The sequence below is a fragment of the Aquiflexum gelatinilyticum genome, assembly GCF_024813435.1.
In the GTDB taxonomy this organism is placed as follows: Bacteria; Bacteroidota; Bacteroidia; order Cytophagales; family Cyclobacteriaceae; genus Cognataquiflexum; species Cognataquiflexum gelatinilyticum.
The window spans coordinates 57,672-166,221 of sequence record NZ_JANAEZ010000012.1 but is presented as its reverse complement, the minus strand read 5'-3'; the positions used below and the strand labels follow the sequence as shown (position 1 = coordinate 166,221).

Annotated in this window: 94 protein-coding genes and 1 tRNA gene; 38 read left to right on the top strand and 57 right to left on the bottom strand. The window is 40.9% G+C overall.

The window, feature by feature from the left end:
* Positions 1-207: 207 nt before the first annotated feature.
* The 4 genes from hisB to hisG all read right to left on the bottom strand — a co-directional run bounded on the left by hisB (position 208) and on the right by hisG (position 4,843).
* On the bottom strand, positions 208-1,302 hold the full coding sequence (hisB, locus tag NK987_RS20335; RefSeq protein ID WP_258421463.1) for a bifunctional histidinol-phosphatase/imidazoleglycerol-phosphate dehydratase HisB: 1,095 nt from the start codon (positions 1,300-1,302) through the stop codon (positions 208-210).
* A gap of 39 nt (positions 1,303-1,341) precedes the next feature.
* The gene (gene hisC, locus NK987_RS20330) at positions 1,342-2,406 is read right to left on the bottom strand and encodes a histidinol-phosphate transaminase (protein WP_259265358.1); all 1,065 of its coding nucleotides are present in this window, start codon (positions 2,404-2,406) and stop codon (positions 1,342-1,344) included.
* Positions 2,406-3,698 carry a histidinol dehydrogenase gene (gene hisD / locus NK987_RS20325; RefSeq protein ID WP_258421461.1) on the bottom strand — a complete coding sequence of 431 codons (1,293 nt, stop codon included), beginning with the start codon at positions 3,696-3,698 and terminating at the stop codon, positions 2,406-2,408. The genes hisC and hisD overlap by 1 nt, the downstream gene beginning before the upstream one ends.
* Positions 3,699-3,982: 284 nt before the next feature.
* Positions 3,983-4,843 carry an ATP phosphoribosyltransferase gene (gene hisG / locus NK987_RS20320; protein ID WP_259265357.1) on the bottom strand — a complete coding sequence of 287 codons (861 nt, stop codon included), beginning with the start codon at positions 4,841-4,843 and terminating at the stop codon, positions 3,983-3,985.
* 526 nt (positions 4,844-5,369) lie between these two features.
* On the opposite strand from hisG, the gene NK987_RS20315 reads away from it, so the two are divergent.
* A complete protein-coding gene (locus NK987_RS20315; protein WP_259265356.1) occupies positions 5,370-6,344 on the top strand; it encodes an RraA family protein in 975 nt (324 codons plus the stop codon).
* Positions 6,345-6,466: 122 nt separating this feature from the next.
* Here NK987_RS20315 and NK987_RS20310 read toward each other — a convergent pair whose 3' ends face one another.
* Both NK987_RS20310 and NK987_RS20305 read right to left on the bottom strand, forming a co-directional pair.
* Positions 6,467-7,042 carry a globin family protein gene (locus NK987_RS20310; RefSeq protein WP_259265355.1) on the bottom strand — a complete coding sequence of 192 codons (576 nt, stop codon included), beginning with the start codon at positions 7,040-7,042 and terminating at the stop codon, positions 6,467-6,469.
* 16 nt (positions 7,043-7,058) lie between these two features.
* Entirely contained in the window at positions 7,059-7,484 is a 426-nt protein-coding gene (locus NK987_RS20305; protein WP_259265354.1) for a heavy-metal-associated domain-containing protein, read from the bottom strand.
* A gap of 183 nt (positions 7,485-7,667) precedes the next feature.
* Between NK987_RS20305 and NK987_RS20300 the strand changes: the two genes are divergently transcribed.
* Positions 7,668-8,453 (top strand): tetratricopeptide repeat protein, encoded by a 786-nt coding sequence (locus tag NK987_RS20300; RefSeq protein WP_259265353.1) that lies wholly within the window; start codon positions 7,668-7,670, stop codon positions 8,451-8,453.
* 348 nt (positions 8,454-8,801) lie between these two features.
* Here NK987_RS20300 and NK987_RS20295 read toward each other — a convergent pair whose 3' ends face one another.
* Positions 8,802-9,680 carry an ATP-grasp domain-containing protein gene (locus tag NK987_RS20295; protein ID WP_259265352.1) on the bottom strand — a complete coding sequence of 293 codons (879 nt, stop codon included), beginning with the start codon at positions 9,678-9,680 and terminating at the stop codon, positions 8,802-8,804.
* 107 nt (positions 9,681-9,787) lie between these two features.
* On the opposite strand from NK987_RS20295, the gene NK987_RS20290 reads away from it, so the two are divergent.
* On the top strand, positions 9,788-10,534 hold the full coding sequence (locus tag NK987_RS20290; RefSeq protein WP_259265351.1) for a polyprenol monophosphomannose synthase: 747 nt from the start codon (positions 9,788-9,790) through the stop codon (positions 10,532-10,534).
* Here NK987_RS20290 and NK987_RS20285 read toward each other — a convergent pair.
* A complete protein-coding gene (locus tag NK987_RS20285) occupies positions 10,518-11,735 on the bottom strand; it encodes an ABC transporter permease (protein WP_259265350.1) in 1,218 nt (405 codons plus the stop codon). The genes NK987_RS20290 and NK987_RS20285 overlap by 17 nt on opposite strands.
* A gap of 41 nt (positions 11,736-11,776) precedes the next feature.
* On the opposite strand from NK987_RS20285, the gene NK987_RS20280 reads away from it, so the two are divergent.
* Positions 11,777-12,976 (top strand): exo-beta-N-acetylmuramidase NamZ family protein, encoded by a 1,200-nt coding sequence (locus NK987_RS20280; protein ID WP_259265349.1) that lies wholly within the window; start codon positions 11,777-11,779, stop codon positions 12,974-12,976.
* A gap of 160 nt (positions 12,977-13,136) precedes the next feature.
* The gene (locus tag NK987_RS20275; RefSeq protein ID WP_259265348.1) at positions 13,137-13,667 is read left to right on the top strand and encodes a lipocalin family protein; all 531 of its coding nucleotides are present in this window, start codon (positions 13,137-13,139) and stop codon (positions 13,665-13,667) included.
* A gap of 102 nt (positions 13,668-13,769) precedes the next feature.
* Here the strand turns inward: NK987_RS20275 and NK987_RS20270 are convergent, their stop codons facing one another.
* Complete coding sequence (locus tag NK987_RS20270) at positions 13,770-14,609, bottom strand: PIG-L deacetylase family protein (RefSeq protein ID WP_259265347.1); 840 nt, start codon at positions 14,607-14,609, stop codon at positions 13,770-13,772.
* A gap of 5 nt (positions 14,610-14,614) precedes the next feature.
* Positions 14,615-18,028, bottom strand: coding sequence for a HEAT repeat domain-containing protein (locus tag NK987_RS20265; RefSeq protein ID WP_259265346.1), 3,414 nt, complete (start codon positions 18,026-18,028; stop codon positions 14,615-14,617).
* Between the two features lie 151 nt (positions 18,029-18,179).
* Here NK987_RS20265 and NK987_RS20260 point away from each other — a divergent pair, with 151 nt between their 5' ends.
* Complete coding sequence (locus tag NK987_RS20260; protein WP_259265345.1) at positions 18,180-19,277, top strand: alanine racemase; 1,098 nt, start codon at positions 18,180-18,182, stop codon at positions 19,275-19,277.
* Between the two features lie 94 nt (positions 19,278-19,371).
* On the opposite strand, the gene NK987_RS20255 is transcribed toward NK987_RS20260, so the two are convergent.
* Positions 19,372-20,766 (bottom strand): arginine decarboxylase, encoded by a 1,395-nt coding sequence (locus tag NK987_RS20255; RefSeq protein WP_258421447.1) that lies wholly within the window; start codon positions 20,764-20,766, stop codon positions 19,372-19,374.
* Between the two features lie 126 nt (positions 20,767-20,892).
* Entirely contained in the window at positions 20,893-21,381 is a 489-nt protein-coding gene (locus NK987_RS20250) for a hypothetical protein (protein ID WP_259265344.1), read from the bottom strand.
* A 311-nt stretch (positions 21,382-21,692) separates the two neighbouring features.
* Here NK987_RS20250 and glgX point away from each other — a divergent pair, with 311 nt between their 5' ends.
* Entirely contained in the window at positions 21,693-23,780 is a 2,088-nt protein-coding gene (gene glgX / locus NK987_RS20245) for a glycogen debranching protein GlgX (protein WP_259265343.1), read from the top strand.
* 55 nt (positions 23,781-23,835) lie between these two features.
* Here glgX and NK987_RS20240 read toward each other — a convergent pair whose 3' ends face one another.
* A complete protein-coding gene (locus tag NK987_RS20240) occupies positions 23,836-24,981 on the bottom strand; it encodes a methionine aminotransferase (RefSeq protein ID WP_259265342.1) in 1,146 nt (381 codons plus the stop codon).
* Positions 24,978-26,270 (bottom strand): APC family permease, encoded by a 1,293-nt coding sequence (locus NK987_RS20235; protein WP_259265341.1) that lies wholly within the window; start codon positions 26,268-26,270, stop codon positions 24,978-24,980. Before NK987_RS20235 ends, NK987_RS20240 begins: the two co-directional genes overlap by 4 nt.
* A gap of 229 nt (positions 26,271-26,499) precedes the next feature.
* Between NK987_RS20235 and rocF the strand changes: the two genes are divergently transcribed.
* The 9 genes from rocF (at position 26,500) to NK987_RS20190 (ending at position 34,129) form a co-directional block, all read left to right on the top strand.
* Positions 26,500-27,450 carry an arginase gene (gene rocF, locus NK987_RS20230; protein WP_259265340.1) on the top strand — a complete coding sequence of 317 codons (951 nt, stop codon included), beginning with the start codon at positions 26,500-26,502 and terminating at the stop codon, positions 27,448-27,450.
* Positions 27,451-27,566: 116 nt separating this feature from the next.
* Positions 27,567-29,357, top strand: coding sequence for an arginine--tRNA ligase (gene argS, locus NK987_RS20225; protein ID WP_259265339.1), 1,791 nt, complete (start codon positions 27,567-27,569; stop codon positions 29,355-29,357).
* Position 29,358: 1 nt separating this feature from the next.
* Positions 29,359-29,940, top strand: a complete 582-nt coding sequence (locus NK987_RS20220) for a glutathione peroxidase (RefSeq protein WP_259265338.1) — start codon at positions 29,359-29,361, stop codon at positions 29,938-29,940.
* Positions 29,941-30,020: 80 nt separating this feature from the next.
* Positions 30,021-30,932, top strand: a complete 912-nt coding sequence (locus tag NK987_RS20215; RefSeq protein ID WP_259265337.1) for a 1,4-dihydroxy-2-naphthoate polyprenyltransferase — start codon at positions 30,021-30,023, stop codon at positions 30,930-30,932.
* Positions 30,933-31,004: 72 nt separating this feature from the next.
* A complete protein-coding gene (locus NK987_RS20210) occupies positions 31,005-31,856 on the top strand; it encodes a universal stress protein (protein ID WP_258421438.1) in 852 nt (283 codons plus the stop codon).
* Between the two features lies 1 nt (position 31,857).
* The gene (locus tag NK987_RS20205) at positions 31,858-32,214 is read left to right on the top strand and encodes a translation initiation factor (RefSeq protein WP_258421437.1); all 357 of its coding nucleotides are present in this window, start codon (positions 31,858-31,860) and stop codon (positions 32,212-32,214) included.
* Between the two features lie 77 nt (positions 32,215-32,291).
* Positions 32,292-33,005, top strand: a complete 714-nt coding sequence (locus NK987_RS20200) for a GDSL-type esterase/lipase family protein (protein ID WP_259265336.1) — start codon at positions 32,292-32,294, stop codon at positions 33,003-33,005.
* Positions 33,006-33,155: 150 nt separating this feature from the next.
* Positions 33,156-33,551: a VOC family protein gene (locus NK987_RS20195; protein WP_259265335.1), complete on the top strand. Its 396-nt coding sequence runs from the start codon at positions 33,156-33,158 to the stop codon at positions 33,549-33,551.
* On the top strand, positions 33,551-34,129 hold the full coding sequence (locus NK987_RS20190) for a phosphatase PAP2 family protein (RefSeq protein WP_258421434.1): 579 nt from the start codon (positions 33,551-33,553) through the stop codon (positions 34,127-34,129). The genes NK987_RS20195 and NK987_RS20190 overlap by 1 nt, the downstream gene beginning before the upstream one ends.
* 23 nt (positions 34,130-34,152) lie before the next feature.
* On the opposite strand, the gene NK987_RS20185 is transcribed toward NK987_RS20190, so the two are convergent.
* From NK987_RS20185 to NK987_RS20170, 4 genes are all read right to left on the bottom strand, one after another.
* Positions 34,153-34,662 carry a GNAT family N-acetyltransferase gene (locus NK987_RS20185; protein ID WP_259265334.1) on the bottom strand — a complete coding sequence of 170 codons (510 nt, stop codon included), beginning with the start codon at positions 34,660-34,662 and terminating at the stop codon, positions 34,153-34,155.
* A gap of 110 nt (positions 34,663-34,772) precedes the next feature.
* Positions 34,773-35,486: an SDR family oxidoreductase gene (locus NK987_RS20180; RefSeq protein WP_258421432.1), complete on the bottom strand. Its 714-nt coding sequence runs from the start codon at positions 35,484-35,486 to the stop codon at positions 34,773-34,775.
* Between the two features lie 166 nt (positions 35,487-35,652).
* Positions 35,653-35,725: transfer RNA gene (locus tag NK987_RS20175), tRNA-Gly, on the bottom strand.
* Between the two features lie 101 nt (positions 35,726-35,826).
* The gene (locus NK987_RS20170; protein ID WP_259265333.1) at positions 35,827-36,972 is read right to left on the bottom strand and encodes a cystathionine gamma-synthase; all 1,146 of its coding nucleotides are present in this window, start codon (positions 36,970-36,972) and stop codon (positions 35,827-35,829) included.
* Positions 36,973-37,043: 71 nt separating this feature from the next.
* Between NK987_RS20170 and NK987_RS20165 the strand changes: the two genes are divergently transcribed.
* From NK987_RS20165 to NK987_RS20155, 3 genes are all read left to right on the top strand, one after another.
* Positions 37,044-37,745, top strand: a complete 702-nt coding sequence (locus NK987_RS20165) for a TVP38/TMEM64 family protein (RefSeq protein ID WP_258421430.1) — start codon at positions 37,044-37,046, stop codon at positions 37,743-37,745.
* A 182-nt stretch (positions 37,746-37,927) separates the two neighbouring features.
* A complete protein-coding gene (locus NK987_RS20160) occupies positions 37,928-38,644 on the top strand; it encodes a DUF2092 domain-containing protein (protein ID WP_259265332.1) in 717 nt (238 codons plus the stop codon).
* A gap of 17 nt (positions 38,645-38,661) precedes the next feature.
* Entirely contained in the window at positions 38,662-39,966 is a 1,305-nt protein-coding gene (locus tag NK987_RS20155) for a DUF6515 family protein (RefSeq protein ID WP_258421428.1), read from the top strand.
* Positions 39,967-40,140: 174 nt separating this feature from the next.
* Here the strand turns inward: NK987_RS20155 and porU2 are convergent, their stop codons facing one another.
* Positions 40,141-45,168 (bottom strand): putative type IX secretion system sortase PorU2, encoded by a 5,028-nt coding sequence (gene porU2 / locus NK987_RS20150; protein ID WP_259265331.1) that lies wholly within the window; start codon positions 45,166-45,168, stop codon positions 40,141-40,143.
* Between the two features lies 1 nt (position 45,169).
* The gene (locus NK987_RS20145; RefSeq protein ID WP_258421426.1) at positions 45,170-46,282 is read right to left on the bottom strand and encodes a putative type IX sorting system protein PorV2; all 1,113 of its coding nucleotides are present in this window, start codon (positions 46,280-46,282) and stop codon (positions 45,170-45,172) included.
* 393 nt (positions 46,283-46,675) lie between these two features.
* Here NK987_RS20145 and NK987_RS20140 point away from each other — a divergent pair, with 393 nt between their 5' ends.
* The 3 genes from NK987_RS20140 to NK987_RS20130 all read left to right on the top strand — a co-directional run bounded on the left by NK987_RS20140 (position 46,676) and on the right by NK987_RS20130 (position 50,532).
* Positions 46,676-47,005, top strand: coding sequence for a PadR family transcriptional regulator (locus NK987_RS20140; RefSeq protein ID WP_258421425.1), 330 nt, complete (start codon positions 46,676-46,678; stop codon positions 47,003-47,005).
* A 3-nt stretch (positions 47,006-47,008) separates the two neighbouring features.
* Positions 47,009-48,916, top strand: coding sequence for a PspC domain-containing protein (locus tag NK987_RS20135; protein ID WP_259265330.1), 1,908 nt, complete (start codon positions 47,009-47,011; stop codon positions 48,914-48,916).
* Between the two features lie 215 nt (positions 48,917-49,131).
* Complete coding sequence (locus tag NK987_RS20130; RefSeq protein ID WP_259265329.1) at positions 49,132-50,532, top strand: MBL fold metallo-hydrolase RNA specificity domain-containing protein; 1,401 nt, start codon at positions 49,132-49,134, stop codon at positions 50,530-50,532.
* Positions 50,533-50,639: 107 nt separating this feature from the next.
* Here the strand turns inward: NK987_RS20130 and NK987_RS20125 are convergent, their stop codons facing one another.
* The 7 genes from NK987_RS20125 to NK987_RS20095 form a co-directional block, all read right to left on the bottom strand.
* Positions 50,640-51,785: an amidohydrolase family protein gene (locus NK987_RS20125; RefSeq protein ID WP_420841194.1), complete on the bottom strand. Its 1,146-nt coding sequence runs from the start codon at positions 51,783-51,785 to the stop codon at positions 50,640-50,642.
* Positions 51,786-51,897: 112 nt separating this feature from the next.
* A complete protein-coding gene (locus NK987_RS20120) occupies positions 51,898-53,034 on the bottom strand; it encodes a lycopene cyclase family protein (protein WP_259265328.1) in 1,137 nt (378 codons plus the stop codon).
* A gap of 12 nt (positions 53,035-53,046) precedes the next feature.
* Positions 53,047-53,520: a GNAT family N-acetyltransferase gene (locus NK987_RS20115; protein ID WP_259265327.1), complete on the bottom strand. Its 474-nt coding sequence runs from the start codon at positions 53,518-53,520 to the stop codon at positions 53,047-53,049.
* Positions 53,521-53,554: 34 nt separating this feature from the next.
* Positions 53,555-55,231 (bottom strand): mechanosensitive ion channel family protein, encoded by a 1,677-nt coding sequence (locus NK987_RS20110; protein ID WP_259265326.1) that lies wholly within the window; start codon positions 55,229-55,231, stop codon positions 53,555-53,557.
* A gap of 26 nt (positions 55,232-55,257) precedes the next feature.
* Complete coding sequence (locus NK987_RS20105; protein ID WP_259265325.1) at positions 55,258-55,707, bottom strand: DUF4440 domain-containing protein; 450 nt, start codon at positions 55,705-55,707, stop codon at positions 55,258-55,260.
* 90 nt (positions 55,708-55,797) lie between these two features.
* Positions 55,798-56,538, bottom strand: a complete 741-nt coding sequence (locus NK987_RS20100; protein WP_259265324.1) for a DUF2490 domain-containing protein — start codon at positions 56,536-56,538, stop codon at positions 55,798-55,800.
* A gap of 186 nt (positions 56,539-56,724) precedes the next feature.
* Positions 56,725-57,276, bottom strand: a complete 552-nt coding sequence (locus NK987_RS20095; RefSeq protein WP_259265323.1) for a PorT family protein — start codon at positions 57,274-57,276, stop codon at positions 56,725-56,727.
* A gap of 259 nt (positions 57,277-57,535) precedes the next feature.
* Here NK987_RS20095 and NK987_RS20090 point away from each other — a divergent pair, with 259 nt between their 5' ends.
* Positions 57,536-58,945 carry a sugar porter family MFS transporter gene (locus NK987_RS20090; RefSeq protein ID WP_420841193.1) on the top strand — a complete coding sequence of 470 codons (1,410 nt, stop codon included), beginning with the start codon at positions 57,536-57,538 and terminating at the stop codon, positions 58,943-58,945.
* Positions 58,946-58,999: 54 nt separating this feature from the next.
* On the opposite strand, the gene NK987_RS20085 is transcribed toward NK987_RS20090, so the two are convergent.
* Both NK987_RS20085 and NK987_RS20080 read right to left on the bottom strand, forming a co-directional pair.
* A complete protein-coding gene (locus NK987_RS20085; protein WP_259265322.1) occupies positions 59,000-59,563 on the bottom strand; it encodes a TetR/AcrR family transcriptional regulator in 564 nt (187 codons plus the stop codon).
* A gap of 109 nt (positions 59,564-59,672) precedes the next feature.
* Complete coding sequence (locus NK987_RS20080) at positions 59,673-60,779, bottom strand: MBL fold metallo-hydrolase (RefSeq protein WP_259265321.1); 1,107 nt, start codon at positions 60,777-60,779, stop codon at positions 59,673-59,675.
* A 284-nt stretch (positions 60,780-61,063) separates the two neighbouring features.
* Between NK987_RS20080 and NK987_RS20075 the strand changes: the two genes are divergently transcribed.
* Positions 61,064-61,564 carry a hypothetical protein gene (locus tag NK987_RS20075; RefSeq protein ID WP_259265320.1) on the top strand — a complete coding sequence of 167 codons (501 nt, stop codon included), beginning with the start codon at positions 61,064-61,066 and terminating at the stop codon, positions 61,562-61,564.
* Positions 61,565-61,640: 76 nt separating this feature from the next.
* Here NK987_RS20075 and NK987_RS20070 read toward each other — a convergent pair whose 3' ends face one another.
* From NK987_RS20070 to NK987_RS20010, 13 genes are all read right to left on the bottom strand, one after another.
* Positions 61,641-62,237: a YdeI/OmpD-associated family protein gene (locus tag NK987_RS20070; RefSeq protein ID WP_259265319.1), complete on the bottom strand. Its 597-nt coding sequence runs from the start codon at positions 62,235-62,237 to the stop codon at positions 61,641-61,643.
* Between the two features lie 12 nt (positions 62,238-62,249).
* Positions 62,250-62,537 (bottom strand): type II toxin-antitoxin system RelE/ParE family toxin, encoded by a 288-nt coding sequence (locus tag NK987_RS20065; protein WP_259265318.1) that lies wholly within the window; start codon positions 62,535-62,537, stop codon positions 62,250-62,252.
* Entirely contained in the window at positions 62,530-62,769 is a 240-nt protein-coding gene (locus NK987_RS20060) for a ribbon-helix-helix domain-containing protein (RefSeq protein WP_259265317.1), read from the bottom strand. Before NK987_RS20060 ends, NK987_RS20065 begins: the two co-directional genes overlap by 8 nt.
* A gap of 279 nt (positions 62,770-63,048) precedes the next feature.
* A complete protein-coding gene (locus tag NK987_RS20055; protein WP_259265316.1) occupies positions 63,049-64,047 on the bottom strand; it encodes a PIN domain-containing protein in 999 nt (332 codons plus the stop codon).
* A gap of 150 nt (positions 64,048-64,197) precedes the next feature.
* Entirely contained in the window at positions 64,198-65,151 is a 954-nt protein-coding gene (locus tag NK987_RS20050; protein WP_259265315.1) for a J domain-containing protein, read from the bottom strand.
* 182 nt (positions 65,152-65,333) lie between these two features.
* The gene (gene eutB / locus NK987_RS20045; protein WP_259265314.1) at positions 65,334-67,451 is read right to left on the bottom strand and encodes an ethanolamine ammonia-lyase subunit EutB; all 2,118 of its coding nucleotides are present in this window, start codon (positions 67,449-67,451) and stop codon (positions 65,334-65,336) included.
* Positions 67,452-67,453: 2 nt separating this feature from the next.
* A complete protein-coding gene (gene eutH / locus NK987_RS20040; protein WP_259265313.1) occupies positions 67,454-68,542 on the bottom strand; it encodes an ethanolamine utilization protein EutH in 1,089 nt (362 codons plus the stop codon).
* 139 nt (positions 68,543-68,681) lie between these two features.
* Positions 68,682-69,227, bottom strand: a complete 546-nt coding sequence (locus NK987_RS20035; RefSeq protein WP_259265312.1) for a pyridoxamine 5'-phosphate oxidase family protein — start codon at positions 69,225-69,227, stop codon at positions 68,682-68,684.
* 151 nt (positions 69,228-69,378) lie between these two features.
* Positions 69,379-70,611: a DUF3999 family protein gene (locus NK987_RS20030; RefSeq protein WP_259265311.1), complete on the bottom strand. Its 1,233-nt coding sequence runs from the start codon at positions 70,609-70,611 to the stop codon at positions 69,379-69,381.
* Positions 70,595-72,964: a DUF2339 domain-containing protein gene (locus tag NK987_RS20025; RefSeq protein WP_259265310.1), complete on the bottom strand. Its 2,370-nt coding sequence runs from the start codon at positions 72,962-72,964 to the stop codon at positions 70,595-70,597. The genes NK987_RS20030 and NK987_RS20025 overlap by 17 nt, the downstream gene beginning before the upstream one ends.
* A gap of 178 nt (positions 72,965-73,142) precedes the next feature.
* On the bottom strand, positions 73,143-73,769 hold the full coding sequence (locus NK987_RS20020; protein ID WP_259265309.1) for a hypothetical protein: 627 nt from the start codon (positions 73,767-73,769) through the stop codon (positions 73,143-73,145).
* A 566-nt stretch (positions 73,770-74,335) separates the two neighbouring features.
* Positions 74,336-75,199 carry an NmrA family NAD(P)-binding protein gene (locus NK987_RS20015; protein ID WP_259265308.1) on the bottom strand — a complete coding sequence of 288 codons (864 nt, stop codon included), beginning with the start codon at positions 75,197-75,199 and terminating at the stop codon, positions 74,336-74,338.
* A 16-nt stretch (positions 75,200-75,215) separates the two neighbouring features.
* Positions 75,216-75,542, bottom strand: coding sequence for a winged helix-turn-helix transcriptional regulator (locus NK987_RS20010; protein WP_258421399.1), 327 nt, complete (start codon positions 75,540-75,542; stop codon positions 75,216-75,218).
* 90 nt (positions 75,543-75,632) lie between these two features.
* Here NK987_RS20010 and NK987_RS20005 point away from each other — a divergent pair, with 90 nt between their 5' ends.
* Positions 75,633-76,268 (top strand): NAD(P)-dependent oxidoreductase, encoded by a 636-nt coding sequence (locus NK987_RS20005; RefSeq protein WP_259265307.1) that lies wholly within the window; start codon positions 75,633-75,635, stop codon positions 76,266-76,268.
* 142 nt (positions 76,269-76,410) lie between these two features.
* On the opposite strand, the gene NK987_RS20000 is transcribed toward NK987_RS20005, so the two are convergent.
* Entirely contained in the window at positions 76,411-77,019 is a 609-nt protein-coding gene (locus NK987_RS20000; RefSeq protein ID WP_259265306.1) for a zinc ribbon domain-containing protein, read from the bottom strand.
* A gap of 397 nt (positions 77,020-77,416) precedes the next feature.
* Here NK987_RS20000 and NK987_RS19995 point away from each other — a divergent pair, with 397 nt between their 5' ends.
* The 6 genes from NK987_RS19995 to NK987_RS19970 all read left to right on the top strand — a co-directional run bounded on the left by NK987_RS19995 (position 77,417) and on the right by NK987_RS19970 (position 82,681).
* Complete coding sequence (locus NK987_RS19995; protein WP_258421396.1) at positions 77,417-77,986, top strand: RNA polymerase sigma factor; 570 nt, start codon at positions 77,417-77,419, stop codon at positions 77,984-77,986.
* Positions 77,979-78,731: a hypothetical protein gene (locus NK987_RS19990; protein WP_259265305.1), complete on the top strand. Its 753-nt coding sequence runs from the start codon at positions 77,979-77,981 to the stop codon at positions 78,729-78,731. The genes NK987_RS19995 and NK987_RS19990 overlap by 8 nt, the downstream gene beginning before the upstream one ends.
* A gap of 29 nt (positions 78,732-78,760) precedes the next feature.
* Positions 78,761-79,786: an outer membrane beta-barrel protein gene (locus NK987_RS19985; RefSeq protein WP_259265304.1), complete on the top strand. Its 1,026-nt coding sequence runs from the start codon at positions 78,761-78,763 to the stop codon at positions 79,784-79,786.
* Positions 79,787-79,811: 25 nt separating this feature from the next.
* A complete protein-coding gene (locus NK987_RS19980; RefSeq protein WP_259265303.1) occupies positions 79,812-80,609 on the top strand; it encodes a hypothetical protein in 798 nt (265 codons plus the stop codon).
* Between the two features lie 13 nt (positions 80,610-80,622).
* Positions 80,623-81,558, top strand: a complete 936-nt coding sequence (locus NK987_RS19975) for a DUF4097 domain-containing protein (RefSeq protein WP_259265302.1) — start codon at positions 80,623-80,625, stop codon at positions 81,556-81,558.
* A gap of 235 nt (positions 81,559-81,793) precedes the next feature.
* Positions 81,794-82,681: a dienelactone hydrolase family protein gene (locus NK987_RS19970; protein ID WP_259265301.1), complete on the top strand. Its 888-nt coding sequence runs from the start codon at positions 81,794-81,796 to the stop codon at positions 82,679-82,681.
* Positions 82,682-83,061: 380 nt separating this feature from the next.
* Here the strand turns inward: NK987_RS19970 and NK987_RS19965 are convergent, their stop codons facing one another.
* From NK987_RS19965 to NK987_RS19940, 6 genes are all read right to left on the bottom strand, one after another.
* Entirely contained in the window at positions 83,062-83,841 is a 780-nt protein-coding gene (locus NK987_RS19965) for a sterol desaturase family protein (protein ID WP_259265300.1), read from the bottom strand.
* Positions 83,842-83,853: 12 nt separating this feature from the next.
* The gene (locus NK987_RS19960) at positions 83,854-84,510 is read right to left on the bottom strand and encodes a hypothetical protein (protein ID WP_259265299.1); all 657 of its coding nucleotides are present in this window, start codon (positions 84,508-84,510) and stop codon (positions 83,854-83,856) included.
* Positions 84,511-84,668: 158 nt separating this feature from the next.
* Entirely contained in the window at positions 84,669-85,646 is a 978-nt protein-coding gene (locus tag NK987_RS19955; RefSeq protein ID WP_259265298.1) for an alpha/beta hydrolase, read from the bottom strand.
* A gap of 80 nt (positions 85,647-85,726) precedes the next feature.
* Positions 85,727-86,314, bottom strand: coding sequence for a Crp/Fnr family transcriptional regulator (locus tag NK987_RS19950; RefSeq protein WP_259265297.1), 588 nt, complete (start codon positions 86,312-86,314; stop codon positions 85,727-85,729).
* 163 nt (positions 86,315-86,477) lie between these two features.
* The gene (locus NK987_RS19945) at positions 86,478-87,386 is read right to left on the bottom strand and encodes an FRG domain-containing protein (RefSeq protein ID WP_259265296.1); all 909 of its coding nucleotides are present in this window, start codon (positions 87,384-87,386) and stop codon (positions 86,478-86,480) included.
* 211 nt (positions 87,387-87,597) lie between these two features.
* A complete protein-coding gene (locus tag NK987_RS19940) occupies positions 87,598-88,470 on the bottom strand; it encodes a 3-keto-disaccharide hydrolase (RefSeq protein ID WP_259265295.1) in 873 nt (290 codons plus the stop codon).
* An 81-nt stretch (positions 88,471-88,551) separates the two neighbouring features.
* Here NK987_RS19940 and NK987_RS19935 point away from each other — a divergent pair, with 81 nt between their 5' ends.
* On the top strand, positions 88,552-89,055 hold the full coding sequence (locus tag NK987_RS19935; protein WP_259265294.1) for a DUF6265 family protein: 504 nt from the start codon (positions 88,552-88,554) through the stop codon (positions 89,053-89,055).
* A gap of 114 nt (positions 89,056-89,169) precedes the next feature.
* A complete protein-coding gene (locus NK987_RS19930; protein WP_259265293.1) occupies positions 89,170-91,638 on the top strand; it encodes a DUF3857 domain-containing protein in 2,469 nt (822 codons plus the stop codon).
* Here the strand turns inward: NK987_RS19930 and NK987_RS19925 are convergent.
* From NK987_RS19925 to NK987_RS19900, 6 genes are all read right to left on the bottom strand, one after another.
* Positions 91,635-92,438 (bottom strand): endonuclease/exonuclease/phosphatase family protein, encoded by an 804-nt coding sequence (locus NK987_RS19925; RefSeq protein WP_259265292.1) that lies wholly within the window; start codon positions 92,436-92,438, stop codon positions 91,635-91,637. The two genes, NK987_RS19930 and NK987_RS19925, sit on opposite strands and share 4 nt — an antisense overlap.
* Positions 92,439-92,505: 67 nt before the next feature.
* Positions 92,506-92,964, bottom strand: coding sequence for a CBS domain-containing protein (locus NK987_RS19920; RefSeq protein ID WP_258421385.1), 459 nt, complete (start codon positions 92,962-92,964; stop codon positions 92,506-92,508).
* A gap of 158 nt (positions 92,965-93,122) precedes the next feature.
* Positions 93,123-94,703, bottom strand: coding sequence for an FG-GAP repeat domain-containing protein (locus NK987_RS19915; RefSeq protein ID WP_259265291.1), 1,581 nt, complete (start codon positions 94,701-94,703; stop codon positions 93,123-93,125).
* 45 nt (positions 94,704-94,748) lie between these two features.
* Positions 94,749-95,327 carry a sugar O-acetyltransferase gene (locus NK987_RS19910; RefSeq protein ID WP_259265290.1) on the bottom strand — a complete coding sequence of 193 codons (579 nt, stop codon included), beginning with the start codon at positions 95,325-95,327 and terminating at the stop codon, positions 94,749-94,751.
* Complete coding sequence (locus NK987_RS19905) at positions 95,324-96,070, bottom strand: copper homeostasis protein CutC (protein ID WP_259265289.1); 747 nt, start codon at positions 96,068-96,070, stop codon at positions 95,324-95,326. The genes NK987_RS19910 and NK987_RS19905 overlap by 4 nt, the downstream gene beginning before the upstream one ends.
* A gap of 3 nt (positions 96,071-96,073) precedes the next feature.
* Positions 96,074-97,060: an isoaspartyl peptidase/L-asparaginase family protein gene (locus NK987_RS19900; RefSeq protein ID WP_259265288.1), complete on the bottom strand. Its 987-nt coding sequence runs from the start codon at positions 97,058-97,060 to the stop codon at positions 96,074-96,076.
* Positions 97,061-97,430: 370 nt separating this feature from the next.
* On the opposite strand from NK987_RS19900, the gene NK987_RS19895 reads away from it, so the two are divergent.
* From NK987_RS19895 to NK987_RS19875, 5 genes are all read left to right on the top strand, one after another.
* The gene (locus NK987_RS19895; protein WP_259265287.1) at positions 97,431-98,192 is read left to right on the top strand and encodes a creatininase family protein; all 762 of its coding nucleotides are present in this window, start codon (positions 97,431-97,433) and stop codon (positions 98,190-98,192) included.
* A gap of 206 nt (positions 98,193-98,398) precedes the next feature.
* A complete protein-coding gene (locus tag NK987_RS19890; RefSeq protein ID WP_259265286.1) occupies positions 98,399-98,623 on the top strand; it encodes a hypothetical protein in 225 nt (74 codons plus the stop codon).
* Positions 98,624-98,901: 278 nt separating this feature from the next.
* Entirely contained in the window at positions 98,902-100,077 is a 1,176-nt protein-coding gene (locus NK987_RS19885) for a hypothetical protein (RefSeq protein ID WP_259265285.1), read from the top strand.
* Positions 100,078-100,402: 325 nt separating this feature from the next.
* A complete protein-coding gene (locus NK987_RS19880; protein WP_259265284.1) occupies positions 100,403-103,420 on the top strand; it encodes a SusC/RagA family TonB-linked outer membrane protein in 3,018 nt (1,005 codons plus the stop codon).
* Positions 103,421-103,558: 138 nt separating this feature from the next.
* On the top strand, positions 103,559-105,304 hold the full coding sequence (locus NK987_RS19875) for a RagB/SusD family nutrient uptake outer membrane protein (RefSeq protein WP_259265283.1): 1,746 nt from the start codon (positions 103,559-103,561) through the stop codon (positions 105,302-105,304).
* A 114-nt stretch (positions 105,305-105,418) separates the two neighbouring features.
* Here NK987_RS19875 and NK987_RS19870 read toward each other — a convergent pair whose 3' ends face one another.
* Positions 105,419-107,245 carry a metallophosphoesterase gene (locus tag NK987_RS19870; protein WP_259265282.1) on the bottom strand — a complete coding sequence of 609 codons (1,827 nt, stop codon included), beginning with the start codon at positions 107,243-107,245 and terminating at the stop codon, positions 105,419-105,421.
* The gene (locus tag NK987_RS19865; RefSeq protein ID WP_259265281.1) at positions 107,242-108,309 is read right to left on the bottom strand and encodes a phosphatidylinositol-specific phospholipase C1-like protein; all 1,068 of its coding nucleotides are present in this window, start codon (positions 108,307-108,309) and stop codon (positions 107,242-107,244) included. The genes NK987_RS19870 and NK987_RS19865 overlap by 4 nt, the downstream gene beginning before the upstream one ends.
* Positions 108,310-108,550: the final 241 nt, after the last annotated feature.

Sequence of the window (108,550 nt, the reverse complement as noted above, 5' to 3'; positions counted from 1 at the left end):
CGGTTCAATATTCGCTTGGCCTTCCATACGAAAAGACCTAATTGCTTACTTTGATGAACGGTTTGAAGGAAATGACACAGTTTAATGAACACTCCCGTGCAATTGGGAACCTGTAAACAGCTTTCTACAACTGAGACTGATTACTGACCACTGCCAACTGCTACTTAATCCTTTACTTCATCCTTCTCACCTCTCCCTTCATCCTTTCTAAAGAACTCCCTTCGTACTTGGCAATTGGTTCAGGGCGGATGTGTCTTTTGCGACAGCCATTTTGATGGCGCGGGCAAGGCCTTTGAAGATCGCCTCGATCTTGTGGTGCTCGTTTGTACCTTCAGCTTTGATGTTCAGGTTGCACTTGGCAGTGTCGCTAAAGGATTTGAAGAAATGGAAAAACATCTCCGTCGGCATGTCTCCGATTTTTTCCCTTTTGAATTCCGCATCCCAAACCATCCATGGCCGGCCTCCAAAATCTATTGCCACCTGCGCCAACACATCGTCCATCGGCAACAGGAAACCATAGCGGTAAATGCCTTTTTTGTCTCCTAAAGCTTTCAGGTATGCTTCACCCAAAGCCAAAGCGGTATCTTCAATGGTGTGGTGCTCATCGATATGCAAGTCGCCTTTGACTTCGATTAGCAGGTCTGTTCCACCATGTCGGCCCAATTGCTCGAGCATGTGGTCAAAAAATGGCAACCCGGTATAGATTTCACATTTCCCTGATCCGTCAAGATTGACCCGGATATGGATTTCTGTTTCGGATGTTTTGCGGAAAACCTCACCGATCCTTGCAGGCATCCTTAGGAATCTGTAAATCTCATCCCAACTTTTGGAACAGAATGTTGCTTTATCATCAGGATCTCCGATGTAAATGGACTTTGCTCCCATGTTTTTGGCCAATTGGATATCTGTCTTTCTGTCCCCGATCACATAGGAATTTGCCAAATCATAGGAGCCATCAAAATATTCTGTGAGCATTCCGATTCCCGGTTTGCGGGTAGGGAGATTCTCATGTTCAAAGGATTTGTCGATGTGGACTTTGGCGAATTTCACCCCCTCATTTTCCAAAGTGAGCATCATCTTGTCATGTGCTGGCCAAAAGTTTTCTTCCGGAAAAGAAGCTGTCCCCATGCCATCCTGATTCGTAACCATGACCAATTCATAATCACATTCCTCAGCGATTTTTCTCAGGTTGGATATTACCCTAGGTAAAAACTCCAAATCCTCTAAACTGTCGATCTGAAAGTCTGTTTGCGGCTCGACAATGATGGTTCCGTCCCGGTCGATAAAAAGTGCTTTTTTCATGGTTATCAAATAAATGTTATTGGTTATTAGGTTATTGGACTAGTTCAAAGATTGTCCTGCGAGTTTTTTGAATGAATTTAGAAAAGCTTCATTTTCCTCCCTTGTGCCTACAGTAATCCTCAGACAATCTTCACACAAAATCACTTTGGAGCGGTCGCGGACAATGATTTTGCTGGACACCAAGTCATCATACATTTTCTTGGCATCGGGAACTTTCACCAATAGGAAATTGGCGTGGGAAGGATAGATTTTCTTCACAAAAGGCAAACCTTCCAAATCTTTTTGAAGATGTTCTCTTTCCTCCAAAATAGTTTTCACCACTTTACTTATCGCATCTGCTTTCTCAAGAGACGCAAGTACCTTTTCCTGTGTCAGTCCGGAGATATTATAAGGAGGTTTGATCAAGTTTAAAATCCGGATAATTTCTTCTGAAGAAAAAGCCATCCCGATCCGGAGATTGGCAAGTCCCCAAGCTTTAGAGAATGTCTGCATCACAAGAAGGTTGGGATAATTTGCCAATTCGGTCGTAAAACTTTGCTCATCGCTAAAGTCGATATAAGCTTCATCTACCACAACCAATCCTTCAAAGCCTACCAGAATCTCACGGATGGCTTCCCTTTTCATCTTGTTGCCACTCGGGTTATTGGGAGAACAGACAAAAATAATCTTGGTGTTTTCATCTGTTGCTGCAAGGATTTCTTTTGGTCTGAGTTGAAAGTCTTCAGTAAGATTTACCTTTTTGATGGCAATGTCATTGATCGAGGCTGAGACCTCATACATCCCATAAGTAGGAGGAAGCAAAATGATATTGTCTATTCCCGGCCTGCAAAAGGCGCGCATCAACAGGTCAATGGCTTCGTCGCTACCATTTCCAAGGAAAATCTGCTTGGGAGAAACCCCTTTGATCACGGCCAATTTGGATTTGATTTCCTGTTGGTAAGGATCAGGATATCGGTTGAAAGCCTCCCCTGTCAGCGATCCATATGGGTTTTCATTGGCGTCAAGAAACACGCCGTCATGACCCGAATATTCATCCCTTGCAGAAGAATAGGGTTTGATGTTTCGGATATGGGGGCGTAATATTTTCTGAATATCAAAAGCCATTACTTTTTCTCTTTTAAATATTTGAGGCGGATACTAACGGCATTCTTGTGGGCATCAAGGAGTTCGTTCGCAGCCATGATTTCCACGGTGGGTCCAAGCTTCTTGATTCCTTTTTCGGTAATCTTTTGGTACGTGATTTTTTTGACAAAACTATCCAAAGATACTCCGCTGTAGTTTTTGGCATAGCCATAGGTAGGCAAAGTATGGTTGGTGCCGGATGCATAATCACCTGCCGACTCAGGTGTGAAGTTTCCAATAAATATCGAACCAGCATTGACAATCTGGGAAACAACAAAATCCTCGTTTTCAACACAGATGATTAAATGCTCTGGTGCATAGTCGTTGATCAGCTCGATGGCATTTTCTTCTTTACCCATGATCACAGCTACTGAGTTGTCCAAAGCACGCTTGGCAATGTCTTTTCGTGGCAGATTTTCCAATTGTTCTTCCATTTCTTTGAGCACTTTTTTGGTTACTTTTTCGGAGCTCGCCACCAATATCACTTGAGAATCCACGCCATGTTCTGCTTGTGAAAGTAAATCCGCAGCGACAAAGGAAGGAATTGCAGAGCTGTCGGCATATACCAACACCTCAGAAGGTCCAGCCGGCATGTCGATGGCGACTCCTTTTTTGGTGGCCAATTGCTTTGCGGCTGTGACATATTGATTGCCTGGTCCAAAAATCTTATCCACTTTGGGAACGGATTCTGTACCGAAAGTCATTGCGGCAATGGCTTGCGCCCCACCTGCTTTGACGATTTTGTCAATTCCGATTAGGTCTGCTGTGAATAATATAGCAGGATGGATATTCCCTTCTTTGTCCGGTGGGGTACAGATAACGATTTCTTCGCAACCTGCAAGATTCGCGGGGATACCCAGCATCAACACTGTTGAAAACAGCGGTGCCGTTCCGCCGGGAATATACAGCCCCACCCTTTGGATCGGCACAGATTTTCGCATGCAGGTCACCCCTTCCATTACTTCCATGACGAGGTCAGGCTGAGCCTGGGCAGCATGGAATTTTTCGATATTTTCTTTTGCCACCAAAATGGCTTCCTTTAGTTTTGGATCTATTTGCTCCCGTGCTTTTAGCACTTCTTCGTTGCTGACCAGTAAAGTTTTAATGGTGACATGGTCATACTCCAAAGCAAATTTTTTCAAAGCCTTATCCCCCATTCTGCTGACTTTGCGCATGATCGGCTTGACAATTTTGTCAATGGCTTTGGTCTTTTGAATTGGCCTCTGCAAGGCCTTGGTCCATTCAGACCTGGTGGGGTTGTATATGGTTTTCATGGAAAATGATTCAAATGGTTGTAATTGTTGTAGTGGTTGTCTGCTTCGCGTTGTCAGGTTGTCAAGTTGTCGAGTCCGTCACCCTGAGGCACGAAGGGTCCAATTTTTTATGGTTGTAATGGTTATAGTAGTTGTAATGGTTATCTGCTTCGCGTTATCAGGTTGTCAAGTTGTCGAAAGGTACTTCCAAAATACTCACGGCATTACTTCTCCCATCTGGTCTCGCTCCTCTTTTTTCTCAAATCTCCAGTCTTGTGTCTAGCGTCTTGAATCTTGTGTCTTCTTTAAACAACCATCTTTTCAATCGGTACAACCAAAATCCCCTCGGCACCTGCTGCACGGAGGCCTTCGATGTTTTCCCAAAACTGGTCTTCGCTCAATACCGAATGCACAGAGGACCAACCTTCTTCTGCCAATGGCAGAATTGTTGGACTTCTCATTCCTGGAATCAGGGCGATGATTTTGTCCAAAGAAGCGTTAGGGGCATTTAGAAGAACGTATTTGTTGCTTTTCCCTTTTTGGACAGCATTCATCCTAAAGAGCAATTTGTCCACGATTGCTAATTTTTCTTCAGAAAGAGATTTATTACCGATCAGGACGGCTTCGGATTTGAAGATTTCCTCCACTTCTTTGAGTCCGTTCATCATCAGCGTCGAACCCGAACTCACAATATCACAGATGCCTTGTGCCAAACCTATACTTGGTGCAATCTCTACAGAACCGCTGATTTCATGGATTTCGGCTGATATATTTTGGGATTTGAGGTAGTCACCAAGAATCTTTGGGTAGGAAGTAGCAATGCTTTTTCCATCAAAATATCTCACCCCTTCATATTCTTCCCCTTTGGGAATGGCGAGAGAAAGACGGCACTTGGAAAAACCCAATTTCTTCAGAACAAGTACATCCTTGTCTTTTTCAACCAATTCATTTTCACCCACAATACCAAGGTCCGCTACGCCGTCAGCGACATAACCAGGGATGTCATCATCTCTCAAAAAGAGAAATTCAATCGGGAAATTGGTAGAAGTAGACTTGAGTTTGCCTGTACCGTTATAGAATTTGATGCCACATTCCTTGATGAGGCTAAGAGAATCTTCACTTAATCTGCCGCTTTTTTGTACGGCTATTCGGATAATTGAATTCATGGGTGCAATATACGTTTAGTATCAAAATGCCAATAAGAATTTTGGATGATAGGGCTGTAAAGATATACCAACAGCCGTCCGCGGGCGATATGTCAAAAATTTCCTCCTTAGGAGGAATGATGCAAATGATGCACCCCACAGAGGATTGTGGGAATAGAAAAAGAAGCGCTATAGAAAGTCTTTCTGCTCATTGCGGAGGCAAAGTTAATACAGGCTTTTTAACTAGCAAGAAGGCGGGATTGTTTTTTTGAATGAGTAACGATGACCAAAAAATTCCGGTAGGTTCATTCTCCTCACTTACCTTGAAAATCAGCCATTTATCCAAATTCGATAGTTTTCTTGGGCAATAATGGTGTGATTATGTATTTGAAAAGTGGATGCAAATAAATTTCTGAATGCAAGAAACAAAAGCCGAGAAGCGAGAAAAGTCGCAGTAAGCAGTTTTCAGTGAGCAGAACCACAGAACTTGACAACCTGACAACGCAAAGCAGATAACCTTTCAACCAATTCCAACCCAACATACACCATGAAAAAAAACCTATTGACCGCTGTGATCTTTGCAGGATTGGTCCTCTGCACACTTACTCCTTCCTTTGCCCAATACGATAGGGTAGCTATGGACAGGGAATATATCATTTCCTTGACATCACGTTGGACAGGAGAGCGGCTGCCGGATGGAAGGCCTTTTGTTTCCGATGAATTATTGGAAAGGCTTAAAAGCGTGGTTTTGACCCACGCTTGGGGAGGATTGCGCAGCCATAAGTTCAATAATCAGTACCAAGGTGATTGGATGATGATCAATCCCGACAAAAACACCATCATGACAGGAAGGGCAGTGACTGCACAATATATGCCTCAGCGTCCTGATTTTGGGGATCTGATCCGGGAAGTGGGTTTGGCAGAGGGACATGGCGAAAAAGCCCAATCCAATGTTTGGCCGATCGAAATGCTGAAAGACGGTGATGTCTATGTGGCTGACGGATTTGCCAAAGTCGAGCAAGGGACACTTATCGGAGACCGATTGGCCAATTCGATTTATGCCAAGACGAAGCGTGGTGTCGTATTTTATGGAACAGTAAGAAATATCCAAGAGATCAAAAAGGTGGAAGGATTTAATGGTTGGATTCTGGGTGATCATCCTTCTTCCCTTGCTGAAGTCATGTTAACCTCCATCAATGCCCCGATCAGAATCGGGGATGTGACTGTTTTGCCGGGTGATGTGGTATTTGCTAGCCCTTACGGCACACTTTTCTTTCCGGCCTACCTTGTAGCCGAGATTGTCCTCAATGCCGAAATCAGCAACCTGCGCCATACTTATGGCATTATGCGCAACAAGGCTGGTGATTGGACGACAGGTCAGATCGACAGCAATTATTCAGAACAGATGAACAAAGAGTTTTATGATTACCTCAGAAACCTTCCTGACAACAAATTGCCTATGCCAAGGGCTGAATTGAATGCATTTTTGGAAGCAAGAAAAGATCGGAATATCGGAGGATAAAATTTTGATTAAATGGAAGTTTGTGAGTATACAAACTTGGGCAAGAAGAAAAAAAAATAAGGATTGGAGATGGGGAATCCCCACCTCTAATCCTTCACCCACTTAACCACAAACTACTTAAATTACCTCTGTACAATCGGAGCTCTCACAGATTCCAATAATTCTCCCACAGGACCAACCACATCAGCAGAGGTAATTCCTGCCTGCGCAGCACCTTCTACTACTGCCTGTATAAACAAATCATAATCGGCATTGTTGATTTTTCCTGTCATCCTGCCGTTTCTTGCAGGATCGTGCGCTGCTGACATACTCAAACCTGAATACATGAAATTCTTTGAACCGGTTGCCTCTGCAAGAAATTCCGAGAAATCCATCACCAACATATTCAGTCCGGTAGTCTGACCTGCACCGACTTCAGTCAGCAATACTGTAAAATAAGGTTGCAAAGCATCATATTTTCCACCTTCATTGGTGGCAATGGTAGTCACGGTATTAATGACGACTGTTCTCAGATTGAGAAAACCCTGCTCCACCGTTTGACCGGAATTAAGCGGATCGGCTACTTTCATTTCTCCACCCAGCTTGGTTGCATAAAAAGAAGTGTCGGGCGGCTCGGGCATTTCATCCTCATCGCAAGAGGAAAATCCCAAGGAAAATACTGACATTGCGGCTAATAGCCATACTTTTGACTTTTTCATAGTTTTAATATTTGGTTTAGTTTTCAAATGATTTTTGAAAGAAGGTTCCGAGCTTGTATGTTAAGGAGGTTTTGTCAATAACAGGACAGCTTTGGGTTAACATATCTGCAGGTGGCCGGTACAATTCAGCAGAAAGGGAAAAATTGAAGTTAATTTTATCCACCAGGTCTGAAGCTTGCCAAATTTTGTTATCATATAAGCATACCACATGACCGGAAGTAGCATTTATCCTGAAGTCTTTGATACCCTCAAGTTTTGAAAAATGAGTTTGAATACTGACAGCCTCCAAGGAATCAATACCTTGGGGAAAATCGATCCTGCTCAGGGCAATGCTTGGAATCCATCCTTCTTTTGGCCTGCTGACCTGATAAATGTGCACTGCCAAAACCAACACCAATAAAGCAAAGATGCCAATGACACCGATTATTAATTTTTTCCACATACTTTCTGAAAATTGATTTGTGGTGATATACGATGGGCTGTTTGGGATCGGATTTAGGGGATTGTCAATTTTTTTAATAAAAATTTTCAGAGACAATAAAAAAACCACTTTTCAAATTTTATTTAGTGTTATTATGAAATTTTCGTAATGTTTTGTTATTTTTAGTTTTAAATTAAAAAATCAATGCGCTCACTTATTACAATATTTCTCCTGATTTTCTGTGTTTCCTGTTTCGGCAGTTTCTCTGAAGGCGAAAGGTATTTTCATCAGGCTGATTATGAAAAAGCCATTTCGGAGTTCTCCAAGACACTTTTTCTCAATGTTACCGATGTCAAGTCCCTTCACCTCAGGGCAAGGTCCTATGAAGAATTGGAGGAATTTGACAAAGCGGTCGAAGATTACCAAACCATAATCCACTATGATCCTACTTATGCCCAAGCCTATGCAGGTATAGGGAAACTCTATTGGAAAAAGGAGGATTATAAAAACGCCCAAAAATTCCTGCTCCTTGCAGCCAAGGAGGATGGAAAAGATTATGAAATCCTGTTTTTGTTAGGCCGAGCAATGCTGATGAACAAAGACTATCAAAGTGCGGATGAATTTTTGCAGTTAGCCAAAGAACTTAATCCCTCGGATTCCCGGGTTTATTTTTATCAAGGTATGGCAAGGTCTCAGATCGGGGATATTTTGGGGGCAGCAGGGTCGTTCAATATGTGCCTGAAATATGACCCTGAAAACATAACTGCCAAATACAACCGGGGCTTGATCCTTTTGCTAATTGGGAATCCCGAATGGGCTTTGGAGGATTTTGAAGATGTTTTGAAGGAAAATCCAAACCATATTGAAGCCTTGGCACGAAGAGGGAATGCTAAAATTGATATCGACGATCCTACAGGATGCAAAGATCTTCGAGAAGCGGCTGAAAAGGGAAGCCTTTATGCCAAAATGAACTTGGAGAGGTGTGAGTGATTGGTGTTTGGGTTATTTGGTTATTGGGTTTATTGGTTAACTGTCGCCGTGAAAAAAGACGGGATGCTTTTTCATTTTTTACATAGCCTTTGTATCTAGGATTTTCAGTCGTTCCTACAACCAATGACGTATTTGTCGGGGCCGTCACTCTGAGTGAAGCGAAGAGTCTCTAGTAAAAGAGATCCTTCATCCTTGTGCCTCAGATTCAGGATGACGCAAGACTAAATGTTATCACCTTTCTGTAAATTCCAAATTTTAAACACTCGAGATGAAAAAGAGTAGGTTAATCTTGGTTCTTTATACTTGGTTTAAAGGAACTCGCCTTTTGCTTTACCCCTCTAGTCTCTCTCAAGACCCAAATCTCTCCCTGATCGCATTTTTATAGTTTTCCCTACCCTCTTTAGAAGTAAATAGAAAAAGATACGGCTCAATCAATTCAAGCTCCATCAGGTAAAAAACGCCTTTAATCCACACTCCATCCACCCGGGCATACATGGTATCTGCGGCAAATTCATCGATGATTTTTTGGATATAAACCAATTCAATCAAAGACGGATCAAAGGTATGGATCTGTCCCCCAAAGAAATGTTGTACCCGGAATTCTCCTGATTTTGCACTTTTCAATACCGCATGGGAAAATTTTCCATTGAAAAACAAATAAGAATACTCCCCTACTTCTGCCACTTCCCTGATAAATGGCTGAAGCATAAAATCTTCCGAGGCAAGCAAGTTTTGTATCTCTTCTTGTTTGACCTGCCAATTATCTTTTTCGATTTTCATGGTGTTCTTTGCCCCTCCGCTGACAGTTGGTTTGATGACAATCTGTTCAGTCTTAAAAGTATCAAAACATGCATTAAGATCCGGTATATGGTTTTTGCTGTTGAAAATTGTGGGGACTATTGAAAATCCACGGTCCTCAATTCCTTTTAAATAACGCTTATCAGAATTTTGGATTACCGTATCAATGTCATTTACCATAATGATTCCCAATGATTTGATCCTATGGCACCAATCCAAAAACTCAGCGTACCTATCAAAATAATCCCATGGAGACTTCATGAGAAGATGGGTATATTTTATCCAATCTACCGAAGTGTCAGACCAAACTTCAAAGGAAAAATCGATACCGAGTTCCTTCAGGATCACTTCAAGGATTTTATCTTCATCCTCCACGCCTGTGGTGGCATAAGATCCTCTCGCCTCATAGGTGATTACAGCAATTTTCATGATTTTGGGTGATTTTTTTCGTTGGCAATTATATGTTAATTTTTGCATAAAATCTTCCGGTGCTTACAATTCCATGCTTTTAATCATATTTTTGGTTTTCTAATTTTATGAAGAGAGAAAAACTTGTCATCATCCCCACGTACAATGAACTGGAAAATATCCATGATATCAGTTTGGCTGTCATGGCATTGGAAGGAAAATTCGAGCTGCTGATCATTGATGATAATTCCCCAGATGGTACTGCTGAGGAAGTAAAAAAATTACAAAAAGAATTCCCTGATCGGATCCACCTGATCCAAAGAGAAGGCAAGCTTGGCTTGGGTACAGCTTACCTCGAAGGCTTTCACTATGCATTGGTCAATGGGTATCAATACATTTTTGAGATGGATGCTGATTTTTCACATAACCCTTCCGACCTGATCAAATTGTATAAAGCCTGCTCAGAAGGAGGTTTTGACATGGCGATCGGTTCCCGCTATATTACAGGTGTCAATGTGGTCAATTGGCCGATGGGAAGGGTTTTGATGTCATTTTTTGCGAGCAAGTATGTCCAATTCATCACCGGCATGCCAATCAAAGATGCCACGGCAGGGTTCAAATGCTACACTAGAAAAGTCCTTGAAAGCATCAGACTAGACAGGATCAAATTTATCGGATACGCTTTTCAGATCGAAATGAAGTTTACCACTTGGAAACTTGGATACAAAATCAAAGAAGTTCCGATTATTTTCACCGACAGAACCAAGGGAACATCCAAAATGAACACCCGTATTTTCAAGGAAGCGGTTTGGGGGGTGATTTACATGAAATTTTTAAGCTTTTTCAAAACTTATAAAATCAATCAAACCGAATAGCTTTGATGGGCTGAATGTTGCTGATGAGCATGGCCGGAATGAATAAAACAAGGGTAGTCACCAGAAGTACGGAAGCATTGAGGAGAATGAAAACAGGCCAATTCCAAGATATTGGCACAAAGGTCATATAATAACTAGCAGGGTCTAAAGCTATCCACTGAAATTTTTGCTGGATCAACCCAAAGCCGAAAGCGATGGCATTTCCGATCAGCAATCCTCTGCCGATGATCCTGACTCCATTCCATACAAAAATCTTCCGGATCTGCTTGTTGGTAGAACCCAAGGCTTTCAATATCCCGATCATCTGCGTTCGCTCCATGATGAGGATAAACAATATGGAAACCATATTAAATGCAGCTACGAATAGTATCAGACCAAGAAATATATACACATTATTGTTGAGCAAAATAAGCCAATCAAATATCTCGATGTATTTATCAGTGACTTTGATCAGTTTGAGGTCAAAGTCCAGAGAATTGTAAATGGGTTCGGCCATTTCTTCCAGCTTTTTATCGTCATTTACAAAAACCTCAAACCCACCTACCTGATCTTCTGACCATCCATTGAGGTTTCGGATTGTCTGTATGTCGCCGATGATGATTTTATCATCGAAGTTTTCCAGGAAGGTTTCATATAATCCGACGATTTCAAATCTTCTGAACCTTGGAGGTTCTTGCACAAAGTACATGGTAATCCTTTCCCCTACCTCCAGTTTAAGTTTATCAGCTATTTTGCGACTGACAAGGATCTCATTGGAAGCTGCAGAATCTGAAAATTGGATAAACCTTCCCTCAATGATGGAATTCTGAAAACCCATGGTATCAAAGTCCGGTCCGACCCCTTTCATCAAAACTCCCTCCACTTCTTCGTCTCCTTTTAAGAGACCGGGTTTATGGGCATAAACCTGCACATGGCTTATGAGGCTATTCTTCGTATGTTCCTTATAAAAATCAGAATTCTTGGAAGTGGGACTTTCCTCAAAGGTATTGCCTGAAACAAACTTTTGGACTTGATAATGTCCGGTAAATGAAAAAACTTTCTCGGAAATTTTGTCCTGAAAACCTTCCAAAATCATGAATGAACCCAATGACACTGCGATTCCGATGGCCACGGATGCCACAGCGATACGATGGATTGTCCCGGTAAAACCGCCTGTCCTCTTAAAACTGATTCTTTTGGCAATGAAATAGGAAAGGTTCAATGATTTTGCTTATTTGGTTGAAATTCTACCGCAAAGTAACTATGAAGCCATTCAAAATAATCATACTTGCCACATTTTTCCTTCAGAGTCCGGCATTTTGCAAAACAAAAACCCAGCCTGACCCAATACTGCAGTCCATTGCCCAAAACCCTATCCTTCCCGCAGCAGATCAACCGGATGTTTACCTGCCACTTTTGAAGGGGAAAAAGGTAGGTTTGGTAGTCAATCAGACTTCCATCCTTACTTCCAAAAATAACATCCACCTCGTTGATTTTTTGATGTCTCAGGGGATTGAAGTGGTCAAGGTTTTTGTCCCCGAACATGGATTCCGGGGAGATGCCGATGCCGGAGAAGTGGTCAATTCTGAGATTGATAAGCGCACCGGATTGCCGATAGTATCGCTGTATGGAAACAATAAAAAGCCCTCTGCCGAAACATTAAAGGATATTGATGTCCTCGTCTATGACTTGCAGGATGTCGGTATCAGGTTTTATACCTACATCAGCACCATGCATTATGTGATGGAAAGTGCAGCAGAAAACAAAAAGCCAATGTTGATTTTTGACAGGCCCAATCCCAACGGTAACTATATCGATGGCCCTGTTCTCAAAAAAGGATATGAAAGCTTTGTAGGCATGCATCCCATTCCTGTGGTCCATGGACTGACTGTAGGGGAATTGGCACAGATGATCAATGGTGAAGGATGGCTCAAGGGCGGAGTAAAAAGCGATATTCAAGTCATTCCTGTCAAAAACTGGAATCATGATATTCCTTACAGCCTTCCGGTAAAACCCTCCCCAAATCTTCCCAACGATACTGCCATCCGCCTATACCCTACGCTGTGTTATTTTGAAGGGACGGATGTCTCTTTAGGAAGAGGCACCTATTTTCCATTTCAGGTATATGGCTATCCAGATCCCAAGTTCGGGGATTTCACCTTCACTCCTGTAAGCATCGATGGCATGTCCAAGACTCCACCCCAACAGGATAAAAAATGCTTTGGTAGGGATTTGAGAAATGAACCACTGACCCATCAGTTTACTTTGAAATACCTTTTGGAGGCTTATGAAATTTCTGGGAAGAAGGAAAAATTCTTCAACAACTTCTTTGACAAATTGGCCGGAAGTGACAAACTGAGAAAGGATATTTTGGCCGGAAAAACCGAAGCTGAAATCAAAGCATCCTGGCAGGAAGATCTTGAAAGTTTCAAAAAATCCAGAAATAAATATTTGATTTATTAAATTTCACCAAAAATCAAAGTCATCTTTCCCTGCATTAAAGATTCAGGTTGCGTAAATTTAATCCGTTCATCCAGGCCGGGAACCTGTTGTTTTAACTTGGGTTTTTGATTTTGTGATGCACATTTTAATCATTTGTAATTTTTACCTAAATCAAAAAATCATGGTACACAAATTAAGATTGCTCGTTATTCTTGGATTGTTAGCGACATTTTCAGTTCTCGTTTCCTGTAATGATGATGACGAACCAAAAGTATCCCCAATCGTCGGCACATGGAATTACGATTCCTATAAGTTGGACATTACTGTTGACGGACAGGACCTGCTCACCTATCTAGTTCAGGTAATGGGCCTCACGCAAGAGGAGGCCATTTTCGCAAAGGCGTTTTTTACCGCTTCTCTTTTTGAAGATAGTGATCTTGAAGGCACGACTTTTACATTCAATGCCGATGGTACATATTCTGTAAAAAATGGAGGGGTTGAAGAGGATTCAGGAACATATCAGGTTCAAAACAACAATACCAAATTAGTGTTGACTTCATCTGATGATGGAACGGTCCAGGAATTTGTAATCGAAACACTGACTAGTAACCGTATTATCGTCTCTTTTGAAGATTCTTTCGAAGAAGATATCAATGAGGATGAAACCTTGGAAGAGGTGGGATTGGATTTTGAATTGACTATGGTGAAATAAAAAAAAATCCAAAAAAAGAGCCCTGAAGAAAATCAAGGCTCTTTTTTTGTCCCTAAGGATGACTAGATAAGAAAATTTATACACCTATCAGAGAACTTATTATTACCTCACCTCCCAAAAATACTCCCTGTCAAAAATTCTGGAATAGATAAATATTGGAACCTGCTCTCGATATGGTAACAAATCTCTGAAAACCTCCTGCTGGGTGGCATGGGCCTCCATCATGCTGACCAAGGTGGAGAAATAAGACGTGGTCTTTACAGAAAAATCCGGCACAGGTAATCCGGGACCTTCTTTAGGATAATTTCTTTGAAAGCCCGGAGCAATCTTTAAGGCTGTTTCAATCTGTTTTGGAGAAAGTGTTACCTGAAACAGTTTTTTGACCGAAAACCCTTTAGTGTTTTTATTTTCTAGGAAAACCTCTTCCATCGCTTTAGAAACCATCCTGTGGTCGGGATGTCCATAAAGTCCCAATTGACTGTCGTAACTGATTACATAATCAGGCCGGTACTTTTGGATCATTTCCACCGCTAAGGTTTTGAAAGTATCTAAAGGCAGGTTTTTGAGACTGCTGTCCGGAAAATCAAACATTTCCAATGCCTTAGCTCCTAGGATTTGGGAAACTTTTTTCATTTCTAGGGCTCTTGCCTGTCCAAGTTCTTCCTGTGCCACCAATCCCCCTGTCGGCCCTGCTTCGCCTTTGGTCAGGTAAACCATCACTAAGTCATGACCTTGCTTTCGCAAATCAAGCAAAGTGCCACCCACTGCAATTTCGTCATCCGGATGGGCAAAAAACACCATAACTTTTTGCGGTTCTACTTCTTGAATAAGATGGCTTTTTAGAGGGATATCTTTATTATGAAGCAAAGATCTCCCCCACCAAATCATTCCCGACCCCAAAGCCACAATGATTAGTATAACTACAAGCAGTATTATTCCCAAACTTTTCAAAAATCCTCCTTCAAGGTAGCAAGGTAGCTGACCAAATCCCTGATTTCTCGCCTGCTTAGGATGGCTTTCATATCAGGCATACTTGAGGCAGCCATCTTTTGGGTTTTGATATCTTTCTTTTGGATCAAGGTATCGGGTTGATTTCCCATCTTGACCAAAAGAGTTGAATTGGTCTCATTTTCAAGGATGCCATTGACGGTTTTTCCATTATTCAACTCCACCATCACGATACCATATCCCGGAGCAATCCTTTTGCTTGGATCTATGAGCGATTCCAAAATCTCCTGTCTGCTTAGCTTTCTGCCAACGCCGTTCATACTCGGACCAACAGTCGCTCCCATATCGTCATAAGCATGACAGCGCATGCACTGTCCTGTCTGGGATTGGAAAAATATTCCACGCCCTTTGATTTCATCCCCGCCGTTTAAGCTACTCTGATAAGATGCCAAAACATCCCCTTTCCACAAAGCATCAGCTGCTTTTTGGTAGCCCTCCGCGAGTGATGGATCTTTGGATAATTCTACGGATTCGGATAATTCCAACAAAATATCTGTCGGGAGTTTGCCAGCTGCCATTTGAGTAAAGAGTCCATCAAAAATAGATTTGGTATTCTCTACCGGCAATTTCCCTAAAGCCACCAAAGCCGCCTGCTTTTCTTCGGTAGTCCTTTTTTCAATGATTTCGTTCAATAGTTTAACTTTCAATGCCTTATCCAAATCCAATTGTTCCAATAGACTCAAGCCTGCTACCCTAACTGATTTATCTGAATCAGCAATTGCTTTTTCAATACCGGCAGCTGTGTTGTGCGCGTTCATTTTGGCAAGTGCCTGAATGGAGGCCACTCGGACTTCAGGAGATTTGTCAGATTGGATCAATGCAAAAAGCTTATCCGAACCATCCTGGATTCCGAGCCTTCCGATTGCATTGATGGCTGATATTTTCAATCCGTTTTCTTTTTCGTCCAACAACTGAAGCAAAGGGGAAGCTGAGGCAGTCCTAACCAATGTTCCATCCCTTGTCACTTCGCCACGGTATCTTCCATCTACCCTGTCCAATACCGATGGTTTAGTCCAAGTCCCCAAAGCATCAATGGCTTCCTTCCTCAGCTCCAAAGGAGCGGAAGGATTGGAGATATAAGCGATGAGATTTTGCATGGACTTTTCTGTACCTATTCTCAAATTGGCACTGATGGCCCTTCTGATAAGTGGCTCATTTGAAAATTTGGTGGTTACCAAAAGGTCTCCCAAAGCCGGCAATGCTGCTTCAATTGAAAAATCATCATTGATTGCTCTTGCCGCTTCGGTTACAATGTATTCGTTTGGATCTTTTAGGAATTGCTGAATTCCCGGATGGCCCAATCTTCTCAAAGCCAAAACTGCACCTAGTCGGACCGCATTACTAGGTTCTCCTGCCAATGCTACCAACTCATCAGGTTGGTTCAATCTTGCCAAAGCCAAAGAAGCTGCATGTCTGATATAGGCATCTTCATCATTATTATTGTCAAGCAATCCGATCAAAGAAGTGGTAGCGGGCGTATATCCGATTCTACCTATTGCTTCTGCGCCAAAAAATCTTGCTCTTGGATATTCATCCACCAAAAGTGCCAACAAAAACTCTCCTGCATCTTTGTATTTGATATCACCCATCCATTTGGCAGCCTGGGCACGGATCTCTGGATCGCTGTCCTTTAAAAGTGAAATCAGCGGCTTGGCATATTTCATGTCATCCATTCTGGCTATTTGGCTCGTTCCTACGATGGCATGGATCCTTGCTATCTGATTGGTCTTTTGGTTCATGACTTTTTCAAAAACCTTTGCCCCTTTCTCACCCCTTTTTGCCAGTTCAAACTGGGCCTTTCTTCGGATCCTGTCATCTTCATAATAAAGATGTCCTTCCAATTCCTGATCGGACATTTTGGGATAATCCAAAGTGATCAACCTTTGGGTTTCTTTTCTTGCCGCCCAGTTTTGACCTTCGTTGTCATCCAGTTTCCAGATTCTTCCATAATTTTTGCTTCCCCATCCATTGATCCAATCGGCCACATACAATGCCCCATCCGGTCCAAAATCTATTCCCGATGGCAAGACACCTGATTGGATCAACTCTGTTTTTGCAAGCTCAAATGAAGCACCCTGAGGTTTCAGCTGAAAGGCATGGATACCCGATCGTGCCGGATTGCCTACAAATTCGACCACAAAAAAGTGCTGCTTCCACCTTTCTCCCAAAGCTGTTCCGGGATTATAAACCATTCCTGTTGGGCCATTGACATAATTGATGATACATGGCGTAATGTAGGCAGCCTGACCCTCGTGTCTTGGCTTGTACATGTTTTCATCCATCCAGACTTTGTAGGTATTATTATCCGGGTCTCTGTATTTCCCAAACTGCCAATTGATCCTCCAACCTGTATCAGAACCATTGACCAAGTAAACCAATCGCTCACTTTCTCCTCTATGGTCACCATCATTATCAACCGAAATCAGGTTATTGTATTCATCCCAGGTAAACTCATGGGTATTTCTTACACCCATCGCAAACACCTCAAAATCACTTCCATCAGGATTGGCACGTACCACAACCCCCCTGTTTGGATAATTCCATTCGACACCGTCTTGGTCTGTTCCATGAAATCCAATATCGCCTATTCCCCAATAAATCCTTCCATCAGGGCCTACTTTGGCTCCTGACATACCATGAGAACCGAATCCCACATGCACGCCATATCCATTTGAAATAGAAGTTTTCTTATCAATCAGCCCATCGCCATTGGTATCCTGCAACCTCCAAAAATCAGGAGCTACACCCAAAAAAACATCATTTTCATGCACCGTCACCGCCAAAGCAAGATCTGTCTCTTCTTCATGGAAGTCATACACTATCCGCTGGGACCAATCTGCCAAGCCATCCCCATTGCTATCCTTTACTTTATAAATACTTTCTTTCTCTACCGTCAGGTCTTTCCAGTCATAAGACCCATCCCCGTTCAAATCCTTCAACCACTTGTTTTCGCCACTTCTTTCGGGAGCAAATTCTTTTCTTAAAAAGGCTTTCCTATCAGCCACACTTTGCCAGCTGATGGATTGAATTTCCCAATTCTGATGTCCGCGGATATCAAATTCTGACTGGCCCAAGCGCTCGGAACTGACATAATACAAAGTGCCATCATCCGTCATTTTGATCGAAACCGGATCGATAATCATGGAATCCACTGCCCAAAGTTTCATTGAAAGCCCTTCAGCCAAAGTCGGAGTAACAGTAGATTCAATCTCGGAAGCTCTTTTTTTGACCTCTTCATGATCCATTTGGGTGATCTGAAGGTCGACAGGGGTCTTTTCTTTACAGGAAAAAACAACCAAAGAGGTGAGCAAAATCGGGGTAAAAAGGTTTTTTAAAATAGAAACAGGTTTCATAGGTATCAATTGGGTTTTTTGATTGAATACAGGGGATAATTTACCAAAAATGTTGAGGCGATTCCTATTATTTTGATGATCGGCTTAAGGATTTTTTTTTGATTGGACCAATTTCCCTACTTTCAATTTCCAATCAAAAACCGTCAAATCCATGCCTGTTCTTTCTGATATCACCTCTCCTACCCTTTTGCTTGATGAAAAAATCTGCCGACACAATCTTCAAGTAATGTCGGAAAAAGCCAAAAGAAACGGGAAAAAGCTCGTCCCTCACTTTAAAACCCCACAATCTCACCTGGTAGGAAAATGGGCCATGGAATATGGCATCAGAGAAATCACCGTTTCCTCCATCAAGATGGCAGCATACTTTTGTGGGCAAGGTTGGGACAACATCCACATCGCATTTCCTTTTAATCCTCTAGAAACCAAAAACCTGAGCGACCTTGCCAAAAACCAGTCATTATCGGTGCAGCTTATCAATGAGGCAGTCACCGAAAAACTCGCAAAGGAACTTGAAAACCCTGTAGGCTTTTTTATTGAAATAGATGCAGGTTATGGCCGTACCGGAGTAGAGGTATCAGATTTTGGATTGATAGAGGCTATTCTTCGAAAAGCAAAAAGCACTGACAAACTCAAATTCAAGGGATTCTATCTACATGCCGGACATTCTTATTATGAAAAAGACATTCAAAAATTATATGAGCAAACCCGTGCTGCGTTAGGCATGCTAAAGAGCAAATACCGGTCAGAATATCCCGATCTAATCACCAGAACTGGAGATACACCGGGCTGTTCGGTGATTGAGGATTTTGGGGATATTGATGAGCTGGGACCAGGCAACTTTGTGTTTTATGACTTGATGCAGGTGGCCTTGGGTAGCTGCAAAAGAGAGGATGTCGCCGTTGCTTTGGCTGTTCCTGTGGTCGATATCAAAAGAGAAAGAAAAGAAATCCTGATTCATGGTGGCGGCGTCCATCTTGCCAAAGATGTTCTGTCCGAACCTGATGGAGGGAAAAATTTTGGTGAAGTGGTCTACCTGACGGAAACAGGTTGGAAAATCCCTTCACAGCGGTCTTTTTTAAAAAGTATTTCACAGGAGCATGGCATCATCAAGGCATCTGACGAATTGTTATCCCATATAAAAGTCGGAGACTTACTTGGTATTCTTCCGATTCACAGCTGCATGACTGCGGATTGTATGAAGGGATACACCACAATAAACGGACAGAAAGTCGATCACGCAGAGGGGTAAAAAAATTGTGAACCTTCTTATAGGCAACTCTCTATATTATTTCAAAAATCAACAACCAAAAAAAAGGGGTGGTTTTATAAAACCACCCCTTTTTTTATTTCTCATAACCGAGGACTTTCATCATGCTGTCACTTGTTTGCTCAGCTGCAAAAAGCCAATGCTTGATGCTTCCGTTGGTTTCCCGATCTATAATCACATGCTTAGGTGCAGGAATAAGGCAATGTTGGATCCCGCCATACCCGCCAAGAGACTCTTGATAGGCGCCCGTGTGGAAAAATCCTATGTACTGCTTTCTGCCTTCTTCTATTTTTGGGAGATAAATATTGTATTGGTGCGCCTCAGAGTTATAATAATCCATGCTGTCGCAAGTCAATCCGCCGAGCGAAATATTGTGGTATTCCTCATCCCAATTATTCACGGCGAGCATGATGTATTTTTGGTTCAATCCCCAACTGTCCGGCAATTGGGTGATGAAACTACCATCTATCATATACCAAAGTTCCTTGTCATTTTGGAGTTTTTCATCCAAAATAGAATAGAGCACCGCTCCGCTTTCTCCAACAGTATAGCTTCCGAATTCGGTGAAAATGTTAGGTTCGTCTGTGTGGTTTTTAGCACACATCCACTTTATGTTTTTGACAATCTGCTCTGCCATATATTGGTAGTCATAATCAAAAAACACATTGGTTTTGATCGGCCAACCGCCACCGATGTCCATGGTATCCAAGGAAGGGGCCACCTTTTTCAAGTCCACATATTTTTGGATAAATCTTGTCAATTCGGACCAATAGTAAGCTGTATCCTTTATTCCTGAATTAAGGAAAAAGTGGAGCATTTTGAGGGAGACATTTGGATTGTTTTTGATTTTCTCCTCATAGAGTGAAATGATGTCATTGTACCTGACTCCAAGCCTAGAGGTATAAAACCCAAATTTCGGTTCTTCATCCGCAGCGATCCTGATTCCTACCTGAAATGGAACTTTGACATGTTCCAAATAATAATCTATCTCCCCAAGGTTATCCAAAATGGGCACACAGTTGACAAAACCATCATTGAGCAACTCAGTGATGTATTGCTTATAAAGCTGCCTTTTGAATCCATTGCATACGATAAAAGTATCCTTGGTGATCAATCCCTGCGCGTACAGATTCCTGACCAAAGGAATGTCAAAAGTAGAAGATGTCTCTATGTGGATGTCATTTTTCAATGCTTCATTCAATACAAAGCTGAAATGAGACGACTTGGTACAATAACAATAAGTATACTTTCCCTTGTAATTATGCTTTTCGATGGCATTGCCAAAAAAAGTCTTTGCATTCTGAATGTTTTCAGAAATCTTCGGAAGATAAGTAAGCTTTAAAGGAGTTCCGTAGGTTTTGATGATTTCCATGAGATTGACACCGTTGAAGTGTAACTCATTGTTTTCTACATTAAATTCTTTGGTAGGAAAGTCAAAAGTCTGTTGGATCAGGTCGATGTATTTATTCATTTCAAATCAGGGTATGGAAAATTAAAACCGCAGCGTAAAATTTGCTTTTAATATTGGCAATTCAAATGAAAAAAGGGGAAAATCCATATGGACCTTCCCCTTTCCAACAAATTTAATCGGAGAGAACTATTTTGCGAAAAACTCATTTCGAAGCAGTTGGCCTTCCGCTTCAAATGACTTTTGGTTTTCAATTATTTGTTTCAGGATACTTTTAAACCTGATTTCCTCTGAAATCACCTTGGTGATTTTTGCAAAATATTGAGCAACAGACAATTTATCTGCAGTGTAGAACTTCAAAGTGTAAGAATTCAATTCCCTTTCAAATTCCAATATCACGCCTTTTGGTTGACCAATACTGATCAATCCATTGAATAACCCTCTTAATCCTTCAAAATCAAAAGCAAGCTTAAAATAAAGAACCTGAAAACTCTTGTTTGCTTCAGGAAAATTCGGGAAATGAAAAGAACCCTGACCTGTCAATTCTACCATCTCACTTGCCATTATCATGTCTACAACATTTACTGCAGTGTTAAGGATTTTAGTTCTTTTAGATACACCTTTAAAAGTGAATGACTCTTGAACTAGGGCTTGCTGGGTAGAGATTTGAGAGGCCATGTGATGATGTTTTTTCTTTTTGAATGCGGTTTATTCAAAACCATGCTTCAAATATAAATAGCGGATTTTAATTATCCTAATTAGTCTATCATTTTTATAGGGTATTAAATTGATGATTAATTTTTTTACAAGCGTCATAATTTTAAATTTATTGCTGTTTTTTGTGGTTTTTAAATTAATTGACCTCTTGATTGAAATTTTTCAACATAAAAGATGAAAAATATTTGAAAACAGGATGTATATTTTTCTTGTTTAAAGCCTAAAAACAAGCTTAATTCGACCCTCTATTTATACCTAGACAAATTCACCCAATGTCTAACTCAATCAAAACTTATTTTACTTCAGTTGGCCAAAGTTTCCCAATTGGCCCAAGCATATCGCCTGAAGGAGTCAATTTTTGTCTTTTCTCAAAAAATGCGATTTGGGTGGAATTGTTGTTTTTCAACGATGTAGCTGATATTGAACCTAGTCATGTTTTTCGACTTGACTCCGCAAAAAACAAAACCTATCATTATTGGCATATTTTCATTGCAGGAGTCAAAGCAGGCCAACTTTATGGCTACCGCATCCATGGACCATTTGAACCAGCAAAGGGGCACAGGTTTGACTCTTCCAAAGTTTTGGTGGATCCCTATGCAAAGTCATTGGCTGTTCCACCTCAATTTAACAGAAAAGCGCTCAGCAAATTTGGAAAAGAGGATGCCCAATCACTGAAAAGCGTGATCGTGGATTTGGGATTGTATGATTGGGAAGGAGATATCCATCCTAGAAGAGCTTTCTCCTCCACAGTAATCTATGAAATGCATGTCGGTGGATTTACCAAAAATCCAAACTCAGGAGTTGCGCCGGATAAACAGGGGACTTTTGCAGGGCTGATTGAAAAAATCCCTTATCTCGTAGAGCTCGGAATCACGGCGGTTGAATTATTGCCTGTTTTTCAGTTTGATGTGCAGGATGCCCCCGAAGGCAAAACCAACTACTGGGGATATAGTCCGATTTCGTTTTTTGCACCGCATCAGGGTTACAGTACCGATCCGGAAAACCCCTTAAAGGTTTTGGATGAATTCAGGGATATGGTCAAAGCCCTCCACCGTGCAGGCTTGGAAGTCATTATGGATGTGGTATTTAACCATACATCAGAAAACCACGAAGAAGGACCTACATATACCTTTCGGGGGATAGACAACAGCATCTATTATATCCTCGACAATGACAAATCCAAGTACAAAAACTATTCAGGAACCGGCAATACCCTAAATGCCAATCAATCCATCGTCCGAAAGATGATCATTTCAAGCCTTCACTTCTGGGTGAGGGATATGCATGTGGATGGATTTAGGTTTGACCTTGCTTCTATCTTGTCAAGGGACGAAAAAGGCAATCCCATAGAAAATGCCCCGATCCTTTGGGACATTGAATCAGATCCGATTTTGGCCGGCACCAAGCTGATCGCAGAAGCTTGGGACGCTTCGGGCTTGTACCAAGTGGGTAATTTCACAGGAGACAGCTGGAAAGAATGGAACGGGAGATTTAGGGATGATGCCCGCAGTTTCCTCCGTGGAGACAAAGGAAAAGTAGGGGATTTCGTGACCCGTCTGATCGGTAGCCCTGACATGTATGAATCCAAAAACAGGGAATTGGAGCAAAGCATCAATTTTGTCACTTGCCATGATGGATTTACCTTGAATGACCTTGTTTCCTATAATATCAAACACAACATGGCCAACGGTGAAAATAACCGTGACGGTCACAATGACAACCTCAGCTGGAATTGCGGAGTGGAAGGTCCTACTGATAATCCCAAGATCTTGGCACTTCGCAATAGACAGATCAAAAATTTCTTCACAGTAACCTTATTGTCATTGGGTGCACCGATGATATTGATGGGAGATGAAATCCTACACACCCAACAAGGCAATAACAACGCGTATTGTCAAGACAATGAACTCACTTGGTTTGATTGGGATCTAGTTGAGAAAAATGCAGACATATTCAGGTTTGTAAAAATCCTGATCAAAAAACGGTTATTGAGAGAAACTTCCCAATCCAATTTTAATATGAGCCTCAAGGAGTTGCTCCTGCAGTCAAAAATCCAATGGCACGGTGTCAAACTCCATCAGCCCGACTGGTCTCCTTCCTCGCTGAGCATTGCCATGACCATTTTGTCTCTCAATAGGAAAATGGCCATGCACTACCTGATCAACTCCTATAATCAGGATTTAACATTTGAAATCCCAAAAACCATTGATGCCAAAAAAGTAAGCTGGAGAAGATGGATCGATACCAGTTTTGAAAGTCCCAAAGATATTTGCCTTTGGTCAGATGCCAGCAATCACATTGAAAATTCATATTTGGTCAAATCCCATTCTATCGCCATCCTTTTTACCAAAATCGAATAAGCCTTCTGTTTTTTTATCAAAAGGAAAATTGGATTGACGAAGTAAATTAACAATTTCAAAAAAATGGTTTTTGGAGTAAGTTCAAGGCTTTTTCCAAAACATCATCCTCTTTGGCAAAACAAAATCTCAATAATTTGTGGTCTGTTTTGTCATGGTAAAACACCGAAACAGGAATACTTGCAACCCCCAATTCTTTGGTCATTCTGATCGCAAGGTCATAGTCTGATTCTTGGGAAAGGTGTCCATAATAAACAGTCTGAAAGAAACTACCCTGCGAGGGGGTAAATTCAAACGGCGTATTTTTCAAACCCTGACAAAACAAATCCCTTTTATTTTGATAAAAATCATTGAGATGAAGATATCTCGAAGGCTCCACCATAAAGTCCGCCAAAGCATATTGTAAAGGAGTGGCTGTACTGAAGGTCAGAAACTGATGGATTTTCCGGAATTCAACAGTCAGTTTTTCCGGTGCAAGGCAATATCCGATTTTCCATCCTGTGATATGAAAAGTCTTTCCAAAGGAACCACAGGCAAAAGTCCTTTCTTTGAGCAGTGGATGACTGAACAATGGCAAATGCTTTCTTCCATCAAATGTAATATGCTCATAAACTTCATCGCTGACGACATATATTTCTTTGCCTTGGATCAATTCTGCCAAGGTATCCAAATCTTCCTGAGTCCAGACATAGCCACATGGATTGTGGGGAGTATTTACCATGATCAGGCGGGTTTTGTCAGTGATGGCAGATTTGACTTTGTCCCAATCCACCGAAAAGTCCGGCAAATTAAGTGACACATACACAGGTACTCCCCCATTCAATACCACTGCTGGCGCATAGCTGTCATAGGAAGGTTCGAGCAAAATCACCTCATCTCCGGGTCTCACCACAGCCGTCACAGCCGCGAAAAGTGCTTCAGTTGCACCCGAAACGACAGTGACTTCCGATTCTCCATTGAAATCCACCCCATATACCAATTTCGTCTTTTCGGCAATCCTTTGCTTGAAGATCGGTACACCACTCATGGGAGCATATTGGTTGTATCCCTCACTTATGTATTTGGTCACCAAGTCATGTAAGAAAGGAAAGCAATCAAATCCGGGAAAGCCCTGTGCCAAGTTGATGGCATTACAATCCGTGGCCAACTTAGACATGACTGTAAAGATGGTGGTACCGACATCGGGAAGTTTAGAGGATATCATAAAGAAGTTGGCTTATTCAATGTATCAAACTGGTAAAGTAAGAAACCTACAAAGATTATCCCCAATCCAAAAAGGCTTTCTTTTGGACGGTCGTAAACCATGAAAACCATTACCCAAAGGCTAAAGAGGATGTAAACTATTTGAAGCCAAGGGCGGAAGGGACTTTGGAATCCGGACCTATTTTTAAGCCTGAGAGAAGCTGCTATCGTCAAAGTCCCCATGACCTGTAGGACAAAACCGGCATACAACATGATCGACTCAAATGATCCCGAAAACATCAAAAGCAAACTGACTGCAGTATTGAACCATATTGCCCGGACAGGAATTCCATTCTTATTGACCACTGACAGTGGCTTCCAAAATGTATATTCTTTGGCCATTGCATTGGTAATCCTGGGACCTACCCAAGTATAGCCACTTATCGTGGCAATTAGCTGGATTCCAATAAATAGACTGATCCAAAACACCCCATCCAATCCAAAAAGGTTGCCAAATGCAAGGGTAGCTACCTGAACTTTTCCCTGTAGCTGTTCTATGGAGGCATGTTTGAGAAAAACCAACTGCAACAAAACATAAACAACCATTACAAGAAAAGCTGCTGAGATCAATGCCTTGGGAAGGCTTTTACGGGGTTCTTTGATCTCCTCTACGATGTAAGCTGCAGAATTCCATCCTGTGTATGCATAAAAAACATATATCAGAGAGACCGCAAATCCCGGAGCTAAAATCTCACCTTTCCAAGAAGAACTGAAATCAAAACTGCTTTCTGAGAGGACTGACGCATATCCGAACCCCAACCCGATAAGCACAAAAACAAAAAGCAACTTGATCCCGGTGAGAATATTATGTACAAGCCCTGATTGGTTGACTGAAAAGGAATGAAACAAACCCATCATCAAAATCGCCGCCATACCGATAGACCTGCTATTGTGAAAACCTATCAATGGCTCCCAATACTCGACCATGGCCATGGCTGCAATAGAAATGGGTGCTGAAAACCCCACAGTAAGTGACACCCATGCATAAAGGTAACCTGCAGTAGGATGGATGGTCCATGAAAGAAAAATGTAATCCCCTCCCGATTGTTTGAAATGCGTCCCAAGCTCGGCATAAACAAAAGCCCCTACCAATGCCATCATTCCCCCAATCACCCAAAGGATGATGATACTCCAGGTATTTTGACTGTCGAGAACCTGAAAACCTAGACTGGTAAAAACTCCCGTTCCGATCATATTGGCAATCACCAAGCCTGAAGCAGTTTTCCAACCGATTTTATTTTTGATGTTCATGGATTCATATTCCTGAGGTTTTAGAAAGTCAGACCCCACTAATTAAAACAGAAATATTGAAATATCACCAAATCTCAAAAATCCAATATTTCCCGAAGGAAAAATTCCCAGTTTCTATGCTATTCACTTTCTCAAATGAATCTTTTCAAATGGTATTTCAGCCTTTTTTTGACTACTTTTGCGCCACTTCAATAGAAGAAATATTGAATAAAACCCAGATAACCCATCTATGAGAGATATAAAATTGGTTGAGGTCAGATCGGAAATTGCGGCCGGCACAAGAGGCGCAAGCTTAGGCATCGACGCCCTCAAAATTGCAAGTCTTGACAAAACTTCGGATTTCTTTACCAGGTTTGACCCGATCAATGTCCCGGATGCCAACAACTTTCTTTGGAAAGGAAACAAACATCCACATGCCAAGTACATCGATGGCGTCTATCAGGTTTTGAAAAATGTATACAGCACCATTGAGTCCCTGAGATTGGAAAAATTATTTCCTATCGTATTGGCAGGAGACCATTCCACAGCTGCAGGTACCATCATGGGAATCAAGGCTGCACATCCTGACAAAAGGCTCGGGGTAATATGGATTGACGCCCATGCAGACCTCCATACTCCTTACACCACCCCATCAGGAAATATGCACGGCATGCCTTTAGCGATGTGCATTCAGACCGACAACAGGGATTGCGAAGTCAATCAGCCTGCTGAAGAGACCGTTCAGTATTGGGAGAAAATTAAAAAAATCGGCGGGGATGCCCCAAAAATCAAAGCCGAGGACATTGTCTTTATTTCCGTCAGGGATACCGAAACTCCTGAGGATTTTCTGATCAAAAAACACGGGATCAAAAATTTCTCCACAGAAGAAGTCAGGAACCTTGGCATCACCAAAGTGGCAGCTGAAGCCCTGAATATCCTGGGGAATTGTGATCAGATTTACATATCCTTTGATGTGGACAGCTTGGACTCATCTATCTCAATGGGCACAGGAACGCCTGTCGCCAATGGATTAACAGTAAAAGAAGCCCTTGAACTCAATACAGAGTTGATCAAAGACAAGCGGGTTTGCTGTTGGGAAATCGTCGAGGTGAACCCAACCCTTGATTCCGAAAACCTGATGGCCGAAAATGCCTTTGATATTCTTGAAGCGACTACCAAGTCATTGGTAGATCATTTTTAGGGTTATTTGGTTATTTGGTTAATTAAAGTATAAAATTTAAAAACTGAGAAAGAGATACTAATACCGATCGATGGTCACAGTCTCAAGTCTCATATCTCACGTCTCATGTCTATTTCATGAATATAGAACAGAAAATAACAGCCAGCATTCAACAAGCTTTTCAAGAGCTTTTTGGTCATCAGGCAACTTTAGAAGAACTTGCCCTACAACCTACCCGAAAGGAGTTTGAAGGGACTTTTACATTTGTGGTGTTTCCGTTTTTGAAAATCACCAAACTCAATCCTGAGGCTTCGGGTGCAAAAATCGGGGAATATCTCGTGGCAAACTGTGATGTGGTATCCACTTTCAATATTGTCAAAGGTTTCTTAAACATCTCTGTGAGCGAAACCTCTTGGTTGAATATTTTTTCAAAGATCTACAGCAATCCGGATTTGGGCCAACTTCCCGCAAACGGAAAAAAGGTAATGGTCGAATACAGCAGCCCCAATACCAACAAGCCGCTGCATCTTGGACACTTGAGGAATAATTTCCTGGGCTATTCCGTTGCTGAAATCCTGAAAGCCAACGGCTATGAGGTAGTCAAAGCCAACCTCGTCAATGACCGTGGCATCCATATCTGCAAGTCGATGGTGGCATACAGACACCACGGCAATGGAGAAACCCCTTCTTCAAGCGGACTAAAAGGAGACCATTTGGCAGGTAAATACTATGTGATTTTTGATAAGGAATACAAAAAAGAAATCCAACAGCTTGTAACCGAAGGCCAAACAGAAGAGCAGGCCAAGAAAAATGCACCCTTGATGCTCGAAGCTCAGGAAATGCTGAGGCTTTGGGAGGCAGGAGACAAAGACGTCGTTGACCTTTGGAAAACCATGAACGGATGGGTGTATGAGGGATTTGACGCCACTTACAAAAAGATGGGTGTTGATTTTGACAAGTTTTATTACGAATCTGATACCTACCTTTTGGGGAAAAACATTGTCGATGAAGGACTTGAAAAAGGAGTATTCTTCAAAAAAGAAAACGGTTCTGTATGGGTGGACCTGTCAGCTGAAGGTCTGGACGAAAAATTAGTCCTAAGATCAGATGGCACTTCGGTCTACATTACCCAAGACATGGGAACCTGCGAATTGAAATACCAGGATTTCCATTTTGACAAATCGGTCTATGTAGTCGGCAACGAGCAGGATTACCATTTCGATGTGTTGTTCAAGATCATGCGCAAGCTAGATCGTCCTTATGGAGATGGTCTGTATCACTTATCCTACGGAATGGTAGATTTGCCTACCGGAAAGATGAAATCCCGTGAAGGGACCGTCGTGGATGCAGATGACCTCATGCAGGAAATGATCGAGACTGCCGAAAGCCACACCAAAGAGTTGGGAAAAATCGATGGTTTCAGTGCTGAAAAAGCCGCTGAACTCTATGAAATATTGGGAATGGGTGCTTTGAAATATTTCTTACTCAAAGTTGATCCCAAGAAAAGGATGCTTTTCAACCCCCAAGAATCCATTGAATTTCAGGGAAATACAGGTCCATTTATCCAATATTCACATGCGAGGATCGCCTCGATTCTGCGCAAAGCCGATCAGATCGGAGTAGATTACAGCAGTGCGGGATTTGAAGGATTAGACAAACTCGAACCTGCTGAAAGGGATTTGATCGTGGTGTTAAATGAGTTTGAGAAAAAAATCACAGCCGCAGGGGATGAATATTCACCTTCCGTATTGGCGCAATATTTATTTGACTTAGCAAAAGATTATAACCGATTCTATGCGGAATTGTCTATATTCCACGAGAATGACCCGAAAGTCCAATCTTTCCGGATTGCAATTTCTGCCATCACCGCCAAAACAATCCGCAAGGGCATGCAGTTATTAGGTATCAAAGTCCCAGACAGAATGTAATATGAAAAAAATCCTAAGCACTTTCGCAATCATCGCTTTAGCCTTCACTGGTTTTATCCAAAAGCAAGAACCAACCAACAATGTACCACTAGATCAAATGATGATGGAAAAATCCTTTTACGATTTTAAAATGAAAGACATCAATGGTCAGGAAGTCGATTTCTCCCAATTCAAAGGAAAGAAACTACTATTGGTGAATGTAGCCTCAAAGTGTGGCTATACCAAACAGTATGAAGACCTCCAAAAACTTCATCAGGAACATGGAGATGAGGTGACGATCATCGGTTTTCCTGCCAATAATTTTGGTGGTCAGGAACCTGGAACCAATGAGGAAATCAAAGAATTTTGCTCTTCCAAGTTTGGTGTCACCTTTATGATGATGGACAAAATATCCGTAAAAGGTGATGACAAAGCTCCCCTTTACAAATGGCTTTCAGACAAAGACCTAAATGGATGGAATGACAAAGAACCTACATGGAACTTCTGTAAATACTTCATCAATGAAAAAGGGGAACTTGTGAAGTTTTTCGCTTCCTCAGTGAAGCCTATGGATGAAGAAATCCTCCAGTTGATCGCTGAATAAGAAAATATTTATTGTGAGAATCAGACCTGTTTTCCTTCCGAAAACAGGTCTTTTTATTAGTTTTGATCCAAAATCAAAAAGTGGAAGTCACCTTATCCAATAAAAAGCAAGCTTGGATGCATGCCATCCGTTTGAGAACCCTCCCCTTGGCTTTATCCAGTATTTTAATGGGTTCATTTCTTGCAGCTTTCCAAGATCAATTTCGTCTTTGGGTGTTTCTTTTGGCAGCATTGACGACAATTTTTCTTCAGATACTATCCAATCTTGGAAACGACTATGGTGATAGCATCCATGGTGCAGATTCCGCAGATAGAGAAGGACCGATAAGGGCAGTTCAGTCCGGGGTCATCAGTCTGGAAGAAATGAAAAAAGCAATGTTCTTGTTTGGGACACTTTCCCTTATTTCAGGATTGGCTTTGTTGTACATTTCCCTTCAGGATTGGAAAATATTTCTTTTGTTTTTGGGTTTGGGAATAGCGGCCATCATTGCTGCTGTGACTTATACCTCAGGAAGCAAGCCTTATGGATATGTTGGATTGGGGGATATTTCTGTTTTCTTGTTTTTTGGTCTTTTGGGAGTTATGGGTACCTATTTTCTCCATTCACTCTCTTTTGATTGGAGTATTGTTTTTCCTGCGGTTTCATTGGGTTTTTTTAGTTCAACTGTATTGAATATCAATAATATACGGGATATCAAGGCGGATACTAAGGCAGGAAAGAAATCAATTCCTGTCCGAATCGGAAGAGAAAAAGCGGTGATTTACAATTGGGCATTGATCATTGGAGGGAATGTTTCGCTGGTTTTCTTTTCTATCACCAATGAAAATTATGGCTGCTTGGTAGCTTTGGCAGTATTTCCTTTAATGGCCAAAGTCGGCAATGCTGTAGCCAATAAAACCGAGGCCCGAGACCTGGATCCTTACCTGAAAAAAATGGCAATTTCCACTTTGTTATGGGTTATTGTTTTTGGTATTGGAATATTATTTTTTTAGATAAAAAGAGTTAGTTACTTAAAGGTTTGAGGTAATTTTTGTATTTTCCTGCATCAATAAACACCCTATACCATGAAAACAATTCTCGTTCCTTATGATTTTTCCAAAGAAGCAGACTATGCTTTTGAATTTGCCACAGAAATGGCAAAAAGGACAAAAAACAAACTTGAGCTCCTTCACGTCATTGAGCTTCCTTCGCCCCAGAGTTTTTCGACAATAGGGGAAGTTGGGTCATTTAGCAGTGAGTCCAATCAGATTTTTATGATCGAATTGATCGAAAAGAGAAAAAAACAGATGGCTGCCCTAGAGGAGGAATTCAAAGACAGCGGATTTAAATTTGAAACCAAGATGGTCTTTGGAAATCCATTTGCCGGTATTTCAAAAGAAATAGTGGATGCTAAGGCAGATATTGTGATCATGGGCAGTAAGGGTTCATCCGGTATGGAAGAAGTTCTGATAGGAAGTAACACTGAAAAAGTCGTAAGACATGCCTCCTGCCCGGTCATTACCATCAAAGGACCTATCTCAGCAGATAGCATCCGAAAAGTGATTTTTGCAAGTGACTTTTCCAATGTGCCAGGTGAAGTGATCGATAGATTGAAGGCAGCAATCAACACCATCGATGCAGAGCTTCATTTGGTTAAAATTAACACCCCTTCAATGTTTGAAAGCACAAGGACTTCCATGGAAAAAATGAAAAGCTTTGTGGAAGATTTTGAAATCAAAGTTGCTTCCATGCAGATTTATAACAGTACTTCCGAAGAAGAAGGCATTCTTGAATTTGCGGACGATGTAGATGCAGATATGATCGCGATGGCTACCCATGGCAGGACAGGATTTTTGCATCTGCTGAGCGGAAGCATCGCCGAAGATGTAGTCAATGCCGCCAAAAGGCCGGTGTGGACGATGAAATCAAAAAAATAACATGTCAAAAAAGAATAATAACGATTGGAAGAAAAGAGACGGTGTAGTCTATTCTACCAGCAGTGATTTCACTTTTAATTTTGGTGGAGACAAGGAAGAAGAAACTTTGTCTCCCCAAAAACAAAATCTCAAAGTCATGTTGGACAAAAAATCCCGGGGCGGAAAGCAGGTGACTTTGGTGGAAGGCTTTGTAGGGACAGATGATGACCTCAAAGAACTGGGCAAAATTCTCAAAAGCAAATGTGGTGTCGGAGGAAGTGCCAAAGAAGGTGAAATTCTCATCCAAGGTGACCATCGCGACAAAGTCCTTCAGATTCTGATACAGGAAGGATATAAAGCCAAAAAAGTGGGAGGATAATCTTTTATGAACAGACGATATTGCACCAAGCTTTGGACCAAGGCTTGGCGTTTTGTTTAAATCATTTCGATCAAGTCATGCGCAACCGGTTTTTGTATTTTTTTGAAATGTCTGTTTTGATTCCCATTTTCCCAATCCTTTATATTATTGGAAAAAAACTCAAAAACAACATTATCAAACTTCCATCAAGGAGTGAATACCTGAAAATAGAGGCCAAAGAATCAAAACCAAAGCTCTTGATTATTGGGGAATCCACTGCCGCTGGTGTGGGTGCTTCCGGGACAGAAACCACTTTTGCATCCCGGATTTACAAACATACCGGTGAGAAATTCTCAATTATCAACATCGGAGAAAATGGCCTAATGGCCAAAAACCTTCGGAGACTATATGAAAAATCCGAAGGCGAAAAAGGAAATTCCTTTTCAAAAGCGATCATCCTCATCGGTGCCAATGATTGCTTTAACCTAACTCCACCTTGGAGATTCAAAAAGGAATTAGAAACCTTCATCTTGTTTTTAATCAAAGAAAAAAAGGTTGAAAAGGTAACCATTCCTTTGATTCCTCCGGTCCATGAATTCCCTCTGATACCCGCAATCATGCGTTTTTTCTTGGGATGGCATAGGAATATCCTTACCGCAGAATTGGAATCTCTGGAAAAATCGGTCTCCCAAATTTCATTTGACAACCATAAGACTAAAAATTTCGCAGCATTTTATTCAGAAGATGGCATCCATCCTTCGGATTATGGCTATGACCTTATTGCCTTAGCAATAGCCGAAAACATAAAATAAAAGGAGGTGGCTGATTGAATCAGTCACCTCGTTATTCAAAAAATTAACCAAAACTAAAAAACAGGAATAAAATCATTGAAATAGAAATAACAGTTGGTTGAATGGAGATACGATTAATCTTCTCCAATCGGATCTATCAAAAGAAATAAAATGAAACAATTCATTGCAAAGATTGCCTTGGTCGTCAGGGATTATGACGAAGCCATCGCATTTTATACCAAAAAACTCCATTTCAAATTGTTGGAGGATACCCAAATGTCTCCTACAAAAAGATGGGTAAGGATCGCACCTCCAGGCTATGAATATGGTCAATGCGAAATACTTTTGGCTCAAGCAGCAGGCGAACAGCAGCTCAAAGCAGTAGGCAATCAAAGTGGCGGACGGGTTTTTCTATTTTTATATACCGATGATTTCGAAAGGGATTATCAAAATATTTTGAATCAAAACATCAAAATCTTCCGGCCCAAAAGTGTGGAATCATATGGAACCGTGGCTGTATTTGAGGATTTGTATGGCAACCTTTGGGATTTGATCCAGCCAAACTGATGATACTGAACAAAGAAAAAACAGCGAAAACAGTCTCCGTCCTAGGGCATCCGCTCCTGTTTGGAAATGCGTACGTCGTCTTCATGTCTTTTAAAAATCTTGAAAGCAAAACGGCGACCTTGGTTTCATTGCTTGTAATCTTCTTAGTGGCAGTTCCTATCATTTGGAACAATTGGAGGAAAATGAAAAGTGGGGAATATTCCAACTTTGATGTGTCAGACCGAAAGCAAAGAATGGGTTTCTACCCATTTGCGATCAGTCTTTTTGTGGTTTTGCTGTTGGCATTTTGGGTTTTAAAATTCCCTGAGGCAGTAATCCTGCAAACCCTTGTATTTTTTATGATGGTATTGACCATGGCATTGGTCAACGTTCGTATCAAAGCCTCCATGCATGCAGCAATCGCTTTCTATATTGTTGTCAATATTTTCGGTATAGGGATTTTTCCCGGAATAATTTCTTTGGTCTTTGCCCTAGCCGTATCATGGTCAAGGTGGGAAACAAAAAGACATTACCTCATAGAAATTGTGATAGGTTCTCTGCTCGGCATTATTTTCGGAGGAGTTGGTTTGATGATCTGACACCGGTATTTTGGCTGACAGATTTAAAATTGGAGTTCAAAAAGCGCCAACTCTTCCCCTTCAAGGTTTTGAAAAGGTCTTTGATAATGGAATCCCAATTTTTTTAAAAGTCTGATGGAAGACGTATTGTCAGGCAGCGCGATCGCCTGCAGGATTGGAATTCCGAGATTGGCTTTGGCAAAATCAAGGCAGGCATTGGCGGCTTCAAAAGCATAGCCTCTTCCCATAAATTCAGGCAATAAAGCAAAGCCCATATCAGGGTGCTTTAAAGTATCTCTTTTGAGAAGTCCGCAAAAACCTATGGGCAAACCAGAAATTTTCTCTTCAACTTTGTACAGACCAAAACCATGATCTGAATAACTTTTAATAGGACCGCTTTGAAGATAGCCAATTGCCTGCGCTTCATTTTTTACTCCCCGGTCACCGATATATTTCAGCCAACCGGGACTGTTAAGCAAGGTGATGACAAACCGGAAATCTTCAATCTCCAATTTTCTTAAAAATAGCCGGTCTGTTTCGATAATAAATTCCACGAATACCAATTAAACAAAAATTAAATGAGTCGGCAAAATAGAAAATCTCTGTTCAAAATCGAAACATCAATTTTGAACAGAGATTTATTTTATAGCTGATCTTTCCTATATCAAGCGGGCATACTTGGTCTGACTTCGATTTTGCTCGGAAGTGTCCTCGGATGCATGTGCATCAAATCCACCACCATCTGTCCCAAATCTTCAATCTGGATCTTCCAAGCATCTTTTTCATTGGGTTGGTGGTTATTGAAATAGGTTGCCACAGAACCTGGCATAATGGTCGTAGCCCGGATTCCATACTTTCTGAGATCGAGCATTGCCGCTTGGGTAAATCCGGTCACTCCAAATTTACTGGCATTGTACGCCGAACCATTGACAAAGAAATTGGTACCTGCCAAAGAGGAAATTGAGATAAAATACCCTTTGGAGGCTTTCAGTCCTTCCATCCCTGCTTTTAAACTATAGAAAACTCCTGTCAGGTTGGTATCTATGGTTTCATGCCATTGCTCCAGTGTCATGTCATCTATGGAGGCGAAAAAACCAACTCCGGCATTTGCTACCAAGAGGTCCAATCTTCCCCATTTTTTCATAACTGCTTCCACGGCATGCGTTTGGGAGGAAAAATCCCTTACATCGGCTTTGATTCCGATTGCTTCTCCTTTGCCTATTTTATTGAGTTCAGCGGCCGCTTCATTTGCATTCGCCTGAGATCTGCTTGTGATAGCAACTTTCATCCCTTGGGCCATCAAAGCCGCCGCAATTCCATATCCGATCCCCTTGCTTCCGCCGGTAATCAGTGCTGTTTTGTTTTCAAGAATTTGCATAGTCATATTTGGTTTAAAAATACATTGGTGTCAATTGATAGAACCTCATTTATCTAATTGAGGTTCAAAAGAACTTGCTTTGGCTTGACTTTCAATACCAAAGTTCCAATCATACTTTTGATTTCTGGTCCGTTTAAAAAAACTTAAGAAAGTTCGTTAAAAAATGAGCGGGTAATCGGTCTCGAACCGACGGCCTTCAGCTTGGGAAGCTGACGCTCTACCAACTGAGCTACACCCGCTTAACAGCTTTAATTTAAGGAAATTTCAGAAAACAATAATTGCTGTCTTTGCAAATCGGGAAAAAAAATTGAAAGAGGTCCAATTTTTTTCCCTCTTATATTTACACCAAATCCAATGCCTGTGACAAGTCTTGGATTAAATCCTCAACATCTTCAATCCCCACACTCAGTCTGATCAATGAATCCACCAAGCCGACTTTTTCCCTTTCGGCCTTTGGGATACTGGCATGTGTCATGGTAGCCGGATGGCCGCAAAGAGACTCGACTCCACCAAGTGATTCAGCCAAAGAGAAGTAATGCATATTTTCCAAAACCTTCAAAGCATCTTCCAACCTGTCACCTTTAATGACAAAAGAAATCATTCCACCAAAGTCTCGCATCTGTTTTTTGGCTACAGTATGGTTTGGATGCGACTCAAAACCCGGCCAATATACCTTGTCGATTTTAGGATGGGATATGAGAAATTGGGCAACTTTTGCACCGTTTTGGCAATGTCTTTCCATACGGATATGGAGTGTCTTGATCCCACGCAAAACGAGGAAGCAATCCTGTGGACCGGGAGTCGCTCCACATGCATTTTGGATAAATGCCAATTGCTTAGCCAATTCATCGTCATTCACTATCAATGCACCCATTACAGTATCCGAATGGCCTGCAAGGTATTTTGTCACCGAATGCATTACAATATCAGCACCCATGGCCAATGGATTTTGGAGAAATGGCGTAGCAAATGTATTGTCCACAGCGAAAAGCACATTATGCTTCTTGGCAACTTTTCCGATTTCGGCTACATCAACGATATTCATCATCGGGTTGGTCGGTGTCTCAGCCCAGATCAGTTTGGTGTTATTGTTTATATACGCTTCTATAGAAGCAGGATTTTCCATGGAGATAAAATGAAACTTGATCCCATACCTCTCAAAAACTTTGGTAAAAATCCTATAAGTTCCTCCATAAAGGTCATTGGTGCTGATCACCTCATCTCCGGGATTGAGCAATTTGACAACTGCATCTATTGCACCTAGGCCGGATGAAAAACACAATCCATGCTTTCCGTTTTCCAGAGCAGCAAGGTTTTTTTGTAAAGCATCTCTTGTAGGGTTTTGTGTCCTTGCATATTCATATCCCTTATGTACTCCGGGGGACTTTTGGACGTATGTGGAAGTCTGAAAAATAGGAGTCATAATGGCTCCGGTGGAGGGATCCGGTTCTACGCCGGCGTGGATGGCTTTTGTTCCAAATTTCATATTTGCGATATCTAATTTCTTTGGGTTTAATTCCGAAGTTTTGTTTTCCTTTACGCTTCAGTGGCCCAAAGATGGAAAAAAAGCAAGGCATATTCAAGGAATTCCAATCTGCATACAGGATTAATCCCGGCGTTGCTTTGGCGCTTCTTTGGGTGACAGTGATGCCATCTGTTGGAAGTTTTTCTGCTTTACCGATTCTTATCAATTATTCGGAAAACCTGCAAAATCTGGTTTTTTCAGACTATTTGGTAGCCATTTCATATCTGGTTTTAGTCACTGTCCTAATGGGAATGGCTTTGATGCCCACGACGTTGGTCGCAGGATTGTCCGGATTTATTTTTGGTTGGGAAGCATTCCCTTTTTTATTTTTAGCTTATAACATCGCATCTATCCTGGGATATGGTTGGGGAAAAAAACTCGGAGGCAACAGTTTAGACCTCATTTTAGACAAATACCCCAAAGCCAAAACTTTAATTGCTTCAAAAAGAAACCGGATGGGAGAATTGGTTTTCTTCGGAAGGCTTAGCCCTGTGCTTCCGTTTGCAGTTTCCAATCTGCTTTTTTCCCTACTTCATGTAGGTTGGAAACGACTTGTGCTTTTTGGGAGTATCGGAATGTTGCCAAGAACTATTCTTACCTTTTGGGCCGGAACTCTTGGTACAGATGTCTATAGCGCAATCAATCAGGAAAGTATTTCAGGAAAAGCCTGGATTTTCCTACTTCTTTTGGTGTTGAGTTTATGGGGAATTTGGCGGTTTTTAAAAAGAAATTAAAATCCAACTCATTGACATTTCAATCTTTAATCCCAAAAGAATCACCTCTGAAGAAAACAATCCTGATTTTTTTAAATGCTATAGTTGTTTGTCCCAATAGTTTTTAATTTTAATATCAGATTTCCCTTAAAGAGTATTCATTTATAAATTTCCTTATGTCTATGCAAAAAATAAGTTGTTTTATGGTTGCATTTTTATTGGTATTCGGTGCAAAGGCACAGGATAGTACCATAGATGCAAGGGCAGTGGTCTTATTGGACCGGATGAGCGAGGTTATCGGAAACCTTAAATCCTGCAGCTTTCAGCTCAAAACCGGAATAGATGTCAATGACCCTGACAAAGGTATCCTAAGGCAGTATTCAATGCATGATGTTTATTTGGTAGGGCCTGACAAAATGCATGTACATACCAAAGGTCCCAAAGAAGAATTAGGGTATTGGTACAATACAGACATGCTTATGTTTTACTCCTTTACAGCAAATACCTATGGATTTATTGAGACTCCTGACAACATCCTAGAAACCATCGATATGGTCAATGCGGATTATGGAGTTGATTTTCCAGCAGGTGATTTCTTTTATCCCTCATTTACAGATGATTTGATCGAACACAGCGAAAGTATCTACTACGTGGGGTTGGTTCATTTTGAGGGAAGAGATTACCACCATATTGTTGCCAAAGGAAGTGATAAACACATTCAAATATGGATCCACAATGATACTTTTGCCCTTCCTGCCCGATATGTGATCCATGAGAAAAAAGATGGTGAAACGCTGCAGTTTGAAGGTATATTTTCCAATTGGAAGCTAAACCCTGATTTACCTGAAGCAATCTTTGACTTTACAGTACCTGAAAGCGCAAGGCGTCAAAAAATCGTTTCAAAATCATCAACCTATTGAATTGAAATCCCATGAAAATGCTTAAAAAATATTCAAAATTGGCAGGGACAGCTCTTTTAATGCTATTGTTAGCTTCTGATCCAAGTAGCCTGATGGCTCAAAGAATGAATCATGGAGGAGGTAGAGCCGGTGGCGGAGCTGCGGCTAGACCAAGTGGTGGCGGCTCTGCCAGACCAAGCGGAGGCGCAGCTTCTAGACCAAGCAGTACTTCTCCATCTAGGCCGAGTGGGGGTACAGCTTCAAGGCCAAGCACTAACAGTCCCTCAAGGCAACCTGCCACAGCACCATCTAATAATCGTGCTGCACAGCCTTCATCTAGACCGTCTACTGGTTCTGCAGGCTCCATCAACGGAGGTGCACAAAGGGCTCCGGACAGACAAGTAAATACCAATCAGGCAAATAGTGACAGGTCTATCAATTCTTCCCGTCAAAGCAGGGACCAAGCTACAAGACCCGGAGCAGAGTCTGCAGGTCAAGGAAGTGCATCCGGTAGCAGAGCAGGAAACAGAGAATCTGACAGGACAGGAAGCGCAACCGGAAACCGACCTTCTAACCGTCCTGATAGCGGGAGAAACCCAGGAGTGGGTGATGGAAACAGACCGGGGTCCGGAAACGGTAACAGGCCGGGAGGAAGTAACAGACCTGGAGGAGGAAATAATAATATCAATATCGGAAACAACAATAATATCAACATCAATGCCCAAAGAAACACAGTGGTAAGGGTAAATGTGATGTCTCCCATGATGATGAGACCACCGTTTATGTGGGGAGGAATGAGGGTTTTTGCTTTCCATCCATTTTTCTTTTTCCCTTTCAGACCGTTCTTTTGGGGACCAATGTGGCACCCTTGGGGTTTTTGGATGCCTATGCCTCCACCACAGGCCCAAGTGGTCAATGTGACCAACGTCACGAATGAAACCAATATTACTAACGTAACCAATGTGACCAATGTCATCAATGAATTCCAATATGCTGATGGCGTGTTTTACCAAAAGGATGATGACGGATGGGTGGTTGTTCCCGCACCTATCGGTGCAGAAGTGAGCTCGATACCTGATAATTACGAGGTGGTTAAATTGGAGAACAATGAAGTCAACTATTATTGGGGTGGAGCATTTTATGAAAAAACCTCTAAAGGATATGTTGTCGTACCGCCAACAGCCGGAGCTTTGGTAGAAAATCTTTCCGAAGGCGGTGAGGAAGTTAAGGTTGGAGAAAGAACACTTGTCAGATATGGAGAAACCTACTATCAGCCTGTGCAGGTCAATGGAAAGAACATGTACGAAATTATAGTTTTGGAATATGAGGATGAAGAAGGTTGAGATTCCATTCATAAATTAACCTTTCAATAAAAGAGCCTATTTCTAATCAGAAATAGGCTCTTTTATATAAATTCAACGATACTAAAGATTTTACCTTAAATTGGTGTAATTGCTAGTCCACTATTTTAGGGTTTATCCCTTGAACAGATCCGGTAACATTTAATTTCCAAAATTTTACCTTAACAAGTACATTTTCCCATAGCCCTGCTTGAAGGCCTTATCTCCCGCGGTACCCCGAAGCTCTACAAATTGGCCGTCCTTTCGAACCAAAACCCTGTAGATATAAACTCCATTTGCAAGCTGATCGCCAAATTCATCCGTTCCGTCCCAGGCAAATTCACTGATGTTGTTTCCAATTCTGATCGGTCCGAGTTCATCTTGGAGTATTTCCCTGACTACCCGCCCGGTCACTGTCATAATCTGAACCTTGATCTGATCTGGAATCTCAGAACCTGTCACTGTGAATACAAATCGTGTGCTTGTACTGAATGGATTGGGATAGGGGTAAAAATTTGTAATAGTAGATTCATTGATAACCTCAAAGTTGATTTCGTAAGGCTTGTCTACTCCCAGGTCTTCGGTCAAAACACGAAGGGTATAGATTCCATCGTCCAAAGGCCCCGGACGAAATTCCACTTTGAAACTGCTATTCTCAGTTGCCTCAGTCCATGTCACAAGAGGTGAAGAGAAGTTAATTTTTTCAAATTGGCAGTTCTCACAAGGCTTTCTTAGGAAAATCTCCAATCCTAATGTATCCTTCTTGAGGATCAGTGATTTTTCATTTTTGAGGATGGAGGTAATCATCACTGTGGGAGAAACGATGTCACCGTCAAGGATATAAACCCCATCAAAATTGACATCCAATATGGCATTGTTCTGATCCGGGGCAACAATAAAGTAATTTCCTAAATCAATGATGTTGTTCCTGAAAGTTTGTTCAAGAATGATCCTTGGATTGGCAAAAACCTCTACCTGCACTTCGCCCCCATTTCCGACAGAATTAAATTCTATGGTGAATTCGTACTTTTCCCCGGATTTGACTGCAGGGATTTTCTTTGAAAACCTTTCAACTTTCTTGGTGGTGGTATTGTTGAATTCCCATTCCACGAGTATTGAGTCTTTGAAATCCATTTGGGAAATATTCACAAATTCGAAGTTGAGGTTTACCACCTGCCCTTCCTGAAGGTTCATTTTTTCATCTTTCCCATTAAAAATCAATACACCTTCCGTCACCCCTGTATAATTGACTTGCCATTTATCCAAGTAGGCAGGGGCTGTTGAAAGCTCATCTTCCATCGCATACTTAAGCCTAAGGAAAGGGAAAAGGGTTGGATTGACGCTGGAAAGGTCAATCTCACCAGCTTGTACCTGATTAAAAAGAACTTGTTCTTCACCAGTAGGCTTAACGCCAACGACATCAAAATAAGCCAGTTCTTCATCAAACCAGTCTCTTGTATTTACTTGATTAAAAAATTGTTTCCATTCTGATGAAGGTCCTATTCTCGGTGTTACAATACTTCCTGAAGACAAATATCCCTGGATCTCAGTTTCAAACTCTATGATTTGTTGATTGGTCTCCAATTCCAGATTTTGCTGTGCAACAATCTCAACAGCCTCTCCCGGAACCATACCTTTGCGGCCATATAAGATGTATGGATCTCCGTTTTGAAGATTTCTGAGTACAGCTTCATTGGCACCGATTTCTTTCATTTTCTCAAATACTGCATCTGGCCATTGCTGAAATGTCACATTGCCTACAGAAAAGATGACGACATAATCACCTTCTTTGAGTCCATCGATATAATCCAAAAGCATCCTTTGGCCCGGTTGGGTGATCCAGGCATTTCTGACACTTTGTATCACTTGAGGTACCCTTCCGCAACTCCTTCCATCTAGAATATCGAAGCCTGGTACCGGAATCACCAAATATGGCGTCAAGGACCTTTGCTCAAAAGCCACCAAACCAAGTGATCCATCAGGACATAGCCTAGAATTGGCATTATTCACATTGTCCAGAATATATGGTACACCTTTCAGGTAGAACTGTGTATTCCTGAAAGTTAGACTGTCTGTTTGATTTCCAAATGTAAATACGCCTATATCCAACTTGGTATCTTTGTATTTCCACTGTCGCTTAACAGGATCGACTTCAAGGTTGTTTAGCTGATTGGTCTGGATCTGTGCCTGTTCTCTTTGGGTCCATCCTTCTGGACCATTTGTAATGAAGGAGAAGCTTCCCTCTGTCCATTCCTGGCTTTCACCTTCCCTTGGGTCTAAAAATCTAGATCTCCAATAGAAGGTGACAGAGTCCCGTTGGGGAATATTTTGAAACAAATTGACTTCCCAATTGGCAAGATTGGACGTGGTTATTCTTGTTTCCCTTCGCGTAGCTGATGAAAAGTTGGCCGCTGTATCAAGCTGAATGACAAGATTTCTTGGTTCGACCGATTTTCCGGGAATCTGAGCAATGAGATTGATTTCAGTTTGGTTGACAATACCAAAATTTTCAGGAATTAGATGTATTGTTCCACTCAATGGGATGAATTTGGTGACTGTAACAGAATTGTTACTATACGTCATCTCAGGAATTTCTCTTGAAGGATTGATTTCCAAGGTAAAAATATTATCTCCAAAGGACTGTATTCCGGTATTTGGAATCATGAAGTCAAGCGTGTCTTTCCTGTAGACAGGAGGAATGGTGACCAAAGGATAGTTGATCTGTGTCCCATCTGGCAGTCTTCTGGAAACTTTAAAATGGAGAGAATCCAAATCCACTCTTCCGATATTTTTGAGAACAAAAGAGAATTTTAGAGAATCAGCGAGCGCGTTGAAGGTCTCTCCTTCGTAGCTACCTAAAGTCACATCAGGTTCCAAAACAGAATAATCAGCCTTATTTGCAGGAAATAGCCTTATCGCAGGATCACCCAACATGACCAGCTGTTCGGCATGAGAACGGTTGACTGCAGATTCTCCATATCTAGCGAAAAACCATTTTTCTGCCTCCCTCCTAACTATTCCAACAGGTTGGTAAATCGTCGTAGAATCTGAAAAAGCTTTGATATAAAATGATTCACTGTACCTGCGGAGGTATACATCCACACCGATATTCGCATGAGCCATGAAATTTGTGGCCCCTTTCTCCGGAGTCAATACCCAATCCTCTCCAAAAGTATAAGCATTGCCAAATGAGTTTCCGGCATCACAGCCGTTCAACAGCAACATCGGGTATTTTCCTTTATTGGCATATCCCAAATTGGGATCTGATGCGAAGCCTATTTCAATATCAATCAAAGAAGGCGATCCATGACCAAAAAAAGTCACCAAACTTGTGCCCCTGTTGATATCTGCCGAAATGTCAATCAATTCAATGGTGGAATTGGAGCGCTTTCTGTAAGTAGTAACATTGGCTCCCATGTAAGGTCCTTCAATGATATTTTTGAATCCGTTTAAGAAACCAAAGTACCTGTTGAGCTCAAATGCCGATACACCGCCGCTAAGGTGAACCACTTCTTTTTGCCAATCCTCAGATACCCCGAGGGCATCTTTCTCTTTTACCTTGTCAAGATAGGCTGCAACCTGATCAGGATTTCGGGCAGGAACCCTTCCAATGGATATGGCAGCTAGACTGGGATTTTCCGGGTCAAGTCCCATCGTGTAATTGTTGTCCGCATAAGGATAACCTGCCGGTGGGATAATATCCTGAAACTGAAATACAGATGGGTTTTTCCTGTAAAAATAATTGACTCCTCCGGCCCTTGCTGTGGAAAAAATACCCATTGCCCTACCTATCAAAAGGAGAAAATCAGGTTTGTGTACAGGATAATAAGCCCTCAAAAACTCATAAACTGCCAAAGGCGTTTTTTCTCCAAAAGTAAACTGATTATACAGGTCATCGATATTGACCACCAAAGTATCATATCCCCCGCCTTGTGGAGAGGCCCTGTGGGCAGCGTGTGCATTGACAGGGTCGGGATAGGTGGAAGAAGGCCTTCTCAAAATCTTGTGAGATATCACGATATAATCTGCTCTTTGCCCAAGCAAATTCCTGAATCTAACCGGCGTCATTCCTGCAATCTTGACTACGTCCAATTGATTTTCCACAATCACTTTGCTTGGTGAACCACTTATTCCTGCTACAAAGCTGACCTGATTACCGGTCTTTGTGACAGGGACCATCACAGGATTATTGGGATCCGACACTTCTAATGCAAGATAATCGGAAAGCACATTACCGATCTGAATCCTACCGGTTTCAGGACCGGATATAAAGATCTCCTTTGAAAAATCCCCATTTTCGACCGCTTTTGGATAGGTCAATCTGAGGTATGCAATGGAAACATTGTCAGTAGCGCTAGTGCCTGCCGAGGATACACGGATAGCAATGGAACCGTTGGCATTAAAATCTGAAGGCAAAACCTCCAACTCCCGGTGGACCGCCTGATAATCAGTGTAGTCAAAAGAAGCTACTTGCCTCAATGTACTGGAATTGGGCCCCACACTGATTATAGATATATGTGGAGTAGCAGACCTACCTGTAAGTCCGATTTCTATTTTTACACTTCCTGTGGCGGGCACTTGACCAAGTTCAGCCAAGGTAATGGTTCTGGGATTAGTCTTTGTAATTGCCGCACTTACCCATCCGCTTCCTTCTTCAAAATCAGAAAGATATACTCCAGGATTGTAAATCTGTCCAAGGTTATAATTTTCCGAATATACCTCCTGCCTGATTGTCTGGTAATTGTTTTGTATAGGAAAGGCGGAATCCGGCGCTTGCCTGACTGCCATTCTTTTACCTTGAATACCGGGCGACAAAGTCAGAAAAAATGCAGTAGTATCATTATGGATATTATACATGGTGTTGCCTTGGTAGGCAGGATCCTTGTAAAATCCAGAATCTAGGGTCCCGTCATTCTTTTTTCCGTAAAAATCAATATAATCCGTAGGATCAAACTTTCCGTCCTCCTGTCCCTGAACAAAAACCGCGACTTCCTCTCCTCTGTGAAATATCCGGATATTGCGAGGGTCCATGATATTAGGGTTGAGGCCTGAGGCAGAAAGAGATGTGAAATTCAACCTATGAATACCATCGGAAGCAGTGGGGATTTTATAATATGTCTGGTTATAATCTATCCATCCACTTTGCGCAAATGCCAAAGCGGAACAAAAGAATACCACTATTGAAAAAAAGATTCTTTTTACCATGTTAATATTCCCATCCTTTGTTCAATCTGAATTTTTGTTCGTGTTCTTTCAAACTCACTTTTACACTGAATACATGCGAATAGGGCGTTTGAGAGATTCCACCTATATCTGAAAGGGCATAATCAATCTGGAACTTTTCATTGAGAAATACTCCCAAACCAAAACTAGGTTTCCATGACGTATAGTAAGTCGCATCAAAATCCTTAATTCGCTGCACATTGCTGCCTCCGGCCCTCAGGAAAACCATGTTTCGATAAGATGCTTCTATTCCCAACCTTGGATCTACACTGACCAACCCTGTCCTCACGAGGGTATTTCTCCTACCGTCAAAAGTAAAATCAAGGTCAAATACCCCTTGCACCCTGAATTCATCATTGATCTCAACATCCCTAGTCACACTGAATATAGCTCTAGGCAGGGTAAGTTCAATGGAATTGACAGGAATCTGATTGTTTGTTTGGGCATAAATATCCCTAACAAGTTCCGCATTATGAAACCAAGCATTGAAAGTCGTGGTAATGTCTCGCAGCATGAATCCAAAGCGCCATTGTTCCAAAAGGAAAATCCCACCCACGTCCATTCCAAAACCCCAAGCCTGGGCAAATTTTCCTACATTTCTATGAATGACTTTCCCATTGAAACCAATTTTGAATACATCGCTAACATCACGTGCATATGACAGCATCAAAGCATAGTCAGCTGCATTGAAAAATTGGATATTGTTGTAATTCAATGCTCCATTGGCATCGTACAAAAACCTGGTATCGGGAATATCATCCACCCCAAACCGGATCAATGAAACACCTATGGAATTGTCCATATCAATACTGGTACTGTACCCGAGGTAGTCAAACTTGGCAATCCCTGCAAAATACTCCGCATGCATCATCGCAAACTCATGCTGATGCCGAATCCCGATCAGACCTGCAGGATTCCAGTAAGCTGCTGTCACATCCCGGACAGAGGATACCTGCGCACCTCCCATTCCGAGTGCACGAGCGCCAATACCAATGTTCATGAATTCATTGGAATACTTAGGTGCTATTGTTTGGGCATTAAGCTTGGCTACGCTAAAAAACAACAGTATTCCAATAAAATACCTGATAATCACCATTAATCGTGTATTAAATTATGATGCAAAGTAAAAATAAATAGTTAAGGAAAAAGCGTCTTAATCAAAAATAAAAAGTAAGACAAAGCCAAAAACCTGTTCGCAAGCGTACATAAAATTGTCCACTTCAGCCACACCTACTTTTGCTAAAATCCTTTTTGTATGTTGAGCCTAAAAAAAATCTCTTGGTCAACTTTTGGTCAAAAAATGCCTCCATTGAAAAAAAATCAACTTTTTTTATTTTTTTTTAAATTTTGGGTACCTTTTTATACATACATGTCTTGTAATACAAGGTACTGTTTTACACTTTGGTACAGTTTTTCTAAGTGAGAAAGAGAAAAGGGGCATATCCGAGCTTAAAGAACTGCCCTTTGGTAACTAAACCACTTAGAAAAAATGAACGCTTCAAACACCCAGATACAAATGCGGAAAGGACTTCTGGAGTTCTGCATTTTGCATATCATCGCCAGAGGAGAAGTATATGCCTCAGATATGATAGAGGAACTTACTGATGCCAAGATGATCGTAGTGGAAGGTACGCTGTACCCTTTGCTAAACAGACTTAAAAATGCGGCTTTGGTGTCCTACAAATGGGTCGAATCCGAATCAGGACCGCCGAGAAAGTATTACTCCATCACCGAAGAAGGATCACGGTTTTTAGAAACCTTGAATGAAACCTGGGATTCCCTGGTCAATTCAACCCAATTAATCACCTCAAAGAAATAAGCCATGAAAAAGACAATAAGCATCAACATCAGTGGGATCCTGTTTCACATAGAAGAGGATGGTTATACCACATTGAAAAAATACCTTGAATCAATCAACAGGCATTTTTCACATTATGCGGACAATCAGGAAATCATATCCGATATCGAAAACCGGATCGCTGAGATATTTCTGAGCAACCTGAAAAACAACAAACAGGTTATCACTGCTGACAATGTCAACAGCCTGATTGAAAAAATGGGTACCATTGCCGATTTCAAAGCCATTGAAGAGGAATTGGATGAAAAGGCCGAAGACAAAAAAGAAGAAACCCAGGAGGAATATGATTACTACAAGCATATTACTCCCAATGAAAATACCAAGGGTTATAAGAAACTGACCAGATTGGAAAACCGAAAAATTCTCGGTGGAGTCTGTGCAGGTTTTGCAAATTACCTTTCCATAGACCCGCTTTGGACCAGGTTGGTGGCGATTCTGCTGATCTTCAGCGGTAACCTCAAGCTCGGTAGTCCGGGATGGGATTTTCTACCTTGGAACTTTAACTTCAGCCTTTCATTCGGATTCTTTGCCATCATCGCTTACATCGTTTTATGGGTAATTCTTCCTGTATCCTATGATGAGCCTGAGGACAAAAATATCAAAAAGCTTTACCGAAATCCTGATGACAAAACATTAGGAGGTGTAGCCAGCGGATTGGCGGCTTATTTTGGGATAGAAGTAATATGGATGAGATTACTGTTTATAGGTTTGATTTTTGCAGGTGGATCGGGATTTGTGATTTACATTATCCTTTGGATCATCACCCCTGTTGCAAAATCAATCACGGAGCGAATTGAGATGAAAGGTGGAGCCATCACCTTGGACAATATCGAAACAACGATCAGGGCAAACCAAAACCCGATCATGCCCAAAGAGGAAAGTCAGTCTAGAAAAATCTTATTGGCACCTTTCAGGTTTCTGGGTAAAGTAATCAATGCACTTGGAGAGGCACTGGGACCTTTGGGTTCCTTCCTGCTCGCCGTCATCAGGGTTTTCTTCGGATTGATCATATTTATCATCGGAATGGCTATCACCATAGCACCTTTGGCTTTGCTTGGAGTGTACTTTGGCATAGCTCCAGGAAACGATGTATATCTTGGAATAAGGGAAAGCATCCCCATGGAATGGATCACCGAAATCGTACCGGTATGGCTTGCAATATCAGCTAGTGTGGTCATGCTTATCCCGGGTATCATCATCGTCCTTTTAGGGATCTCTGTCTTGATCAAAAAGAGCATCATCGATGCAAGATTCGGCCTAGTTGTTTTGGGAGTTTGGTTGCTGAGTATAGGATTATGTGCCTTCCAGATCCCAAGGGTAGTGGCTAATTTCAAGACTGAAGCAACCCACAACGTTGAACAGACTTTGGCCTTTACTCCGGGTACTATGGTTCTCAAATCTGTAGCAAATGATAACATTGACGGAATATTTGACGAAGTCAGACTACAACTCGATGGGACAGATGCAGCTGAGCCGATTTTGCTTCAGCGCTTTGAAGCTAGAGGGAAAAACAAAGCAGATGCCTTGAAAAACGCTGAATCTATCCAATACGGCTACAAAGTCCAAGACTCGACGATAATCTTTGAAAGATCCATCAACTTGAATGAATTGGAAAAATTCAGGGTTCAAAACCTCAGACTCAACCTTGAGATACCCTATGACAGACCTTTTGTGATGGACAAATCCATCATCCCTATCATTGAAAATACCATCCACAGAAATGGTTACAAAACACGGGACATCAACTCCCGCAACCATTGGGTGTTTAATGAAAACGGTTTGCTTTGCCTTACTTGTAATGATGCCGGCAAAACCACCTCTGCCGATAGCCTGTCAAGGGTAAAATTCGAAGGAGCCTATTTTATGAAGTAGTAAAATAATCAGAAACTAAACCGATAATTACCATGGCGGGATACCAACAAGTATCCCGCTTTTTTTTTGAACATTGATCTGTACTTTTTTTAAAGGTGCCTAAAGCCAAAATTTCGGTTGAAATAAATACCTAGAGAGAATGGAAAAACGGACAATTATCACAGTTAAGCTTCGATTAAAATCGTATTTTTAGGATACAACAAACCCAAAAGAAGATGCAAGTAAAACTCAAGTTTTTAGGGGGTGCAAAGACTGTCACCGGCTCAAGGTATTTACTTGAAATCGACCATCTTAAAATCCTTGTGGACTGCGGCCTTTTTCAGGGGATGAAAGAATACAGGCTTAGAAACTGGGATGTATTCCCAATAGACCCTGCCCAAATTAATATGGTAATCCTTACCCATGCCCATATTGACCACACAGGGTATTTGCCCAAACTGGTCAAGGAAGGATTTGAAGGACCGGTCTATTGTACCTTCCCAACAATGGAACTCACCAAAATCCTTCTCTTGGATTCGGCCAAACTCCAAGAAGAAGAAGCTGCTTACGCCCAGAAAAAAGGTTATTCCCGTCATGAAAAACCCCAACCGCTATATACTAAGGAAGATGCTGAAAAAGTTTTTCCACTTTTGCAGCCGATTTACATGGAGCAGGAAGAAAAGATTGACGGCCGGATTTCGTTTACCTATTTTAATGCCGGCCATATCCTAGGCGCAGCCATCCTTAAGATCAAGGTCAAAGGGGAGAATCAGGAAAAGAAAATCGTATTTTCAGGTGATTTGGGAAGGTACCACGACCCGATATTCAATCCTCCAGCAAGAGTCCCTTTTGCGGATATACTCCTGATGGAGTCTACCTATGGAAACAGAAAGCAACCCAATCCAAAGCCCGAGGAAGAACTTGGAAGGGCCATCAGGGAAACATTCAGAAACGGCGGGGTGGCTGTTATTCCTGCTTTTGCGGTAGGAAGGACACAGATGATCCTTTATTACCTCCACTTGCTCCAGCAAAAAGGAAAAATACCGGATATCCCCATTTATGTAGATAGCCCAATGGCCATTGATGTCACTAAAATGTACAAGGATTTCCCTACTTACCACAGACTTTGTTCTGTGATTGAAGAAGAAGGTTGTAATCCTTTTTTGCATAAAAACCTGCATTATTACCAAAATCAGGAATCTTCCATGTCTCTCAATAACCTACGGGGCGATGCCATCATCATCTCTGCCAGTGGCATGGCAACAGGAGGAAGAATACTTCACCATTTGTACCACCGGCTTCCAAACGAACAGGACAGCATCATTTTTGTCGGTTTTCAGGCTGAAGGGACAAGGGGAAGAAGAATCCTTGATGGAGAAGAAACCGCCAGAATGTATGGCATAGATGTCCCTGTCAAAGCAAAAGTTTTTTATATCGAGGGACTTTCTGCCCATGCGGATCAGGACGAACTGATAGAATGGGCTGAAGGCTTTACTTCTAGGCCCAAAAAAGTATTTCTCGTCCACGGTGAAAAAGAAGCATCTGAGAGATTGGCTTCCAGACTCCAAGAAGAATTGAATTGGCATCCGATTATTCCCGAGTACATGGAGAGTTTTGAGTTATTTGAGGGGATTTAAGTGAGTCCATAGACCACAGTCCATGGTCGACAGTTAGTTATTTTGAACTTCAAGCCAATCATTAAGTAGTTATTTTCCCGATAAGTGAAAATCATCATTCAATTAAATCAATCCGGAAAACCACTCTTGTCGATATTGGGGATGATTTTGATGGCGTTCTTGTAATACACTTTCTTCAGGACCTCATCAGAGAGCCCAAGTCCGTACATACTCCAAAAGGCGTGGTATTTTTTGTAATAGGGGAAATACTCATCTTCAGTCTCCAAAACCCTGAAGTAGGTATAAAATTCCTCCTTATTATAGGCATCTTTCGCAAAAAGAATCCTGTCCTGATATTCTGTGAAAAACCTGTTGGCACGCTTGGGCTGTCTTCCAAACTCAGCTATGACAGCGCCGATTCCAAAATATACATTTGGATATTTGTCCAAATGTGCACTAGCCTTGTCCAGATCATTTGCCATCCAACCCATATGGGCATTGATGAAAGTGGTTTTGGGGTGTTTTTGAAAAACGTGATGTTGCTCCGCAATGATTTGGGCAAAAGGAGCGGGATCGGTATCGCTCCTTTTTCTGTTTGGATTGAGTTTTAATTCAAGCCAACGCTCATTATTGGCATCCAAAGGCTGCCAAAAAGGCTCAGGATCTGCTGCATGGATGATGACAGGAATTCCCAATTCACCACATTTTTTCCAAACCGGATCCAAGTCGGGGTGGTCTATCGGAACGCGGACTCCATTGATGTCTTTGGTAGACAAACCCAGACTTTTATAGATTTTCAAACCATTGGCTCCGTTTTTAACGTCATTCTCCAAATCTGCCACAGCTTTTTCGCTCCATCCCGGTGCCCCGAATTCCCTGAAGGAAAGATTGGTAAATACAATAAATCTCCCCGGTGCCACGCCATTGAATCTCCTGATCATCGAATACATGTATTCCTGGCCATCGATGTCACCTGCTGCTCCCCTACCCCTTCCACTGAGATTGACCATGACGCCCATATTGAGCTCGTCCATTTCCTTGACAAGGATATTTACTCTTTCCTGAGACACATTCCACTGATGACTGTGAATGTCAATAAATGGGAATTTTGCTCTTTTGACAGGATTTTCAGGAACCACTAAGGTTGAAGGCGGATTGTATTCCTCAAAACTCATCTCCTGTCCTAAGGAATCAAATCCCACCAAAGAAAAGGAAAAGATACAAATGAGGGCAATCATTTTGTTTGACAGCGAATTGAAAAGTGATGGTTTCATAGGGATTTGTTTATATCAAGTTAAATATGGAATTCTCAGCAGCATTAAGAAAGGTTTTTTTGATCATCGGAATTAAAAATTATGATTTTTGTAATTCCATCATTTGAATAAATCAGAAAATCTCCTTTAAAGCCGCTTTGAGAAATGTCGGAATATGGGTAGAATTCATCACCCTTATATCTGTTAATAAATCAGTGTTTTCATCAAGGAAATCGAAAACTGTTTTAGGCGGAAGTTTCTCGAAAAGTTCGCTGAATACACGCCATGCAGGAAAATTCTTTTCGGACAAAACCCTGAGAAAGATGGAATCATAAAGCAGGTGTTTGTCAAACTTGCTGTCTAAGCCTTCTAATGGAAGTTTATTTTCAGCCAGATTAGAGGCGATTTTTCTACATTTCTTTTGGATAAATGCAAAAGTATATCCTGTTGAGGCTTTAGTATGACCTCCTGCGGTACCGATGTTTATGACTCTGCCACTTTGTGTTTTTGGGATCGGTTCGTTGGTCATTGGAATCACGCCGTATTCCGTTTCCTCAATTTCGTAGGATTCTAATTTCAATTCCTCAAGGCAATATTTCTCCAAAGCAGACTCATATTCTTCCTCTTGGAGTAGGTTTGCTGAAAATATAGTATACTCCACCAATGCTTGGTATTCATTTTTTGGTAAGACGTACATAAAGCGGCAATCTCCCTTTTGGTCAATCCTAAAATCCATCAAAACAGGCCTGTTTGGATCGAATACAGGCTTTTCACTTTTGATAAACCAACCTTTGAAATGCTGCAACAGGTGGTGTTTGCCTTTAGTCTTTGGAATCGAAACAAATGCACTGTTGAAGACATAGCTCCCTTTGAACATCTGACTTTCACAAATGACAGTCCCGTCATCCTTAATTTCCTGGATTTCTTCTTGGACAAATGTGATGTTTTTGGACTCTTTAATTTTTCCAAAACAAAATCCGTAAAAGTCCCTGCTTCGCAACATCTTGTAGTGATAGGGTTGGATTTCGAGTACTTTGGAGAAAACCGGAGAATGAAAATAAAGCTCATTCCAGCTTGCATGAAGAATTTGGTCAAAGGGACTGGTTTCTTTTTGCCAAAAACACCAAGTGCGGTCATTGCTGTTTTTGGCATGCTTATCCAATATTAAAATCTGTTTATTTTTCAAAGCAGGCTCTTCCAACATATATAGCGCCAAACTCAGCCCTGATGCCCCTGCCCCTGCGATGATATAATCAAACTCCTGATTCAATGATTCTATTTTTTATTTGGCTTTAATTTCCAATACTTTTTCAAAACAAAGGCTGTTATCCATACCGATATATTGACCGTAGTTAGGAATGATACGGTATCCATTCTTCATATAAAGGGCTACAGCTTCCGCTTGCCTTTTGCCGGTTTCAAGGACACATTTGGAATAACCCATTTCAAAAGCCCAAGTTTCAAGTTCAGCCAAAATTTTACCTGCGATTCCTTTTCCTCTATATTCTGGCTTGACAAACATCCGCTTGACTTCCATCGTATCCGTTGCAAACTCCTTGATGGCGCCACAGCCGACAGGAAAATCATCCATATAGGCTACGGTTACATACCTTAGGTTTTGGATTTTATTGAATTGGTCATAAAAACCATGTTCATCGCCGTCCGTCACAGCAAGGTAAGCATCCAATTGCTTTACAAGGCTTATGAAATCGGGATTTTGGGAGTTGGTACGAACAATTTTTAACGTATCTGACATTTATTTCTGATGGGTATTTAAAAACCAAAGCGAATTAAATTTCCTTTTTCTGGTCTGTTTTGAAATTAAAAGCAGGTGCCTGATAATCTTGAGGAAGGTATTTGGTCGGAATAGTGGACATATTCCCATCTCTTGCTGCCCGATAATGTGGTGACATGATTTCTATTCCCCTTTCAAAAAACACATCCTGAATATTTTGATGCAGCTCTGAGTAAACCTTTGCCATTCCAATTGATTCTCGGGTGTAGGCATTGAGCTGGTAGGATACATAAAAATCATCCAGGCTAGTCTGAAAAACAAAAGGTGAAGGCTCCTTTAATACCAAATCTGTTCTTAAGGCAGCTTCTATCAAAGCTGCATGCGTTTCCCTCCAAGGGACATCGTAGCCGATAGTCACAGTGGTATTGATAATCAGTCCTTCTGTTTTAGCCAAGGTGGAGTAATTGGTGGTATTACCTCCAAGAACAGATGAATTTGGGATGGTGATTTCCTCGTTTTTAATAGTACGGACCCGAGTGACTAAAAGGGTTTTTTCCAAAACGACCCCGGTAGTATCACCGATTTTAATTTTGTCACCTATTTTGAAAGGGCGCATATACGTAATCACCAATCCGGCTACCATATTGGCAATGGCTGATGATGAACCGAGAGAAAAAAGGATCCCGATAAAAACCGAAACACCCCTGAAAACATTAGACTCAGAACCCGGAAGATATGGAAAGATTAACACCACCATAAAAGCATATAAAAGTACCCTAACAATGCCATAAGTAGGCATTGCCCAATCAGCATGGAATCCTGAAATCTTAAGTTTTTCCGCTTCGATTTCCTGAAAAACATACCTCACCAAACGTATAACATTATACATCACAAAGACAATGACCAGTATGGTGACCATACTTGGAACATAATCCCAAATGGCAATTAAGATCGACCTAAAAGGCGACCAAACCAATCCCAACAAAGCATCAGCCCAGCCTCTGGTAAGTGGGAAAATGCTGAATCCAATCGATAAAACCGCATATCCAAGTGCAAAGTATAAAAACAGGCGGGTTCCCCTAAGCAAAATCAAAATAGCCCTCAGCTCCTGCTCAGCGGTCAAAAATGTGTAATCCTTATAGGAGAGGTTTTTAAGGAGCTTATCTCTGTTCCTTTTGAGGTACTTCAGGATACGGACATATCCTTTGTTGAGCAGCCAATAAAGCAGTAGAGCCACAAAGAATACAATACAAGTATAAAGTACCCTAAAAAGAATTTTGCTTAATTTCCGCTCCTCTTTGGCAACCTTGATAGATTGTGATATTCTTGATTTTGCTTCCTCTGATATCTCACGCAAACTCAAACCATAAACAGCTGCATCGTCCGGTGAGACGCTTGTCACGATAATGTCTCTATAAACAAGGTCCACTGAAAATTCAGATTCTTCGATAGCAAGAGAGTCGACATTGAATTCTGGATCCTCATACAGCCTTCTTATTTTATCAGTAATGTGTTTGGCCCTCTCACTTGGTGAGGAGGCTCCCATTTTGATGAAAACATAAAAAACTGTATCGTTCATCACTCCAAGCACAGGATAACCTTGGATTCCATTTCGGATCCCCGGTGATTCGGCAGCGGTACTGTCACTTTGGGAAAAAGCAGAAAAACTCCCAAGAACCAAGGCCAACAATACAATGAAGCCTATAAAATTGATTTTTCGATTTATTGCCATTATAAGTTTACAAATTACCGATAATATTATTGGCTAGTGGGTAGCATATTTCTGATTCCGGAGATTTTCCATTTCCCACTTTCCCGAACCAATACAAAAGTACTCCACATTTTCCTGATTGTCCCATTTTTACCTTCAATCTCATACCTGGCATCCACGATACCAACTTCAAATGACAACAAACGGTATTTATCTACGGTCAAAGTTCGCTTGCCTTCATTGACTGTCGAACTTCGCTGCATCCCTTCCACCGCCTGTTCGATTCCAATGCGCCATTCGCCTGAAGACACTAACTGATCTACATCGCCAGTAAGAATGGATTTGAGCAAAACAGTATCCCTTTTATCTCTTGCTCGGGAATATTGGTCAATCAAAGCGTAAATTTCTTCGCGAGTTTTTTGCTCTTGTAGATTTTGTCCAAAAGATGCTGGCTCAGAAAATAATTGAAGCAAAACCAAAAGATAGAAACAGCGCATGTGATGGTGGAAAAAAAGGTTTATTGAATGCGAAATATACTTTGATACAATTTAAGAATTTTAAAATTGATCTGAAGATATTGGTATGCGCTATCTGTTTTTTCGGTAATCCAAAGTATGAAATGCGGTCAACCTGATCGAATGGATTTCCTCAACATTATCCAATACAGGCTGGTATTGTAAAATCAATTGGTACAATACAGCAAAATCAAATTTGCGGTTGGGGGAAATTACCACACCGGCCAAAGTCCTGTTTTGGTTGAATAGACGGCTACTGATGATATCCCCACCGTGAAACATGATTTCATTGGCAGTCTGCCAGCTGATCTGAAAACCGTCCGGTGTTTTGGGTGGTAGCAATAAACCCTGAAATTGGACCATGTATCGCGCCCTTGTGGTGTAGGCAAAACTCGACTTACCTGAAGGATATTTTAACAATTCCTGCCTGAAGCGCTGTTCAAGTCTGAAGCGGTGCACCAATTGAAACTTTGATTTGGGAATTATCCATTGAATTTGCTGCCAAAGTCTGTGCTCCGGAAGCAAATTGATATCAAAATCAGAAACATAAGTCCCAAACCAAGCATATCCCCCAGAAATCCTCGATCGATTACTCACAAAGTAAATGCCACCTACCCTTGCCGCTGCCAAAGTCGAATTAAAAGGGAAAAATCCACGAGTTCTGTAATTGACATCGAAAGTATAGCCCCATTTGTCTGAAAGTCTGGTTTGGTTATTATAGGTAAGCCAAAGCTGGGCATCACCTTGGGCCATGGCTAAGTTGAGTGCAAAGAACATAAGCATTATGGCAAGCGCAAATCTCCTAATCATCATTCTAGGTTTCTATTTTGTTTGATTTAAATAGAAGTGGTTTTAGAAGATAGGATTGAGTTCAAAAAGAACCGATCAAACAAATATGTCAAATGCTACATCAAAATCATAAACAAAAATGATAATTGGCTTAAATGAAAAAAGGAAGTGGATCACTTCCTTTTTTCATTTAAGAAATCAAAGCAAATTTTAAAATTCAATGGCTGCACCAATTTGTAAATAAGAATTCTTGTTGCCGTTATTGACATCTATAAATCCCTGATGGTATCTCGCTTCAATTTCAAAAATCAATAATTTGAGACCTAGACCGATATGTGCAGGAAGGTCAAAAGTATTGGTTTTATTGCCATCATTCAATGCGTCGGAACCATTGACTTGATAATTTTCTGACAATTTGATATTGCCGTTGACGCCACCTTGGACAAAAACCGGCCCTAACTTTAACCTAATTCCAACAGGAACACTCAGGTAAATCATCCTTCTGAAATTATCGTCATTTGTACTATGTCCGTTTTGCATATATTCAAGTCCGGTGTGAAGCGTCAATAGGTCGCCAGCACCCAAATGTCGGTTTTTAAACGCACCGAGGTAAAAATGATCCAAACTACCTCCGATCTGATTTCCGTTATTGTTGGTGGTAGCAGATTGAAAACCGGCTCTGATGCCGATTCCTTGGGCATTGGCCTCCAATCCCAATAATACAAATCCCAAAACTAAAACTGATAAAACGATTACTTTCATAATCCAATGAATATTGATTTTTCACCTACTCTATCGGCTTTTCGGTTTCCGCCTCTAATTCCAAACAATTTATTGATAATTGAAATCAATCAAAAAATTAGCTTCAATTTTTCCTGTTTCCATCGAGATATGTTGGCCTGAAAGAGATTTTTGGCAAATAAACACCTGTTTCACTGTCTTATATTTACCTTTTTCAAAATAACCTCTGTTGCAAATTCGCTTCAGTATCTTAAATTGGAATTCCCAAACCCAAACCACCATGGATCAAAAGATCAGCTACAACCAAACTTATATTTGGCTTATCAGCATGACAGCCGCCCTCGGCGGTTTTCTTTTTGGCTATGATTGGGTAGTAATCGGTGGCGCCAAGCCATTTTATGAACCCTATTTCAACATTACTTCTCCTGCTGATCAAGGTTGGGGGACAAGCTCCGCTCTCATTGGCTGTATGGCCGGAGCATTGCTTTGTATTCTCCTGAGCGACAAAGTGGGTAGAAAAAAACTCCTGATTTTTTCGGGTTTTCTCTTTTCAGTTTCGGCGGTAGGAACTGCCATTGCGGATACATTCTGGTTGTTTAATTTTTACCGAATCCTTGGCGGGGTGGCCATGGGAATAGCGCTAAACCTCTCACCGCTCTACATTGCCGAAGTGGCACCGCCTGAAAAGCGGGGTATGTTTGTAACCCTCATGCAGCTTTTGGTGATGGTTGGGGTACTATTGGCACAGGTGGTCAACTGGCAGATTTCACTATTGGATAATTCCCTGCCTGACAATCCTGATTTTGTTACGCTGGCGGCAAGTTGGAGTGGGCAATATGGATGGAGGTGGATGTTTGGCGTGGAAGCGGTTCCGGCCATGTTGTTTTTTGTCCTGATGTTTTTTGTTCCCGAAAGCGCAAGATGGCTTGTCAAAAACAACCAAGAAACCAAAGCGCTGAAGATCCTGGAAAAAATCGGCGGAAAGTTTTATGCAGAACTTGCTGTCAGCGAAATCAAAGCCACAGTAAATGAGGATAGCCTCGCCAAAGTCAATTTCAAAGAACTGCTCAACAAAAGAATAGTCAAATTGCTCGGCATCGGTATCTTCCTTTCCTTTCTCCAACAATGGAGCGGATTGAATGTGGTGATATATTATGCTGCCGACATTTTTCAAGCGGCTGGCTATAACCTCAAGCAGATGATGCTCAATATCGTCGTAATCGGTGGGGTGATGGTGGTTTCCGTCTTCATCACGATCTTCACGGTGGATCGATTTGGGAGAAAAAAGCTTCTCCTGATCGGAACATCGGCCATGGCCATCATCTACCTCTTTATCGGTTATACTTTTTACATCGGTCAAGGAGGGTGGCAGGTAGTTATCCTTGTTCTTGCCAATGTCATGTTTTATTCCTTTACCCTTGCCCCGCTACTTTGGGTAGTGTTGTCAGAGATATTCCCAACAAGAATCAGAGGGGCAGCAATTTCCATCGCAGCATTGGCACATTGGGTGGGTAATTTTACTTTGACTTATTCTTTTCCCATCATCAAAGAAAACCTCGGTTGGGCAAATAACTTTTGGCTGTACGGGGCCATCTGCGCATTTGGTTTTATTGTGATCTATTTTGTTTTACCCGAGACAAAAGGCAAAACTTTGGAACAGATCGAAAAAGAGCTGATGGGAAAAAAGTGACAATTGCTTCTGTTCTTTATGGAAGTGAACCTGTATTGGCAAAGCTTTAAAAAATCAAAATGAAATCAGCTTCCAAATCAAATCAAAGGTTTCATCCATCACCTGTTCTGCTTCGTCACGAAGAAAAGTCTTACCCGAAAGGTATTTGTGGACTCCAAAAGTATGGCCGCTTACAATGGCATAAATCAAGTCGGCATCCATATGTTTGAGTTTGCCCTCATCAATTCCATTTTGTAGAAGAGAAAGCAAAGGACGGGTATAAATATCCATTTCTGCTTTGGCAATACTCCTCGCATAAGGGGAGTTGTTGAACTGCTCAAGGAAAGTAAACTCAGGCTGATGATCCAAGGCCCATGTCAGGGAAGTTTTATAGAATCCCCTCAAAATCTCCTTCAATTCCATTTCTTCCGAGATGCTTTCTATCACACATCCTCCCATTCTTGTCTTGAGATCAATATAAAGCGCCTTTACCAAATCATCTTTGGTAGGAAAAAAGTAAAACAAAGTCCCATTGGCAACACCCGCTTCTTTGGCAATTTTGCTGGTAGGGGTATCATGAAACCCAAATTCCACAAAAAGACGAAGTGCCGAATCGAGAATGAGTTGTTTTTTGTCCACCGGATGGTTATTGGTTATTGGGTTATTGGTTATTTGATTAACTGATATTTGTATAATGAAAATGTCGTTCGATTATGGAATCTGTGGACTGTTGACTATGGACTGAACACTATTTCACCTTCCTCCACCAAAGGGAAAAGGCTTGCGTACTGTCATTAAGGTTTACTTGTTCACCGATCATGGGAGTGATGATATTCTGCTTTTCTGATTCATTGTTTGCGATGATCTTTTCCAAAGGCTCGTCCCAAGGATGGTTTCCCAATACAAATTTAGAAGAATGAACAGGTAAAATTCTTTTTGCATTCAATTCCCTGGCGGCGGTCAAGATTTCATTAGGCATGAGATGCACATATCTCCAAGCAGCATCATATTGCCCATTATCAAGTATGGCAAGATCAAAGGGCCCATACTTGTTCCCGATTTCAGCAAAATGCTTGTCATAGCCACTGTCTCCTCCTAGGTAAAGGTTCATGCTTGGGGTTTTGAAAGCAAATGAAACCCACAAGGCTTTGTTTCTGGAAATTCCCCTTCCTGAAAAATGTCTCGCAGGCAAAATAGTAACCGAGAAGCCTTCTTCCAAATCCACACTTTCATTCCAATCCATTTCAATGATCGTCTTCGGGTCAAATCCCCAATGCTCAAAATGGGCACCTATCCCCAAACCGCAAATGACCAATTTGATTTTTGGCTTGAGCTTGAGGATGGTATCATAATCCAAGTGATCCCAATGGTCATGGGAAATAAACAAAATATCAATTTCAGGAAAATCCTCGGTATTATAGATATCCGAACCTGCAAAGGACTTACCTCCAAAAGGCATCGGTGTTGCCGCCCCACTCAAGACAGGATCCATCAAAACTTTCTTTCCATCTACTTGCATAAAATAGGAAGAATGCCCAAACCAAACCAAGATATCGGCTTCAGAAGACAGATTCAACAGGTCAGTTTTTACAGAAGGAAGGATTTCAGTTGGGGTTTGTCTTTCCTTTTTGGCAAAAAGAAAATCCCACATCACGGTAGAATAGCTGACTCCTTCAGTGAGGTCAGGGGTGACGCTGAGGTTTTGGAACGAACCTTTTTGGTAATTCGGAGAAGATTGGATGCGCTCCAAGCGCTCACCGGATGGGAGTTTTCCGAATTTTGGCTGGTTGACAAAAACCACAACTACCAATACAAAGACGATTAAAACTGAAAGGGATATCAACATTGTTTTCATGACTGACTAAACAGTCAGCAAAGTTATCAGAATTTTTGGATTAGAGAAATCGTGATTGAAAACAAAATATCAGAGGAATAGGAAAGGATTGATTTTCCCAATTTAGTGGAAGATCAAAATCCAATTCCCAAATAACCGAAAAGCAAAAATTTCGGATAGCTCAGTCCAAACTTAAGGTGAACATGCTATTCACCATTCAAATTTCACATAAAATTCCCGGACAGGTTTATGTATAGACCGCGAACAATCCCTATTTTAGAAGAGAAATTTTTAACCAACAGAATATGAAAACCCAAAAACCATTCAATCATCTCAAAGGAATTATTCATGGTATCAGCAGTGACGGGAGAATCACCCGAGGCGAATTCACAGAAATGAAACTTTGGTGCCAAGCCCATCAAGGACTTTGTGAATCATCCCCATTCAAAGAATTCTTCTCAGAAGTAAAAGCGATTCTTGATGGCGGCACGATGACAGCCGAGGAAATCATGGAGCTGAAAGCTATTCTCAAAAAGTATGAAACTGAGCTTAGCGTCTCTGAAAGTAAAGAAGCCAAAATTCATTTTCTTCAGGGAATCTGTTATGGAATATTAGCGGATGAGGAGATCAATAAATACGAAATCACTGTTCTGAAAAAATGGCTCGAGGAGAATGATTCTGTTCTTGACCGATCCCCTTTCAAAGAGATGCACGCATTACTGACAAATGTGATGGAAGACGGAAAAGTTGATCTCGGTGAAGAAAAGGAACTTAAAGAATACTTTTTGGAAGTGCTGAAGATGTGACGTGCCTGCTACCAAAAAACAGGTAAAGAACATTGGGTTGCCTTTTTCTGGAAAGTCTTGTAGCCATCAAGACGAGTTAGCTTTCTTTTTTCGGTCCGCGAAATTGCTTGGGTTTAAGTTTTTGGGCAGCAAGTTCCACTATCTCGGTGATGCGGTTTTGCCGGGTTTCCGGTCTTTTGGCCAAAGCAAGCCATTGCAGAATATTGCGTTTGTCTGACCTGCTTAATCCAAAAAAGTAATCTTTGGCTTGGGGCGCTTTTTGGAATTCGGATTCAAGATCTTCAGGTACGATAAGGGCTTCCGCATCATCCAAAATGGTCCAAGAACCATTTTGTTTGGCTGTTTCAATGGTTCGGTAACCGGCTTGTGTCATCAGTCCTTCCGATATAAGCCGCTCTATTTTTTCTTTATTGATCCTTGACCAGACAGAGTTGGGTTTCCGTCTGCTAAAAAACTGCATGAATTTCTTATCGTCAATAGGCATTTGCTTGCTGTCAATCCAACCAAAACATAGCGCTTCATCCACTGCATCCGAGTAAGCGACAGTCGGAGCATTTGATTTCTTTTTGTAGTAAATTATCCAAATGGATTGCTTTTTATCATGGTGTTCCTGTAGCCAATCCCGCCACTCCTGCCGGCTTTTGGGATAGAATGTTTCTATTTCTTTTTCCATGATGTATATGAATTAGAGTAGATTATTTAAATCCTGCATTCCAATTATTGCCATAATCTCAACCACATTGTCTGTGATTCTGAAGTAAATGGTATCAGAGCCACAAGGATATCTTCTATAACCTTTCCTTATATAATCTACAGATTCGAATGAATATGGTCTTTCGGCAATCATTTCAAAATAATCAAAAAATGTATTGAAGTATTTGTCTGCCTGGAAAACACCAAACTTTCCAACTCCATAATGATGGATGCGAATCAAGTCCTCTTTGGCTGCATTACTTAGTCTATAATCAGCCATTGAATCTGGACTTTGATTCTTTTAAAATCATCTCTTTGGAATCAGTAGTAAATCCATCTTTTTCGGATTTTTCTAGCTTTGCCCTAAGCCAGTCAATGGTAGCCTGCTGTTTTCTCGCCTGTCTGACCAAATCATTGACAAGTTCACTTTTGCTGGAATATTCCTCGTTGTCTATTTGGGACTTTAACCATTCATCATTTGGTTTCGAAAAAGAAATACTTTGTCTTGCCATAGCTTTAATTTTTGGTGTAAAATTACACCAAATATGCATCAATTACAATTTTGTGGGGGTAGGAAGGTGTAGATGCAATTTAGTGCCTGGTCGCAACATAGATTCTTCAACTTCTTGATGCCTAGTTATTGGAATGAAGAAAAATGGATGGAATGGGAAGTAGTCTAAGAAACCTACTTTATCGCAGTAACGATTTCTTAGCAGAAACCATTACGGTTAGAATAAAGAATAGAAAACAGAAGGGTGCTATGATTTCATATACAGAGTTATGTTCTTTTTTCAAAAGGGTAACTCATCATTACTTTCTTCTTTGTTTTCAATGTACTTTGATTTGAACTCTTCAAGAATTTCTTTTTCCAATTTCCTATCGTTTCCCTTTAAGATTTTTAATAATATTTCATTAATATCTTGATCAGTCCCAATCCAATATATTTGAGAATTACTAATTGCTGCCTCGAAAATATCATTCAATTGTTTTTTTGTGAAGTCATTGTATTCAGATAATTTATACAAAACTGCTCTTGAAGTCGCAAATGATCCGCTTGATTGAAGTTCTAAAATTAACTGATCTTTTCTATTCTCTGACTCTATTGAGATTGTAGGAAAATTATCCTTTAGAAAACCAGACAAGGATTTATATGATTTAAAACCAGTCAAAGGCATTTTGTCTTTCCATTCTTTCGTCAAGAAAGAGTTGAATAGATTTTTGTCAAACTCTGAAAAGTAATCGCCATCATCAGATATAAAGAAAAAATTATCAAAGACTTCGACTTTAGATAAAAGTGATTCCCAATTCAAAGCGTCACCATAAGACCCTTTTTTACCTGGAGGGTTACCGAAGTCAAATCTATTTTTTGCCTTCTCAATTAGCTCTGGACTACTTTCAATCTCTGTAGCAACTTTGAATAAGTCTTGAATTATTTTATCTGCATTTAAGTTTTGCTCAACAATATCCTTACTTAACTTTTCAATGATTTGCTGCTTGCTTTTTTCAAAAGATTTAATTGAATCTTTCATTAATTTGAATTCTTCCGAATAGTCCTTGACCATTTGAGGAAAAATATTATTTAGTTTATTTTCAGTGAATTTTTTCAGACCATCTGAAATTTTTGAATCTCGATTCCTATAAAATTCATCTTTTGTTTGATTTGGCAAATAAAGTATTAGTTCTTTACTTTTTACAAGAAGTAAAAGCTTTCTTAATTCTTCTATATCATCATTGGTCAAATGATAAAAAGAAAGAAAAATATTTGTATCTAGGTATAGACTATTTGCCATTTGACTTTAATTGATCATACTGGTTTGCGGCTTGGTGGAAGTGGCGATTTTCATCACAAATATTGATGCGGAAAATCAAACTATGATTAACCACAAATTTGTCTTCGGAGCACTAAACCACCACTTTTTCTAAACCGCTATTAGGCGATGTTATTTTTTTACTTTTTGTTTTAATTTATCATGCGCTGCATTAATTTCTTGCATTCTCCTTTTCATCAATTCGTCTAAAAAGGAATCTCCAAAACTGTGTGAGTCTGAGTGATAAATTACAGCTTTCGTTGCTCTTGCTTTTCGTAATTCTGAATTACTATAATTGTCTTTTAATGAAAGCATTTCCTCTTCAGATGCATCCATCCTATAATCATGAACTTTGTCGTTTAGTATTTCCTCATCGTATTTTAAGTTATGTCCATAGGTTACATTAGGTGCGGTTATTTGTATAGCTATTTTATGAGGGATAGAAAATTTAGTCGCCACGACTTGACCTGTTGTAGTTCGCCAAATTAATTTTCTTGAAACCGCATCATATTTAAGGTCTACGTCGCCAACAATGCAGTCAAGAAAAGTTGTCCCTATATATTTATCAAGAGGTGTAGTTATAAGAGAGTCATTCCGTTTTCCTCTGGAGGCAATAACGCTGTCAATGTCAATTGCTTCAAACTCTTTTGAGGTAAAATTTAAGATAAACGCAGCCTCTCGCCATGTAGTTAATTTGATTGTCTCTTTAATTAGATTTGGGTCATCCGTCCAATTAATTTTAGATTGAAACATTAGTGATTTCTTTTCAACTCTGGAGCCAATTTTTAAAGTAAGCTCAAATATTCCATCTGCCCCTAATTTATTCTCTGTTGCTCCTGGACCTCGACCCCTGAACTTATGATAGTTTATACTCCAAGTCCATTCACCTGGTTTTTCTATTTGGCTATTTTGCACAAATACCTTTTGGTTTTTAATTCTAAGTGTTGCACCCAAATCGCCTGTTAATGCATCTTCTTCTTCACTTGCAGATAAAAAACCATCAAGAGCTAAAGGGTACTTTTCAGTCAAGTGCTTTTGAATTTCTTGCTTTACTTCGTCTGGTATATATAATCTTCTTCGTGCCATTTATAATATCGCCTAACGTTTCGCTTTCTTCAATTATAAGGGAAAGCATTCCAATATATTGTGCTTCCCAAATATCGTGAAAAGATTCCCCATAAAACTAAAAGAATTTTTTTAAACCCAATCCATCAAATTGACTTTTCCTTTGTCCTCATTTTTAATTATTCATTCATAATTTTTCATTATTACGACTTTCCCAACCTCACTCCTGTCCCTTTATTTTCGATGGCTTTGGGGATGATGCGGAGGATTTCTTGGGCGGCGGATTGTGGGGATTTGCCTTGGGGATGGATGCCGCAGACGGCGGTGGTCAGGCTATGGTCCATATCCCGATCAAAAATCGAAAAACCTTCCGGACTTTTGCCGTAGGTGATATATGCTGAAAGTTGGTTGAGGCCGGTACCGGGACGCTCGCCTATCAGGTGTACAATCAGGTCAGGTTGCAGGATTTGACCGATATGGTATCCAGCCCGCACCCTGCCGTTGCGGACAATGATGTCATGCCGACTATAGGTGAACTGCGTTCCGTAAAGTGATTTCTTCAGCGCAGGAAGTACCTGACGGAGGTGTTCGCTGACTGCATTGGCATTCAATCCATCGGAAATGACAAATTGGATTTTCGGGGTAATACCCAATCCTTTTGCTAATTTTATCAGTTCCTGTGTGCTTTCTTTACTGATCTTTTCCCCGCTTCCCGGATGGGCAAGGTAATCCTCCCGGTCTTTGGACTCGGTATGGACATAGACAGGTGATTCGCAGCAGTCCCGGATCACAGCAGCATCAAGACCTGCAAACAGGGCTTTCCTCGCATGGGAGAAAAGTCCATCCAGGCGCTTGGTCACAAAATCAGGATCTTCATTTTGATGGCTTACGCCATAACCCAGGTCACAGCCTTTTTCCTGCAGGTTTTTGATTTTCTTTTTGGCTTCAATCTCGAGGTCTTCATTGGCTCTTTTGTCACCTCCGGCTTTGAGGTATTGGGCATAAAGTTTCGCGATGCGGTCAGCATTAGGATCGGTGTTCCCCTCTTCAGTCAAGGCTTCAATTTCAACCAAACGCTTTTGAAAAGCTGAAGAAACCATTTTACCTGAAGACTTCCTCAACCTTGGATGCTCACGGTAAGAAGTGGTGAGGTAGCCAAGCATTGGATCTGCTTTTCCTGCCACTGCCATCAGGTACGAAGGGGCTGCGAGTTGCACAATTTCGGTGGTGAGTTGCTGCAATTCGGCAGGATGAATGCCCATGTGGAAAGTCGAACACACATCCAATCCCATCACCAAGCCATGGAGTTTGGCCATAACAGTATCCTCGAGGCAAGCGCGTCGGAGTTGAGCGCCGGTGCTGAAAACCTCGGGTCCAATAAATCCCGCCACGTCATTGACAATCATCCATTTGCCGGTTTCCTGTCTGATATACCGGGCAAGGCCATAGCATCTCGCCTCCAATGTCACCATATCCACACCTTGGGCGGCACCGTTGGTAACCTCCGAACCTTGTCCCGTCTCGAAGTATAATCCCTCAAAATACCTGCACAAATCCAACAATTCATCCACATCACAGCCCAACATCCCTTCCAAACCTTTGGAAGTACCTGCAAGACTTTGGAATCCCACATCGACTTTGGTGTGGGCCATGGCAGATCTTTGCTTGACCATATCCGAAAGAACACAAAAGCGCGTAGGGAGTTGGAGCCTTTCTAAGATGTTTTGGAGGAGTTTTTCTGTGCGGACGATTGTCTCCAAGTCATCGCTTGCGGGGTTGAGTCCGATGATCACATCCCCACAACCGTAACAAAGTCCTTCGAGTGTGGAAAGCAAAATCTCATCCTCCTCATCTCCGGGGCTGTTTGGTTGGATGCGGCTGCCAAAGTGCCTCGCCGAACCTATGGCTGCTCCAAAATCTCCAAAAGAATTTGGGATCGGGTTAAAAATACTTGTTGCTACCTGCGACAATTCCGAATCTGACATAACCTTGACAACTGCGGCGATGGCTTCACTTGGAAGTCCGGTTGCGTAGATTTTGACCCAATCAGGTCCTTTTTCTGAAAGGAGTATTGCCTTTAATTCAGATATCCTCAAATGGGCAATTTCTTTTAAAGCCTTTCTGTTGAGACTTTTGGCGAGAATTTCTGTAACCCTGTCTTCGACAAAATCAGTATCGGCGATCTTGGAGATGCTGAGGTCGGCTACACGGCCTCGGGCGATCCCCCGGATGAGTTCGTCCTGAGTTCCCCCGACCAACAAATCCCCTTCCTTAAATGCATTGGCTTGGGCAAAAAGAGACAATAAAGAATTGGTTTCCATTTTCAGTTGTGGTTTTTGATCAGTCTATTACTCAATACCAAAGCGAGAATTACTGCTGAAATCCCTCCGGCCATTTTTCCCACGATAACAGGAAAAATCATATCCCGCTGCACGCCTGCTGTAAATCCCAGATGATCACCCAATACAAAAGCAGCACTGACAGCAAAGGCGGTATTGAGGATTTTGGCTTTGGGATTCATGTCTTTAAGGATATTCAGCATGGGGATAGCATTGGCCAAAGTGGCGATCATTCCAGCCGCGCCGGCCGTATTCATTCCGAGACTTTGCCCTACTTTCAAAAGCGGTTTTTCGAAAACTTTGGTCAAAAAAGCCACCATCGGAAATGCCCCTATCAGGACAATGGCGATGGAACCTACAATTTTGATCCCTTCCCAAATAGGAGTCATCCCGGGGATAATCACGATTCCTGCCAATGTCTCGACCACTATCAACACCGTGCAAATCGTGATGAATACCATCAGCGCCTTCCCAAAATAGTCAAATAGACGGATCATCATGGTCGGAGCAAAATACATTCCTGCGGCAATCAGAAGGGAGAAAATTACGATTGGGACGAGATTGGCCAATATCATACCCAATGAAAACCCTGCCGTCAAACCGCCCACTAGACATCCCAATGGAATCGTGACCATGCCGATCATGATGCCAGAGGCGAAATAGTGTTGGTCTTCCTTTTGGAGAATTCCCAAAGCAACAGGAATGGTAAAGACGATCGTCGGGCCCATCATGGCACCCAATATCAGCCCGGCAAACAATCCGGCTTCTTCGGTCTGCGCCATTGCCATGGCCAGTGGATAGCCGCCCATGTCGTTTGCGAGGAGCGTTGTGGCAAACATGGCGGGATCGGCACCAAAAAAAGAATACACGGGAACGACAACTTTGCCCAACACATCCGCGAGAACAGGAGCAATCGAAATGATCCCTAACATCGCAATGCTGAGCGGTCCCATGGCCATAAATCCTTCATCGAACTTTTCGCCTAGACCGTACTTGTTACCAAAAATTTTATCCAAAGCACCCAACATCATAAAAAACAACATGATGTAGATGATGATGTCATTGATTCCCATAAAGGTAGGTTTGAGTAGAGGCAATCAAGATAAGAAAAGAGAAATGGAAATTTAAAAAATGGGGGGAATTAAGTAAGTGAAATGGAAAGAGTCCAAGTCTGGAGACTTGAACTAGGCGGAGGTATGAAAAATAGCGGACTTATTCATCAAAGATTTTGGTTTCAAAGCCGTCAATACTTTTTACATTTTTTTCTGCCCAATAATTCTTGATGCCTTCTTCGCCCTGTTTGTCTGCCCAGTTAGTGAGAATTGTCCTTTCCTCTTTAAATTCCATGAAGGGAACCGCAAATCCACAGGAAGTCTGCACGAGATCAACATCCATTTCGATGATTTGTCTTGCGCCGGTGAAGTCCTCGAAAAGCCGGAAATATTCTTGGAATTTTTCATCCCTATTGTGAAAAATCTGAGCTGTACCATACAACCTCAGAATCATGGGCTTGCCTTCAAAGGCGCAAAACATGATGGTCATCCGGTTATTTTTGAGGAGATGGGCGGCAGTTTCATTTCCGCTTCCGGTGAGGTTGAGCCATACGATTTTGTTTTCCCCTAACACCCTGAAAGTGTCTGTACCTTTTGGAGAAATATTTACCCTTCCTTCCTCGGCTGCGGTACCAACAAAAAATATTTTCTGCTGTTGGATAAAATCCGCCAATTCGGGGCTGATGTGTTCTAGTCTTTTTCCCATGACATTACTCTATTTGTGGTTTGGAGATAAATTAAAGCTTCGATAACTAAATTCGAAAAAAAAGTAGACCACAAATTTAACTTTAAAAATTTAAGCATATTATTCGCGGCTCTAAAAACCAGAAGTAAACCTGAATTTTTGCCAAAAGCCTTTATTCCTTTCTCATCATTTTTATCGAAAACCATCCCAAGACCAAAATTATCAACCCCATTATTACCCATAACCATGCTTTGTTTTCAAATAGCGGAGTTTTCTTGGGCGCTTCCTCCTTTGCTATTTCCAATTCATTTCCCAATTCCAATGATGACAGCATCTTTGGAACGTTATCCGGGAAGCGCTCAATGTCGTAATCCGGCTTGTTTGCATTTTCATTTCCATAAGTCAAAAAGTATTTGGCATTTTCCGTAAACCGGGCATTTAATTCATGAACATATCCCTTTACCTGTATTCCGTCAATGGACAGGGGCTGATTGTCTTTGTTGTCAATATTGATTTTTAATTTTTGGACAGTCGTACTGTAAAACTTCAATCCATTTCTATGGATCGAATTCAGAGTTCCGGATGTCAAAGTGTGGTAGATATAACTCCATCCTTTTTCTGTTTTTATAGAATCAGCAAGGTATTTAACTGTTATTGGTCTGTGGTAGTCAAAGGAATTTATTACCTCAAGGTTCAGAAAACTGACCGGGACGGGCATGTTTAATTCAATATCAATTTCGGTCTGCTTGGTATCTTTATTTTCTTTTTTGTCTATTCTCTTGATAGGATGATCTTGATAATCGGCTTCTGAAATTTCTAGCTGGGAAATTCTTGCCGAGATCAGTTCAGGTTTTTCTTTGCTTTCAATTTGCAATCTGAAATATTGATACTTTGAGCTAGGAAACGTCAACCTTGTAAATTGAAAGTCTTCTATTTCGTTTTTGATGGACAGAATCCGGTAATTTTCAAGGACTGTAAACCAATCATTCAGATTTTGGCTGCCTTCCAGTTTTATTCTCCAGTCAAAATTATCCTGCTTGAAATCTAGGTCGATTTGATTTGTTACTTCTGATGTAGGGATTTCAAAAGTGAAAAAATATCCATTTCCGTTGCGGGAGGAGTTGAGCGTCTTAAACACAATATCCTTACTCGTGACTACTTCAGTTTTCAATCGTAGGAGATATGGAATTTCTAAAGTGTCATTTTCTGCCGTTATGCCAAATATTCTAATGTCGGTCAAGTCATTTGATATTTTCCCGAAAACAGAGTCCGTCAAAACAATTTTGTGCCATTGCCCAGAGATTCCTTTCAATTCACGCTTATACTTGAACTCCCCCATTTGGCCAAAAGCCAAAGAACAATTCAAGAAAAGCATGATGATGAGCAGCTTAATTATCAGTTTCATTTTCGGAAATTAAATGTTTGTACTTATTATATAAAAATGAAATGACTAACAGCAAAACCCCTAACGATACAAACACGATTGTTTTTGCAATGGTATTGAGGTGGGAAATGTCGTAGAAAAACAATTTTATCAACGTAATGCCAAACAATGCAATTGCACCGATTCTAATGGGCTTGTTCTTTTTCCAAATCCCAAATGCAATTAAGAAAAGTGAATAAGAGCCCCACAAAATGCTTAATCCGAGCTTATAGGATTGTTCTGATTTCAAGATGTCCACCCAGTTTAGCAATTCACTGCTCGCTATCCATAATATGGTGATATGCAACAGGAGTTCAAATGATATTCTAAAGTTTGGATGTTGAAAAACCTGCTTGATATATAAATAACAAGAAAAAAGACCAAGGGCCACAAACAGAAATGAAAGATACCTTATCCATAAATTGATGGTTCCGATATGGTAATATTGGGATAAGGTCTGTTCCAAATAGCTTTCCCGAAGTTCACTCAGCACATACAGGCCTTGAAATAAAAAAGAAGCTAGAGCAAATACTATCAACACAAGATTCAACAACCCCAAATTTTTGTTCTTTAATTTTTTAAGATTTACAAAAGATAAAATTGAGACAAAAAGCAGAGAATAATTGATTGTCCAAATTGTTTTAAAACTAATTAAATCATAATTCCAGTAAGTGTCTGGGTAAGTTCGGCCTTCGGGATTGATTTCAATGGCTGAATCGGTGAAGAGTTGGTTCCAATAAGTTGTAATTTCCATTACAAAAGCGTAGTAAACCGTGAAAATCAGGATCCCGGGAATGATAAATGAAAAAATGTTTGCCGTTCCTTTTTGCCTTTGGAAATGAGGTTGGCTGGTCTTATTCAGGATATTGATGAACACAAATGCTGCAATAAACAATACGGAGGTAAGGAGATTCACATTAAACAGTGGTGTAATCCTTGATTCGGGAATGTCCGGAACATAGGAAGCATACCCATCACTCCAATCTTGGATAATGCTGAAAAAAGCCAAAAACATCAAAGGATAGGAAAGTTTTTCATAAAAGGAAACTTGCTTTGTCCTACCGATCCAAAACAATAAAGCAGCTTCTCCTGCCCATAATAAGGTCACCCAATTGCCGTCAAGCTGTACAGGAAATGCCAGGGTAATGAAAACAAGTACCAATCCTGTAATCAGATAATGGATGTTTTTGTCAGCAAGTTTTTGGCGGTAAATGATGACACTCACTACAAAATGAACAAGTGCATTGACCAAAGTAAATAATCCCAAAAGCTCTTTGCCAATTTGATGATCATCAAGAAGGGCGAAACCTAACCCATAAAAAATAAATGAATTGATAATTACCAAAATGACATCGGGGACTGCAAATTTTTCTTTTTGAAGAAGTTTATATCCAAGAAAGGTCAGATAGAATATGACAAAAAATAATGAAAGAAAGACAATAGCCAATCCAAAATGCTCGGTTGGTTGAAATTGGACAATATACCAAGACAGGTATATCAGCCATGTCAAACCAAAAGAAACGAGGTAAAGCGCTTTCCAATATTTCTTTATTGCAATGGCCAGGATTCCAATGTTTAGAATTGACATGTAGGTAAATAGAACAGCTACTTTGCCGGAACCGTCACTCAACAAGAACGGAACAGCATAAGCACCTACCAAGCCAATATGTGCAATTATTTGTCGGCTGTATTGTAATGCGGCGATTACTGTAAACACCGTAAAAACGACCATGATGGAAAAAGCCGCCAATTGGGGAATCAAGCCATATAGTGCAAATGCAAAATAAGTAATGAAGTATAAAATCGCCATTGCACCGCTTACCAGGACGGCGCTGAAGTTTTCATACTTACTTTTTAATTTAATGCCAAAGGCCAACAATCCCAAGCCAAATACATACCCCAGGATAATTCTGGTAAGTGGGCTAATCAAATCATTTTCAATCGAGTATTTGGCACCGATTGCCACACCGATTACAGTGATGGCTATTCCTATTTTATTGATTAAATTTTCTCCTATAAACTTTTCTATATCCGATTTCCTTTTTGCTACCTCGGGGATTGGCAGAAAAGGCCGGATTTCCGGTTCGTACTTTTTCTCTACTATTGGATTGGGTTGGGCAGGGATAGTTTCACTGTTAATTTGAAAATCAGCATCGATTACAGGTTTGTCCGGATTGGCAGTATTACTTTCAATTACAGGATCCTGACCGTTAGCTTTGAGCTTGTTTAATTCTATTCGCAGTGTATTTATTTCATTTGAAAAGTCCTCCTGTCTTTTCAAAAGAGTGTCCAACTTCGCAAGGAGTTGGTTGATTTTTTCATTGTTATCTGACATAACTGTGGCCGGCTATCTACACTATTTCATTTTGTATGAGATATTCGCATTTCTATGCTTATTCCGTATTCCTGGTTGTATTTAGAGTAATGGTGAATTTTTGGTCCTTTTTGAAGGAAAAACCCAGGGTAATTATTCTTGGACAAGTATATGAGAAGGTAAGGCTTTCCTTGGCCATTCAATCCTTTTTAAACTTCGAGTTTCTAAACGCCATTAGAAGTTCATCCCTGTATTTGTCGTTGTTGTAGTTAATATTCACTCCAAAGTCAAAACCATTGATTAGCCTGCTATACATGATTTGGCTCAAAATAAATTTTCCGTTCGGGCTATAAACAGTAAAACTATATTTTTGAAATTCCAGACCATCAATTACTTCCGTTGTGGTAGCAGAAGAGTCTGTTTTTATTCCCTGGTCTAAATATGTCAAATAAATAATCTCCTTAAGCGCTGCACTGTTTTCTTCCCATTCACCCTCGTACTCCACCTTAAACGGTTCTGAGGTCGATTGAAAAATATTGAATAGGTCTTTTTGAATTGAAATCAGATTTTTTAATCCGCTATAGTCTATCTCTGCATCCATTGTTTCTTGTAATGCTTTCAGACCTTTTTCGTTGTTTTCCTTTGTTTTTTCTTTTTCTACCACGGCCCAACCGGTTGGAATTTCCATTTTCCATCCGATTTCATTACTGGTATAGGTATTTCCCTCGATTTTCCCTTCATCAATATTCTTATTCGGGTCAACTTGCCCGCTTGAACCCAAAGCAATTGAAATGCTCAAAACAACTGTAAATAGAATTTTTTTCATCCTTTTGCTTTTATGATTTGATATCCGCTGGTGTACTCTTTTATTCTTTGGAATTGGTCGGCAGGAAAGACCATTTTTTCTTGAATTTATATTTCACAAACAGCACAATTTAGCAAAATCAATCAAGGATTTATCTCTTCAAAAAAAATTTACTACAAGAAGATTTTTCAAGCTAAGGACTTGACAAATGAGGTTTATCTTGGATCAAAAACCGGGAATTATTAAAGAAAAAATCACCATAAAACCTTGAAAGAAATCTGTTTCCTTCATTGTTTTGGAAAGTTATTAGCAAAATAAGCTTTGATAAAATCCGTCACATATGGACGGGATAGTCGCAGTCTATTCAATAATGGTGGAAGCATATCCATGTACAAGCTGCACTAGGTCAAGTTCAAGGAATTCCTGAAGGTGTTTTGAAAATGAACGTGACTGAAATGCTATTTCGTCTTTTCTATCGGTCCTTTTAAGTATCCATTATTTGGATGAAAAATTCAGGATGGGATTTTAATTCCTGTCAGTATTTTGGAGGATTTAAACCAAAAAAAGAAGCAAGAAAGGAATCTTCATCAAGCCAATAGGTTTCGGTTTTCTGAAATAAATTGGGCAAAAGTCCTTGGTTGTCTTCCGGTGATTTTAGCCACCCAATCTGTAGTTTCGGATTCTTTTTGAAATCTCGGAAAATAATGAAGCATGATCATCACAAGAATAAACATCGTAGGCATATTTTCCTTCCTTTTGGTCAAAAAGAACCTCATCAAATTAGGCGATTGGAATTTAATTTGAGTTCCTAAGCCATTGCTTAAAATCTTTGCCATCTGAGAAAATGTTAACTTTTCCCCATTGGTCAAATCGTAAGATTCATTGATGTGCTGCTTTATATTTATCAGGATATTGGCAGCTACCTCCCCAATATCCATCACATCGATCAGCGTAAATTTTGATTCTCCAGCAGGAAGAAAAATCTGCTTTTTGGTTACTAAGTCTTTGCGAAGCGTAGTTGTAAAATTTTGCATAAAATAAGCAGGTCTCAAAAAGGTATAATTTATTTTGCTGCCAACTATCATCTTTTCAATTTTATGGTGTGGTATTATTCTGCTGTTTTCCACACCTTGGACCGATAAAAAAACGATGTGTTTTACACCTTTATCTTGACAGGCATCAATGATCGGTTTGAAATATTTTTCTGTGTCTGATATTTGAGGCGGTCTCAGCAAAAAAAGAATATCACAGTTTTCCAATGCCGCCTCGCAAGTTTTGAAATCCATAAAGTCAAATTTCAAAAGGCTTGTTTTTAGCCCCTCCAAACTGATTTTATCAGCCTCCACATTCCTCACGCCTGCATAAAGGTCCAGCTGATGGTCAATATTTCGCAAAGAACTCAAAACTGCTTTGCCTACACTTCCTGTCGCACCTGTTATTACAACTTTCATTTCCTATCTGAATGGCTTACATGATTTGATTTTCATATTCTTGGGCATAGCTTCTCATTTCCGCTATAAGGGGCATTACTTTTCGGCCAATTTCAGAAAGGCTGTATTCTACTCTAGGGGGTACTTCTCCAAAGTTTTTACGTTCTACCAATTTGCTGTCAATAAGGTTTTTTAATTCCTGTATAAGCATCTTTTCACTGATATCAGGAATTTGTCTTTTAAGCTCCGACAACCTCAAGGGCTTTTCAAACAATTGATAAATGATCAGAAGTTTCCATTTTCCACCCACCAATTCAAGTGTTGTTCTGATGGGACATCTTGCTTCTACTTTTATTGTTTCCATTTTTATACTTACAAAAAGGTTAGTACTTATATAATAGGCATGTACTTCAAATGTACGTAAGTTTGGATGGTAATCATATCAATCAGTCAGATGAAAAAAATCGCATTGTTTGGAGCAACAGGTCAAACAGGTCAAAAATTCTTGAAAATTGCCCTGGAAAAAGGATATAGTGTAAAAGCTTTGGCCCGTGACAAATCAAAACTCAACAACCAAAGCCCATTGCTAACTGTCTTTGAAGGGAACGTGTTAAACGCGCAGGATGTAAATAAGGTGGTCGAGGATTGCGACATCGTAGTCAGTCTGTTTGGTCATGTCAAAGGCTCCCCGGAGTGGTTGCAAACCAACGGAACAAAAAACATCATTAATTCGATGCTGGAATTTAATGTTGATAAAATCATTTCCCTATCGGGTGGAGGATTGCCTTACCCTGAAAAGGACAAACCCAAATTTGTGGATAAATTAATTAGGACAATAATGAAGATTGCTGTCCCCAAAGTGTTGAATGATGCCATTGCTCATGCAGATGTACTGAAGGCTAGCGGCAAAAAGTGGGTGATAGTAAGAGCACCAAGACTCACCAATGAGGCCAAAACCGGTCGCTACCGGATAGGATGGGTTGGAGTCAATGCCAGCACAAAAATCAATCGCTATGATTTGGCCGATTTTATTTTATCCCAGGTTGAGGACGAGGATTTCAATTTTCAAATGCCTTTTGTCAGCCTATAGGGCTGTAAATTCTTTGGATTGACAGCACAGTTGGCAGGTCAAGTCTCAATCCATGAAACAATCTACAGGAATTATAAATAGGTCCTTCCGTTTAGATTATGGCAGTCTTTGCTAATAATGGGAATTCAGAATCTGACTTTTGTTATTTTCTTTCAATGTCCATTATTTCCCCATCTTCTACCATCATTTTAAGATCTGTTTTAAGAATCGGGAACGTTTCTCCTGAAAATGACTCATCTCTTCTGATTTTAGAGTCCGAAAGTCCCCGTCTTTTGTTGGTCTCATATTCATTTAATAAAACAAAAACAGTATCACCTTCAATATTTTCGACTTTGTATAAAGTATACTGTTTGTAGTCGATTTTTATTTCATAAATATCTCCGGCTTGTGGTGAGGCAATTAACATCAAATTTTTCTCCTCCCTTTGCTTACTCACGATTCCTCCCAAAATAAAAAAGAAAAAAAGTAAAATAATCCCTGAAAAAGTCCAGACCGGGGTCTTTCCTTTCTGCTTTAAAATTTCATAATTACTCCTGAGGTAAACGGGAAATTCTTTCTTTTCAAGAACTTGCTTACAATGGCTGCATTGCGTCAGACCTGTTTTTCCGATCGGGAAAAATGGAATCCAAAATACATGTGCATATTTTTGGAAAACAGTCATCTGAACACTGTTTTGGGTTCCGCAGTTTGCGCATTTGTCTTGGATTGTTTCTGTTGCAACTTCTGTCGCTTTACTTCCAAATACCACCATTTTTGTTAACGTTTATTATTTTTCTCCTTCTTTCAGAACAGGATCATTATGGATGTAAAACTAATTTGAGGAGGGTCATTTTCAAAATATTTCCTAAGAGAGTCAGAAATAATTATTTAAATGATTTCAATTATTTTGGAGAGCACCATTTTTTGGCAAAATTCAAAAAAACAGTACACATTGGCCCGGTATAAAAGCGATAATCAAAAAGCAGCAACTGTAAATCAAATAGAAATTTTAGACCTTTTTTCCATTGATAATCAGATATAAAAAAGAAACTTAAAGACTTCTCTCTGGAATGGCTTTAAATCTTCGAAAAAAAAATTTAACCTTTTTTCACATTCCGGTGCAACCTATTTTTACTTACCTGTATCTACCTATTCGAAAGCCAACAGCAATGTTATTTAGAAAAACTTTTACAACTGAGTCGGACATCATCAAAGGTTGCCTGAAGGGAGAGCGAAAAGCCCAACAGCATCTCTATGAAGCCTACTCCAAAAAGTTTCTCGCCATCTGCCTCCGGTATGTCAAAGACCGGGACCTTGCAGAGGATGTCATGATTGAAGGCTTTATGAAGATCTTTGAAAAACTACCCCAATATGAAGCCAAGGGAAGCTTTGAAGGTTGGATGAAACGCATCGTCGTCACCCAATCGCTGCTTACCCTACGCAACAACCGCAACCTGAGTATGGAGGTGAATGTTGAATTCCACCTGGAAAATGCGGACAGCCCCTATGAACTTAACCACTTGGAGACTGCCGAACTGTTGGAACTGATTCAGGGATTGCCGGTGGGATACCGGACGGTTTTCAACCTGTACGCCATCGAAGGCTACAGCCACGCCGAAATCGCCGACCTACTTGGAATCACAGAGTCCACTTCCAAGTCCCAACTCAACAGGGCAAGAAATACATTGAAACAAAAAATAGCCGATCAACAAATCAAAGAAAGGAGAATCAATGGCTAATACAGATAAAAACTTCGATCAGTACTTCAAAGAAAGGCTGGCCAAGCATGAAGAAAAACCTTCCCAACTTGCTTGGGAAAAACTTGAAAGGCAACTGCCGAAAAAAGAAAAAGGAATTTGGTTTCCCATAATGGGCATTGCCGCTTCGTTGCTTATTTTCCTTACTGTGGGCTATGTCGTATGGCAGGCCAACCTAGAAACTGAAAGTAGCCTTCCACTTACCTCAGAGCTGACTACTCCTGGTAGTGATGAAAGTTCAGAGACCTTGAAAGAAGCCATTCCGACAAACCCCGAAACCATTGAGGAATCAAAAGAAACCAAAGAAGAACAGACAATTGAATCAGACAAACCTGTTCAAACCCCAATAAAAAAATCCGTCACTATCAAGCCACAGATTACAGAAGCTCCCAAGGAATTGCTTGCAATAGCGGATAATCTGGAGGAAAGGATCGATGAGGTATTTGTAGAAACACCTGAGATCGTCATTCCCGAACTAAATGTCAATGAAGCCATTGCCCAAAACAACATTGAAGAGGAGGAAGAAGTGATGACCTACAAGATCACCATCAAGTCCAATGGAATCTCAGAAAAACCTGAAAATCAGGGACTCATTGCCGGAATTGAAAATAAAGTAGATAAAATCGGAGGATTGCTCAGCAAAGTAGAACAGGGTTTTGCAGACCTGCAGGATGCAAAAGACAACTTGTTTGTAAGCAACAATACCTCCAAAAGAGAAAGAAAATAATCCACCAAAAATTGAAAACATAAACCATCATGAAAAAATACTTGCTTTTATTTTGCTTCCTCGGACTGGTGCAGTTTGCGTTCGGAAGTACTGACAGGGAGTTTTTGGCTCCAAAAGATACCATCATTGTGGAGTTTGGGACTTCAGGAAAAATCGTCCTTGTCGTGGACAACAAAGAGGATTTTGAGCGGCTCAAAAAAATGAACATCAACCAGATCATTTCAGAACTTGACCTGCAAATAGACGAAAAAACCGGCGAACTTGTCGTTGTGGAAGTTTCCGGAAAAAACGGATCCCGAGAAATCGTCAAAGTCACAGAGGATTGGAATAAAACCGAAGTGTCTGTCGCCGGGATCCGGATCTTAGTAGATGAGACAAGCCCCAATACGAGGGTGAAGGTAGAAACCGGAGTGAAGAAAAAAAGTGACCCACCTTTCCGCACCTATTTTGGCTTGGACCTTGGACTCAACAACTATCTCGACAACAATGGGCAATTCCCAAAATCCACCCAACCATATGCAGTGAGAGGCTGGGGAAGCTGGAACGTCGGCCTCAACTTCTTTGCCAGCCAAAGAATCAGCAAAGGCTTCCGCTTTGACCTTGGAATGGGTGTCCAATGGTACAATTTCAAATTTGAGAACAGAGACTTTCAGGCTGTCAGAGGAGATGAATCCATTGAATTTATCCAAAGAAACGATGTTGCAGGATTCAAAAGCAAAATCTCTGCCTCCTACCTCACCACGATGGGACTCTTCAAATTGGACTTCGGAAGAATGAATGACCAGGGAAGAAGGGGGATAAGGTTAGCTTTGGGTCCTTATGCAGGCTACCGTTTGGGTGGTACGAGCAAATATGTCTACCGACCTCTGGATGGTGGAGGACGCAGAAAAGAACACCTTAACACCGGGATATTCCTGAACAACTTCCGCTACGGTATCCGAGGAGAAGTCGGATTCGGCAGGGTGAATTTCTTCACCACATACGATTTCAATCAATTATTCCAAGCCGGCAAAGGTCCTGAACTGAACCCGATCACCTTCGGAATTATATTCTAACTCCCTTTTTTTGAATACTAAGCCAATGAAAACGACCACACTGATTTTAATTCTATTGCTGTTTCTGACTTCTCTGGGCTTTGCCCAGGAAGCAGATTCTGCAAGACAAGATTCGGTAAAAACCACCAACTTTACTCTTTTCAATACCGATGTCATTGTCTACAAAAATGCCGACGGTACCAATACCTGGGAATTTGTATCCAAAGGAGAACAATATTATGAATACCAATCCAAGTCAAAAAAATCAAGTAATGGACTGACTTTGGACATCGGTATCAATACCTGGATTGGGGACGATGCTGCTCCTGTTGTCAAACCTTGGGGCAGTTGGAATCCTGCGATCAATTACCACTATACCTACAAACCAAGCAAAAACTTCAACCTGAAATCAGCCATTGGAGTCAGTTGGTACAACTTCAAATTTGAGGACAGAAACCTGCAGGCATTAAGAAGTAACGGCAGTTTGGTTTTTGAGGAACATCCATCAGGCACCGGGACAAAATCAAAAATTTCGGCTTCCTATGCTAACCTGACTTTGATTCCGACCGTGCAGACAAGCAATGGTAATTTCAGCTTCGGTGTTGGTCCATATGCTGGTTACAGGTTGGGAGGAAGAGGGAAATTTGTCTACCGGGATACCAGTGGAAATAGAGCAAAGGAATTCCAAATGGGCAATATGTTTGCCGAGAATTTCAGATATGGGATTCGCGCCGAAATCATGGTGGCAGACATTACCTTCTATATGAATTATGATTTGAACAATACTTTCCAAGAAAACAAAGGACCCAAGCTCAATACTTTGAGTTTCGGATTCGTACTTTAAAAACCAACTTACTATGAAAACAAACTTAAAATCAACATTTGCGCTGTTCCTGATTTTAGCAATGGCAGCTATCCATCCTGCGATGTCCCAAGTCCAAACCATCGTGGATGTGACCAAATCTTTTTCCGGAATATCAAGGATAGAAGTCTCCGGAGGTCAGTTGGAAGTGGAATACATCGGGGGGCCAAATGCCGATGTTTCCGTGAATGCATTTTTGGAATCTACCAATCCTGATCAGGATATTGTGTTCGTCACTTTGGGAGATGTGTTGAAGATTTCGCATAAAGTCTCAGGCAATAATAACTGGAACAATAGAACCAAAGGCCACATCAAAATCAGTGGACCTGTAGGTATGAGCCTGGACATGAAAGGTGGTTCAGGATCGGTATATGTAGAGAATGTCCAAAGCTCTGAACTCAACCTTTCAGTCGGTTCAGGGAGTGTTTCTGCCAAAGACATCAGCGCAGACATTCTAGCCAATGCTGGGTCGGGATCCATCAAAATGACAGGTATCCAAGGCAATATCAAAGGCAATGTGGGATCAGGCTCTGCCAATATGCAAGACATCAAAGGAAACATCAGTTACTCTTCAGGTAGTGGTGGCATCAGTGTGGCAGGTGTGGAAGGTCAGGTCAATGTGAGTTTGAGTTCAGGAAATGCAAAATTGGAAAACGTTTCCCAATTGGGTGAATTGAGAGTGACTTCCGGAAACGTAACTGCAACAAACTCCGGCTTGGGTTCTGAAACCAGACTGAGTGGTACATCAGGGAATTTCAAAATCCAGACTTCTTCCAACCTGAAGGACTTCAATTACAACCTCAATGCGAGCTCAGGCAATGTTTCTGTAGGAAATTCACGGGCAGGAAGAAACCTCAGCATAGATAACGGTGCTGCTACAGAAATCAAAGGAAGTATTACCTCCGGAAATATTTCCATTGTAAACCAATAACATTCTCTGAAAACCAATTTTATCTCCCGGCAGGAAGACAAGGAAAGGCAATCCAAAAAATTGCAGAGCCCTGGCTTTCTGCCGGTTTTTTTTTACCCTAAAATCATTAGTGGCATGTAAATTACACGAGCGGTTTAAACTTTTCTCCCACTCAAAGTTCTAAAGGTTACCAAGTTTATGTATAACTTATGGTAATATTTTAATCCTTGTTTTACCTCAATCCGAATTGAACCAAATGGAACCAATCAAAAAAGAAGATTTAAGCCAAGAAATTTTTGACATGTATGACTACTATGTACATGGCAAGATCGACAGAAGAGAATTTGTAAACCGCCTTTCGGTATTTGCTGTGGGAGGCTTGACGGTATCGGCGATTTTAGGATTTTTACTTCCCAATTATGCTGAAGCCAAGAGATTTACCCAAGATGACCCGAGATTGATTTCCTCCTATGTGGAATATGATTCTCCAAAAGGTGCCGGCAAAATGAAAGGCTTGCTTACAAGGCCTGCTGACAAAAAAGGAAAACTTCCGGGCGTCATCGTGGTCCACGAAAACAGGGGATTGAATCCGTATATAGAAGATACTGCCCACCAGGCTGCTTTAGATGGGTTTATTGCTTTTGCTCCTGATGCCTTGACGCCGTTTGGCGGATATCCCGGCACGGACGATGAAGGCCGGACCATGCAATCCAAGCGTGACAGGGAAGAAATGTTGCAGGATTTTATTGCAGGCTATGAATTTTTGAAAGAGCATGACCTTTGTACCGGTAAAGTCGGTGTCGTCGGATTCTGTTTTGGAGGTTGGATTTCCAACATGATGGCTGTGCGGGTTCCTGACCTGAAAGCAGCTGTTCCTTTCTATGGCGGTCAGCCCACAGCGGCGGATGTTCCTTCCATCAAAGCTCCGCTTCAGATCCACTACGCAGAATTGGACACTAGGGTGAATGAAGGTTGGCCGGCTTATGAAGAAGCGCTGAAAGCCAATAAAAAGAAATATGAAATGCACATGTATCCGGGAGTGAACCATGGCTTTCACAACCATTCCACTCCAAGATATGACAAAGCTGCAGCCGATTTGGCTTGGGGAAGGACGATTGATTTCTTTAAGAAAAACCTGAAGTGATCCAAACCGGATTTCCATACAAAGCAAAAAGTCAGCGGATTCGCTGACTTTTTTGTTTTAGGGCAGGTTTGACCATATGATGGCTAATTTCAGCACAAATGTTGAAATAACTTCAACACCAAATCTACAATCCAAGAAACCGCTCCTGAACATGCGGGTAGAAAAACACCGGCTTATAGTACAAGGCCACCTACTTGATTATGCTCCGCTATTTTCATTCTAGCCGATCCAGTGTTTGTAATAAATATTTCGTCTTTAAAAATGCCCTACGGTGAAGTATAAGAATAGTAGCGGATTTTCACACAACAACATTTCGGTTTAACACGGTCTAAAAATAAAAAAAAGGGGGTCGATAAAGCACCGAAACCGCTATTACTTTTTTATACATTGTTGGCAACTGGCTTTATATTCTCATTAAACCTCCTATTCTGAATTTGGTCATATTTCTTTACATAATTAGGATGTTCCGTATTCATAATTCTGTCCCAAAACCGAAAGTACAAGCCATAATTTCCCTTGAATTTTGAATGATGAATGTTATGATGTATGGAGGTATTGAAAATCTCAAATAGAAAAGTCCTTCTAAACCATTTGGGTAGAATTTCATAACCTAAATGTCCATACACATTGAAGAGAAAAGAAATAGTAGAGAAAATGAGTAGCGATATAGGGTGCAGGGGTAAGGTGAGTAACAAAATAGGCGCAATTAGTCCTTCTAAAATGCTTTCAAAAAAATGAAACGAGTAGGAAGCCAATGGTGTAGGATTGGTAGATTTATGATGAACTAAATGAATGTATTTAAACAAATTAGGGTGATGTACAGCTCTGTGCATCCAATAGAAATAGGTGTCATGGATAATTAGGGCTAATACTACACTCAAAGGAATCCACCACCAGGGCATGTCGGACAAGTTATAATACACTTGGGTATAGGTGGCGAGTGGGGTTGAAAATACCAGCACAGAAACCACAGCAATGACTACTGTGGTTTGTGCTGAATGTAGAACCTCTCGTATGAAATCTTTATTTTTTGCAATATTAGATTGTATTTTATTCTTTGAAAAATAGGCAGGAAACCATTTATAGAAAATGAAAAAGGCGAATCCTGCTATCAGAGTATATCTCAGAATATTCAATAAAATTGGGCTCCAAACATTCATTTTTCTTTGGTTTTAGTTCAAATCAATGGTGTATTGATTTCCATTGATGGTAATTGTTGCCGTGTTATCTCCATTAAAAACTAGGCTACCGTCATAGTTGAAATTCCCTTGATTGGTTGAGCCAGAAAGTGTAAATGATCCTGTGCCTGATTCCACTTCAAAGTCAGATTTCCCAATAATTAAATCTACTATACTAGCATTAAAATCGGAGCTCAAACTTCTTGTATTTTGATTTGTGGTTAGTTGTTGTGTACCCTCTCTTTGGTAAGTGGCATTAAAAATCATCGTAGAAGATGAAGGTTGAAGGCCAGTAACCGTAGCGGTAAAGGTTGAAGAATCGTCAGATGCTATTCTTGCCGTGGTGTAGGTTCCGCTACCTGTTGAGCTAAATACCGCTGACTGGGGTACACTCAATCCACTACAGTTTAGCGTAAAATTCCAATTGTATTTATAATCTGCCTGTACTACCGAACCGTTATTGGTGAAATAGTAGCTGTCAGCAATCTGTTGATTGCACTGCACATTCAGCGAGATTTCTTCTTGGTAGGTCCTAGCATATTCAGAAGTGGTCTCTTCCATGCCGGCAGATTTCTCGGCCAGAAATCCTTCAATAATCTCAACGGCCTCTTCTTCTGTCAGAGAAACATTCGGTTCTATTTCAGGATCCAAACTACACGAGAACGTAAGACCACTTAAAAGAACTGCGAGAAGTAATTTTGATTTTTTCATTTTATTATATTTTAGAATTTAAGATGTGATAAAGGTAAATTGAGTTAATACTTAAGGTCGTTAACAAAAGATAATAAATCAGGAATTTTGTAGATTGGCTATTGAACAATTTGGAAAAGAAAATCACGAATAAAATTGATGGTAATATCCATGTAAGCTTCATTCATGACAAATGGCGTATGGCCGGCACCTTCGAAGGTGTAAAAGTCATTAGTAATCCCATATTCATCGAGTTTTGGATGAATAACAGAACTTCCATCTACTTCTATACCAATGTTTAAAATGGTAATTTCACCAGATCCATACGGAACAACATTATCTTCATTTCCATGCATACTTACAATGGGCGTAGTTACCTCCGGATTAATGATGTCTGCGTCTAAAAGCAAACCGCAAAGGCTAATTACTCCAGCCACATCTTCGGAATAACCCTCATTCCCACTATTACCGGACAATCCTCCATTTTCATCAAAATAATCCTGCATTTCCTCAGGAATTTCTGCTTCATCAAGGTGTACTATATGTAATGCAGTTACAGCACCCGCAGAAACTCCCCCTATGTAAATTTTAGTGGGATCAATTTTAAAACGATTTGATTCAGAGGCATCTTTATGAAAAAATCGAATAGCAGCTCGCATATCGTGCATAGCCTTTGCTACAGCTTCATAGGAATTTTCTATGCTGTTATCCAATACAAGGTCAGGAGATAAGCGATAATCAATTGATGCACAGGCATAACCCCGTTTTGCGAAGGCGTTGCACAGAGCTTCAATATCAGGGCTTTCTTTTTTTCCAAATACAAATCCACCACCAAAAGCCAATAGGATTAAAGGTTTTTCTGTTTCCAGGTCATCAGATGGCTGATAGACATCCATGAATAATTCCTGAACATTGTTTGGATTTAATAGTGTTGGTTGTACTGCTTCTCCGAATTTTACATTGGAGGTAACTTCAACATCAAACAGTTCGTCGTAGTATCGTTGATTGCCAGTTGGGGCTATTGTATCATCTTCCATATTACATGATACTAGAACCAAGCCCAAAAATAGGATAGGAATTAATTTTAGTGATTTCATTTTGTATAGTTTTAATTTATACAAAATTATCAAGGCTAAAATCCTTAAATCCTTAACAAAAGATAATAAAAAATTAGATTTTATTTTTTGGAAACAATACGTTTGCGAATCCTACTTAAAGAAACAGGTGTCACGCCCAATATATTGGCAATATATTTATCGGGGACGCGATTTGAAAGGTCAGGAAAGTCTTTCATAAACTTAATGTATCGCTCCTCAGGATTCATCAAAACAAAATTTTCGAGTCGCTCTTTTACTTCGAAAATAATCTTTCTCAAGAAAAATTTCCGATTCGATTCCAATTTTTGATTTTTGCTTACAATCGAATCTAATATTTGATAATCAATACTAAAAAAACTGCTGTCTTCTAAAGTTTCATAATAAAATTTTGAAGGATTTTCAGTTGCAATAAAATCAAAATTAGCCACAACATTGTGTTCTGGTATGAGGCTAAATGTAATCTCTTCGCCGTTATCTTTGATATGATACATTCTCACCAAGCCTTTACGCAAATAGTAAATCGCTGAGTCTTTTGATCCTTGTTCAAAAAGGGTCGACCTTTTACCTAAAGAAACGGATTTCGCAGATTTGAGAAGTTCTTGTGCGTCATTCAAAGTAATTTCCTTACCAAATCTGTAAAGAGTTCTGAGCTTTTCTAAATCAATCATTTTTTTAGTCGGTCTGTTTTTTAGCTTGTTGCTAACGGTCGGCAGCTACACGCAGGCAGAGATTTGTACCACTGAACTTCAAACGAAGAACTGAACTGCAAATTTAGCACTTTCCTTTCCTTCGAAGTACGAAGCCACTGCTTGTGTGTAGGTGCTGTTGGTGTTAGTTTTTTATTTCCTTTTTTATGAGTTTTGTAATAAAGTCCGCTTGATACTCCAATTCAGGGAACATTTTATTTCTAGTGATTCCTAAATATTCTAATTCTTCCAATATTACACCTTTACAGTTTGACGGAATCTTCAAAAGTTTTGATGGTTTCCAAAACTTTTCAATATCATTATCAAAATTAATTTTTTCAAATTCGTAATATTCTTTTCCAAGAGTTCCTGGATTAGTGCTCTTAATCAATTTGTTGACTTTCATTCCAAATAATAAAAATGAGCCATCTTGGTTTAAAATTCTAGCATTATTTAATGTCGGCAATATTGCATAAAACGGAACTTTTGTCAGCGGATACAACACATCTGATGAATTCTTGTATGGCCTTGAATACGACGTAGCACATTCTTTTGAATTAAGAACATCCTGCGTAAAACTGTCAATGTCAAGTTGGAAGCCTGAATATTTAAAAACATATTTCATTATAACCGAAATGTCGTTCAGCTCTGATCTGAAAACAGGGAGATTTGGGAATATATAAACTGAACCGTCTTGAGCTTTTTGTTCATCTCCGTGGCACGCAAAAAATAAAGCAACAAGGGGATTTAGAGTTGTATCTAACAATCTAGTAGGAAGTCCATAGTGTTGCATTTTGACTAATGTGTCAAAATAGCTAAGGTTTTCAAAATGCTGTGGTGCAACTCTCAGAAATTCAGAAATCAAAACTCCTTCTTTCTTAAGTAAGTTGTTCCTATATAGGCTAGGCTCTAGTCCCCAATTAGAGTTAGATTGTCCACGGTAAAAGCTTATACTACTAACAGAGGGTGACCGCATGAAAATTGCCTTTTTATTCAATTCAAATATTCTCTGAATGAATTCTGAAACATCATTGACTATATTGTCTTCTGTCATGCTATCTGTTTTAAATTAACGCCAACGGTTGTATATCAACAAGACTTGTGGATATCTACCCAAATTGGGATGGTATCAACAATATTGTTGTTATTTTTCAATTATTTAAACACAGGCTCTTTTAGTTAAATATCCAATCCATCCAAACGACCTTTGATTTGATCAAATCCTTTGGTTGAAAGATCACCGAAAATTTGAATGGCTGTGGCTTTTACTCTTTTTTACTCAATCTCCTCATCACCTCTTTCAATTTTTCTTTATCTCCTTTATAAGCTGCCAAATCAAACAATTCTACTTTTCGGAAATCTATCGGGTGGCTTTCACTTTGAAGGGCAATAAATCCCGACTTCAGGGGAGTTCCGTCAACTTTGACAGCAGGATCTGATGGACTGACATTTCCTCCGCCGATTTCCGGATGGAAGTATTTCAAAACAGTATCCCCTTCCAAAATATGGTACACCACAGAATCTCCCAAAACCAAAAACTGTGCAGTCACCCACTGCTCTCCGTGATAGGTTTTGGAGCTTGAATTGACACAATGCGGGGTGAATAATTCCCCATCCATATACACGTTTGTACCGGGAGTACAAAGGTTACTTGTCGTCCGTTCATTCGTCCCGTCACCGCCGAGAAATTGGCCTTCAATCGAAATAGGAAAATCCTGGTCTATAAGAATAGTCTTTGGGTCCTGACAATGTAGCATCGCTCCGGAATTCCTCAAAGCCCATCCTTCCCCACCTGGCGCCTGTTCGCCTACAAACCTGTACTCGACATTGAGCAAATAATAAGAAAAAGGGGTGTTAAAATAGATGTGGCCATACTGTTGGTCAAAAGCTTCGTAACCATCATACCTGACTTTCATAAGACTGTCTTCCACCCTGAAGGTATTGGCAAAGTTTTCGTTTAGTTCATGTTTGGCGATTTTGATCGTCCAATCATTTAAATCTTTTCCATTGAACAGCTGAATCCATTCTCCTTCCTCTTCTTTTTCAGCCTCAGTTTTGGATGTGCTACAGCTTATGAGAAATAACAATGAATAAAGAATGAAAGCGGACCTTACCGGATTTTGACAAAGATGGATCATATTGTTTTTGAATTTAGAAACTCAAACTGAAATGGAAAATAGGGAAATATTTGATAGATTGGAATAAAAATTCCCAACACCATGACAAATAAATCTTTCTTCCTCTTCCTGATGGCATTCCTGATTTTTGGCAAGACCTCAGCCCAAGAAGTGCTTTACCTAGAAAAAGACCAAGCTGCCGGAAACGGTTCCATTCAGCAATTGGATTGGATAGTGGGATATTGGTCAGGAACTGGCTTGGGTGGTGAATGCGACGAGCTATGGCTGCCTGCTCAGGACAACAGCATGGTGGGAACTTTCAGGTTTATGATGAATGGCAGCTTGATTTTCTCTGAATACATGAACATGGTGGAAGAAGACGGCAAACTTTTCCTTAAACTCAAACACTTCAACAGGGACCTGAGCGCTTGGGAAGCAAAGGAAGAATGGACGATTTTTAAGTTTATCAAAACAGAAAACCAAACAGCGTATTTCAGCGGGATTACTTTTCACAGGGATGGAGACGAATTGATCCTCAAACTCGCCCTGACCAATGATGGGGTAAAAAGCATTGAGGAATTCAGGTACAAAAAAACGGGCTTGTAAAGTAAAAAACTAAGCTGTTAAATATTTTTTTGAGCGCATTAGGAAAATTATTTCCCAATTATTTATATTTCAAAATATAATTAGTTAAGATTCTTTATGGGGAAAATCCGATGCTTGTTTTCAATACTGCTTTTGTTCTTTTTTTCACACCTTTCATTTTCTCAGGTAAAAACCTCCCCCATTCCCGATTGGGTCAAGTCCGAACCTGAAACAGCCAACTCAGCCCACAAGCCCACTGAAGGTGGATACACCTATCTGTTGTTTGAAAGACAATATCATGTTCCCCAAAAAACTTCTTTCTCCAGGTACAAAATCCAAGTACTGACAGTGGATGGAATCCAGGAAAACTCAGACATCAGCATCAATTATGACCCGACATATCAAACGCTCCATATCCATGACATCAGTATCTGGAGAGATGGAAAAGCCATCAACAAACTCAACCTCAGCGAAATAAAAACCATCCAAAAAGAATCCGGTTCAAATCAGTTTATATATGATGGTTCGCTTTCTGCCATCATCCACCTTTCTGATGTACAAAAGCAGGACATCATCGAATACAGCTATTCCATCAAAGGTTTCAATCCCGTCAACAAAGATTTTTTCTCTGCCGACCTCTACCATCAGCTCTATTTTCCTGTAAAAAAATTCAGGTATCGCATCATCACTTTGGCGGATAAAGGCATCCAATACAGAAATATCGACCACCAATACAGCCCCTCAATCGAGGAGGGATCCGGGATGAAAATTTATACATGGGAAAATGAAGCCTTGAGTCCCAAGATGTTTGACATCAATGTACCCAATTGGCTGGCCATTTATCCTATGACTTCGGTTTCCAACTTTTCCGGATGGGAAGAGGTGGTTTCATGGGCATTGCCTCTGTACCAATATGATCTACGGACGATCAGCCCGATTTTGAAGACTATCAATAACAAGGCTTTGACAGAAGAAAAAATCCCTGAGTTGATCCGCATGGTCCAAGACGATATTAGGTACCTTGGCTTGGAGTCCGGCATGAGTGCTTACCGCCCCAATGCCCCCAAGAAGGTTTTTGATCAGAAATTCGGTGACTGCAAGGACAAATCACTGCTTTTGGTAGCCTTGCTCCGGGAGGAGGGTGTGAAGGCCTATCCGCTTTTGGTAAATACCGAATGGAGAAGCGAAACAAAAGCTTTACAACCGAGTCAAAGTGCCTTCGACCATTGTGTGGTGACCTATGAATGGGAAGGAAAAAATTATTTTGTTGATCCCACCATTTCGGATCAGGGAGGATCTTTTGAAGATTCATTTTTTCCGGATTATGGCGTGGGCTTGGTTATCAAAGAAGGTGTCAAAGACCTGATAGAAATCCCAAGAGGCAAAGTACCCTACACAAAAATAAATGAACTGATTACAGTAAATGATTTTTCCGGAAAAGCAGAATATGTAGTCCGCTCTGAAATGTATGGAAGAAAAGCAGATGAAACCAGGGCCTATTTTGCAAATAAATCCAAAGAGGAAATCACCCAGGAATACATGAATTACTATGCCAACCTGTATCCGGGAATCTCCACGACCGCTGTCGTAAAATTGATGGATTATAACCGCAATGGGGAAAACCTGCTTACGGTAGAGGAGTATTACCAAATTCCGGATTTTTGGCAAAAAGCAGATGACAGCACTTATGTTTATGGACAGATATATCCGATCGTATTGGAATCACTTCTGGAGCTTCCGAAGTCTGCCAATAGGACGATGGACTATTTTGTAGGAGATGAAGAGGAGTTCTATCAGACTACCCAAGTGGTACTTCCTGAAGATTGGAACATCACCCCATTTGAAAAAAAAATAGAAGCAAGTGCTTTCAATTACCACAACAAAATCTTTGGGGCGGGCAATACGGTGGTGGTGGAACATTCCCTGAAACGGTTAAAAAATACCATTCCCGCCGTTGAAGTAGCGGAATTGTTGAAAAAGAAAGAGGAGGTGATGAAGGAACTTTCCTTTTACGTAACCCATACCGGAAAGCAAAAAGGCAGTTCCTCAAACTTGGGACAACTGTCGATTTTGCTTGCTTTGATCATCTTGGGTTTTTGGATTTACTTCGGTATCAAACTTTACAAAAACTATGACCCTGATCCATGGATTTATGCTGAAAACAAATCCATCGGAGGATGGCTTGTTTTGCCTGCAATTGGGCTTTTTGCTACGCCTATATATATTTTGATTACTATCATTGACATGGAGTATTTCTCCGGACAGACTTGGCTCAACGTCGAAACGCACGGAAATGCGCTTAGATTCCTCGTTGTATCGGAGATGATTTACAATTTCTGCTTTTTGGGTTTTACTTTGGTATTGATCCTCTTGTTTTTACAAAGAAGGACAAGTGTTCCAAAGTTGATGGTCGTGTTTTATGCAATCAGTATTTCAGTGACTCTTCTTGATAATCTGGCAGCTTATTTTATTAATGTAGATTTTGAAATCGAGACTAGGGAAATCGTACGGGCAAGCGCAGCCGCCATCATCTGGATTCCCTATTTCATAAAATCTGAAAGGGTAAAATCAACTTTCTGCAAGACTTTTCGGCCCAGAGATTAATACCTGAGTTTAACCAGGACCGGTTTGTGGTCGGACATCTCTACACCCAATACTTCCACGGAGACAATTTCCCAATCTGTAGCCTTTCCCAGCCAAAAGTAGTCTATTCTGATTGTTGGTTCTTTGGAAGAATAGGTGTTTTTGGGATTTCCAAATTCAAGTGCTGCGTCTAAAAATTCCTCAGAAAGGATAGAGTAGCCTATTTCGTCTGCAGTAAAATTAAAATCTCCCGTCAACACTACCGGGGTGTCAAATTTTGAAAAGATATTTTTGAGCGCTACTGCCTGTGCAGTCCTGTTTTCCACATATTGGTGGCAAAGATGAGTTCCTCCAAAGACCAAGGTCATTCCATTTCCCAAATCCACTTTCGCCAATGCGAGACTTCTTTGCTCCCCTCCATTTGGAATGGGCAAGGAATAAGCTTCAAATTGGGCAGGAAACCTGCTTAAAATACCTTCACCGTAACCCCCTTCAGAAAAATCAATGGCTTTGGCAAAATAAGGTTTCATTCCTGTCAATTTTCCCAATTCAGCCATCAAATCCAATTTCCCTTCAGGATTAAAGTTTTTGGTCCTATTCGTCATGCTGTCTACTTCCTGCAGGGCTACCAAGTCAGGTCTGATTGAATTGATCAGTTCGGCTATTTCCCTGAGGTTGCTTTTTCCGGGATGGTATGGGTCCTCGCCATGGTAGATATTGTAAGTCAATAATGTGATTTCTGATTTGTGGGAATGACCTTGGGCAAATAAGGCAAAATCAGAAAACATGGTTAAAAGCAACAAAAAGAAAAACTTTTTCATATCACAAAGTAAAAAAGGCATGTCAATAAAAAAAGCCCTGAAAGTTACTTCAAGGCTTTTGTTAAGACTACCAAGTCGTTGACTTCAGTTTCGGAAATGCCCTGATGACATCGCTGAGACTGAGTTGTCCGACCAACTTGCCGTCTTTCATCACAGGAAATCTTCTTATTTTGTTGTCCAGGAATTTTTGGGCTGCATCAAAGAGTGAGAGGTCAGGGGTTAATGTCATGACATTTTTGGTCATATGTTCTGCTACCGTCCCCGGAAATGTCGGGGTATTGGAATACTTTCCTTTGATGATTTCTTTTAGGCAGTCTACCTCGGAAATGATCCCTACCAAGGTCCCTTTGGAATCCAAGACAGGGGCACCTGAAATTTTCTTTTTGGTCAATAAATCCAATACATGGTCAATCGAGTCCTCAGGACGGAATGTGACCAAATTGGTACTCATATGGTCCATGACCAAAATGGGGGCTGCTGCTTTTTTGGGTTCGACCACCCTCACGCCTTGAAAACTTTTTACCATAGCTATATCGGTTATTTTGAGTTTAATAATTTAGAAAATAAAAAACCGAAAACAAATTAGTTGGATATATAAAATTCAAATTCAATATATAATTACAAAAAATAGATCATTTAAAAATAAAAATATTAAAAAATATAAAATATTAAAATAAATTATTTTCAGTTGATATGGTTTTCAAGGATCACAAATGGCATCCAGTCCATTGCCGGAAAGGCAAACCTTGTCTGAAAATCAAAACTTCCAAGAATAATATCAAGGTCATCATCCCCATCTATGTCCGCTTTTTCCATCACCAGCCAAGACCATTTTCCTAATTCCTCTATGCTGCTGACCTGAAACTCCATATTTCCGGTCTGTTGAAAAAGAAGGAAATTCAAGGTTTTCTCCCCTGATTTATCAGGAAAGTATGAACTAACTGCCATTCCCATTCTTCCGTCTTGGTCAAAGTCTCCAGTCAGCAATGCGCTTGCTCCGTGCATAGGGTAAAAATAAGATTCACTAAAAGCGTTTTTGCCATCATTGGTAAAGATCCGGAGTCCATGATAGGGTTTTAAAATGGGAGAAAGGTCTGCATTGTCCCCATTGACGATGACCAGGTCCTTGAACCCATCACCATCCATATCTTCAAATTCGAAATCCGAAGAACCAAAAACAGCGTCGAATTGGAGCCAGGTTTCTTGTTTGAATTTCCCTTCACCCTGATTGATGTAGGTATAAATCCCCTCTTTTGCCTGTGTCATCATGGCTATGATGTCTGGCAATCCGTCTCCATTGACATCGGCTATTACTGTTTTGCGGGCACCGGGGAGCGAATTCAAAACATGTTCCTCATACCCACCGGCATTTTCTTCAAACCAAGACAATTGACCGATATGGTTACCGAAAAAGCTGACGATCAGTTCTTCTTTGCCATTTTGGGTTAAATCTGCATAGGTAAAGTGCACCGGTCTGCGAAGGCTGTCCATCAGGATGGTGGGGTGTTTCTTTTCAAAAGATCCATATTCTTTCAGCCTGCCAAAAGCAAAATTAGAAGGATCCATCACTCCCATGGTGAGGAGTTCAAAACCTGTTTCCTTAAAACTGATGTCGGAAGCAGGGGAAATTATTCTGATGGAATCAAGGATTTTCATCCCAATGGGGTCGATCCTAAACAGGCTATTCAGCCTATCGCCGACGTACAATAATTTTTCATTTGGATTGTAACGGACAAGGGTAGTCAGGCTAGGACGTTTATTGTGAAAATCAGGATTGTGGACGGTAAACAATCCTGTGTTTTCCTTCAGATTATTGTCGATAGGAATAGGCTCCAAGGAATCAGGAGCAAGGTCAATGTAATACTGCTGGATTTTATCCCAATCTTTTTGGGTTACCAAAGCTATTTCTGAATATATCCCCCGAGGGGCATCATTGTCTTCCCCCACTTTCGCTCCAAAATCTTCAGCATTGATCAGGCCCAATCTTCTTCGCATGTCGGGAAGTACACCGTTTTTCCAAGTGGCTTTATCCAATAATGCCGGATCAGGTTTGACATGGCAGGCTTGGCAATAAAGGTCTGAGAGTTCTTTCCCGGAAAGCTCCAGAGAAGTATTCCCCAAGCCTTGGAGTTTGTCAAATCCTTCTTTTTCTATCTTTGAACCTTGGCTACAAGACCCCAAAAAACCAAAAACTAAACTCCAAAATAAAAATTGTTTTCCCATTCCTTTACCCATTGTATTCTGAACGGGTAAAGTATGCAGCACAGTTTTAGAAACTGCTGAAGTTTACATAAACGGGGGAATGGTACTTTATATATCCCTTATAATCCTAGCAGGACTTCCCATCGCGAGCTTGTTGTCAGGAATGTTTTTGGTGACCAAAGAACCTGCTGCCACGGTCACATTGTTCCCGATACTGACACCGGGAAGAATCACCGTACTTCCACCAATCCAACAATTGTCTCCGATCCTTACAGGAAGTGCTTTGGTTTTGTAGGGGGCCTGATTGGATTCGTGGTTTTGGACTATCCTTTCGGTAGCCGAGATCGGATGAGTCGCTGTAAAAATCTGCACATTGGGCCCAATCAGTACATTTCTCCCGATGTCGATGGTATTGCAATCCAAAAAAACCACATTGGTATTGATGAATGTATTTTCTCCAACGGATATATGCTTGCCATAATCACAATAAAAAGGGCTTTCGATCCAAACGCCTTTGCCGACTTTCCCTAAAAGCTGCTGAAGTATCCGGGATTTTTCCTCTCCATTCCGGGAAGATTCATCACTCCATTGCTTTAACAACTCTTTGGCCTGATGGTACATTTCGAGCAATTCCGTATCCCGGGAATTATAGAATTCGCCTGCAAGGAGCTTCTCCCTTTCTGTCATTGGGCTGCAATTTCTTTTCTAAACAGATTAACCATATTCTGATCCACAGTCAACACCTGTTTGAATGCAAGTGGATCAGAGGAAAGGGAGACGGAGGGGTGAAAATAACTGCTTTGTGTAGGCCTGTATCCTTTGCATGAAGCATGGATTTCTCTGAGATGGCCATTTTGGTTTAATTGAGAAACATGTTCAGGTTTGGATCCTCCTCCCGGCATGATGATGATATCATCACCGGCCAACTCCAATAACTCAAGAATATTTCCTAAACCTTTGGTCACGTCATTTTCTCCTCCGGAAGTCAATATCCTTTGAAATCCCAAGTCAATGATCGTATTCAAAGCTTTTTTCTTGTCAGCAGCGATGTCAAATGCGCGGTGAAAAGTGCATGGCAGGTCTTCCGCAACGTTGATGAGGTATTTGCATGCTTCCTTATCGACATTTCCGTCCCGGTCCAAAACACCAAAGACAAATCCATCCGCCCCAAGGTTTTTGAGGATGGTAATGTCCTTTTTCATCACATACAATTCCTCCGAAGTATAGACAAAATCTCCTCCGCGAGGCCTCAGCATCACAAAAATGGGGATATCTACTTTTTCTTTTAGAAACGCGAGCATGCCGGCACTTGGTGTCTCGCCACCTTCCCCAAAATCAGAACAAAGTTCCAGCCTGTCAATGCCATATTCTGCAGCTTTGATCGCCGCCTCCACTGTAAAAACAGGAGCTTCCAACAAAATCTTTCCCATGGCTTAGAATTTACTTTTTGAGTCGACCAAGGTTCCGCCACCGCTATGGTGCCTGGCAAAATTAAAACCGGGATGAACCGCATATGCGCCATATTCCCCGTCTTTGTTGACGGCAAGAAACCCAGCCTGAATGTCTTTGATATTGGCTGAGTTTTTGGCAATCAGCCTTCGGACTGCTTCCTCACAGGCCTCTTGCGGTGTTCTCCCCTGACGCATCAGTTCTACAATCAGAAAACTTCCACAGATTCTGATGATGGTTTCGCCAAGTCCTGTGGCTGTGGCTGCGCCAACTTCGTCATCTACATAGAGTCCCGCTCCAATGATAGGGCTATCTCCTACCCTGCCGTGCATCTTGAATGCCAAGCCACTCGTAGTACAGGAACCTGCCAACTTCCCATCAGGGCCTAAGGCTACCATCCCGATGGTGTCGTGGTTTTCGATGTTGATGATGGGCTTGTATTTGGATTCTTTTTTCCATTCCTGGTACATTTCTTCTGCTTTTGGACTGAGGGTCTCGGATTCCATCGGAAATCCTTTTGCGATCGCAAATTGCCTTGCTCCTTCTCCTGCCAACATCACATGGGGAGTTTCTTCCATGACCATTCTTGCCAAAGAAATCGGATGCTTGACCTGTCTCACAAAAGCAACAGATCCGCAGCTGCCGTCCCCTTTCATGATGGAGGCATCCAAAGTAGGTATCCCTTCCCTATCAGGCAGACCTTGCAGACCAACCGATAAGTTGTCCATGTCCAATTCTGTGACTTTGACTCCTTCTTCTACCGCGTCGACAAGATTACCGGATTTCATTAAAACTTCCCAAGCACGGTCATTAGCAGGCATGCCATGGTTCCAGGTGGAGAGGATAAGGGGTTTGAATTTTTCACCCCTAGATTCCTGTACAGAATTGGCACATGCTTCAATAATTCCTCCGGGCAAAAGCAATGAGGTGGAAACGAGGGTTTTCTTAAGAAATGATCTTCTGTTGGACATTGTGGTTGGGTTTGTACAAAAAACATTAAATTGATTAAAGATTAAAGATTCAAAAAATTTCGGAGAAATATATTTGGGATCGTTGAAATTTTTAAGGAAGTTGGGGGAGGGATGGGTGTGGTGGTTGTAGTGGTTGTAGTTGTTGTAATGGTTGTAGTGGTTGTAGTTGTTGTAATGGTTGTAATGGTTGTCTGCTTCGCGTTGGCGGGTAGTTAACTGGTTATTTGGTTAATTGGTTAACTGATTCCAGACTTAAGCCTTTCATCTGATCACTAAGAAGCCTACCGACTCCAGAATCTCGCATCTCGGCTCTTGATTCTCGCTTCTAAATACTTGATACTATAATCTTGATACTTGATACCAGAAAAATATGAGACCTTATATCCTTGCTGAAAACAATTGGAAAAACTTAAAACATCAGCGTTTTGATCTTGCCGTTTTGCCTTGGGGAGCCACAGAGGCACATAATTACCACATGCCCTATGGGACAGATGTCTTTGAAGCGGAGTCCATTGCCGCTGGGGCAGGGAAATTTGCTTGGGAAAAGGGGGCCAAAGTTGTAATACTACCGGTTTTGCCTTTTGGAGTGAACACCGGTCAGAGTGACATTTACCTTGATATCAACATGAATCCAAGTACCCAAATGGCCATATTGAAAGATATCGTGACAGTATTGGACAGGCAGGGCGTGAAGAAGTTTTTGATCCTGAACAGCCACGGTGGCAATGATTTTAAGACCATGCTGCGTGAACTTGGCCTTCAATTTCCGGATATGCTTCTTGTAACATGCAATTGGTATCAGGCCTTGGATAAAAGTCTGTATTTTGAGGAAGCAGGTGACCATGCCGACGAGATGGAAACAAGTCTGATCATGTACCTACATTCAAGATTAGTTTTGCCATTAGAGGAAGCAGGAGAAGGCAAAGAGAAAAAATCCGTCATTCCCGGCATACGGGAAAAATGGGCATGGGCCGAAAGAAAATGGTCAGAAGTCACCGAGGACACCGGCATAGGGAATCCCAAAAAATCCACTGCTGAAAAAGGAGAAAGATATTTCCATGATGTCTGCACCAAAGTAGGTCAACTGATGATTGACCTATGTAAGGTGGATAGGAAGAGGATGTATGAGTAATTCGAGGCGCTTTTCCTTCTGTTAAGAGGAGACCTAAGATTTCATCTTGGAAATGTGCAATGGAAGAAAATATTTGAATAATGATATGCTTTCTTGGAAATTGGTCAAAAGTTAACGAATGGTGGGGGAGGGTATAACGGGTCCATAGGAGAGGGTTAGGAGAAGTATAGGGGAAAGTGGGGGTAAAATGGCTGTTTTTAGGCAAAATGATTGTATTATTTTTTATAGAATTGTCTTTTTTTAAGTTTAAGTCACTTGCATTTTTTGGAGAAATCCGGGAGGGTAAGTTGTTGGGAAGTCGGGAGGGAAGTATTGTCGGGGTACCTGCTTTGGGTTCTCAAGTTCTCGAGAAATCAAGTCTTGGATCTTATGTTTTGAATCTTATATCTTTTTACTTCAAAACAGGGAAGGGGATTTTTCACCACAGATGAACAGGATTTTCACCAACAATGCGCAAAGAAGTGGAGTTAATGTTATGAACTGAAAATCTCTCTTTTTATTCTAATTCAACACTATTATTTAAGGTCAATAAAACTGGGAAAAATACAATACAAATGGTATCCTTCGGAAAGAAATTCAATAGTTTGGGGAATAAATTGAATCAGTTTGTCCTTGATCACTAAAGAATATAAATAAATTTATCTAATTTTTTATATCAGAACCTGGAAGTTCCAGGTTGTTTTCGCCAAACTTTAAATTTTTATACATCATGAAAAAACTTCTCTTACTTTCATTTGTAACCCTGTTTATCCTCTCAAGCTGCAGCGATGAATCTGTGCTTACCCCTCCTGAAAATATTAATGCCAAAAATGATCCAATTGCGTCTGCCAAAAAGGAGTTATTATCCTTGGTCGAACAAAGTAAAATTAACCTACCTTATACTTCATCTAATAATTCAGCTAGAACAATTTCTGAAGTCGGGATCAACCATTCTGCAATGGTGGATTTTGATCTTTACAATTCAATGATTGACAATGCCATTGACCCCAATGATTATGAATGCGGGCCAACTGAATTACGTTTTTATTCAGCAGATTTAAGGTCGGACTGGGATGCAGATGATTATTTCATTTTCAACAACCTTGGAAGGTTCATTGTATTCGACTATGTATACTTATTTGAGAATGAGGATGGGGGTCAATATTATGGACCTGATGGGGAGTTCACCAATCAAATCAATAGAACTTTCAAAGACTTATTAAGATTCTGGAATATTCCTTCTGATATTCTACTTAGGGATGCACATGGAAAGATATTTGACGATGTTGAAAAAGTAATCAAATTACTAAGGGTTTATGGATATCCCCAGGGAACTGCAGAGTCTTTGGCAGATTTACTCAAAACCATATATGGATCTGACAAATATTTTAATTACAACCATCCGCTTTTATCATTCAATGCTTTTGCCGCTACAGCGGATGAGTTTTGGGGTACCCCAAAAAAAATAGTCATGGGGGATGGTATTTTAAAAGCTTATGCTGATTTGGGGTTTGGCGATGTCGCTCCGCAAGCAATTTTAGCCCATGAATATGGCCATCACGTTCAATTTGCAAAAGATGTTGAATTTTTAAACTCTCCGGAAAGTACCCGGAAGACGGAGTTAATGGCCGATGCTCTTGCAGCTTATTATTTGACCCATAAGAGGGGAAGTACCATGAACTGGAAAAGAGTACAATTGTTTTTGGAAGTGTTTTTTGAAATTGGGGATTGTAGTTTTGCATCAAACGGGCATCACGGCACTCCAAATCAAAGAATGAATGCTGCAATTTTTGGATATAATTTAGCAAACGACACCAATGTCAACGGAGTAATAATGACAGCTGAAGAATTTATTCTTTTGTTTGAGGCAGAATTACCATCCTTAATAGCTCCTGACGCTCCTTGATTTTTTTTAAAGCATCTCTGAACTCGAGTTTGGTTTTCAGAGATGCTTTTTTTTTAAAATATCAGTATTTGGATAAGCACAAATACCGAAATTAACTTTACTATAACATGGATTTGGATCCATATTTTTTTTATCCACCATTTGTAACATTCCCTTAATAATTGACCTTCAGAATTATTTTTTGGTTACCAAAACATAACAAGGATATAAATTGAAATAGAAGTACTGACCCTACAATGGTGGTAATTTTGGAAGGTACTTAAACCAATTTTATCTATTGATTATGGGAAATTTTACTTTTAAACAAACACGGGCAACGCTTCGAATGTGCGTATTATGCAGTGTGGTCTTTTTATCGGGTGGTTTGTCAGGAACTGAGGCCAAAGCCTTTCCTGCTTCTTCAGATATAAAAGACTTTGAAATTGTCACAGGGACTGTCAGAGATGAGACAGGAGAGCCTTTACCTGGGGCGGCAATCCTTGTCAAGGGAACCACAAGCGGAACCATCACTGATCTAGATGGGAAATTTTCCATTGATGTCCCAGACGATGCAATTCTTGTTGTGTCCTATTTAGGGTATACTACTACAGAAGTTTCTCTAAATGGACAGTCAATACTTTCTATCCAATTAGGACGGGAGGATTCTCAGCTGAACGAGATTGTAGTAGTAGGATATGGTACACAAAAGCGCTCCGATGTTACCGGAGCCATAGGTTCTTTGAAAAGAGAAAATTTCAACCGGGGGATAATTGCGAATCCTGTAGATCTTTTGCAGGGTCAGGTTGCCGGAGTTAATGTTACCTCCGTAAGTGGAGAACCTGGAGCAAATCAGAATGTGATTATCAGGGGGATTGGAAGTTTACGTTCCGGTACACAGCCTCTATATGTGCTTGATGGTTTCCTATTGGATAATTCTGATAACGGAATTGCTTCCAATCCACTGAACTTCCTTAATCCCAATGATATCGAAAGCATAGACGTGCTAAAGGATGCAAGTGCAGCAGCCCTTTATGGTTCCAGGGCATCCAATGGTGTCATTGTAATCACCACCAAGAAGGGAAAAGCGGGGTCTTCTCAGGTAAATTTATCAGCCTCTGCAGGATGGTCTTCGATGGCCAATCAAATCGATGTTTTTCAGGCTGATGAGTTTCGGCGCCAAGTAGTAGATGTGGGTGGAAATCTGGAAGACTTTGACGGAAATACCCGTTGGCAAGATGAATTGACTCAGGTAGCATTTTCACAGGATTACAGTCTTTCCATGAGCGGAGCCAACACTGAGAAGTTTTCATATTTTGCTTCACTGGGCTTATTGGACAAAGAAGGAATTTTGAAGAACAGCAATTTGAAGCGCTATTCAGGAAAACTGAACATGAATCAAAAAGCATTCGATGGAAGATTAATCATTGACTACAATCTGACAGCCTCGTATACTGAAAATCTACGTCCAAGCATCACCTCAACCATTAGTGATATGCTCAGCTTGAATCCAACGATTCCTGCCTTTACTGATGGCAAACCAACATTGCTCAATACCAATGCTTTAAATCCTATAAAGCGTAATGAACTTTATAGTGATAATGCTGCAAACAACAGGATCTTGGGTACAATATCTCCTTCATTCGAAATCATTGAAGGCCTTACTTATAAGCTAAATCTCGGGGTGGATTATTCCAATACCAATAGATACATACAGTATAAGCCGTTCACCGAGGTTGTAAATGAGTCCAACGTGGCAAATGGTAGCTTGGATCAATTGATTTCTGCCAACACCAATAGTTTGGTAGAGAATACCCTGACCTATAATTGGAACAATTACAAGCACAATTTTACCGCGCTGGCAGGTCATTCTTACCAGACATTTTTGGACGAGTTCAGGGGTACCTCTGCAAGAGGGTTTGCTGCAAACAATATCGAGCCTAGGTTTCAGGATCATAACAGTACTTTGGAATTCCCAACTACGATAAGCTCCTCTGGAGTTCGAAATGAATTACAATCCTTTTTTGGGCGATTGAATTATGTCTATGAGGAGAAGTATTTAGTCACGGCTACATTCCGTGCTGATGGATCTTCCAAGTTCGGAGACAATAACAAGTATGGATACTTCCCTTCCTTTGCATTGGGTTGGAATGTGAGTAAGGAAGACTTTATGGTCAATTCGATTTTCAATAACCTGAAGGTGCGTACAAGCTGGGGACAAACAGGAAATCAGGAAATTCCATCTAAAATTACCCAGGCAAGTTTCTCAGAGGATCGATTGGCTACAGGAGCAGGTAGTCTCAATACTTATCCCATAGATACCCAAGGAAGAACATTGGACGACTATCCTTATGGGATTGTTTTCACCCGACTGGCAAACCCTGATTTACAATGGGAGGTTTCTACCCAATTCAATGCAGGAATTGATTTTGCCTTGTTCAATTACCGGCTAACAGGTACTTTGGATTACTTCAACAAAGTATCCTCCAATATCCTTTTGGAGGTAGTTCCTGCCGATCCAATTCAGCCGACTTCAACTTTCTGGGACAACATCGAGAATATGGAGATTCACAACAGTGGAATCGAAATGGCCTTGAATTATAACAGTAAGCCGAAACAAAAATTCTCCTATGAAATTGGAGGAAATGTCACTTTCATCCAGAATGAAGTCAGAGATTCCCCATTTGCAGTCTTGACAACAGGTGCCGCCCAAGGTGCAGGCCAGACCGGAGCGACGATCAATGGTTACATCAACAATCAGCCGATCGGAGCTTTTTACATGCTTCAATTTGATGGGATAGGAGAAGATGGACTAAATAGATTTGTAGATATCAACGGAGACGGGGAAATCCTGGATGATGATCGGAGTGTAGTAGGGAGTGCGATCCCAAAGGTAATTTATGGTATGAGGGCCAGTTTACGCTTCAAGAATTTTGATTTGGGAATGAACTTCAACGGAGGAGCAGGAAATGACATTTACAATCATACCACCATGTCTCTTTTCACTAAAGCCCAACTTTCAAGGTCGAATAATACCACAGATTTTGCGGTCCAATTCCCTAATGAATCATTCAATAATTCGAATACGGTTTCGACCCGATTCCTGGAGAGCGGATCTTACCTAAGGCTGAACAATGCTACTATTGGATACAATGTGAGCCCAGGCAAACTAGGAGTGGGAAATGCCTTTCAAAATATCAGAATCTCCCTTACGGGTCAAAACTTGTTTGTGATTACAAACTATTCGGGTTTTGATCCGGAAGTGAATACAGGTTCAACTTCATCAGGAATCCAGACTTTTGGAATTGACCGATTTACTTACCCTATGGCGAGGACTTTTATGTTCAACCTGAATTTGACCTTTTAAATCCTAAGTCCTTAAATAATTTAATTAGTCAACAGAAAAAAAATAAACAGATGAAAATCGAGCATAGCAGGTACACTACCGGTGGCAGGGTATCAATCTCGCAAGATTGCATCTGTCAAAAAAATAAATGATAAAAACATGAAAAATCACAGAATAACTCTATTGATTCCGGCAGTCGCTTTTGTGCTTGCTTTTTTAAGCTGCACCAATCTGGAAGAAGAGATTCTCGATGAGTCCCTTACCGGGACTGGTCAGGCAGAGATCGTAAGTGGGTCCATTGCTCCGGTATATGGGATGATGCGTCAAGTCTGGCTTCACACAGTCAACTTTGGACTGCAGGAAGTTGCTTCTGACGAAGGAATTCTTCCCTATCGGGGGGGAACGGACTGGTTTGACGGAGGAAAATTTATTGCGGTACATCAGCACCTAATGACACCGGGAAATAGTTTGGTTGGGGATACTTGGACCTTCATTACCTTGACCTTGTCCAGGGCAGTGGCGGCTGAGGAACAGTTAACACTGGAAGTGGCCAATGGAAATTCAAGTGCACAAAATCCGCTTTATGAAATGATTGCCGTGAAAGCTTATCTGAACATGTTGGCATTGGATAACTGGGGGTTAGTCTTCAGAAAAGAACAGTCCAATCAGCAGACTGTAATTCTGAGAGGTCAAGATGCCGTGGATTACCTTGAATCAGAGCTGCTTTCAGTAGTGAATCTGATAAGCAGTAACAGTGTTCCGGGAAGGATGAACAAGCATGCTGTGGAGGCGCTATTGGCCCGTCTCTACCTGAATGCAGCCGTGTATAGGGATCCCTATGGAACCCCGAATTTTACAACTGAAGACATGGACAATGTGATCAAATACACGAGCAATATCATCAGCGGGCCCTATGTTCTTTCCCCTGAATATTTTGACTTGTTCAATGACAATAATGATACTAATAGGGAAATTATTTTCTCTCTTGATCAGCGTGGTGTCCTTCAAACTGAACACAGCAGGTGGCAATATTGGTCGATTTCGGGAGACCAAATTCCAAGACCTGAATTTCCCAATACCCGTGGGACAGATGCAGTTGCAGCTACTCCTGATTTTGTGCAGTCTTGGTATGACGCTTATGGAAATGTGGATCCGGCTGATGCAGATGCCCGTTTTTTCCAGGAGAACACGATCGTTCCTGAAAACCTCAGAGATCTTACTGGAATAAACCCTACAAATGACGAGGATCATTATTATTGCGTTGATCCATTAGAATTTGAGATGGATAGAGGAATTATCCGGGGTGTTATTTGGGGACCCAGAAAAGATGCCGGCGGTAACATTATCAAATGCGAAGATGGTAAGATCAGGGTTTATCCAGTAATCAACAGAAGAAGCAGTGGCGCAAATATCCGCTATGTGGATCACAACTTTCAAGTAGATTTTACCAAGGATGGAAGTCTTCACAATACCGGACACCGATTTTCTAAATACCAATTTAGCCGGACTGCTCCCAATTGCTGTAGTAACAGTAGTGTTGACATCGTTTTGATCAGATTGGGTGAAGTTTATCTGATGAGGGCTGAGGCATTGTTAAGAAAAGGTGATAACGGCGGGGCCCTTGCAGATATCAATACCTTAAGAACCTCAAGAAATGCCCGTCCTGCCCAAACTCCTGCTCCTCTGAATGCTATCGATTTGGATATCCTATTCCGCGAGTCAGGATTTGAATTGTACTGGGAAGGTCTGAGAAGAACTTACCAAATAAGGTTTGGAAAATACGAAGATAGCTGGACTGAAAAGACTGACAGCGATGTAAACAAAAGATTATTCCCTATTCCGCAACGGGCGATCGATGGCGCTTCTAACATTCCAGGTTTCCTAGAGCAAAATCCGGGTTACTAAAATTCTTAAGTGATAAATTAACAAAAAGCCGAATGGATCCCGTTCGGCTTTTTTTGCTTTTCGAATACCAATCACTGACCGGTCAAAGGCGAATTGATTGACAAATTAAGCATCCTAGTCAACCTTTCCAACACTTAAATCCGGAAGATTAATAAAGAAATCATCCGAAGGAAATCCATTGCAAAGTTTGCTCAAGATTCTCAGGAAATCAGAAAATTGAGCACTCAAAGATCCTCCCTCGGATTTCAGATTTTTCTTTCCCAAGCCCCGATAGAGTTCCATTCGGTCCTGCGGGATTTGGCTGCTTCCGAGATCCCCACCGTTTTTGATAAAGTAAAAATCCTCCATCAATTCACCTTTTTGGTTGGTGCTTTTAATGAACTTTAAGAAAGCGTTCAAAAGTTCTCCTCTAAATGCTTTAGGAGTCTCAATCCACTCTTCAAGTTGGGTTTGGGAAATTCCATTCACCAAAATCCCCAAGTCAATGGGCCAATCTGATTTTAAAAACCGCAAACGGATCAACTCCTTAAGATGGAGCTGCGTGAATTCTACATAGTCATTGGCATCCAATACTTTCAGATTCCAGGGATTTCCTTCTGTTTTCTGGCTCAGCCACTGATGTTCCATTTTATAGAGATCGAAAAACTCATCAAATCGATCTACTTTTTGTAAAAGGTGGGTTTGTACTACCATAGATTTATCTGATTCAAGATTCATGATTTTGTAAGCCGGAGGAAAAGCTGCCAAGGAAGGCACTTGGATATTTACCAGCTCAGCATTTTGGTTTTCACCATGCTTTCCAGTGTCATTGATATGCATGTGTCCGGCGAAATGCACCTGGATTCCTGCGGCTGCATAGCGTTGTGATACTTCTTTGTCGGGAACCCGGTTTAGTTGAAATTTACTGACGCCAAAAAGTTTTTTCATTTCTGAGGAAGCTCCCTCATGAAAATCCGTAAGCGGATAGTGACTAAATGAAACCAACGTTTTTCCCCGCTTTTCAGCTTCTTTACTGATTTTTTTGATCCAATCGAGTTGGTGCTGTTTTGTTTTCGAAGCTAAGTTGAAGCCGATACCGGAACCGTTCCAAGCAGTGGAGTCCGGTTGATCTGCCTCACCGGAAAAGGTATATACATTTCCATCAATGGCCAAAAGCCAAAGTCCTTCCACAGGCTCGACGAGGTAGCTGGCGTCCGGTAGCATCCATCCTGATTTGGGATCGGGGAAAAGGCGGGTACGAATAGATGAACCTGCACTGACTTTTTCAAAATCATAGCCTTCATAATCAAACGGCATAAATGGATGCGTCCAAAAAATGTCCTGAGCACCGGGACTGAATCCAAAGCCTTTCAATTCCTCACAGATTTCAAAATACCCCCAATTCTTTACCTGTGTACTTATTGCAACTTCGCTTGCTTCATTTTTAGATTCACTTGAAACCGCTTGCTTTTGTCCATTTTCTCCGAGAAAATCGGATTTCCTATCAGGTCCACCAAATGGGGAAACAGGATCGTGATTTCCTGTAGTGATGAAAAATCGCATGCCGTGTTGATCTGAATACTCCTGAAGGATTTTTTTCAAGGCCAAAATATTCATCGGCTGACCGTCATCCGTGTAGTCCCCCGGAAGTGCGACTAGCTTGATTCCCCGCTTTCGCAAATCTTCTAATGCAGCTAAAAGCGCAAAGTAATTTTCATTGAAAAGCCGGGTGGAATTCAGCTGACTTTCCATGGAGCGGATCGTCGCAAGCTTTCCGTTTCGAGGATTGATCACGCCCTTAAAATCATCAGACTGAAAGTCCCCATAGACATCCTGCAAATGGATATCAGCAAGAAATGCCACTTTAGCTTCTAGTCCGGATTGGGCCAAAAGTGGCACCTGAGGCCAAGAATACATCATTCCTACACTCAGAAGTGCTGGAATAAGTTTGGAATAATTCACCTTTTATTTATAATAGGATTAGGTCGCTCAAAGGTTTTGCCATCAAAACTCACTGTATAGTCAGATGGAAAAAGGGTCGAAGGAATGTAGTAATCCGTGGAAATCACTTGCGCTCCCGAAGCTTTCGCTTTTTCAAATTTGGTATAGTCTCCCGTTCGTGCCTCTTTGGTATCCGAATCTGCCCGGGTTCGGATGATATATCCTTTTCTCACCAAATCCTGAATATAGGTTTCGTTGGCAACAGGATCGTTGATGATTCTGAATCCGGCTTCAGGGTTTCCTTCTTTCAGATTGACGAAGAGAACAGCATTTTTGAGTTCTGGTTTTTCGGTCAGGTAGCGTCGGATTTTCTCCTCACTTTCATCCAGCACAAAAAGGAACTTCCCTCTTGCAGCTTCCATTTCTGGCCAGTTGCCAGCCAAAACTCCCTTTTCAAGTGACTCAAAATTACCCCGAACTTGATCCGGTGTGATCAATTTGTCCATTCCCAGATAAGTCCTTACTTCCAGATCGATGCTGTCCAAAGCTTTCCCTGTAAAAGAAAGCGGGCTGACTGTCATCGGAACTTGTCCGTCTTTTGCGTTGATCAGGATAAATACGGGATTGTGATCAGGATTTTGATCGCTCCAGTTTTTAAGTTCTAAAAGTGCATTTTTGAAAAGTAGGTGATGAGATTGTACATCCAAATCCTGAACGTGAAAAAGCTTCATTCCAGGTTCCTGAAGCTCCTTTTTGGGGTCAAAAACAGTTCCTTCCGGAAGCATGGAAAGCGACTTTGGGTTGGCATATTTCCCACCCATCGGATCATGAAACACATCCAATTCCAGGTTACGAAGTCCAAGATCCAATTGCTCAGAAAGTGGCAGGTGCTCGTATTCCAAACTTTTCGCCGCAGCGGGATTGATTTTTTGTAAATAATCCAAAATCGGGGCAGGCATCGCACTTTTGTAGCTATTGTGGCTCCCGATAACCTGGGTCTGATTCAACCTCAGAGTCTGGGCATTGGAAAAAAAGGCAAATGACCAAAAGAATAGAAATAGTGCAATCAGACTTAATTTTTTCATCAGTGTAATAGGTTTTGAACAAACAAGATGGGGTTTTTTGTCGTCAGGGGGAGGTTTTGCATGTCAACTTATTGTTAACTTTCTTTTGCTTGAAAAGCTTCCAAGAGAAAAGTTTTTTTCTTACCTCAAGCCCAACTTGAATAATTAAGAAGAAAAAAATAAAATGAGTATCCGGATGAAAGCAAGTACCAAAAGTAACCAGAAAGGTGTTCTTTGGGCTACAGGAAATCGAGAGGATATT

What these genes read in the sequence shown, in the direction of transcription:
- hisB (WP_258421463.1), bottom strand. Translation starts at nt 1,302, where the DNA reads ATGAAAAAAGCACTTTTTATCGACCGGGACGGAACCATCATTGTCGAG.
- hisC (WP_259265358.1), bottom strand. Translation starts at nt 2,406, where the DNA reads ATGGCTTTTGATATTCAGAAAATATTACGCCCCCATATCCGAAACATC.
- hisD (WP_258421461.1), bottom strand. Translation starts at nt 3,698, where the DNA reads ATGAAAACCATATACAACCCCACCAGGTCTGAATGGACCAAGGCCTTG.
- hisG (WP_259265357.1), bottom strand. Translation starts at nt 4,843, where the DNA reads ATGAATTCAATTATCCGAATAGCCGTACAAAAAAGCGGCAGATTAAGT.
- NK987_RS20315 (WP_259265356.1), top strand. Translation starts at nt 5,370, where the DNA reads ATGAAAAAAAACCTATTGACCGCTGTGATCTTTGCAGGATTGGTCCTC.
- NK987_RS20310 (WP_259265355.1), bottom strand. Translation starts at nt 7,042, where the DNA reads ATGAAAAAGTCAAAAGTATGGCTATTAGCCGCAATGTCAGTATTTTCC.
- NK987_RS20305 (WP_259265354.1), bottom strand. Translation starts at nt 7,484, where the DNA reads ATGTGGAAAAAATTAATAATCGGTGTCATTGGCATCTTTGCTTTATTG.
- NK987_RS20300 (WP_259265353.1), top strand. Translation starts at nt 7,668, where the DNA reads ATGCGCTCACTTATTACAATATTTCTCCTGATTTTCTGTGTTTCCTGT.
- NK987_RS20295 (WP_259265352.1), bottom strand. Translation starts at nt 9,680, where the DNA reads ATGAAAATTGCTGTAATCACCTATGAGGCGAGAGGATCTTATGCCACC.
- NK987_RS20290 (WP_259265351.1), top strand. Translation starts at nt 9,788, where the DNA reads ATGAAGAGAGAAAAACTTGTCATCATCCCCACGTACAATGAACTGGAA.
- NK987_RS20280 (WP_259265349.1), top strand. Translation starts at nt 11,777, where the DNA reads ATGAAGCCATTCAAAATAATCATACTTGCCACATTTTTCCTTCAGAGT.
- NK987_RS20275 (WP_259265348.1), top strand. Translation starts at nt 13,137, where the DNA reads ATGGTACACAAATTAAGATTGCTCGTTATTCTTGGATTGTTAGCGACA.
- NK987_RS20265 (WP_259265346.1), bottom strand. Translation starts at nt 18,028, where the DNA reads ATGAAACCTGTTTCTATTTTAAAAAACCTTTTTACCCCGATTTTGCTC.
- NK987_RS20260 (WP_259265345.1), top strand. Translation starts at nt 18,180, where the DNA reads ATGCCTGTTCTTTCTGATATCACCTCTCCTACCCTTTTGCTTGATGAA.
- NK987_RS20255 (WP_258421447.1), bottom strand. Translation starts at nt 20,766, where the DNA reads ATGAATAAATACATCGACCTGATCCAACAGACTTTTGACTTTCCTACC.
- NK987_RS20250 (WP_259265344.1), bottom strand. Translation starts at nt 21,381, where the DNA reads ATGGCCTCTCAAATCTCTACCCAGCAAGCCCTAGTTCAAGAGTCATTC.
- glgX (WP_259265343.1), top strand. Translation starts at nt 21,693, where the DNA reads ATGTCTAACTCAATCAAAACTTATTTTACTTCAGTTGGCCAAAGTTTC.
- NK987_RS20240 (WP_259265342.1), bottom strand. Translation starts at nt 24,981, where the DNA reads ATGATATCCTCTAAACTTCCCGATGTCGGTACCACCATCTTTACAGTC.
- NK987_RS20235 (WP_259265341.1), bottom strand. Translation starts at nt 26,270, where the DNA reads ATGAACATCAAAAATAAAATCGGTTGGAAAACTGCTTCAGGCTTGGTG.
- rocF (WP_259265340.1), top strand. Translation starts at nt 26,500, where the DNA reads ATGAGAGATATAAAATTGGTTGAGGTCAGATCGGAAATTGCGGCCGGC.
- argS (WP_259265339.1), top strand. Translation starts at nt 27,567, where the DNA reads ATGAATATAGAACAGAAAATAACAGCCAGCATTCAACAAGCTTTTCAA.
- NK987_RS20220 (WP_259265338.1), top strand. Translation starts at nt 29,359, where the DNA reads ATGAAAAAAATCCTAAGCACTTTCGCAATCATCGCTTTAGCCTTCACT.
- NK987_RS20210 (WP_258421438.1), top strand. Translation starts at nt 31,005, where the DNA reads ATGAAAACAATTCTCGTTCCTTATGATTTTTCCAAAGAAGCAGACTAT.
- NK987_RS20205 (WP_258421437.1), top strand. Translation starts at nt 31,858, where the DNA reads ATGTCAAAAAAGAATAATAACGATTGGAAGAAAAGAGACGGTGTAGTC.
- NK987_RS20200 (WP_259265336.1), top strand. Translation starts at nt 32,292, where the DNA reads ATGCGCAACCGGTTTTTGTATTTTTTTGAAATGTCTGTTTTGATTCCC.
- NK987_RS20195 (WP_259265335.1), top strand. Translation starts at nt 33,156, where the DNA reads ATGAAACAATTCATTGCAAAGATTGCCTTGGTCGTCAGGGATTATGAC.
- NK987_RS20190 (WP_258421434.1), top strand. Translation starts at nt 33,551, where the DNA reads ATGATACTGAACAAAGAAAAAACAGCGAAAACAGTCTCCGTCCTAGGG.
- NK987_RS20180 (WP_258421432.1), bottom strand. Translation starts at nt 35,486, where the DNA reads ATGCAAATTCTTGAAAACAAAACAGCACTGATTACCGGCGGAAGCAAG.
- NK987_RS20170 (WP_259265333.1), bottom strand. Translation starts at nt 36,972, where the DNA reads ATGAAATTTGGAACAAAAGCCATCCACGCCGGCGTAGAACCGGATCCC.
- NK987_RS20165 (WP_258421430.1), top strand. Translation starts at nt 37,044, where the DNA reads ATGGAAAAAAAGCAAGGCATATTCAAGGAATTCCAATCTGCATACAGG.
- NK987_RS20160 (WP_259265332.1), top strand. Translation starts at nt 37,928, where the DNA reads ATGGTTGCATTTTTATTGGTATTCGGTGCAAAGGCACAGGATAGTACC.
- NK987_RS20155 (WP_258421428.1), top strand. Translation starts at nt 38,662, where the DNA reads ATGCTTAAAAAATATTCAAAATTGGCAGGGACAGCTCTTTTAATGCTA.
- porU2 (WP_259265331.1), bottom strand. Translation starts at nt 45,168, where the DNA reads ATGGTAAAAAGAATCTTTTTTTCAATAGTGGTATTCTTTTGTTCCGCT.
- NK987_RS20145 (WP_258421426.1), bottom strand. Translation starts at nt 46,282, where the DNA reads ATGGTGATTATCAGGTATTTTATTGGAATACTGTTGTTTTTTAGCGTA.
- NK987_RS20140 (WP_258421425.1), top strand. Translation starts at nt 46,676, where the DNA reads ATGAACGCTTCAAACACCCAGATACAAATGCGGAAAGGACTTCTGGAG.
- NK987_RS20135 (WP_259265330.1), top strand. Translation starts at nt 47,009, where the DNA reads ATGAAAAAGACAATAAGCATCAACATCAGTGGGATCCTGTTTCACATA.
- NK987_RS20130 (WP_259265329.1), top strand. Translation starts at nt 49,132, where the DNA reads ATGCAAGTAAAACTCAAGTTTTTAGGGGGTGCAAAGACTGTCACCGGC.
- NK987_RS20125 (WP_420841194.1), bottom strand. Translation starts at nt 51,785, where the DNA reads ATGAAACCATCACTTTTCAATTCGCTGTCAAACAAAATGATTGCCCTC.
- NK987_RS20115 (WP_259265327.1), bottom strand. Translation starts at nt 53,520, where the DNA reads ATGTCAGATACGTTAAAAATTGTTCGTACCAACTCCCAAAATCCCGAT.
- NK987_RS20110 (WP_259265326.1), bottom strand. Translation starts at nt 55,231, where the DNA reads ATGGCAATAAATCGAAAAATCAATTTTATAGGCTTCATTGTATTGTTG.
- NK987_RS20105 (WP_259265325.1), bottom strand. Translation starts at nt 55,707, where the DNA reads ATGCGCTGTTTCTATCTTTTGGTTTTGCTTCAATTATTTTCTGAGCCA.
- NK987_RS20100 (WP_259265324.1), bottom strand. Translation starts at nt 56,538, where the DNA reads ATGATGATTAGGAGATTTGCGCTTGCCATAATGCTTATGTTCTTTGCA.
- NK987_RS20095 (WP_259265323.1), bottom strand. Translation starts at nt 57,276, where the DNA reads ATGAAAGTAATCGTTTTATCAGTTTTAGTTTTGGGATTTGTATTATTG.
- NK987_RS20090 (WP_420841193.1), top strand. Translation starts at nt 57,536, where the DNA reads ATGGATCAAAAGATCAGCTACAACCAAACTTATATTTGGCTTATCAGC.
- NK987_RS20080 (WP_259265321.1), bottom strand. Translation starts at nt 60,779, where the DNA reads ATGAAAACAATGTTGATATCCCTTTCAGTTTTAATCGTCTTTGTATTG.
- NK987_RS20075 (WP_259265320.1), top strand. Translation starts at nt 61,064, where the DNA reads ATGAAAACCCAAAAACCATTCAATCATCTCAAAGGAATTATTCATGGT.
- NK987_RS20070 (WP_259265319.1), bottom strand. Translation starts at nt 62,237, where the DNA reads ATGGAAAAAGAAATAGAAACATTCTATCCCAAAAGCCGGCAGGAGTGG.
- NK987_RS20065 (WP_259265318.1), bottom strand. Translation starts at nt 62,537, where the DNA reads ATGGCTGATTATAGACTAAGTAATGCAGCCAAAGAGGACTTGATTCGC.
- NK987_RS20060 (WP_259265317.1), bottom strand. Translation starts at nt 62,769, where the DNA reads ATGGCAAGACAAAGTATTTCTTTTTCGAAACCAAATGATGAATGGTTA.
- NK987_RS20055 (WP_259265316.1), bottom strand. Translation starts at nt 64,047, where the DNA reads ATGGCAAATAGTCTATACCTAGATACAAATATTTTTCTTTCTTTTTAT.
- NK987_RS20050 (WP_259265315.1), bottom strand. Translation starts at nt 65,151, where the DNA reads ATGGCACGAAGAAGATTATATATACCAGACGAAGTAAAGCAAGAAATT.
- eutB (WP_259265314.1), bottom strand. Translation starts at nt 67,451, where the DNA reads ATGGAAACCAATTCTTTATTGTCTCTTTTTGCCCAAGCCAATGCATTT.
- eutH (WP_259265313.1), bottom strand. Translation starts at nt 68,542, where the DNA reads ATGGGAATCAATGACATCATCATCTACATCATGTTGTTTTTTATGATG.
- NK987_RS20035 (WP_259265312.1), bottom strand. Translation starts at nt 69,227, where the DNA reads ATGGGAAAAAGACTAGAACACATCAGCCCCGAATTGGCGGATTTTATC.
- NK987_RS20030 (WP_259265311.1), bottom strand. Translation starts at nt 70,611, where the DNA reads ATGAAACTGATAATTAAGCTGCTCATCATCATGCTTTTCTTGAATTGT.
- NK987_RS20025 (WP_259265310.1), bottom strand. Translation starts at nt 72,964, where the DNA reads ATGTCAGATAACAATGAAAAAATCAACCAACTCCTTGCGAAGTTGGAC.
- NK987_RS20020 (WP_259265309.1), bottom strand. Translation starts at nt 73,769, where the DNA reads ATGAAAAAAATTCTATTTACAGTTGTTTTGAGCATTTCAATTGCTTTG.
- NK987_RS20015 (WP_259265308.1), bottom strand. Translation starts at nt 75,199, where the DNA reads ATGAAAGTTGTAATAACAGGTGCGACAGGAAGTGTAGGCAAAGCAGTT.
- NK987_RS20010 (WP_258421399.1), bottom strand. Translation starts at nt 75,542, where the DNA reads ATGGAAACAATAAAAGTAGAAGCAAGATGTCCCATCAGAACAACACTT.
- NK987_RS20005 (WP_259265307.1), top strand. Translation starts at nt 75,633, where the DNA reads ATGAAAAAAATCGCATTGTTTGGAGCAACAGGTCAAACAGGTCAAAAA.
- NK987_RS20000 (WP_259265306.1), bottom strand. Translation starts at nt 77,019, where the DNA reads ATGGTGGTATTTGGAAGTAAAGCGACAGAAGTTGCAACAGAAACAATC.
- NK987_RS19995 (WP_258421396.1), top strand. Translation starts at nt 77,417, where the DNA reads ATGTTATTTAGAAAAACTTTTACAACTGAGTCGGACATCATCAAAGGT.
- NK987_RS19990 (WP_259265305.1), top strand. Translation starts at nt 77,979, where the DNA reads ATGGCTAATACAGATAAAAACTTCGATCAGTACTTCAAAGAAAGGCTG.
- NK987_RS19985 (WP_259265304.1), top strand. Translation starts at nt 78,761, where the DNA reads ATGAAAAAATACTTGCTTTTATTTTGCTTCCTCGGACTGGTGCAGTTT.
- NK987_RS19980 (WP_259265303.1), top strand. Translation starts at nt 79,812, where the DNA reads ATGAAAACGACCACACTGATTTTAATTCTATTGCTGTTTCTGACTTCT.
- NK987_RS19975 (WP_259265302.1), top strand. Translation starts at nt 80,623, where the DNA reads ATGAAAACAAACTTAAAATCAACATTTGCGCTGTTCCTGATTTTAGCA.
- NK987_RS19970 (WP_259265301.1), top strand. Translation starts at nt 81,794, where the DNA reads ATGGAACCAATCAAAAAAGAAGATTTAAGCCAAGAAATTTTTGACATG.
- NK987_RS19965 (WP_259265300.1), bottom strand. Translation starts at nt 83,841, where the DNA reads ATGAATGTTTGGAGCCCAATTTTATTGAATATTCTGAGATATACTCTG.
- NK987_RS19955 (WP_259265298.1), bottom strand. Translation starts at nt 85,646, where the DNA reads ATGAAATCACTAAAATTAATTCCTATCCTATTTTTGGGCTTGGTTCTA.
- NK987_RS19950 (WP_259265297.1), bottom strand. Translation starts at nt 86,314, where the DNA reads ATGATTGATTTAGAAAAGCTCAGAACTCTTTACAGATTTGGTAAGGAA.
- NK987_RS19945 (WP_259265296.1), bottom strand. Translation starts at nt 87,386, where the DNA reads ATGACAGAAGACAATATAGTCAATGATGTTTCAGAATTCATTCAGAGA.
- NK987_RS19940 (WP_259265295.1), bottom strand. Translation starts at nt 88,470, where the DNA reads ATGATCCATCTTTGTCAAAATCCGGTAAGGTCCGCTTTCATTCTTTAT.
- NK987_RS19935 (WP_259265294.1), top strand. Translation starts at nt 88,552, where the DNA reads ATGACAAATAAATCTTTCTTCCTCTTCCTGATGGCATTCCTGATTTTT.
- NK987_RS19925 (WP_259265292.1), bottom strand. Translation starts at nt 92,438, where the DNA reads ATGAAAAAGTTTTTCTTTTTGTTGCTTTTAACCATGTTTTCTGATTTT.
- NK987_RS19920 (WP_258421385.1), bottom strand. Translation starts at nt 92,964, where the DNA reads ATGGTAAAAAGTTTTCAAGGCGTGAGGGTGGTCGAACCCAAAAAAGCA.
- NK987_RS19910 (WP_259265290.1), bottom strand. Translation starts at nt 95,327, where the DNA reads ATGACAGAAAGGGAGAAGCTCCTTGCAGGCGAATTCTATAATTCCCGG.
- NK987_RS19905 (WP_259265289.1), bottom strand. Translation starts at nt 96,070, where the DNA reads ATGGGAAAGATTTTGTTGGAAGCTCCTGTTTTTACAGTGGAGGCGGCG.
- NK987_RS19900 (WP_259265288.1), bottom strand. Translation starts at nt 97,060, where the DNA reads ATGTCCAACAGAAGATCATTTCTTAAGAAAACCCTCGTTTCCACCTCA.
- NK987_RS19895 (WP_259265287.1), top strand. Translation starts at nt 97,431, where the DNA reads ATGAGACCTTATATCCTTGCTGAAAACAATTGGAAAAACTTAAAACAT.
- NK987_RS19890 (WP_259265286.1), top strand. Translation starts at nt 98,399, where the DNA reads ATGATTGTATTATTTTTTATAGAATTGTCTTTTTTTAAGTTTAAGTCA.
- NK987_RS19885 (WP_259265285.1), top strand. Translation starts at nt 98,902, where the DNA reads ATGAAAAAACTTCTCTTACTTTCATTTGTAACCCTGTTTATCCTCTCA.
- NK987_RS19880 (WP_259265284.1), top strand. Translation starts at nt 100,403, where the DNA reads ATGTGCGTATTATGCAGTGTGGTCTTTTTATCGGGTGGTTTGTCAGGA.
- NK987_RS19875 (WP_259265283.1), top strand. Translation starts at nt 103,559, where the DNA reads ATGAAAAATCACAGAATAACTCTATTGATTCCGGCAGTCGCTTTTGTG.
- NK987_RS19865 (WP_259265281.1), bottom strand. Translation starts at nt 108,309, where the DNA reads ATGAAAAAATTAAGTCTGATTGCACTATTTCTATTCTTTTGGTCATTT.